The following is a 111,808-nucleotide window of genomic DNA, read 5'->3' as shown; positions in this document are numbered from 1 at the left end:
TCTTCGGCACTGCCCACGCCAATGCAGGGAATGTCTTCCAGAGTCAGCGCCTGCTGGCAGCCCAGCAAGACATGGGGGTCGTCTTCGACGATCAGTACGCTCAGGTCGTTGTTCATAGCGGCTCGGCAGGTGGAAGGCTGACCAACGGTAGATTGAGGACAAACGTGGTGCCACGCTCAAGCGGGTACTCGACGCCCAGGTGCCCGCCAGCGGCGGCCGCCAGGCTCGCCGAGAGCGTCAGGCCCAGCCCCAGGCCTTGTTCGCCAGGTTTGGTGGTGAAGAACGGTTCGAACAAATGCTTGCGGGCCTCTGGATCGATGCCGTGGCCATTGTCCCGCACCCGCAGGCGGTATTTGCCATCGACCGACTGGCCATCGAGCCACAGTTTCGGTTCGGATTGCGTCTGCATGGCATCCAGCGCATTGCCGATCAGGTTCACCAGGATCTGCTCCAGGCGAGTCTGGTCGATTTGCAATTGGACGTCATCGAAACTGCTATGGATCTGGATATGCAGGTTTTCCAGGCGCCCACCCAGCAGTTGCAGCGCCGCCTCGACGGCCTTGCCCAGGCTGGCCCGGCCCTGGTCGTCCCCACGCCGGGCAAAGGAGCGCAGGCTGGCGGTGATCCGGCCCATGCGGTCGATCAAATCGTTGATGGTCTTGAGGTTGGCGCTGGCAATGTCCAGCTGGCCGCGTTCCAGGAAGCGCACGGTATTGCCGGACAAGGTGCGCAGTGCCGCCAGCGGCTGGTTGAGTTCGTGGGCGATGCTGGTGGACATCTGGCCGATGGCCGCCAGTTTACCGGCCTGGACCAATTCGTCCTGGGCCCGGCGCAAGGTCTCTTCGGCCTGGCGCCGCTCGCGGATCTGGCCCTTGAGTCGTTCGTTGCTGGCGCGCAGGTCGGTGGTGCGTTCGGTAATCCGACGCTCGAGCTGGTTGTTGGCTTGCTGCAAGGCTTCCCGGGCGGCGAGACGGGTGGCGATGACCTTGCGCCGTTCGTTCCAGGCGATCAACAGGAACGCCACCAGGGCGAAGGCCACGGCCACCAGGATGCCTTGGTTGATCGCCTGGCGACGCAGGTCTTCAAGTGGGGTCAGCAGGGTGAAATTCCACGGTGTATCGCTCAAGGGCCGGGTCTGCGACAAGTAGCTGATGGCGCGCTCGTCGGACACCAGTTCGCTGTTGGCCGGGAACGTCAGTTTCTCCATGCCTTCGGCCAGGCGTTCCCGGGCCAGGGGCACCAGTTCATTGAGCGGGAACCAGTAGTACTGCAGGCTTCGGGCCAGGCGCTCCTTGGTGTCGTCGCTCAGGGGGCGAACCGACTTGAGCCGCCGCGCCGGGTCGCTGGACAGGATGATGATGCCGTTCTCATCGCTGACGAACGCCTCCAGCCGCGCTCGCTGCCAGCGCTCTTCCATGGCTTCGAGGCGCACCTTGACCACGGCCACGCCAATGATCTTGCCCTGTTGCTCCAGGCCATGGGCCAGGTAGTAGCCGGGTTCGCCGTTGGTGCTGCCGATGCCATAGAAACGCCCCGGTTGGCCGCGCACGGCGTTCTGGAAATAGGCGCGGAAGGACAGGTCTTCGCCCAGGTAACTGTCGACATCGCGCCAGTTGCTGGTGGCCATCACCCGGCCGGTGGTGTCCATCACGTAGATGGCCCGGCTGCGGCTGCGGCGGTTCAGGCCTTCGAGGTATTCATTGACGGTCTTGCGATGCTCGGGCGTGGGGTCGTCGAGCAGTTGCGAGACACTCGATTCAAGCTCCAGCAGGCTGGGCAGGTAGGTGTACTTGCTGATCTCGCTCTCGACCGCACGGGCGTGCAGCTCCAACTGGCGTTCGCCATTCTCGGCGAGGCCACGTACGCCGTAGTGCTCGCTGATCCAGAAGCCGAGGTAACCCAGGCCGATCATCAAGGCAATGACCAGTGGCGGCAGGAACAGATGGCGGATCAGGCGGGGTTTCACGGCAAGTGATGGCGGCGCGGCGCGATAAAGGGTGGGGTCGCATTTCATCACAGAAGCCTTGGGTCAACCACAACACAAATCGACAAGCCAACACTTCTCCCTTGTGGGAGCGAGCTTGCTCGCGATGACTGCTGATCAGTCGACAATCAGGTGACTGGCAGTCCGCTATCGCGAGCAAGCTCGCTCCCACAGTGGGGAGCGGTGTTGTTTAGTGCTGCAGGATTTTCTCAAGGAAATGCTGCGCGCGTTCGGAGCGGGCGCTGATATCACCGAAGAACTCTTCCTTCTTGCAGTCTTCGATGATCTGACCCTGGTCCATGAAGATCACCCGGTTCGCCACTTTGCGGGCGAAGCCCATTTCGTGGGTCACGCACATCATGGTCATGCCTTCGTGGGCCAGTTGCACCATGACGTCAAGCACTTCGTTGACCATTTCCGGGTCGAGGGCCGAGGTCGGCTCGTCGAACAGCATCACCACCGGGTCCATCGCCAGGGCACGGGCAATCGCCACGCGCTGCTGCTGGCCGCCGGAGAGCTGGCCCGGGTGCTTGTGGGCGTGGGCCGAGAGGCCGACCCGCTCAAGCAGTTGCAGGCCTTTTTTTGTGGCTTCTTCCTTGCTGCGGCCCAGCACCTTGATCTGCGCGATGGTCAGGTTTTCGGTGATGGTCAGGTGCGGGAACAGTTCGAAATGCTGGAACACCATGCCCACGCGTGAACGCAGTTTCGGCAGGTTGGTCTTCGGGTCGGCGATGGAGGTGCCATCGACCACGATGTCGCCTTTCTGGAACGGTTCCAGGGCGTTCACGCACTTGATCAGCGTGGATTTGCCGGAACCGGACGGCCCGCACACCACCACCACCTCACCCTTGCTGACCTCGGTGCTGCAATTGGTCAGTACCTGGAAGTCCCCATACCACTTGTTGATGTTTTTGATAGAGATCATACGGCGAACCTTTTTTGCAGACGCTTGACCAGCTGCGAGGCGGCAAAGCTGACGGTGAAGTACACGAGACCTGCGATGATCAGGAACTCATTGGAGCGGCCGATGATGTCACCACTGGCCCGCGAAGCATTGAGGAAGTCCACCAGGCCGACCGTGTAGACCAGCGAGGTGTCCTGAAACAGGATGATGCTTTGTTGCAACAGCAGCGGGGTCATCTTGCGAAACGCCTGGGGCAGGATGATCAGGCGCATGACCTGGCCATAATTCATGCCCAGTGCCTGGGCGGCACCCATCTGGCCCTTGGGGATCGACTGCACGCCGGCCCGGACGATTTCGCAGAAGTACGCCGCTTCGAACATCATGAACGCCACGATGCAGGAACCGAATGCCCCGATCGGCGTGTCTTCGCCGGTAATCCAGCGCAGCACGAACGGCACCGCCAGGTAGAACCAGGTGATCACCAGCAGCAGCGGGATAGAGCGGAAATAGTTGACGTAGGCGCCAGCGAGATTGGAGACCAGCTTGTTATGGGACAGGCGCATCAGCGCCAGGATCGTCCCCAGGATGATCCCGCCGACGACACCCATGGCCATCAGCTTGAGGGTCATCACCATGCCGTTCCACAAACCGGGAATGGCCGGGATGATGCCAGTGAAGTCGAATTCCATTATTTACCCCCCACGGAGATCAGGCCGGGCACCGCGACTTTCTTCTCGACCATGCGCATGAGCAGCATCAGGCTCATGTTCAGGGTGAAATAGATCAGCGTGGCCAGGGTGAAGGCTTCGAACAGGTTGGCGGAGAATTCGGCGGTCTGCTTGGTCTGCGCGAGCAACTCCATCAGGCCGATCAGCGAGGCCACGGAGGAGTTCTTGAAGACGTTGAGGAATTCCGAGGTAAGTGGCGGAATGATGATCCGGTAGGCCTGGGGCAGCAGCACGTTCCAGTAGATCTGCGGCAGCTTGAAGCCCATGGCGCGGGCGGCGGATTCCTGGCCGCGGGGCAGCGCCTGGATACCGGTGCGCACCTGTTCGCAAACCCGGGCGGCGGTGAACAGGCCCAGGCACACCACGACGCTCAGGTAGGCCGAGGTGGTCGGGTTCAGGTCCTGCTTGTACCACTCCTGCATATCGGCGGGCAGCAGGTCCGGCACCAGGAAGTACCAGATGAACAGCTGAACCAGCAGCGGCACATTACGAAAGAGTTCCACGTAGCAGGTGGCGATGCCCGACACCAGCCGGTTCGGCACGGTACGCATCACACCCAGAATCGAGCCTAGCAGCAGGGCGATGATCCAGGCGACGACGGCGATGGCGATGGTCCAGCCCAGGCCGGCCACGTACCAGTCGAGATAAATCTCGCTGCCGATGCCGGTGGACTTGAAGAACACGCCCCAGTCCCAGTTGTAATTCATTAGGGTCTCCCCTCAGATCGTTCGATGTACAAATGCCCGCCTGGGGAAACTCCGTTCCCGCCCGGCTTGAAGGCCAGGCACACGCGATCGGCTCGACAGCCACCGGTTCGAGTGTTTCCAGATTTGCCAGCAGGGAGTGACCATCCCCTGAAAGGGCCGGGCCCCTCCAGGAGATAAGGTTAGTCAGAAATCAGGATTTCTTGTCGTCAGCCGCTTTATCGGTCGGCTTGGCGATCAGTGCCTTGAGTTCGTCGCTCATCGGGAAGTTCAGGTTCAGGCCTTTTGGCGGGATAGGTTGCATGAACCATTTTTCGTAGATCTTGTTGATCTCGCCCGAAGCGTAGGTGGCCTTGATGGCGTCATCGACAGCCTTTTTGAACGGCTCGTCGCCCTTGCGCATCATGCAGCCGTAGATTTCGTAGGACTGTGGAGTACCGGTCACGGCCCAGTCATCGGCTTTCTTGGCCTTGGCGGCTTCGCCAGCCAGCAGGGCGTCGTCCATCATGAAAGCAACGGCGCGGCCGCCTTCGAGCATTTGGAAGGACTCGCCGTGGTCCTTGGCGGAGATGACATTCATGCCCATCTGCTTGTCGGCGTTCATCGCCTTGAGGATGCGCTCGGACGTGGTGCCGGCGGTGGTCACGACGTTCTTGCCCTTGAGGTCGTCGAAATCCTTGTACTTGGAATCTTTCTTGGACAGCAGCTTGGTGCCGATCTCGAAAATGCCAACGGAGAAGTCAACCTGCTGCTGACGCTCGACGTTGTTGGTGGTGGAACCGCATTCCAGGTCCACGGTGCCGTTCTGCACCAGCGGGATACGGGTTTGCGAGGTGACCAGGTTGTATTTGACCTGCAGGTTGGGCAGGTCCAGGTCTTTTTTCAGCGCTTCGACGACTTTCATCTGGATATCGTGGGAGTAGCCAACCGGCTTGCCGGAAGCGTCCGCGATGTAGGAAAACGGAATGGAAGCGTCGCGATGGCCAAGCGTGACAACGCCGGACTCTTTGATCTTTTTCAGTGTGCCGGTCAGTTCGGCTGCGAAAACCGGAGTGCTGATCAGAGCGGCAGCAATGGCTGCGCCCAGGAGATGGGGAACGATGCGCATCTATATTTCCTCGACATTGTTTTTTTTATTTCGGCCGGTTTGTCGGCCCTGAGTACTTCGAAGTGCCTGGCAGCTCCTGTTGTGTTGGCGTACAGGCATTCGTCTCCAGGAGTGTAGAGCATGACTCGTGCCAGGCCAGGCTGTTCTGTTTAACCTGTTGTTTTAGCTAGTAATTAATGTTTTGTTTCAGGTTTTATACGGGCTGATTTATCCGGTTAGCCGAACTGACTGATGGGTTCTGTTCGGAAAACCGAATGGCTGGGGTCTGACTCGATCCATTGTGGGAGCGAGCTTGCTCGCGATAGCGGTGGGTCAGTCGCATAGAGGTTGAATGGGCTGGCCTCATCGCGAGCAAGCTCGCTCCCACAGGGTTCTGTGGTGTGTTCCAGAATGCAAAAAGCCCCTGAATCGCCAGATTCAGGGGCTTTGGGTTCAGCGGGCTATGGTTCAGGCCGCTTCGATCTTGCGGCGGTTGTGCTCGACCTTGTCCAGGTACTGCTGCAGTTTCTCTTGCTCAAGCGCGGTGGTGAACAAGCCCAGCTTGCTGCGGCGCCAGAGGATGTCCTGGGCATCGACGGCCCATTCGTCACTGCACAGGTAGTCGATTTCGCGAGTATAGAGGCCGGCGCCGATGTGCTCGCCCAGGTCGCCGAGGTTGTGCACGCCTTCGAGCATGCGCCAGGTGCGGCTGCCGTAGGTGGTGGCCCAGCGGCGGGCGATGTCGGTTGGCAGCCAGTCGAACTTGTCGCGGATCGCCGAGCACAGCGCCTGCGGGGTGGTCATGTTTTCGCCGCCGGGGAGGGCCTCTACGGCGGTCCAGCTCGGACGCATTTGCGTGAAATAGGGAGCCAGTTGCGCCATCGCCGATTCGGCCAGTTTGCGGTAGGTGGTCAGCTTGCCGCCAAACACCGACAGCAAGGGGGCTTCTTCACCGCCACCTGACAGCGCCAGGGTGTAGTCGCGGGTTACGGCCGATGGGTTGTCGGATTCGTCGTTGCACAGCGGACGCACACCGGAATAACTGTGCAGGATATCGTCGCGGCTGATCTGCTTCTTGAAGTGGGCATTGACCACCTTCAACAGGTAATCGGTTTCGCCCTCGGTGATCGCCACTTTGGCCGGGTCACCGGTGTATTCGCGGTCAGTCGTGCCGATCAGGGTGAACTGGTTCAGGTACGGAATGGTGAACACGATGCGCTGGTCTTCGTTTTGCAGAATATGCGCATGCTCGCCTTCATAGAGTTTTGGCACGATCAGGTGGCTGCCCTGGATCAGGCGGATGCCGTAGGGCGATTCCAGCTTCAGGTCATCGCGAATGAACTTGGCGACCCACGGACCGGCGGCGTTGACCAGTGCCTTGGCGCGAATCGAAAACAGGCTGCCGTCGGCACGTTCCAGGTGCAAGTGCCACAGGCCTTTGCTGCGACGGGCGTTCACGCAACGCGTGTGGGTGTGGATATGCGCGCCTTTTTCCCGGGCGGCCATGGCGTTGAGGACCACCAGCCGCGCATCGTCGACCCAGCAGTCGGAGTATTCGAAACCTTTGGTGATCTCGCTTTTCAATGCGCTGTCGGCACCGAACTTCAGGCTTTTGGAGCCGGCGAGCTGCTCACGTTTGCCCAGGTGATCGTAGAGGAACAGGCCGGCGCGGATCATCCAGGCCGGGCGCAGGTGCGGGCGGTGGGGCAGCACGAAGCGCATTTGCTTGACGATGTGCGGGGCCTTGGTCAGCAGCACTTCGCGCTCGGCCAGCGCTTCGCGCACCAGGCGGAATTCATAATGTTCGAGGTAGCGCAGGCCGCCGTGGATCAGCTTGCTGCTGGCCGACGATGTGTGGCTGGCCAGGTCGTCCTTTTCGCAAAGGAACACCGAAAGACCGCGACCGGCAGCGTCCGCGGCAATCCCCACGCCGTTGATACCGCCACCAATGACGGCGACGTCGTAAACCTCGGCGAGAGGGGGCGTAGGCAAGGTAGAAGTGGGCATCGGCTGGCCTCGGGCTCTTTTCGTAATATTTGAAATCGAACATAAATGTTCATTTGCGAAAATACTAGCCCATAAAGACGGCAACAGCCAGTCAACTTCGATTGAAAATACTGATCAAGGGAAGCTGAAAGGAAAATTTTCGAACATGAAGAGAAATTGAAGCCGATAGGGAAGCATTTGTGGCGAGGGGATTTATCCCCGCTGGGTTGCGCAGCAACCCTAAACCCCGGCGACTGGGTGTATCAGGCAAATTGAGTGACTGTATTGGGGTTGCTTCGCAACCCAGCGGGGATAAATCCCCTCGCCACAGGGGATCGGGGGTGAAGTTAAACCACCTCCAGCCGAATCTTGTGCTGGCTCAGCAATTGCGCCAAGGCCGGCACGGGTTGCTGGTCGGTTACCAGGCAGTCGATCAAGCTGATGGGCCCCAGGCGGACCATGGCGTTGCGCCCGAATTTGCTCGAATCCGCCGCCAACAGCACTTGCCGGGCGTTGGCGATGATGGCTTGGGAAACCCGCACTTCCTGGTAGTCGAAGTCCAGCAGGCTGCCGTCCTCATCGATCCCGCTGATGCCCACCAGGGCGAAGTCGACCTTGAACTGGTTGATGAAGTCGACGCTGGCCTGACCCACCACGCCGCCATCACGCCGTACGTTGCCGCCGGCGATCAGGACTTCGAAGTCGTCCTTGGCGCTGAGGATCGAGGCCACGTGCAGGTTATTGGTGATGACCTTCAGATGGTTATGATTGAGCAGCGCTCGGGCGATGGATTCGGTGGTGGTGCCGATGTTGATGAACAGCGAGGCATGATCGGGGATCTGGGCGGCGATGGCTTCGGCGATGCGTTGCTTCTCGTCGCGCATCTGATCGGCGCGCATGGCGTAGGCGGTGTTTTCCACGCTTGAGTCGTAGGCGGCGCCGCCGTGGTAGCGACGCAGCAGGTTCACTTCCGCCAGTTGGTTGATATCGCGGCGAATGGTTTGCGGGGTGACGACGAATAGCTGCGCCATTTCCTCGATGCTGACATAACCGCGTTCGCGGACCAGTTCGAGGATTTGCTGCTGGCGGGGAGGCAGATTCATGGGGCTTCCTTTGGGCTGCCGTACAAAATTTGCCCATGATGCCGCAGGAATCCACTCCCGACCAGTTGCAGAACCTTATCCGGCTTTATTCAGCGTCTTCATGGGGTTCCCAGTCACGGGTGCGGCTGACCGCCTTCTGCCAGCCGGCGTAGAGTTTTTCCTTCGCCTGCTCGTCCAGCTGCGGTTCGAATTCGCGTTCGATCACCGCTTTGCCGCGCAGTTCTTCCAGGCTGCCCCAGAAGCCGCACGCCAGGCCGGCCAGGTACGCAGCACCCAGGGCGGTGGTTTCACGCATTTTCGGGCGCTCGACCCGGGTGCCCAGGATGTCCGCCTGGAATTGCATCAGGAAGTTGTTCGCCACCGCGCCACCGTCGACGCGCAGGGCCTTGAGGCGTTCACCCGAATCCTGCTGCATGGCGTCGAGCACGTCGCGGGTCTGGTAGGCAATCGACTCCAGCGCCGCACGAATGATGTGATCGACGCGTACGCCGCGGGTCAGGCCAAACAGCGCGCCACGGGCATAGGGGTCCCAATACGGCGCGCCCAGGCCGGTGAAGGCGGGCACCAGGTACACGCCGTTGCTGTCCTTGACCTTGTTGGCAAAGTATTCGGTATCCAGTGCGTCGTTGATGATCTTCAGTTCATCGCGCAGCCACTGGACCGTGGAGCCGCCATTGAAGACCGCGCCTTCCAGGGCGTAGGCCACTTCGCCGCGCGGGCCGCAGGCGATGGTGGTGAGCATGCCGTGATTGGATTTTACGGCCTTGCTGCCGGTGTTCATCAGCAGGAAGCAGCCGGTGCCGTAGGTGTTTTTCGCCTGGCCCGGCTCCACGCACATCTGGCCGAAAAGGGCCGCCTGCTGGTCGCCAGCGATGCCGCCGATGGCGATGCCGCTTTTGGTGCGGCCATAGATCTCCGAGGACGATTTCACTTGCGGGAGCATCTCGCGGGGGATGTCGAGGATGTCGAGCATCCTTGCGTCCCATTCCAACGAGTGAATGTTGAACAGCATGGTGCGCGAGGCGTTGGTGTAGTCGGTGACGTGGACCTTGCCGCCGGTGAATTTCCAGATCAGCCAGCTGTCGACGGTGCCGAACAGCAGTTCACCGTTGCGCGCACGCTCGCGGCTGCCTTCGACGTTGTCCAGGATCCACTTGAGCTTGGTGCCGGAGAAGTATGGGTCGGTGACCAGGCCGGTGGTTTCGCTGATGTATTGCTCGTGGCCATCGCGCTTGAGCTGCTGGCAGATTTCGGTGCTGCGGCGGCATTGCCAGACGATGGCGTTATAGATCGGGCGGCCGGTGGTCTTGTCCCAGACGACGGTGGTTTCACGCTGGTTGGTGATGCCGATGGCGGCCACCTGGTCATGGTGCAGGCCTGCCTGGGCGAGGGCTTCGACCATGACCGCGCTCTGGGTGGCGAAGATTTCCATCGGATCGTGTTCGACCCAGCCGGCCTGTGGGTAATGCTGGGCGAATTCGCGCTGGGCGGTGCAGACCACGTTGGCGTCACGGTCGAAGATGATCGCGCGCGAGCTGGTCGTACCCTGGTCGAGGGCAATGATGTAGTTCTTGTTCTGTATATCGGTCATGTCGATTGCCTCGGGTCTTTCTATATAAAGGGAGACTGAATTAGGGAAGAAGCCACGGCGCAGGCTGGACTGGCAGGAGCCTGCGCCGACTGTTTCAGGACGTTCTGGGCTTGCCGTCAATGGCCGGTTCTGCATCCTTTGTAGCAGTTATGGCGCTGGGCAGGTGGCGGGCAATCAAGCCGCGATAAGCCGCAGCACCCAGGCATGCACCCACAATCGGGGCAAAAATCGGAACCAGGAAGTACGGGATATCGCGCCCACCCGTAAGAGAAATTTCACCCCAGCCGGCGAAGAAAGTCATCAGTTTAGGACCGAAGTCTCGCGCCGGGTTCATCGCAAAGCCCGTCAGTGGGCCCATGGAGCTGCCGATCACCGCAATCAACAGGCCGATCAGCAATGGTGCCAGGGGGCCCCGAGGCAAGCCATTGTTGTCATCGGTCAGGGACATGATCACGCCCATCAGGATGGCCGTAATGATCATCTCCACGAGGAAGGCTTGGCCGGTGGACAGCGCTGCGTGCGGGTAGGTGGAAAACACCGAGGCCAGTTCGAGGCTTGCTTCGGTGCCGCGAATCATGTGCCTGGACTGTTCGAAATCGAAGAATAGGTTGCTGTAGAGCGTGTAGACCAGAAAGGCACCACAGAATGCGCCAGCCACTTGGGAAAGCACGTAGAGAGGCAGTTTGCGCTTTTCGAAGTCAGTGAAAATGCACAGGGCAATGCTGACGGCGGGGTTGAGATGGGCGCCGGAAATGCCTGCGCTCAGATAGATCGCCATGCTGACGCCGACGCCCCAGATGAGGCTGATTTCCCACAAACCGAAACTCGCACCCGCGACCTTGAGCGCTGCGACGCAACCGGTGCCGAAAAATATCAGCAGGGCAGTGCCCAGGAATTCAGCCAGGCATTGGCTGGACAGGGACGGCTGTTGTAGAGCAGTTGTCATTCAAACCTCGGTTTTTTGTTGTTTTGCTGCGCCTTCGATAAAGCTCGATTGCGCGACCTCTACCGAGGCAGGATCCCCATCCTGATCTCGGGTTGCTGCTTGAGACATGTGATATGACTTTCAGTTTCGAAAAAATATAGACAAGAAACGCTGGTGTCAAAGGTCGAAAGTGAACCGTCGGTCACATTTCAACTATTCGTGGCATGAATGACGCTTCCGCTTACGACAGATCACCGGTACTCGCGGCGCCGTCCCAAGCCTTTTCGTTGGTGATGGCTTAGAATCCGGACACTCTTTTTTTCCTTTCCTTGTCAGGAGCAGTCATGACACCCGCGTTGGATCTGCTTAAGAAAGTGCGCGCCGAACATCGCATTCACAGTTACGAACACGATCCCAAGGCCGCGTCCTACGGTTTGGAAGCGGCGGAAAAGCTCGGGCTGGATCCGGCGCAGGTGTTCAAGACGTTGTTGGCGGCCAGCGAAAAGGGTGAATTGTTGGTGGCGGTAGTGCCCGTGGCCGGAACCCTGGACTTGAAAGGCCTGGCTCATGCCGCCGGGGTGAAAAAGGTCGAGATGGCCGACCCTGCCGCTGCGCAGCGTTCGACCGGTTATTTACTCGGCGGCATCAGCCCGTTGGGGCAGAAGAAGCGCCTGCGCACTTTTATCGACAGTTCCGCACAGCCGCTCGCCAGTATGTTTGTCAGTGCGGGAAGGCGCGGCTTGGAAGTCGAGCTGGCGCCGTCGGTATTGAAGGAGCATACCGGGGCCACGTTTGCTGATATCGGGCGGGCTTGAATAGAGACGGGGTGGCTGCTGCGCAGCCAAGCGGGAGCAAGCTCCCTCGCCACAGGGGTCAGGCTTGAGCTTTATTTGTGTTTTCATCGGCGCTGTAGGGTGAAAAATCTGCTGATCTGTCACTGGATAAGCAGTGCCGCTGCACCGCATGCTGGCGCATCAATAAAAAGGAGAAGTGCCATGCAGCTTGCGTTTCATCAGGTCGATGCATTCAGTGACCGGCCGTTCGGCGGTAACCCGGCGATGGTCTATCGACTCGACGGCTGGCTTGCCGATGACTTGATGCAGAAGATTGCCGCCGAACATAACCTGGCAGAAACCGCGTTTTTGGTGCGTGAAGGCCAGCATTGGCATATCCGCTGGTTCACGCCCACCACTGAAGTGCCGCTGTGCGGGCACGCCACGTTGGCCAGCGCTTATGTACTGTTCGAGGTCTACCACGAAACGGTCGAACGACTGGATTTCATCTGCAAGTCCGGTTCGTTGAGCGTTACGCGCGAGGGTGATCGGCTGTGGCTGGATTTTCCGGCCGTCGTGCCTGCCGAGTTGGGGGCCTCCTTGGCCGTCCAGAATGCCTTAGGTGTCGAAGCGGTGGATGTGCTGAGTTCCAACGAGCTGTTCGTGGTGCTGGAGTCGGAGCAAGCGGTGCTCGATTGCAAACCGGACATGGCGGCCCTGGCAAAGCTGCCTTGGCCCGGCGCTATCGTGACCGCGCCGGGGAGCAAGCATGATTTTGTCTCACGCTATTTTGCCCCGGCGATTGGTATCAACGAAGACCCGGTGACGGGCTCGACCCACTGCAGCCTGATCCCCTACTGGTCCAAGCGCCTGGGCAAGCACGGCCTGACGGCTTACCAATGCTCGTCCCGGGGCGGGGCGTTGTTCTGCCGGTTGGAGGGTGAGCGGGTGAAGATCGGTGGGAACGCGACGTTGGTGGCCAGTGGGACGTTGATGCTGGGTTGACTCTGCACTCAAGCCAATGAGACCAACTGTGGGAGCGAGCTTGCTCGCGATAGCGGCGGTTCAGCTTGCATCGATGCTGAATGTGCCTATGCCATCGCGAGCAAGCTCGCTCCCACAGAGGTTTTCATTCTTCAGGTCTTAGCTGGGGGTGCTATAGCGCCGCACACCGCTGTCCACCGGCGGGATGTGCGCCGCGGTGCTGCCCGAAGCCTGGAACAGCACCAGGTGTTCAGCCGCCACGCGGATGCCGACACTGTCCCCGAGCTGATGGTCGGCGTGGCTGGGGAAGATCGATTCCAGTTGCGCGCCTGTGGGCAATTGCAGGCGATACAAGGTGGAAGCGCCCAGGAAGGTCTTGCCGACAATGCTGGCGGTGAGCGGGCTGTCCGGTGCGTAGACGATATCGTCTGGGCGCAGCAATACGTCCACCGCACCGCCGATTGGCCAGGTGTAGGCCCGGTTACCGCGCAGGGTGCCCAACTCGGTTTGCACCGATTCCGGGCTGTCGAGCCGGCCGCGAATGAAATAACCCTGGCCAATGAAGCTGGCGACGAATGGCGTCAGCGGTTCGTGATACAGGTTGTAGGGCGTGTCCCACTGCTCCAGTCGACCTTCCTTGAATACCCCGACATGGTCACTCACGGCGAAGGCTTCTTCCTGATCGTGTGTGACCAGGATCGCGCTGGTGCCGCGGGCCTTGAGAATATCCCGCACTTCATGGCTGAGCTTGCGTCGCAACTCGCCATCGAGGTTGGAGAACGGCTCATCGAGCAACAGCAGTTGTGGTTCTGGTGCCAGCGCGCGGGCCAGGGCCACGCGTTGTTGCTGGCCGCCGGACAACTCATGGGGAAAGCGCTTGCCCAGGTGCTTCAGGTTGACCAGTTCCAGCAATTCTTCGACGACGCGATCCTTGTCCGGATGCTTGCGAATGCCAAAGGCGATGTTCTCGGCCACGCTCAGGTGGGGGAACAGGGCATAGTCCTGGAACACCATGCCGATACGGCGCTTTTCCGGGGCGAGGGTGAAACCGGCGCGGGAGATGGTTACCCCGGCCAGTTGGATTTCACCTTCGTGCACCGGTTCGAAGCCGGCAATGGCGCGCAACGTCGTGGTCTTGCCGCACCCGGACGAACCGAGCAGGCAACCGATATCGCCGGCATTGAGGTGCAGGTTGAGGTTCTGCACGACCCGCTGGTTTTGGTAACCGCAGGCCAGGTTATGCAAATTCAGCAGCAGCGAATGGCTCATGCGTGGTGATACGCCGGCTCGACAAGGAACTCGAGCAGTGCCTTTTGCGCGTGAAGTCGATTTTCTGCCTGGTCCCAGGCCACTGAGCGCGGGTCGTCCAGCAAGTCGAAGCTGATCTCCTCGCCACGGTGGGCCGGCAGGCAGTGCATGAACAGCACGTCGGCATCCGCCAGGTCGAGCAAGGCCCGGTTGACCTGCAGCGGCGCGAACAGCTTGAGGCGCTTGGCGGTTTCTTCTTCCTGGCCCATGGAGGTCCAGACGTCGGTGCTCACCAGGTGCGCGCCGGCCACGGCCTGTTTCGGGTCACGCACGATGGTTACCCGGTCCCCGGCCTTGGCAAGCAGCTCGGTATTGGGGTCATAACCTTCAGGGCAGGCAATGCGCAGCTGGAAGTCGAATTGCAGCGCCGCTTCTATATAGCTGTTGCACATGTTGTTGCCGTCGCCGATCCAGGCCACGGTCTTGCCCTGGATCGAGCCGCGGTGCTCGAGGAAGGTCTGCATGTCGGCCAGCAATTGGCAGGGGTGCAGGTCATCGGACAGGCCATTGATGACGGGTACGCGGGAATGGGCCGCGAACTCGGTCAGTGTGCTGTGGGCAAAGGTACGGATCATCACCGCGTCCAGCATGCTCGACATGACGATGGCGCAATCGCTGACCGGTTCGCCACGGCCCAGTTGGGTGTCGCGGGGCGACAGGAAGATCGCCTGGCCGCCCAGCTGGATCATGCCGGCTTCGAATGAGATGCGGGTGCGGGTCGATGACTTCTCGAAGATCATCCCCAGCACGCGGTTTTTCAAGGGCTCGAACAGTACGCCGCGGTTACGCAGGTCCTTGAGCTCCACGCCTCGACGGATCACGCCGAGCAACTCATCGGGCGTGAAATCCATCAGGGAGAGAAAGTGCCTTGCGCTCATGATTGACTACCTTTTTGTAACTGACCGCAGATGCTCAAAGCCTTGTTTATTCAAAAAACGGGCGAGACCTGCGGCAAAAGCCGCACGGGGCGACGAAATAGGGGAAGGCGCGATCTTATAATTAAATGTCGCGTCTTACCAATAGGGCTACGGTTTTTGGGGATTCAGCGAGGCCATCACGCGAATGCAATGGCATATTTGTGGCCGGTTTCCTGACAGCAGCGGCCCATTTGTACACTGGCGTAGCTTGGCTTGGCAATCAAGCGCGGCGCGCCCGCGATGGATGAGGGGCTGTTTACGCCGTGGCCCCCAGCTTTTCGCCGGTCTGCTGGTGGTCGTGAAACATTTCCTAATGCAAAGGCCTGGGTTATAAATGAGCCACAGCGGCACAGGAGCCCGAAATGGATTCGAAAGAGCAACAACTGATGGAACTGCTGGGGCTGACTGCACGCTCGCTGACGCACCTGACGGCTTCGGTGACGTCCATGTCATTCGAATTGCTGCGCAGCGATGACGAGGTGACCAAGGCCGCGGGCCGTCGGATGATCGATCGCATGGCCACTATCAGCAGCGGCCTCGACGAGCATTGGCGGCTGATTGGCGAGCTCACCGGTGTGCCCATTGCCCAGGAGCAGGTGGAAACCGTCGAAGAAATCCAGCTGCTGGCGCCGCCTCCCGACCAGCCTTGACGCCGTCTCATCGGTGGGCCTGATGCCCGGCAATTCACAGGACGAACGTCGCTGGCGCTGCCGGGAATCACGCGCCATAGTTTTGTTCCCGCGGCCGAAAGCGCCCGCCACGAATAAAACAGAGACTGGCCATGACCAAGACTCTCCACCACCGTGCGTGCCACCTGTGTGAAGCCATCTGCGGCTTGACCCTCGAAACCACCGAAATCGTCGGCCAGGGCCTGGCGATTACCTCGATCAAGGGCGATGCGCTGGACACCTTCAGCCGCGGTCACATCTGCCCCAAGGCGGTGGCCCTGCAAGACATCCAGAACGACCCAGACCGGCTGCGCCAGCCCATGCAGCGCGTTGGCAATGAATGGCAACCGATTGCCTGGGACGACGCCTTCGCATTGGTGGCCGAGCGATTGGCGGATATCCAGGCGCGCCATGGCCAGAACGCAGTGGCGGTCTACCAGGGCAACCCCAGCGTGCATAACTATGGGCTGATGACCCACAGCAACTATTTCCTGGGCCTGTTGAAAACCCGCAGCCGTTTCTCGGCAACCTCGGTGGACCAACTGCCCCATCACCTGACCAGCTACCTGATGTACGGTCACGGCCTGCTGCTGCCGATTCCGGACATCGACCACACCGACTTCATGTTGATCCTGGGCGGTAACCCATTGGCGTCCAACGGCAGCATCATGACCGTGCCGGACGTGGAGAAGCGCCTCAAGGCGATCCAGGCCCGTGGCGGCCAAGTGGTGGTGGTCGACCCGCGCCGCAGCGAAACGGCGGCCATCGCCAACCAGCATGTCTTCGTACGCCCCGGCGGCGATGCTGCGCTGCTGTTTGGTTTGCTCAATACGTTGTTCAGCGAAGGCCTGACCTGCGGCAGCCACCTGCCAGTGGACGGCCTGGACGAGGTGCGCGAGGCCGTCGCCACGTTCACGGCTGAAGCCATGAGCCCGCTCTGTGCGGTGCCGGCAGCGCAGATCCGACAATTGGCCCGGGACTTCGCCGCCGCGCCGTCAGCGGTGTGCTACGGACGGATGGGGGTATCGACCCAGGCGTTTGGCACGCTCTGCCACTGGCTGATCCAGTTGATCAACCTGGTCACCGGCAATCTCGATCGAGTGGGCGGGGCGTTGTGCACCGAGCCGGCGGTGGACCTGGTCGCCACCACCTCGGGCGGGCATTTCAACCGTTGGCAGAGCCGGGTGTCCGGGCGTCCTGAATATGCGGGAGAGTTGCCGGTATCGGCCCTGGCCGAGGAAATGCTCACCGAGGGCGAAGGCCAGATCCGTGCGCTGGTCACCGTGGCCGGCAACCCGGTGCTGTCCACACCCAACGGGCGGCAACTGGAGCAAGCCCTGGACGGGCTGGAGTTCATGGTCAGCATCGATTTGTACATCAACGAAACCACCCGTTACGCCGACCTGATCCTGCCCTCGACCTCGGCCCTGGAGAACGATCATTACGACACCACGTTCAACCTGTTCGCGGTGCGCAACGTGACCCGTTTCAACCGGGCGATCCTGCCCAAGCCCGAGGGCGCGCTGCACGATTGGGAAATCTTCGTCGGCCTGGCCAAGGCTTTTGCCGCCCGGACCGGCAAGGAACTCAAGCCGACCATGCCACCGGCGCAGATGATCGATTTCGGCCTGCGCAGCGGGGCGTATGGCGACGCCTCGCCGCACAAGCTGTCCCTGGCGACCCTGTTCGATCATCCCCATGGCATCGACCTCGGTGCGCTCAAGCCCAACCTGGCTGCGCGCCTGAAAACCGAAAACCAGCGCGTGCAGGCCGCGCCAGCGGTGATTCTTGCCGACCTTGCGCGCTTTGCCGCGTTGCAGGCGCCAAAACCGGACGAGTTGCTGATGATTGGCCGTCGCCATGTGCGCAGCAACAATTCCTGGATGCATAACTTCCATCGACTGGTGAAGGGCAAGCCACGCCACCAATTGTTGATGCACCCGGATGACCTCGCCAGTCGCGGCCTGGTCGACGGGCAACGGGTGACCGTCAGTTCGCGGGTGGGCGTCATCGAAGTCGAGGTGCTGGGCAGCCTGGACATGATGAAAGGCGTGGTCAGCCTGCCCCACGGCTGGGGCCATGCCCGGCCGGGCGTGCAGATGACCATCGCCAGCGGACAACCGGGCTCCAGCGCCAACGACCTGACCGATGACTGTCAGCTCGATGAGTTGTCCGGCAACGCGGCACTTAACGGTGTACCGGTGAAGGTGGCGGCTGCGTAAAATTGTCTCTGGAGCACGTTCGGCTTTCCGTTACAATGCATCACCGTGTCGACAACTTAAGTCGCAGAAGTTTTAAGCCGAGGTGCTCCATGGATATCATCGAAACGATTAAAGACCAGATTGCCAACAACACCATCCTGCTTTACATGAAAGGCTCGCCGAACGCGCCACAGTGCGGTTTCTCGGCCAAGGCTGCTCAGGCTGTGATGGCGTGTGGCGAGAAGTTTGCCTACGTGGACATCCTGCAGAACCCGGAAATCCGCGCCAACCTGCCCAAGTACGCCAACTGGCCAACCTTCCCACAGCTGTGGGTGGGTGGTGAGCTGGTCGGTGGCAGCGACATCATGACCGAGATGGCCGCTGATGGCTCTCTGCAGACCACGATCAAGGCAGCTGTGGAAGCAGCAGCGGCGAACAAGACCGAAGCCTGATCCATGAGGTTCTGTTCACTACACCGGTTGTGGTGAACACGAGCCCTTGTGGGAGCAAGCTCGCTCCCACAGTGGATTTAGGTGGGCCTGGAAACCCAGGCAATAAAAAGCCCCGCCTCTCGAAAGAGGGCGGGGCTTTTTAGTGGGTGGCTTTCGGGGAAAGCTTACTCTTCACCCATCTGCGATTGCAGGTAGTTCTCAAGACCGACTTTGTCGATCAGGCCCAATTGGGTTTCCAGCCAGTCGATGTGCTCTTCTTCGGACTCGAGAATGTCTTCCAGCAGTTCGCGGCTGCCGAAGTCGCCAACGCTTTCGCAAAGGGCGATAGCGGCCTTCAGGTCGGCGTGGCCGGTGCGCTCGATTTTCAGGTCGCACTCAAGCATCTCGCGGGTGTGTTCGCCGATTTGCAGCTTGCCCAGGTCCTGGACGTTCGGCAGGCCTTCGAGAAACAGGATGCGCTTGATCAGCTTGTCCGCGTGCTTCATCTCGTCGATGGACTCGTGGTACTCGTGCTTGCCCAGCTTGTTCAGGCCCCAATCCTCGTACATGCGCGCATGCAGGAAGTATTGGTTGATCGCGACCAGCTCATTGGCAAGGATCTTGTTGAGCTGCTGGATGACTGTAATGTCGCCTTTCATGATGAGGCCTGCCCTGTAATAGCTGTGTATGGGGCGGAGTTTGAGCCGCGTATTTATCAGTGTCAAACCTAAGTTATTGAATAATAAATGAAAATTAATCGGAATAAGAATGTTTGTGTTCCGCGTCTGACCGCTAAGCATTTGATTTACAGGCATAAAAAAACCGGACACTGGGTCCGGTTCCTTGAAACGCTGTTGATTACGCCGCGGTAAATTCTACCGGGTAGGGGATCGAGGCCTGTGCCGTTTGCACCTTGGCGAGGGTCTCACGAACCACTTCCTTGGCCAGGCAGGCACATTTGCCGCATTGGCTGGCTACGCCGGTGGCCTGGCGGACTTCGCGGTAGCTGCAGCAACCTTCGTAGATGGCTTCGCGGATTTGCCCGTCGGTGACGCCAGTGCAGAGGCATACATACATAAGTAAGAACCGTCGCTGGTTGTGACTCAATTGAGACGGATCTTAATGTTAACGAGAATGATTGTCAAAGTGGTTTCTCAAGGTCTTGCACCAGAGCGTCACCCGGCTGACGAACGGTTTATCCAGGACGACTGATGCGGCATGAAACGGGGCGGCGATTTTTCGATGCCACCGAAAAACCGTTGAAGACAGTGCAAATTCGCGGTGTATGATGATCGGCCCTTGCAAGCGGGTTCGTGTCACAGGGCTGTCGCCTGAGGGTGACAGGCTGGCCCGAACCTTGTTTTCACGCTATTACATCAGGAGATATCCAATGAGCGTACTCGTAGGCAAACAAGCCCCGGACTTCACCGTTCCCGCCGTCCTCGGCAACGGCGAAATCGTCGACAGCTTTACCCTGTCCTCGGCCATCAAAGGCAAATACGGCCTGGTGTTCTTCTATCCACTGGACTTCACCTTCGTCTGCCCGTCCGAGCTGATCGCACTGGATCACCGCATGGATGACTTCAAGGCGCGCAACGTCGAAGTGGTCGCTGTTTCGATCGACTCGCACTTCACTCACAACGCCTGGCGCAACACCCCGATCAACAATGGCGGTATCGGTCAGGTGAAATACACCATGGCTGCCGACATGAAGCACGAAATCGCCAAGGCCTATGACGTTGAGTCCGAAGGCGGCGTGGCCTTCCGTGGCGCGTTCCTGATCGACGACAAAGGCGTTGTCCGTTCGCAGATCATCAACGACCTGCCACTGGGCCGTAACATGGAAGAACTGATCCGTCTGGTCGACGCGCTGCAATTCCACGAAGAGCACGGCGAAGTCTGCCCGGCCAACTGGAAAAAAGGCGACAAGGGCATGACCGCTTCGCCTGAAGGCGTTGCCGCTTACCTGGGCGAGCACAGCGACAAGCTGTAAGCGCACCCCAGGCATAAAAAAACCGGCCCACGATGGGCCGGTTTTTTTATGGGTGTTGTAGGAGCTGTCGAGTGTAACGAGGCTGCGATCTTTCCTCAGCCAGTTGAATCTTGGGTGAAAGCCTAAGATCAAAGATCGCAGCCTGCGGCAGCTCCTACAGGATGCACAGGGCAGTCCCGCCTCGCCACAATGGCTCTACCCTCTGGTCAGTCGTCGAAATCCTGCCAGCCACCCATGTCTTTCCACCGGTTGACGATGCCGCAGAACAGCTCGGCGGTCTTCTCGGTGTCGTAGCGGGCCGAGTGGGCTTCACGGCCATCGAAATCGATGTCGGCCGCCTGGCACGCCTTGGCCAGGACGGTCTGGCCATACGCCAGGCCAGCCAGGGTCGCGGTGTCGAAGCTGGAGAACGGGTGGAACGGGTTGCGCTTCATATCCAGGCGCGCGACGGCGGCGTTGAGGAAGCCCAGGTCGAAGCTGCTGTTGTGGCCGACCAGGATCGCGCGCTTGCAACCGTTGGCCTTGAGCGCCTTGCGCACGCCACGGAAGATGTCGGTCAGGGCCGTTTCTTCGCTGACTGCCATGCGCAACGGGTGATCGAGCTTGATCCCGGTGAATTCCAGGGCCGCCGCTTCGACGTTGGCGCCTTCGAACGGTTCGACACGGAAGAAATAGGTGTGGTCAGGGAACACAAAGCCTTTTTCGTCCATGCCGATGGTGGTCGCGGCGATTTCCAGCAAGGCGTCGGTGGCGGAGTTGAAGCCGCCGGTTTCTACGTCGACGACGACCGGCAGGTAGCCACGGAACCGAGCGGCCATGGGGTGACGGGCACCGCCCGAACCACCGTTGCCGTCCAGTTCGTCGTCGAAATGATCTTCACTCACGCGTTTTCCTCCAGCAGGCGCCAGCGCAGTTTTTCACCGGCGCGCAGCGGGATGACAGCCAGATCGCCGAAAGGCAGGCTGGCGGGGGCGGTCCACTCATCGCGGACCAGGGTAATACGATCGGTGTTCACCGGCAGGCCATAGAAACGCGGGCCATGCAGGCTGGCGAAGCCTTCGAGTTTGTCCAGCGCGTTGCGTTGTTCGAACGCCTCGGCGTACATCTCGATGGCGGCGTAGGCGGTGTAGCAACCGGCGCAACCGCAGGCCGCTTCCTTGGCGTGCTGGGCGTGGGGCGCCGAGTCGGTGCCGAGGAAGAACTTGGCGCTGCCGCTGGTGGCGGCGTCCAGCAAGGCTTCCTGGTGGGTATTGCGCTTGAGGATCGGCAGGCAATAGAAGTGCGGCCGGATCCCGCCCACCAGCATGTGGTTGCGGTTGTATAGCAGGTGATGGGCGGTAATGGTCGCGCCGACGTTGGCCGGGGCCTCGTTGACGAACTGCACGGCATCGCCGGTGGTGATGTGTTCGAACACCACCTTGAGGGTCGGGAAGCGCTCCACGACGCGGCGCATGTGCTCGTCGATGAAGATTTTCTCGCGGTCGAATACGTCGACGTCGCCGCGGGTGACTTCACCGTGGATCAACAACGGCATGCCGACTTCGGCCATTGCCTCCAGCGCCGGGAAGATCTTGTCGATGCTGGTGACGCCGGAATCGGAATTGGTGGTCGCGCCGGCCGGGTACAGCTTGGCGGCATGGACGAAGCCGCTGGCCTTGGCCTCGCGGATCTCTTCGGGCTGGGTGCGGTCGGTGAGGTAAAGCACCATCAACGGTTCGAAGCGGCTGCCAGCCGGGCGTGCGGCGAGGATGCGCTGGCGATAGCCGTCGGCCTCGGCGGCGTTGCGCACGGGCGGAACCAGGTTAGGCATGATGATTGCGCGCCCGAAGGTGCGCGCGACATCGGCGACGGTATGGGTCAACACAGCACCATCGCGAAGATGAATATGCCAGTCGTCGGGACGCAGCAGGGTCAGGCGGTCGGACATTGGGGGGCTTCCAGGCGGGTCAAACTCTGGGGAATGCTACCGGAAAAGACCGATTCAGGCACCCGCTATCAAGTTCTGCCACAACTTACCGATAGCTCCTACAGGTGTGCCACGAACCGTGCAGTGCGCCGAACAGGCGTCATGCCCTCAGCATGCGTCGATTTTTGTATAAAAGTCAGTGGAGCCTCCCGTGCGCCAGCGTTATCTAGCCTTGCTCAGTGTGTTTGCCAGCCTTCCCGCCATGGCGCTCACTTTCCAGACCCGTCTGGAGAGCATTGAGTGGACGGTCGAAGGCGACAAGTTCGAGTGCCGGCTGAGCCAGCCGATCACTGATTTTGGCAGTGGCGAATTCGTGCGCCGGGCGGGCGAACAGGCGACCTTTCGCCTCAAGACCTATAACCCGATGCTCGGTGGCGGTTCGGCGACCTTGCTGGCGGCCGCCGCACCGTGGCAACCGGGGCGGGGCGACATCAACCTGGGTTCGGTCAGGATCGGCAGCGGTGATGTACTGTTCAACAGCTCCCAGGTCCAGGCCGGCCGCTTGATCAGTGGGCTGATGGAAGGTCGCAGCCCCGTAGTGCGCCGCAACGCCGAGGACGGACGGGTCTCGGAAGTGCGCCTGCTGCCGGTGCGTTTCAGCAAGGCGTTCAGTGATTATCAAGGTTGTGTAGCGAAACTGTTGCCGAAGAACTTTGAGCAGATCAAGCAAACCCAGATCGGCTTCCCCGGCGACGGAGTGGAGCTCGACACCCAAGCCAAGGCCCAACTGCAGGTGATGCTCGACTTCATCAAGGCCGACCCGAGCGTCAACCATGTCGAGCTCGATGGCCATTCCGATAACAGTGGCAACCGCCTGACCAATCGTGAATTGTCGCGCCGTCGTGCGCTAGCGGTCATGGATTTCTTCAAGGCCAACGGTTTCCAGGAATCCCAATTCACCGTCCGTTTCCACGGCGAGCGTTATCCGCTGGTCCCCAACACCAGCGCCGCCAATCGGGCCAAGAACCGTCGCGTGGTTGTGCATTTGGAGCGTGCGGCTGCCACTCAACCCCCGGCATCACAACCGGCTCCACAAGCAGTGCCGCCTGCGGCGCCCGCTGCTGCGCCTGGCCAGGGGCCGGTGCCGGTCGCTCCCGCCAAGGTCGCAGCACCTGCGGCGACCGCCGCACGGACGTCCTGAGTCGATTTTGACCGTCGCACGCTCGACATAATCTGTCGCTTCGTCGTCATAAGCTGTCGCGCCCCTGTAAATTATCCGCGCTGGACGTTAGACTTCCCGGCTTTCCGTACAACCCGTGGAGTGATGGCATGGCGGACGTAAACAAGGTCGTTCTGGCGTATTCCGGCGGCCTGGACACTTCGGTGATCCTCAAGTGGCTGCAGGACACTTATAATTGCGAAGTGGTGACCTTCACCGCTGACCTGGGGCAGGGCGAAGAAGTCGAGCCTGCACGCGCCAAGGCCCAGGCCATGGGCGTCAAAGAGATCTATATCGACGACCTGCGCGAAGAGTTCGTCCGCGACTTCGTGTTCCCGATGTTCCGCGCCAACACCGTTTACGAAGGCGAGTACCTGCTGGGTACCTCCATCGCCCGTCCGTTGATCGCCAAGCGCCTGATCGAAATCGCCAACGAAACCGGCGCCGACGCCATTTCCCATGGTGCCACCGGCAAAGGCAACGACCAGGTGCGTTTCGAGCTGGGTGCCTATGCCCTCAAGCCGGGCGTGAAAGTCATTGCCCCGTGGCGTGAATGGGACTTGCTGTCCCGTGAAAAACTGATGGACTACGCCGAGAAGCACGCGATTCCGATCGAGCGCCACGGCAAGAAGAAATCCCCGTACTCGATGGATGCCAACCTGCTGCACATCTCCTATGAAGGCGGCGTGCTGGAAGACACCTGGACCGAGCACGAAGAAGACATGTGGCGCTGGACCGTCTCCCCGGAGAAGGCTCCTGATACCCCGCAATACCTGGAACTGACCTATCGCAACGGCGATATCGTCGCGCTGGACGGCGTTGAGATGAGCCCGGCCACCGTGCTGGCGACTTTGAACCGCATCGGTGGCGAACACGGCATCGGTCGCCTGGACATCGTCGAAAACCGCTATGTGGGCATGAAATCCCGCGGCTGCTACGAAACCCCGGGCGGCACCATCATGCTGCGCGCCCACCGGGCGATCGAGTCGATCACCCTGGACCGCGAAGTGGCCCACCTCAAAGACGAGTTGATGCCCAAGTATGCCAGCCTGATCTACACCGGCTATTGGTGGAGCCCTGAGCGTCTGATGCTGCAACAGATGATCGACGCTTCCCAGGCTCACGTGAATGGCGTGGTACGCCTGAAACTGTACAAGGGCAACGTGATCGTCACCGGGCGCAAGTCCGACGAGTCGCTGTTCGATGCCAACATCGCGACCTTCGAAGAAGACGGCGGTGCCTACAACCAGGCTGACGCGGCCGGCTTCATCAAGCTCAACGCCCTGCGCATGCGCATCGCGGCGAACAAGGGTCGCAAGCTGTTCTGACCTTGACTGTACAAAAAAACGGCCTGCTTTGAGCAGGCCGTTTTTTTTTGGACCTCTTCTTTGCGCAGGCCCATTCGCCGTAGCGCTGCTCCACGATCGCTCATTCACCCTGCCCTGGTGCGGCACGTTCGGTGCTGTTGTAGATGGCGTACACAACGACGTGAGCGCCTTTTACGTGCAGGGACTGACAGGTCTCGATCAGATGCCTCGATGAGCTGCACACCAGGTAGAGCGTGTCCGGTGATTCGCGCCCGCGTCGGTCAAGACGTATCAACAGCACCTCCTTGGCCTTTCCCGCCCGGCGTAGAGACCGTTTACGCCGACAGGACGAACCGTCCATGGTCTTTATGAAATGTTTGCTCTTGCGAAAGTCTGAAGGGGAATACAAAGAGCGATAATTTAAGTTTAGGGTGATGAAAAAAAGCAGTAATAGATAAAAAGGAAAGCTGATCAAGAACCAAAGATAATATTCACGATCGCCGTCATCCAGAAAGGGTAAGGAGATGGCCGCGGATGTTTCGGATAAAGATGCAAATATGGCAATGAGGGTCATGGGGTTGGTGATGGTTTTCAATGGTTTGTTCATGGTAAATGCTCATGGAATATTTATGCTCGGTCGATTGGTTGGAAAGTATTTGTCTGTGCTTAAAATAGAGATTCGGTTGCACGGCTGCCGATGCGAGATGTCGGGTGCCTGAGTATGTTTTATATATGAAACTTCTTCTTGAAGTGAGTGGAAGGTCGTTTTAACAGCAAATAATTCAGTTACTTTCTATGAGTGAAGTGCTTCCAGCGGGTTGTCCGCGGGTGGCTATGGCGGGTGAAAAGGCGCATTGTTCATAGGGTTGCCGGATTGATAAGAAAGGTCTTTCCTTCTGGGTAAAAAAATTCATGACACATTTTTTCTGGGGGAATTTGTAGGAATTTTCTGTATAGCTTGTAGGTTATGTCTCTCGGTGCCAGCGTTCAGGGGGGGGCAGCATGCCAAGGTAGAAATGACTAGGCTATTGTGCGTGCTCTAAAAATTCGAACAGCGAAGTTGGATTTGCCCATGAATAAAGTGCTGATCGTGGATGATCATCCCGTCATTCGTCTTGCTGTACGTTTGCTGATGGAGCGTCATGGTTATGAAGTCGTTGCCGAAACCGATAATGGCGTCGATGCGTTACAGTTTGCTCGCGAACTTATGCCCGATATCGTTATTCTCGATATCGGTATTCCGAAGTTGGACGGATTGGAAGTCATTGCCCGCCTGACGGCCATTCCTTCACCCATGAAGGTGTTGGTGCTGACTTCCCAGGCACCGGGACATTTTTCGATGCGTTGCATGCAGACGGGGGCGGCCGGATATGTATGCAAGCAACAAGATCTTACCGAGTTGCTGAGTGCAATCAAGGCGGTACTGTCCGGTTACAGTTACTTTCCCAACCAGGCATTGCATACAGTGCGCTCGAGTCTGGGTAATGCCAGTGAGTCCGATATGGTCGATCGATTATCGGGGCGGGAAATGATGGTCTTGCAGCAACTGGCGCGCGGAAAGACCAACAAGGAGATCGCCGATGGAATGTTCTTGAGCAACAAGACTGTCAGCACCTACAAGACGCGCCTGTTATTGAAGCTCAACGCCCGATCGCTGGTCGACCTGATCGAATTGGCGCAGCGCAATGGCTTGGTGTGAGATTTCAGGTCACGCGTACTCAGTAAAAAGCCTCCATCAGGGAGGCTTTTACGTGTCAGAGGTCAAAGTCATAATCGGCCAGTTGTTTCTGCAGGCGACGCTCTTCCAGCAGGTTATCAATGGTGCGGCGCTTACTCAGGTTGGTTTTTGCCACTTCCACGACCACAGGTTCGACGTCGTCGGCCTCAACGGCGACGAATTCGTCTTCCACATCCAGTTGTTCTTTGCCAGCACTCATGGGTTCGACTCCAGGCTAAGACTGCCATTGGCGCTCCTTATATCGATAAACCACGGGCGGGTAAAAAAGATTTTTTCAATCGATGGATCGAAAAAAGCAATAGCGCCTCAATCGTCGGACGTCTTGTGCTTGTATTCGCATAAATCTTCGATTCGGCAGCTGCCGCAGCGAGGCTTGCGCGCCAGGCAAACGTAGCGGCCGTGAAGGATGAGCCAGTGATGGGAGTCCAGCAGGAATTGCTTTGGAACAAATTTCATCAGTTTCTTCTCGACCTCTACCACGTTTTTGCCGGGGGCTAGCCCGGTACGGTTGCTGACGCGGAAAATGTGAGTGTCGACCGCCATGGTCAACTGCCGAAACGCGGTATTGAGCACGACGTTGGCGGTTTTGCGGCCGACCCCCGGAAGGGCTTCCAGCGCTTCGCGAGTCTGCGGAACTTCACTGCCGTGGCGCTCGATCAGCAGGCGGCAGGTTTCGATCACGTTTTTGGCCTTGCTGTTGAACAGCCCGATGGTCTTGATGTATTCGGACAATCCTTCGACGCCCAGGGCATGGATCGCCTCCGGGGTATTGGCCACCGGGAACAGTTTGGCCGTGGCTTTGTTGACGCCGACGTCGGTGGACTGGGCTGACAGAATGACCGCGATCAGCAACTCGAACGGCGAGGAATAGGCCAGTTCGGTTTTCGGTTCCGGGTTGTCCTCGTGAAAGCGACGAAATATTTCCAGGCGTTTTGCGGCGTTCATGGGCGCGGCGTTTCCTCAACGGATGAATGGGATTTGGCGGCCGTCCAGGCCTGTCGGGCCGCCAACAGCAGTCCGAGCAGAATGAACCCGCCAGGGGCGAGGAGGGCCAGGGGCAGGCCGCTGCCGATCAGCCCACGCACGGCACCCAGGCTGATCATCAAGAGGCCAAACAGCCCGGCCAGCCTGAGGCGTCCAGGCCAGCGAGACTCAACGAAGAAATCTTCGTGCTCCAGGGCCACGCAGCTCAGGGCGATCCAGCCAACGTAAAGGCTCAACGGTCGATACAATTCCAGTGCCCAGGCCTGGGCGACAAGGCCAATGCAAGTGGTCAGGGTCGCGGCCAGTGCGATGGAGGCGAGCAGCCGTTGACAGGCTGTCAGGCGTTGCCGGACAAGCCCCATTGCCCAGCCATGGCTGAAAAGAACCACGACCCAGGCCAGCCATAGCCCCAGCGCGCCAACCGGCGAAGCGCTCGCGCCGACCAATGGGACGAGCAACAGGCCGTGTGTCAGTGCCCATGGCTTATTCATTCGCAGCTACCCTCATCAACTGAGCCTTGTGCTCGTCGAAGTAACGCAGCGCATCGTGAACAGCCTGGAGCACTGCCCGGGACGTCACTGTCGCACCTGCCAGTTGATCGAACTGGCCCTGGTCCTTTTTCAAGGCCCAGCCGCTGTCATCGGGCGCCTGGCGTGATTTACCCGTGAAGGTCTGCAACCAGGCGTTCGGCCAGCCGGCAATCGCCGCGCCCAATCCGGGTGTCTCGGATTGGCGCAGGGTCTTGACGCCCAGCAACCGGCCCTGTGGATCGATGGCGACCAGCAATTCGATGCTGCCTTCATACCCCAGCGCCTGGCTACGCAGCAGCACGGCGCTGGCTTGGCCGCTGCGAGTCGCCAGGTAGCCACCCAGCAGCGTGCTATGGGCCAGGGGCACCGAGGCTGTGACAACGGGGTGCGCCAACGGCTGGTTATCATAGTGGTCGGTGGGCAGCACCTCGAGCATGGCCCTGTTCGCCAGCGCTTGCTGCTGGGCCTCGATTCGCCCGGTCGTGCCCAGGTGCGTGAGGTAAGTGGCACCGATACCCAGGCCGATCAACAAGGTCAGGATCGCCACGCCGACGGGATTGTTCATATCAGCGGCCGCCGTTGTCGCGCCTCGGCAAACCGGTCCAGCGCCGGCACGCCAAGGTTCATCAGCAACACCGCGAACGCCACGCCATCCGGATAGCCGCCCCAGGTGCGTATCAGATAGACCAGCAACCCCATGCCCGCGCCGAACAGCAGGCGGGCGAGCGGGGCCTTGGCGCCCGAGACCGGTTCGGTCGCGATAAAAAACGCGCCGAGCATGGTGGCGCCGCTGAACAGATGAAACAGTGGTGAGCCATGGGAGTCGGAACCCGAGCCGTTCCAGCACAGCAGGCTGACGACGGACAGGCTCACCAGCATGCCCACCGGTGCATGCCAACTGAACACCCGTTGCTGCAGCAGAAACAGACCACCCGCCAGGAAGGCGAGGTTGACCCATTCGACACCCCGTCCACCGAAACGCCCGAACGCCGGATCGTTGGCGAACAGTTCATCGACGGTCAGGCTCGTGTTGATTCGCAGGCTGTCCAGCGCGGTTGCCCCGGCCCAGGCATCGGGCGCCGGATGCGCGCCGAATACCTGCAGCAAACCTTCAGACAGACCCATGCCGTGGAGCGCCGGCCAGTGACTCATCTGCGAAGGAAACGCCACCAGTACCAGGGCGTACCCGAACATCGCCGGGTTGAACGGGTTGCTGCCGACGCCGCCCCACAGGTGCTTGCCCAACAGCAAGGCGCTGGCGGCTGCCGTGACGGTCAGCCACCAGGGGCAATAGGCCGGCAAGGCCAGGGCCAGCAGCGTGGCGCTGACCAGCGCGCTGCCATCGTTCAGCTCGGGCATTAGCGGCCGGCGGCGTACGCGCAACACCAGCGCTTCGACTGCCAGGGCGGTGAGGCCGGACAACAGCAGGTTGAGCGCCACGCCCCAACCATGGAACCACAGCAACGCCAGCGCGCCGGGAAGCGTCGCCAGCAACACTCGCATCATTGCTTGGCGCAGCCGTTCGTCCATTGGCTCAAGGGGCGGCATGGGCGTCCACCTGGCGTTCGGCATCCTTCACTGCTTGTTCCAATGCCAGCAGTTGTTCATCCGACGCCGTAGCTGCCCGGGCTTTGCTGAGTTCGGCGCGGCGCATCGCCAATTGGATCTTGGCCCGCTTCAGCTCGGCGTTCTGTGCCGGTGCAGGGGCTGGCGCAGCCGCGGGTGCGGCGTTTTCCAGTTGGCTCAGCGCCTGCTCGGCCGCTTCGAACTGGCGCTGCAGCACGATCAGTTGCGACTGCTGCTCGAAGGTTGGCGGGTGGCCGAACGCTTTCAAGGATTTGTTCAGCTGTGAACGGCTCATGGCCAAGTCGACCTTGGCTTTCTTCAAGGCGGCATCGGCCGTGGCGGCTTTTTGCGCGCGCACGCGCTCCAGTGCGGCTTGTACGGGGTCGAGTGCCGGGTCCGGGGTTTGCGCCTGGGCCTGAGCCGCCCGTTGGGTTCGAGCCAGGCGTTCGGCCTGGCGCTGCTCTTCTTCGCGGCGCAGGCGCGCATTGCGTTGTTCGAAGCGGCGCCGGGCATGATTGCGCTTGGCGGTTCGTGCCTGTTGTTCTTCGACGCTGAAGGCCAGGCCGCCAACGATCGGCAGCACGTTTGCCGTTGGCAGAGGGTGCATTTCAATGCAATCGACCGGGCAGGGCGCCACGCACAGATCGCAGCCTGTGCATTCGTCGATGAGGACGGTGTGCATCAGCTTGGCGGCGCCGACAATGGCGTCCACCGGACAGGCCTGGATGCACTTGGTGCAACCGATGCATTCAGCTTCACGGATAAAGGCGATTTGCGCCGGGGCCACGCCGCGGCTGGTGTCCAGCTCCAACACCGGGATTTTCATCAGCTCGGCCAGGGCAGCGATGGTTTCGCGCCCCCCGGGCGGACATTTATTGATCGGCTCGCCCTGGGCGATGCCTTCGGCGTAGGGCTTGCACCCGGGATGGCCGCACTTGCCGCATTGGGTCTGCGGCAGCAAGGCGTCGATACGTTGAATCAGGTTCATGTTTTGACCAGCCCGCGCAATCCGAGAAAGGCCACCGCCATCAGTCCGGCGCTGATCAACTGAATCGGCAGGCCCCGAAAGGGCAAGGGAATATCGTTATTGAAGGTGCGCTGGCGCAGATCGTCGAACAGGCTCAGTACCAGCCAGAACCCCAGTCCGGCACCCAGGCTCAGGGCGATGGCGTGGCCCAGGCCGCGGTCATCCTGGCCGTTGAGCAGCGTGACACCGAGTATGCCGGCATTGCCGAGCAACAGCGGCCACAACCCCTCGAACGGCATTGCTGGCCGCCAGCGTGCCAGCAGGCGCAGCAAGGGGCCGATCAGCAATACGCTCAAGGACAGCCAGGCCAGCAGGCGCAGCGAGACCAGGTTGGTCGGCGCCAGCAGCCCATGATCGATCAGGTAGCCCAGGGTGCCGACGATCAGCATCAGGCATGCCGTCGCCAGGCCCAAGGCGTGTATCTGCTTCCTACCATTGGACGCCAGCAGCGGATCGACGCCCAGCGGCCAGTGCAACACCAGGTTGTTGATCAGGGCAGCGCTGAACAGCGTGAGGACGATTTCGGTCATGGGCGTGTGGGTGACAAAGGGCCTGTTACAAGATTAGGCATTATCCGGCACGCCGGGGGCATGGGCCAGATATGAAAATCCCACAGCCACCTGCAAGGCGACTGTGGGATCGGTGCAGCGAGCGGTCGTGTTACTTGATCCGCTGGCCCGGCTTGGCGCCGCTGTCAGGGCTCAACAGGTAGATTTCCTCGCCGCCGGGGCCTGCCGCCATCACCATGCCTTCGGAGATACCAAAGCGCATTTTGCGCGGCTTGAGGTTGGCGATCATCATCGTCAACCGGCCTTCGAGCTTGGCCGGGTCCGGGTAGGCACTCTTGATGCCGGAGAACACGTTGCGTTGCTCGTCGCCGATGTCCAGGGTCAGGCGCAGCAGCTTGTCGGCGCCTTCGACGGCCTCGGCCTTGACGATCAGCGCCACGCGCAGGTCAACGGCGGCAAAGGCGTCGAAGTCGATTTCCGGCGACAGCGGGTCCTTGGCCAACTCGCCGTTGCCGGCAGGGGCGCCGGTGTCGGTCTGGCTGGCGGCCAGGTCTTCCTTGGAGGCGTCGGTCATGGCTTGCACCTTGGCGGGGTCGATGCGGGTCATCAACGGCTTGAATTCGTTCAACTGATGATTGCTCAGCAGGGTCTGGTGGTCGTTCCAGGTCAGCGGCGCAACGTTGAGGAACGCCTCGGCATCGGCGGCCAGCAACGGCAGCACGGGCTTGAGGAAAATCACCAATTGGCGGAACAGGTTGATGCCCAGGGCGCAGATGGCCTGGACTTCGTCCTGCTTGCCTTCCTGCTTGGCCAGCGACCATGGGGCCTTGTCGGCGATCCAGGCATTGGCGCGGTCGGCCAGGGCCATGATTTCGCGCATGGCCCGGGCAAAGTCGCGGGACTCGTAGGCGTCGGCGATGCTTGGCGCGGCCGCCAGGAAGGCGTCGGTCAGTTCCGGCGCGGCATTGCCCGCGACCAGGACCCCGGCGTTGCCCTTGTGGATGAAACCGGCGCAACGGCTGGCGATGTTGACGACCTTGCCCACCAGGTCGGAGTTGACCTTCTGTACGAAGTCTTCGAGGTTCAAGTCCAGGTCGTCGACGCCACGGCCGAGCTTGGCGGCGTAGTAGTAGCGCAGGTATTCCGGGGACAGGTGGTCCAGGTAGGTCCGGGCCTTGATGAAGGTGCCGCGGGACTTGGACATCTTCTGGCCGTTGACGGTCAGGTAGCCGTGGACGTTGATGCCGGTCGGCTTGCGGAAGCCGGCGCCTTCGAGCATGGCCGGCCAGAACAGTGCGTGGAAGTTGACGATGTCCTTGCCGATGAAGTGATACACCTCGGCCGTGGAGTCCTTGCCCCAGAACGCGTCGAAGTCCAGCTCCGGGGTGCGGTCGCAAAGGTTCTTGAAGCTCGCCATGTAGCCGATGGGCGCATCCAGCCACACGTAGAAATACTTGCCGGGTTCGCCGGGGATTTCGAAGCCGAAGTACGGCGCATCGCGGGAAATGTCCCACTCTTGCAGGCCGGAGTCGAGCCATTCGGAGAGCTTGTTGGCCACCGCGTCGTGCAACGTGCCGCTGCGGGTCCAGGTTTGCAGCATCGCCTGGAAATCCGGCAGCTTGAAGAAGAAGTGCTGGGAGTCCCTGAGCACCGGGGTGGCGCCGGAAATCGCCGATTTCGGGTCTTTCAGGTCGGTCGGTGCGTAGGTAGCGCCGCATTTTTCACAGTTGTCGCCGTACTGGTCCTCGGTGCCGCATTTCGGGCAGGTGCCCTTGATGAAGCGGTCGGCCAGGAACATGTTCTTTTCCGGGTCGAAATACTGGGTGACCGAACGGGTGGCGATGTGCCCGGCGTCACGCAGCTTCAGGTAGATCTGGCTCGACAGCTCACGGTTTTCTACGGAGTGAGTGGAGTGGAAATTGTCGAAGTCCACCAGGAACTCGGCAAAGTCGGCGCTGTGTTCGGCCTGGACGTTGGCGATCAGTTGTTCCGGGGTGATGCCTTCCTTTTCCGCGCGCAGCATGATCGCCGAACCGTGGGCGTCGTCGGCGCAGACATAGATGCACTGGTTGCCGCGATGTTTCTGGAAGCGCGTCCACATATCGGTCTGGATGTACTCCAGCATATGGCCGAGGTGAATCGAACCATTGGCATAGGGCAGGGCGCTGGTGACGAGGATCTTGCGTGGCTCGGACATGGGGCTCGGCTACTTGATGAAACGGAGGTCGGCCACTATAAAGCGCTGGCGGCTTTTTTTCACCCTTCGGGGCTGTTTCGGGGTGCATTGCTGGGAGCAGCAGAGCACAACTGTGGCGAGGGGATTTATCCCCGCTGGACTGCGCAGCAGTCCCAAAACATTCGAACCTGACCAGTTTGGTCCACCGAGGCGCCTGGTTTTGGGGTCGCTTCGCAACCCAGCGGGGATAAATCCCCTCGCCACAAAGATATTCGCGCGACAGTAATCGGGTCGCCACAAAAGCATGCGCGGCGTAGGATAGCGGCCTGTTTTCAAGTCTTGCTATCGGAGTTGCCCATGAGCGCCGTCAATCGCGCAGCGGTGGAAGCCGTCCTTCGCCAGTACACCGACCCCTACCTGAACCAGGACCCGGTCAGCGCCGGATGCGTGCGCGCCATCGACATCCAGGGCGATCGCGTCAGTGTCCAGCTGGAAATCGGCTATGCCGCCGACCTGTTCAAAAGCGGCTGGGCGCAGATGCTGCAAATGGCGATCGAGGCCCTGGACGGGGTGAGCGCCGCCAAAGTCGACATCACCAGTGTGATCGCCGCCCACAAGGCCCAGGCGCAGGTGCCGGGGCTGGCGAACGTCAAGAACGTGATCGCCGTGGCCTCGGGCAAGGGCGGTGTGGGCAAGTCCACCACCGCCGCCAACCTGGCCCTGGCCCTGGCCCGTGAAGGGGCGAAGGTCGGGATTCTCGATGCAGATATCTACGGTCCGAGCCAGGGCATCATGTTCGGTGTTGCCGAGGGCACCCGACCGCAGGTCAAGGAGCAGAAGTGGTTCGTGCCGATCCAGTCCCATGGCGTGGAAGTCATGTCCATGGCCTTCCTCACCGACGACAACACGCCGATGGTCTGGCGCGGGCCGATGGTTTCCGGTGCCTTGCTGCAACTGGTCACGCAAACCGCGTGGGGCGACCTGGATTACCTGGTGATCGACATGCCGCCGGGCACCGGCGATATCCAGCTGACCCTGGCGCAGAAAGTCCCGGTGGCCGGTGCGGTGATCGTCACCACGCCTCAAGACCTGGCCTTGCTGGACGCACGCAAGGGCGTGGAGATGTTCCGCAAGGTCAACATCCCGGTGCTGGGCGTGGTGGAGAACATGGCCGTGCACATCTGCTCGAACTGCGGGCATGCCGAGCACCTGTTCGGCGAAGGGGGCGGGGAGAAACTGGCGACCCAGTACGGCGTCGAATTGCTGGCTTCGCTGCCGCTGTCGATGCTGATCCGCGAACAGGCCGACGGCGGCAAGCCGACGGTCATTGCTGAACCGGACAGCCAGATCGCCATGGTCTATCAGGAACTGGCACGCCACGTGGGCGCGCGGATCGTGTTGCAAGAGGCTGCGTCACCGGCGATGCCGAACATCACTGTCAGCGACGATTGATGCTTTGAAACACAATCCCTTGTGGGAGCGAGCCTGTGGGAGCACAGCTTGCTCGCGATGACGGCGGCACATACAACACATCTGTTGGCTTCCAGACCGCTATCGCGAGCAAGCTGTGCTCCCACCGGCTCGCTCCACAGGGGTTATGTGGTGTTTTTAGATCCGCAACCCGCCATCCATCTCCAGGATCCGACCGGTGTAGTAGTCGTTCTCAAAGATATACGCCGCCGAATGAGCAATCTCCTCAGGCTTGCCCATGCGCTTGAGCGGAATCCCCGAGGTCATTTTTTCCAGGGCCTCGGGCTTCATGCCCAGGGTCATCTCGGTTTCGATGAAACCCGGTGCGATGCCGGCGACACGGATGCCGTAGCGCGCCAGTTCCTTGGCCCAGGTCACGGTAGCGGCGGCCACACCGGCCTTGGCGGCCGAGTAATTGGTCTGGCCGACATTGCCGGCGCGGGAGATCGACGAAATATTGATGATGGCGCCGCTGTTCTTCAGCTCGACCATTTTCGCCGCCACTTCACGGGTGCACAGGAATACGCCGGTGAGGTTGACGTCGATCACGGCCTGCCACTGGGCCAGGCTCATCTTGGTCATTTCGCCGTCCTTGACCTTGAGCAGCAGGCCATCGCGCAGGATCCCGGCGTTGTTGATCAACCCATGGATCGCGCCGAAGTCCTCGGCGACCCGGGCGACCATGTCGCTGACTTGCTCCTCGTTGGCAACGTTGCACAGGTACGCCCGGGCCTCGACGCCCTTGGCTACACACGCGGCAACCGCCTGGTCGAGTTTTTCCTGGTTGAGGTCCACCAGGGCGAGTTTCGCGCCTTTGCCCGCGAGATACTCGGCCATGGAGCGGCCCAGGCCCTGGCAACCGCCGGTGATAATGATTACTTTGTCAGTGAGTTGCATGCTCATGTCCAGGTGGCGCAGCGGTGAAGGGGACCTTCGCGGACGTCTCTCGATTTGCGCCGGTGTAGCCCGGTTGCACACGAGAACTGCCCTATCGGTGTATCGGAACATTACTCCAGTCGCCTGACCGTTTTCTAGACGGATGTCATAAAAGGAGTCACAAATTGAGCGTTGAAGCTGTCAAGCATGCCCGGGAACTGCTGCTCAAGGAGTACCGTGGAGTGCTCTCCACTCATTCCAAATCCATGCCCGGCTTTCCGTTCGGCTCCGTGGTGCCCTATTGCCTGGACGATCAAGGCCGGCCCCTGATCCTGATCAGCCGTATCGCCCAGCACACTCACAATCTGCAAAAAGACCCCAAGTGTTCGATGCTGGTGGGCGAGCGGGGCGCCGAGGATGTGCAGGCCGTTGGGCGCCTGACCTACCTGGCCGAGGCCCGCAAACTCGAAGACAGCGCCGCCATCGAGGCTGCCGCCGAGCGTTACTACCGCTATTTCCCGGACTCGCAGAACTACCACAAGGCCCATGATTTCGACTTCTGGGTGCTTGAGCCGGTGCGCCATCGCTACATTGGCGGCTTTGGTGCCATTCACTGGATCGACCAGCTCACCCTGGCCAATCCCTTCGCCGGCAAAGCCGAAGCCAACATGGTCGAGCACATGAATGCCGATCACGCCAAGGCCATCGCCCATTACGTGGAATTGACCGGCCTGCCGAAAAGCGAGCCGGCACAACTGGCGGGCATCGACAGCGAGGGCATGCACTTGCGTATTGGCCAGGGCCTGCACTGGCTGGCCTTTCCGACGCCTTGCAACACCCCGACACAAGTGCGCGAAGCCTTGGTTTATCTGGCTCACGCCGAGCAATGGCCGAAAAATGCCGAGGTCGACGCTTGAATTCACGAAAGGGCGACGTCATTTAGGTTTTCATAGCAAGGCATTCTTGCGTTGAGGAACCATTTGATGCGCCCTTTTTTATTGCTCTTTCTGCTGTTCCCGGTGTTGGAGCTGTTCGTATTCGTCAAGGTCAGCGGTGCGATCGGGTTTTTCCCGGCGTTGCTGCTGGTCATTCTCGGCTCGATGCTCGGCGTGTTTGTGCTGCGCATCGCTGGCCTGGCCACGGCGTTGCGTGCCCGTGAAAGCCTGAACCGCGGCGAGTTGCCCGCCCAGACCATGCTCGAAGGCCTGATGCTGGCCCTGGGTGGCGGCTTGTTGATCCTGCCTGGCTTTATCAGCGACGTGCTGGGCCTGGTCATGCTGTTGCCGTTCACCCGTCGGTTGCTGGCCAATAAAATGCGCCAGCGTGCCGAAGAGCAGGCGATGCGTCAGCGCGCCTTCGCCGATGACCTCCAACCCCGCGGCGGTCCGGCTCCGCGCGAGCCTGTGGGCCGCGAGCCCAACGTGATCGAAGGTGAATTCGAGCACCGCGATTCCAAGTAAAACCCTCGACACGGCGCCTTCGGGCGCCGTGTTCGTTTTGGCTGCGTGCAGTAAAAAATTTTCTGCCCTCGCCCTTGTAATCCACTTGTACGCCCTTATGTAACGGTCACCGCAAGGTTTCCGGTGGTGACACCGGACAGACTTCCGCGGTTCGACTGACGAACCGCACCCGGCTCTGCCGGCTTTGTTAAACCCGCCGGGACTACACCGGCCGATGAAAACCAAAAATTAGGAGAGATCGACAATGAAGCTTCGTCCTCTGCATGACCGCGTCGTCATCCGTCGCAGCGAAGAAGAGAAGAAAACCGCTGGCGGTATCGTCCTGCCAGGTTCGGCTGCTGAAAAAGCCAACCACGGTGAAGTTCTCGCTGTAGGCCCAGGCAAGGCACTGGAAAACGGTGAAGTACGTGCGCTGGCCGTGAAAGTGGGTGACAAGGTTGTGTTCGGCCCTTACTCCGGCAGCAACACAGTGAAAGTCGACGGCGAAGACCTGCTGGTAATGAGCGAGAACGAAATCCTCGCTGTCCTCGAAGGCTGATTCCCCCGCCCATTTTCCCGTTACTACAAAGTATTTAAGGAATATCGATCATGGCTGCTAAAGAAGTTAAATTCGGCGATTCCGCCCGCAAGAAAATGCTCGCCGGTGTCAACGTCCTGGCTGACGCAGTAAAAGCGACCCTGGGCCCGAAAGGCCGTAACGTGATCATCGAGAAGAGCTTCGGCGCTCCGACCATCACCAAGGACGGCGTTTCCGTAGCCAAAGAAATCGAGCTCAAAGACCGCTTCGAAAACATGGGCGCGCAACTGGTCAAAGACGTTGCCTCCCGTGCCAACGATGACGCCGGTGACGGCACCACCACCGCGACCGTACTGGCTCAGTCGATCGTCAACGAAGGCCTCAAAGCCGTCGCTGCCGGCATGAACCCGATGGACCTCAAGCGCGGCATCGACAAGGCGACCATCGCCATTGTCAAAGAGCTCAAAGCCCTGTCCAAGCCATGCGCTGACACCAAGGCAATCGCTCAGGTCGGCACCATCTCCGCCAACTCCGACAACTCCATCGGCGACATCATTGCCGAAGCCATGGAAAAAGTCGGTAAAGAAGGCGTGATCACCGTTGAAGAAGGCTCGGGCCTGGAAAACGAACTGTCGGTCGTAGAAGGCATGCAGTTCGACCGTGGCTACTTGTCCCCGTACTTCGTCAACAAGCCGGACACCATGACCGCCGAGCTCGACGGCCCGCTGATCCTGCTGGTGGACAAGAAGATCTCCAACATCCGCGAAATGCTGCCAGTGCTGGAAGCCGTTGCCAAAGCCGGCCGCCCACTGCTGATCGTGGCTGAAGACGTTGAAGGCGAAGCCCTGGCGACCCTGGTCGTGAACAACATGCGCGGTATCGTCAAGGTCGCTGCCGTCAAGGCACCAGGCTTCGGCGATCGTCGCAAGGCCATGCTGCAGGACATCGCCGTACTGACCGGCGGTACCGTTATCTCCGAAGAGATCGGCCTGAGCCTGGAAAGCACCACCCTGGAGCACCTGGGTAACGCCAAGCGCGTGATCCTGTCCAAGGAAAACACCACCGTGATCGACGGTGCCGGCGTCGAGACTGACATCCAGGCTCGCGTGACTCAGATCCGCGCACAAGTGGCCGAGACTTCGTCCGACTACGACCGTGAAAAACTGCAAGAGCGCCTGGCCAAGCTGTCCGGCGGCGTTGCAGTGATCAAGGTTGGCGCTGGTTCCGAAGTTGAAATGAAAGAGAAGAAAGCCCGCGTTGAAGACGCCCTGCACGCCACCCGTGCAGCCGTCGAAGAAGGCGTGGTACCTGGCGGCGGCGTGGCACTGGTTCGTGCCCTGCAAGCCATCAGCGAACTCAAAGGCGACAACGATGACCAGAACGTGGGCATCCAGTTGCTGCGTCGCGCTGTCGAAGCCCCGCTGCGCCAGATCGTTGCCAACTCCGGCGACGAGCCAAGCGTTGTGGTCGACAAGGTCAAGCAGGGTTCGGGTAACTACGGTTACAACGCTGCTACCGGCGAATACGGCGACATGATCGAAATGGGTATCCTGGACCCAGCCAAAGTGACTCGTTCGGCTCTGCAAGCGGCTTCGTCGATTGCCAGCCTGATGATCACCACCGAGGCGATGATCGCTGAAATCAAGGAAGACGCTCCAGCTGGCGGCGGTATGCCAGACATGGGCGGCATGGGTGGCATGGGCGGCATGATGTAAGCCAGCCTTACCCCTGTAGCGAAAAACCCCGCCTGCGAAAGCAAGCGGGGTTTTTTATTGCCTTGGGTTTATCCCCGCATTGATCTGGACCCAGCTGACACTGTGGGAGCAAAGCTTGCTCGCGACTGCGATGGGTCAGCTTGCCAGGATGCTAAGGCTGCCATTGCGATCGCGAGCAAGCTTTGCTCCCACAGGGGTTGTCCGGGGCGTTTTCAGGCGTTGGAAGGCTGGCTCAACGCTACGCGATCAGTCATGACGGCCGGCCGGTACAGGATGTAGTAGTAGCACCCCAGGCTGATCAGCCAACAGAACACCGCGGTCCATACGTTGTGGGAAAAGAAGTGCGCCCCTTGCATCATCCGCCCCAGGGAGAACACCGTTCCCAACGTGAAGGCGAATATCAGGGCCTGGCGAGCCAGGCGTGGACGGCGGTCGCGCAGGACGAAGAACAGCGCAAACAAGGTGAACCCGGTGGCGGCATGACCGCCGGGCCAGCATCGACCGGGTTTGTCCGTGGCCGGGCGCGGGCTTAGCAGCTCACTGTAGGTTTCCTTGCCGCCAAATTCCTTCAGGCTCCAGGGACATTGCACTGCCGTCACCGCTTTCATCGGCGTGACGAAGGACGTCGCCAGTGCCAGGGACAGCACCAGGCAACCGAGCTCGCGCTTGAACGGCTTGAGCCGGGTGATGAAGAACGAGCTGATGAATCCCAGGATCGCCAGCACGGAAAACACGATGACCGCCTCTTTGGCTCGATCGTGCAGGATGTCTTCCAGGAAAAAGCTGTGCCGACCGATAAATCCCCCCGCCAGCGGGTCGTAAAACAACTTGGCCATGTCCATGTCCAGGGTGGTCAATTCCAGCAACACCAGCGTCGCTGCGACAAGGGCAGGCAGGCCCAGAGCAATCCAGAAATTCAGGGGCCTGGAAGCGGAGCGGATGGCGGTGGAAACCATGGCAGTACCTTTGATGGAGGTTTTCGTAAGCAGCGCGTCGCGCAGTCTGGTCTGCATTGCGTCGGGACGGTGTGAATGTTGGGTGAAAAACTCGTCAATGCCCACACAGTCCTGTTCCTGGGCTCACCGGATCTTTGTGGGAGCGAGCTTGCTCGCGATCGCGTCGGAACATCCAACATTGATGGGGCTGATCCACCGCTATCGCCAGCAAGCTCGCTCCCACAGCCGATACAATCCTAGCCGTCAGCCAAACTTGGCCGTAAGCTGCGCGGGCCTAGATGGCCGTTAACTGTGTACACAGAGGTGCCCATGCGAATTCTATTGGTCGAAGACAACCGCGACATCCTGGCCAACCTGGCCGATTACCTGGGGCTCAAGGGCTACACCGTCGATTGTGCCCAGGACGGTCTGTCGGGGTTGCACCTGGCCGCGACCGAACACTACGACCTGATCGTGCTCGACATCATGCTGCCGGGCATCGACGGCTACACCTTGTGCAAGCGCCTGCGTGAAGACGCCCGGCGCGATACGCCGGTGATCATGCTCACCGCCCGGGATCAGTTGGACGATCGCCTGCAGGGCTTCAAGTCCGGGGCCGATGACTACCTGATCAAACCGTTTGCCCTGTCGGAACTGGCGGCGCGGATCGAAGCCGTCATGCGTCGGTCCCAGGGTGGTGGCCGCCGTGCCTTGCAGGTCGGCGACCTGAGCTACGATCTCGATACCCTGGAAGTGACGCGTGAAGGCAAGTTGCTCAAGCTCAACCCCGTGGGTCTCAAGCTGCTGGCGGTATTGATGCAGAAAAGTCCTCACGTGCTGCGCCGCGAAATCCTCGAAGAAGCGTTGTGGGGCGATGATTGCCCGGACAGCGACAGCCTGCGCAGCCATGTCCATCAACTGCGCCAGGTGATCGACAAGCCATTCGACAAACCGTTGTTGCACACCGTACACGGCGTCGGCTATCGCTTGGCCGAGGGCCGCGATGGAGTTTAAGCAGAGCCTTGCCCAGCGGATCATCATCGCCTTTGCGCTGATGAGTGCATTGGTGGCCGGCGCTTTCGCCATGGGCATCGTGGCGACGGTCCACCTGGTTGAAGAAAAATTGATCTCCGCCGGGCTTGGCGGCGATCTGCAGCGCTTGCTGTTGATGGACAGTGTCTCGGACTGGCACCATCGCCCGGAACCCGACCAGTTGTTTTATTTCAGTGGGGGCCCAGGTGACTTCGAGTTGCCCAAGGACCTGCGCCATCTGGAGCGTGGTTTCCACGAAGTGTTTCGCGAGCAGTTGTCGTATCACGCTATGGTCGAGATTGTTGACGGTCGGCATTACGTATTGCTGCAGGACCAGAGCGACTTCGAAGAGCGCGAGCGGGTGCTGTTCGCCGTGGTGCTGGTGGGCTTTGTGCTCAGCCTGGCGCTGGCGGTCTTTTTGGGCTGGGTCCTGGCACGCCGAGTGATGGCGCCGGTGGTTCGCCTGGCCCGGCAAGTGCGCCATCGCGACCAGCTCCTGGGGCTGGCGCCGCCGCTGGCTCCGGATTACGCCGCCGATGAAGTGGGTGAACTGGCCGTGGCGTTCGATGCAACGCTGGGGCGCTTGCGCCAGGCCCTGACCCGCGAACGATTGTTCACCAGCGACGTGAGCCACGAATTGCGCACACCGTTGATGGTCTTGGCGACCTCCTGTGAACTGCTGTTGGAAAACCCGGCACTGGACCAGCGTGGTCGCACCCAGGTCGAGCGCATCAACAGGGCCAGTGAAGAGATGCGCGAACTGGTGCAGACCTTCCTGATGCTCGCCAGGGCCCAGCGCGAAGACAATGGCATGTCGCCTCGGCTGAACCTTGCACAGGTGGCCGAAAATCTCCTCGGAGTATGGCGCGGCCCCATCGAATCCAAAGGTTTGACGCTGATCTTCGAATCGGGGCAACCCCTCGACACCCTCTATAACGCCACGTTCCTGACCGCCGTCATGGGTAACCTGCTGCGAAATGCCTTGCACTACACCGACCAGGGATTCATCCGTCTCTCGTTGTCTGCGACCGGCTTCGTGGTCGAGGACAGCGGCGTGGGTATCCCGGAGGAGAAGCGCGAGGCGATGTTCGAGCCATTCGTGCGCGGCAACGAAAAGCGCGGCGAGGGGTTGGGGTTGGGGCTGTCACTGGTGCAACGGATTTGCGAGAACCAAGGCTGGACGGTGAGCCTCAGTACGATGGAACCCAATGGTTGCCATTTCGAGGTGGAGTTGAATCCGAAGACATGATCGCCAGGTTGGAAAGATCCTGTAAAGATTCGGTCATGTACATGACAAACTTTTCACAAAGTGATGACCTGACCCTGACATGTCGATTCATAAGGTGGGAGCTATTCAGTCATGGAGGCTCTCATCAATGCCCGACCCTATCAAACTCGATTTTTCCGAGAAATACGACGAGCAGCACGCCAAGAAGTATTTTCATAAGCATCGAGGCAGCTTGAGTCGCCGTCTTTCCAACCTACGAGACCAGCAACTGGCCCGACGCGCATTGGCACTCGTGGGTGATCCAGGCCTGGTATTGGATTTGCCGTGCGGTGCCGGGCGATTCTGGTCCTTGTTGGCCGAAAAACCGAACCGGGTCATCATCGGCGCGGACAATTCCGAGGCCATGCTCAAGACCGCAATGGAGGCTCAACCGGCCGATGTGGTGAAACGGGTACAACCCTTGCACACTTCTGCGTTCGACATCGCCTTGCCTGATAACGCCGTCGATAGCATTTTTTGCATGCGCCTGTTGCACCACATCGGTGAACCCGCGCATCGACTGGCGATTCTTAGGGAATTCCAGCGTGTCAGCCGCGACAGCGTGATCGTTTCGTTATGGGTTGATGGCAATTTCAAGGCCTGGAAACGCAAACGCCAGGAACGCACTCGTGGGCAAAAAGACTACCAGAATCGATTTGTGTTACCGGTTGCTACAGTAGAGGAGGAGTTTCGGCAGGCAGGGTTTCGCATTCAGGAACGACTGGATTTTCTACCGCTCTATGCCATGTGGCGAGTTTATGTATTACGCAAGAGGTAAAGGCATGGGTGTACAGGCAGCAGAACCATCAACGATTCTTCACGACGACTTCGAACATTTCTGGAGTCAGCAGGGTGAGTGGGTGGAAGAGCCCAATGTGCGTCGCGGCGGTGAAAGCGGCGTACAACGGATCAAGAGCCAGGACGGCACGCTGCTTTATGCCAAGCGTCAGACCGGACATATTTATCGCAGTTGGTTGCACCCGTTCGGTCGACCGACTGTGCTGCGCGAGCAAGACGCACTCCTGGCGTTGACCCGACTGGGTGTACGCGTCCCCCAGCTCATTTTCTGTGGCGCCCAGCGGGACCCGGTTCACAAGTGGCGTGCGCTGCTGGTGACCCAGGCGCTGGAAGGCTTTGAAGAGATCGAGCACTGGTATGCCGCAGGTGGCCGCGAGCGCCATGGCGAAGCGGTGCACGATCAAATCCTCCTGGCACTGGCTGAAAATCTGGCGCGCATGCACATGGGGCGCTGGCAACATGGCTGTATCTACATCAAGCACGTCTTTGTGCGCGTGACCGGAGAGGGCGAGGCGGCCAAGGCTGAAGTGGCTTTGCTCGATTTTGAGAAGTGTCGCCAGCGTCTGACCGCCCACCGTGCGGCATCCCATGACCTGAAGCAGTTGCGGCGCCACTCGTCGTTTAGCGACGCTGACTGGAAAAAACTCGTCTACTTTTACGAGGCGGCGTTTGGCAGCGCTATCAAAGGTTTATAGCGATGAAACTAGAAATTGCTAGAGGTTTGTTTTTAGTCGGAGCCCTGGCAGTTGCATCGATGGCGGTGGCTGTGTGGGAACAGCCACGCGCGCAGATCCTCAGCGCTTCCAATGCGGGTGCGCATTGTCCTTTGCCACGCGTGGCAAAGGCCAGTGAGGCGATCCAGCCGGACGATGATCTGCTGCTGTTCATGTTCAGCCTGTCCCAGGGGATGAGGCCGCAAAGTTGAGAGAGATGAAGCCAAAATAAAGGCCTCGCTTGTGCGAGGCCTTTATTTTTGTTTTGGTTTTTCGAAGGCCACTACAAACCTCCAGTCAAACACCCCACCCGTGGCGAGGGAGCTTGCTCTCGCTGGAGCTGTATCGGCGGGGTGGGAACTGTGTAGGAGCTGTGTAGGAGCTGTCGAGTGCAACGAGGCTGCGATCTTCTCATTGCTCATTGAGTCAAGAGCGAAAGATCAAGATCAAAAGATCGCAGGCTTCGCCAGCTCCTACAGAGCCGAGCGGGAGCAAGCTCCCTCGCCACAAAAACATCCCGTACCAGCAGTTTGCTTGAACACTCCTCAGGCCTTGTCCGGCTTGGCCAGCAGCGTGTAGACGCAAGGCAATACGAACAACGTGAACAAGGTGCCAATCGACATCCCGGTGGCGATTACCGTGCCGATGTCGAAGCGGCTCACCGCTCCGGCGCCTGTGGCGAAGATGAGTGGCACCATGCCGAACACCATGGCTGCGGTAGTCATCAGTACCGGCCGCAGACGAATCGACGCAGCCTGTTCCACGGCTTCGCGCGGTGTCAGGTTCTGTTCCCTGCGCAGCTGGTTGGCGAACTCGACAATCAGGATGCCGTGCTTGCTGATCAGGCCGATCAACGTCACCAGGCCCACCTGGGTATAGATGTTCATGCTCGACCAGCCGAGGAACAGCGGGATCAAGGCGCCGCAAATCGACAGCGGCACGGTTACCAGGATCACCAGCGGGTCCCGGAAGCTTTCGAACTGTGCGGCCAGTACCAGGAAGATGATCGCCAGGGCCAGGGCAAAGGTCACCCACAACGCGCTGCCTTCCTGTACGAATTGGCGTGAAGCCCCGGCGTAATCGAAGGCGAACCCCACCGGGGCTTCCTCCCGGGCGATCTGGCGGACGGTCTCGATCGCCTCGCCCATGCTCACGATGGGAAAGCCCGAAATGGTCACCGCATTGAGCTGCTGGAACTGGTTCAGTTGTCGCGGTCGCGCCCGGTCGCTGACCTTGATCAGGGTCGACAGCGGGAGTGATTCACCCTTGGCATTTTTCACGTAGTAGTTGTTCAACCAGTCCGGATTGTCCCGGAAGGGGCGTTCGACCTGGGCAATGACCTTGTAACTGCGTCCCTCAAGGGTGAAGCGGTTGATCTCGGCTTCACCCAGCAGTGTCGCCAGGGTACCGCCCAGGTCCTGCATCGAAACGCCCATCTGGGCGGCCTTGGCGCGATCGATATCCACCACGACTTCGGGCTTGTCGAACGCCAGGTCGATGTCCATGAAAGCGAACTTGCCGGATTCCAATGCGCGCTTTTTGACCCGGTCGGCAATCTCCAGCAGCGTCGCATAGTCCTTCGGCGAGTTGATGACAAACGCGAAAGGCAAGCCTTCGCCAGTACCCGGCAGCGAAGGCAGGTTGAAACCGAAGATCTGCAAGCCAGGCACGCTTTCCAGCTTGGCCTGGACCTCTGGCAGGATTTCCATCTGGGTACGGCTGCGTTCGTTCCAGGGCTTGAGCAGGAAGCCGCCGATACCCGACTGTACGCCGTTGTAGCCGTTGATCTGGAACGAGGAGTAGTACTCGGGGAACTCCTTGAAGATGGTAATGAAGTGATCGGTGTACGTGTTCAGGTAGTCGAGGTTGGTGGGTTGCGGGGCGGTGGCCATCATGAAGATGATGCCCTGGTCCTCGTCGGGCGCCAGTTCGGACTTGGTGAACATGATCAGCACCGGGATCAGCAGCAGGACGATCACGGCGAACACCAGTACCACCGGCCGGGTGTTGAGCGTGCCGTGAAGCATGCGTTGATAACGGCTTTTCAAGCGCTCGAAAACCATGTCCAGCCGATGGGCCAGCCCCGAGGGGTTCTCATCGTGGCGCAGGAGCATGGCGCACATCATCGGTGACAAGGTCAGGGCGACGATCCCGGAGATCACCACCGCCCCGGCCAAAGTCAATGCGAATTCCTTGAACAAGGCCCCGGTCAGGCCCTGCAGCAGGCCGATTGGTGCATACACCGCCGCCAGGGTGATGGTCATCGAGACCACTGGCATGGCGATTTCCCGGGCACCTTCTATCGCGGCGTCGAATGGGGTCTTGCCTTCCTCGATGTGCCGGTGAATGTTCTCCACCACCACGATGGCGTCGTCCACTACCAGACCGATGGCGAGCACCATGGCCAGCAGGGTCAGGAGGTTGATCGAGTAGCCCATCAACTGCATGAAGAACATCACGCCGATCATCGACAACGGAATGGTCACCACCGGTATGACCACCGAACGCAGCGCCCCGAGGAACAGGAACACCACGACGATGACGATCAGCACCGCCTCGAACAGGGTTTTCACCACTTCGTCGATGGAGGCCTGGATGAACAGCGTCGCGTCGTAGGCGATCTCGGCCTTGAGGTTGGCCGGGAGCTGGGCCTCCATGTCCGGCATGATCTTGCGCACTTCCTTGATCACATCCAGCGGGTTCGCACCGGGCGTGGCCTTGATCCCGATGTATACCGAGGGCGTGCCACCAAAGGAGCTGATGGTGTCGTAGTTCTCTGCGCCCATCTCCACGCGGGCCACGTCCCGCAGCAACACGCGGCTGTCGCCATCGGTCTTGAGCGGGATCGCGCCGAAGGCCTCGGCGGACTTGAGTTCGGTATTGGCATTGATGCTGGTGACCACATACTCGCCTTTCACTTCACCGGCGGCGGAGAGGAAGTTCTGCTGGCGCACGGCATTGGTCACGTCGGCCGCCGTCAGGCCGAAGCCGGCGAGCTTGACCGGGTCCAGCCACAGGCGCATGGCGAAGACCTGGTTGCCGAGGATCTCCGCCTCAGCCATGCCTGGCAGGGTCGCCAGTTTGGGCTGGATCACCCGCGACAGATAGTCGGTGATCTGCGGGTTGTTCAGTTCCTTGCTGAAGAAGCTGATGTACATCAGTGCCGAGGCATCGGCGGCTTCGCGGCTGAGGACCGGGTCTTCGGCGTCCTGGGGCAGTTGGTTCTTGACCTCGTTGGCCTTGGCCAGCAGTTCGGTAAAGAGTCGGTCGCTGTTGGAGCCGATGCGGGCATAGACCGAAATCACCGAGAAATTCTGGCGGCTGACCGAGGTCATGTAGTCGATGCCCTCGGCACTGGCCAGGCTCTGCTGCATCGGCTGGGTGATGTAGCCCTGAATGGTCTCGGCGTTGGCCCCGGGGTAGGCGGTGGTCACCGTGATCAGGGCGTTCTCCATTTGCGGATACTGGCGCAGGGGCAACTTGCTCCAGGCCTGGAAGCCCAGCAGCACGATCAACAGGCTGACCACGGTGGCGAGCACCGGACGGCGGATGAATGGATCGGTAAAAGCCATGGGGGTTCCTTGATCAGTCCGCGCGCGGCGGGCTGTTCTGTTCGGTCAGGGTCTTGTCGTCGCTGATGGCGATCGGCGTACCGTTATCGAGCTTGAGCTGGCCGGCGATCACGACTTGCTCGCCGCTCTGCACGCCTTTGGTCACCAGCACCAGCCCGTCGCGTCGCTCGCCGGTTTCCACGAAACGCCGTTCAGCGATCAGGACCGGCTGGCCCTTGTCGTCTTTCTCGACATTGCCGTCGGCGGTTTTCTTCTGGCTCACCACGTACATCGAGTTGCCGTAGAGGGTGTAGGTTACGGCGCTTTCCGGCGCGACGATTCCGGCGGCCACATCCGGCAGGAGCACCTCCAGGTTGGCGAACATGCCGGGCAGCAGCTTGCCGTCGGGGTTGGCCAGGGTGGCACGTACCAGCACGTTGCGGGTGCTGTCCTCCACCTTGGGGTTGATCGCGCTGATGGTGGCGACGAAGTTTTGCCCGGGATAGGCCGAGACACTGACGTTGACCGATTGGGCAACGGCGAGCCTGGGCACGGTTTGCTCAGGGACGTAGAAGTCTACGTAGAGGCTGCTGAGGTCCTGCAGGGTGGCGATCACCGTGCCGCTGGCCAGGTAGTCGCCAACGTCCACCTGGCGAATGCCGACGGTGCCGCTGAATGGCGCCAGAATCTGTTTTTTGGCCAGCGAAGCCTTGAGCTGGTTGACCGTGGCCTGGTTCTTCTTCAGTTGCGCCGAGAGCCGGTCGAATTCGCCCTTGGAGATCGCCTGGCTGCCCACCAGTTGTCGGCCGCGACCGAAATCCAGTTGCGCCAGGCCAAGGTCGGCCTCGGCGGTTTGCAACAGGGCGCTTTCGACTTCACTGTCCAGTTGCAGGAGCGGCTGGCCGGCCTTGACCTTCTGCCCGGACTGGAACTGCACCTTCTGCACGGTCCCGGCGATTTCCAGGCTCAGGTCCACCCCTTGCAGCGCCTTGAGGCTGCCAACGGTGGGTAGGCGAGCTTGCCAGGGTCGCTGGGCGATCGTGGCCACGGCCACGCTGACCGGCGGTTTGGGGGCAGAAAACATCTGGATCTGCTGGTAGACGGAGAAGGCCTTGTAGCCGGCGAGCAACAGCACCACCAGCAGGACAACACCCAACATGATCAGCATGCGGCGTCGCAGCATGTTCCACTTCCTTGGAAAAGAGCCGAGAGAAAATACAGACAGGCGGGCACATTACTCCGAGTGTGCGGGCTATTCCAGATGCTGGCGGGCGGGTGATGCGTGGGATTTTTCTGAAAAGTCAGGGAGCTCGGCACCGAGGATGCGTTGCTCCCTGCTTCAGGCCAGATGCAAATGGTTGTCCCAGAGCCCTGCCGGCAGATCCAGTGGTTTTGCAACCAGTTGTGTCTGCCGGCAATCGTAATAGCGGCAGCGCCCTTGGCCTGACGTCACGACAAAGCCGTCGGCCACCGCGCCCACGCCGGCACAGTCCGGCAGCGGCGCATCCAGGCGTACTTCGCCAGTGTCCAGGTCCCAGATGAAGAAACGGTTGCCTCGGGGGGCGGTCAGCGCCACCAGGCGCAAGTCGCTATGCACGGCGACGCTGGCGGTGTAGTGCCCCATGGCCTGCAATTGCTCTTCAGGCACCGGGAACGCCTGGAACGGCTGGCCCGGCCGCTTGATCGCCAACAGTTGCGACGACTCGTGGGCCGCGCCCATGAACTGCTGGCCGGAGACGATGGTGCCGTCGCTGGCAATGCCCAGGTGGCGCACGCTGTTCATCGACTGGGCCAGGGTTTCCTTGCTCAGCAGGGCGCCATCGCGTTGCATCAGCACCAGGCTCGGTTCCATGGCATCGAGGTTCATGTCGACCCGGCTTTCGGCCTCGGTGCGAATACCGCCATTGGCCACCACCAGTGTTTCACCATCGGGCATCCATGAGACCTGGTGCGGACCGATGCCATGGGTGGACATCTCGCCGCTGTGCACCAGTCGCTCGCCTTCGAAACGGTACACGCCCAACAGGCCGCGTCCCGGGTCGGTGGTGTCGTTCTCGGTGGCATACAGCCATTCGCCGCTTTTGTGGATCACCGCGTGGCCATAGAAATGCCGGTTCGGCAACGAGGTGATGGTTTGCAGCAGCGTCCCGTCGCGCAGGTCGATCAGGTAGCTTTCGGTGCCTGGACGGCGGGCAACGAACAGCGCAATCGGCTGCGTCGGATGGTTGATGATGTCATGGCAACGCTGGCCGACCTGGGTGGCGAACACCCGGCTGCCGTCCAGTCGATAGCCGACGGCGTAGTGCTTGCCATCGGTATCGTCACGTGCCGAAAGCAGGAGCGGATGCTTGTCCTTTTGTTTGAACAGCGTCCAGCCGCCCAGGGTGACGGCGCCGAGCAGCGAGCTGCCCAGTGCCAGGACCTGACGTCGAAACATGATCAGTCACCGTCGTTGGCATTGAAGCCCAGTTGAATGCCCAGCGCCTTGGCCAGTTCGCCTTCGTGCAGGCGATGGACGACGTTGAGGCTGTCATACAAATCGTTGAGTTGCTGGCGCCCGGCATCGTCGTTGAGCATTTCGGTCAGCGACCGCTGGCTGCTGGCGAACAACTTCAAGGAGGCATCGTAGGCGGCATCGATCTTGTCGGCCAGTGGCTTCTGGTCGCTTGGCAACAGGCCACGCAGGCCCTTGTTGTCCACGCCTGCCCAGACGGTCCTGGCTGCGCTCAGGCTGGCCTCCAGGCCTTGCAACGACGACTGGCTGCGCCAGGCATCGGCCTGGAACGGCTGTGGCACGCCTTTGGTCTGGCGGCCCATCGGCGTGCCGAGTTTTTTCTTCAGCGTATCCAGGGCGGTGACCTGGACCCGCAGCAGATCGGCGATGGCTTCGTGGGAATCGGCGTAGCGCTGGTTGGGAAATTTGCTCATCTGGGCGAGCATGCCGTCGTTGGTGTTCCAGCCCGACAGGATCTCTTCGGCCAGTTGTTTCTGGCGTTCGCCGATGGCGGTGAGCAACGGGCAGTACTTGGCTTTTTGCGCACTGTCGGCCATGTCGATCTTGGCGTCGAACAGCAGGTATTCATAGGCCGAGAGGCCTTGGACCACGACGCTGGACTTGGCCAGGCCCGCAGCGTCGATCTGTGGCTGGCTGTTGACCAATTGCTCGACCTGACGGCCTACCAGGTTTTTCTTGTCCGGCCAGAACTGCACCTGCCAGGCGCGGTTGCCCTCGGCCAGCGGACCGATCAGCAGCGGTTGCAGCTCGGCCCAGGCTTTTTGCGCCTTGAGGAAATCGGCGCGGGCGGTGTCCAGGTTTTCCTTGCCTTGGCAGAAGGCCAGGGCGCTGGTCGCCAGTTGCCGGTCGGCATCGACCCAGCGGCTGTAGGTCGGCAGGATCACTTGCTTGGCGATGGCGGCCGAGGTGACCGCTTGCGGGTCCTGTGGCGAGCAGGCGCCGAGGGCGATGGCGGCGAGGCTGGTCAATAGCAGCTTGGGACGGAACATGTCGTGCTCCCACTTCTGGAAAAGGCGTTTAAAGGGAATTCAGAAAGGCCAGCAACGCAGCGCGCTGCTCGGCATTGAACGCTAAAACCTGGCGTTGCGCCGCTTGTGCTTCGCCGCCATGCCACAGCACGGCTTCGAGCAGATTGCGGGCCCGACCGTCATGCAGGAACTGGGTGTGGCCGTTGACGGTTTCGGTCAGGCCGATGCCCCACAGCGGCGGGGTTCGCCAGTCACGGCCGCCGGCCTTGAATTCGCTGCGGTTGTCCGCCAGGCCTTCGCCCATGTCGTGCAACAGCAGGTCGGTGTAGGGACGGATGACCTGGTTCGCCAATTCCGGTTCGGCGGCATTGGCGGCGGTGGTGTATCTCGGTGTGTGGCAGGACTGGCAACCGGCCTGGAAGAACAGATTCTTGCCCGCCAGCACCTGGGGTGAACTCACCTCGCGTCGGGCCGGTACGGCGAGGTTGCGACTATAGAACAGCACCAGGCGCAGGATGTTGTCGCTGACTTCCGGTTCGCCGTGCGGGCCATTGCCGCTGGGCGCGCTCTTGCAGTCGACCTGGGTCTGGGTGCAATCGTCGAAGGGCCGCAGGCTTGTTGTCAGGCCCATGTCGCCGGAGAACGCGTGGACGTTCTGCTGGTTGAGGTTGGGCTGTCCGGCCTTCCAGCCGAACCGTCCCAGGACGGTTTTTTGCTGGACATCGTCCCAGACCTGGTTGGGACGCCCGGCGATGCCGTTGTTCTCCCGGGCCTGGGCTTCGGCGTTCGCCAGGATGGCCTCGTCGGGGATGGCCTCGAGCAGCCCCAGGCCGATCATCGGCGGGGCGACGCGGGCGGAAAAACGCGTGTCCGGGTGCATCGGCCCATAGGCCAGTTGGGTGATCTGCAGTTCCGGCTTGCGCAATTCCACGACGGTGCCGTCCTTGAAACGCATCGGGACCGGCGTGTAATCGACCCGCACCTTGCCTTCGGGGGCGACGCCGGGCACGGACATGTCCTGCAATTGCCCGCCGTAAACCGGTTCCGGCACCACCCCTAGTTGTTCGATGACCTTGGCGTAAGGCGGCGCGTCGGGGATCGACAGGCGCACCAGCATCGATACTGCGCTGCTCGCGTCTGGCGCTGGCGGGTGGCCGCGACCGTCCTTGACGTGGCAGTTCTGGCAGGCGTTGGTGTTGAACAAGGGCCCGAGGCCGTCGCGGGCGGTGGTGGTCGAGGGCGCGATCACCCAGGGGCTGCGGAAGAAACTGTTGCCGACGCTGAAATCCACACGCCGCGAGGGCGGCAGGTTGGCCGAGGGCAGGGAAAAGGCGTTCTGGTCCGTCTTGCGTACCGTCGCGGCGCCACCGGAACGGGCTTCACCCGGTTCGGCCTGGGTAAAACGCGGGGCATCATCGCAGGCGCTCAGGCCCAGGGCCATGAACAGCGCACATAAACGAAGAGGCAACGACGGCATCGGACGTCCTGGGAGATGAGTGAAAACGAGGGCGCAAAGTCTAACAGGGCGGGGCAGTTTGAATAAGAGGAATTATCGTTTGGTTTGAGGGGATCGCGCTTGCCATTGGGTTTGGCCACGCCGCTCACCTTGCGTTGTTTGATTTCCTGTGGCGAGGGAGCTTGCTCCCGCTGGGCTACGAAGTAGCCCCAAGATTTTGCGGTTGCTGCGCAACCGAGCGGGAGCAAGCTCCCTCGCCACAGGGGGTATTTGTAATGCTTACGGCTGGGCGACAGCCCCCGGCACCAACGGCAACTCCAGCGTCGCGATGAACCCGCCATCGGGATGATTGCCCAGCACCAGCGCACCCCCATGACGTTCAGCGGCACGGCGCGCAATTGCCAGGCCCAGGCCATGACCGGCGGCGGTCTGGCCGGGCGCGCGGTAGAACGGCTCGCCCAATTGCCCCAGGTGTTCGGCCGCAACGCCTGGCCCGTGGTCGCGCACGCTGATCAGGATCCGTTCGCCCTGGCGCGCCGCGCGCATTTCGATGGGTTGCCCGGCCGGATTGAAGCGCTGGGCGTTACGCAGCAGGTTGTCCACCGCTCGCTCGATCATGGTCGGCCAGCCCTTGAGGGTCAGGTCCGCCTCGGTTTCCAGCTGCACGGTTTGTTCCGGTGAGGCCAGTTGCGCATCTTTTTGCAGGGTGACCAGCAAGCCGTTGAGCTCCACTTCTTCGGCGCTGGCGTTGTCGGCATCGACCCGGGCCAACACCAGGATTTCACTGATCAGCGCTTCCAGGCGATCGCATTCGCGGGTCAGGCGCGGCCAGAGCCTTTCACGTTCCTCGGGGCTGGCCCGTTCAGCCAATGCCAAGGCAATGCGCAGCCGGGCCAGGGGCGAGCGCAATTCGTGGGACACGTCGCGCAGCAGTTGTCGCTGGCTGGCGATCAAGCTTTGCAGGCGCGCGCCCATGCGGTTGAAGTCAGTGGCCAGGACGCCGAACTCATCACGCCGGTTGGCCAGCTTGGCGAGGCTGTTCTGCTGATAGGCGGCCTGGCCCAGGTCATGCACCGCACCACGCAGGCGACTCAGCGGACGGGTGATGGAAAGCGTCACCAACAGGCTGAACAACGTCAGCACCACCAGCGCGATCCCCAGCGCACTGAGGGGCCAGAGCAGGCTGTCGCGGTGCCAGGCATCCAGTTCGGGATGGGGAATGCGGTAAATGAACAAATACGTGTCGCCGGTCTTGGCGCTGGTGAATTCGTCGGTCAGTCGCCGCCAGGGCAGGCGTCGCTCGTTGTTGTTCTGCCGAGCCTCGAAGGCCGCGGCGCGATGGGGGAAGGTGCCGCGCACCACCGGGTCGCCGCTTTCGTTGAACACCTGGACGTCGATGTGATACTGGCGCTTGCGCTGTTGCAGGATGTCCTGGGCGGCGTCCTCGCCCTGGCTTTCGTAGGTTTGCGTCCACTCTTCGGGCAGGGTGTTGAGACCCGGATGGCGGCTGAGGATCCAGGCGTCCTGATTGAGCATGTGGCCCATCAGGATCGAAAGCCCTGCAACCAGGGCGATGGCCAGCCAGAAACTGGCCAGGATGCGCCAGAACAATGAACGCACGGTAAATCCTCGAAAACAAAGAAAGCCCAACGGCGACTGGCCGTTGGGCTGGGGCTTCAGTGCATTATTGCGCTTTTTGCGGCTGTTGCGCTTTCCAGGCCTTGAACTCAGCCCACTCGGCGCGACGCTCGGCCTGTTTCTTCTGGATCGCGTCGAACGCTTTCTGCTGCTCAGGCTTCAACAGCCCGCGGATCTGGGCATCGACCTTTTGATGCCGGGCCTCCCTTTCGTCCTGCATGGCTTTCTGGTCGGCTGGCGACATCTTGGCCAGGTACTTGTCTACCAGTTCGCGTTGTTCGTGGCGCTGTTCGCCCATGATCTGGCGAATCTGCTGGCGTTGTTCGCGGCTCAGGTCCAGTTGGCTGTAGGGGCCTTTGTCGTGCATCTGGCCACCGTGGCGCGGGCCGTCCATCGGACCCATCGGGCCGGGGCCTTCGGGCATGGCCATGGCGACGGTCGGCAGGGCGGCGGCGAACATCAAAGCGATAAGGGTCTTGCGCATGGTGTGTCTCCTTGTCTCATTCCCGGTCAGTTCCGGATGTGTGCAGATTACGGAGATCAAGGTCAGCGGCGGTCAGGGGTGGGTAAAGCTTGGGTAAAGACGGTTTGGTGTGATGCTGACAAACAGCCTGCACAAAACCCGTGGCGAGGTAGCTTGCTGTGATGAGGACGCTTTTGTGGCGAGGGAGCTTGCTCCCGCTGGGGTGCGCAGCGGCCCCAAGATTTTGCGGTTGCTGCGCAGCCGAGCGGGAGCAAGCTCCCTCGCCACAGGGTTAGCCATGTCCCTCGGCCAAACAGTGTTCAGAGGCTGTAGTAATAGCCCCGGCTACGCAGCGCCACGATGCGCGGGCGGCCGTCGGGGTGGGGGCCGATTTTCTTGCGCAGGTTGCTCACGTGCATGTCGAGGCTGCGGTCGTACAGGGTCAGCTTGCGGCCCAGGGCGAGCTGCGCCAGTTCCTGCTTGTCCAGCGGCTCGCCCGGCTGCTTGAGCAGCGCTTCGAGCAGGCGGCTTTCGGAAACGGTGAGGGCCTGTTCCTGTTCATCGATGCTGACCACGCCACGCACCGGGCTGAAAGTCAGGTCACCCAGTTCGATCTGGCTGGACACGGCCGTCGGGTGGCTGCGGCGCAGCACGGCGCGCAGGCGGGCGGTCAGTTCGCGTGGGTCGCAGGGCTTGGCCAGGTAATCATCGGCGCCCAGTTCCAGGCCGAGGATCCGGTCCAGCGGTTCACCCCGGGCCGACAGCATCAGCACCGGCAGCTCCGGGTGATCGTTGCGCAATTGCTTGAGCAGTTCCAGGCCGCTGCCGTCGGGCAGCATCACATCCAGTACCACGGCCGCCGGGGCGGTTTCGGCCAGGGCCTTGCGGGCACTTTGGCCGTCGTGACAGGCGCGGACCTGGAACCCTTCCTGGCTCAACCAGCTTACCAGGAGCTCACACAGCTCCTGGTCATCATCTATCAGTAACAGCTCGCTCATGACTCACTCAATTTAGCCATTGCCGACGTTGTCTACGTCCACCGCTGGCAAAGATACCGCACAGCAGGGCCAATAGCGCTACCCCGGCACCGATGACAAACCATTGCTGTTGATCGGTCAACAGGCGTGGCAGGGGGCTGGCCTGGGCTTCCTTGAGTTGCAGCTTCAGGCGCTGGTTTTCCTGGCGCAATCGGCCCAGCAAGGCGCTCTCGCGTTCGTTGTCGGCGCTTTGCAATTGCTTGCTCAGTTCTTCGCGCTGGCGTTCGCTGTCTTTCAAGCGTTGCTGCAGTTCGGCGATCTGGCCGCCGGCGCTCAGGGACAAGGGCGTCGAATGACTGCCCTCGGTGCTCTCCTCGCCATGGGCGGGTGCCCCGATCGCCAACGTGACCAATAACAGGCACAACGGACCTTTGCGCATTGCAACTCCTGAATTCCAATCGAGATTAGACAGGTTGTCGGCAGGCAAACGAGAACAATGAGCAATTGAACGCAATGAGCCACGAAGGCTCATCGCGCCAGGGGCATTACGGCATGGATTGCTTGAATGGCTTGACCACGACATTGGCATAGACGCCGGCCGCAACGAACGGATCGGCCTCGGCCCAGGCTTGCGCAGCGGCCAGGGAATCGAATTCGACCACCATCAGGCTGCCACTGAAACCCGCGGCGCCCGGATCATTGCTGTCTACCGCCGGATGTGGGCCGGCCAGCACTACGCGGCCTTTGGCCTGGAGATCTTGCAGGCGCTTGAGGTGCGCGGGACGAGCGGCCAGGCGTTTTTCCAGTGAATCGGCGACGTCGGTGGCAATGATTGCGTAGAGCATGTCAGTCCTCGGTTTTTGGCGAAGTGGGGTCGGCATCATGCAGATGACGGGACAGGTAGATACCCTGGCCAATCAGGAACAACAGCGTCATGCCCAGGCTACCGAAGACCTTGAAGTCGACCCAGTACTCCTGGAACGTGAACGCGACGAACAGGTTGGCAGCGCCGCAGAACAGGAAGAACGCGATCCAGGCGATGTTCAGGCGAGTCCAGATTTGGTCCGGCAGGCTCACGGCATGGCCCATGATGCGCTTGATCAGCAGGCGGTCACCGACGAAGTGGCTGCCGATGAAGGCCAGGGCGAACAGCCAGTTGACCACCGGGGCCTTCCATTTGAGGAAGGTTTCGCTGTGGAACGCCAGGGTCAGGCTGCCGAACACGAGGCAGGCGATCAGGGTCAGCCACTGGCTCTTCTCCAGCTTGCGCTGGGACACGAACAGCGCGCCGTAGACCACCAGGGAACTGATGATCAGCACTGCCGTGGCGCTGTAAATACCGCCTACAGTCAAGGAATGACCGGCGAAGTCGACGGCCCGGGGATCAAGTTTGTAGACGATGAAAAACAGCAGGAGCGGGATGAAGTCGATGAATTGTTTCACAGTGGCAGCCAGAAGCAGGATGTGGCGGCATAATAACAAACATCCTTGGCCGCGATAGGGCCAGCTGATTTGAGGTAACAAACTCTCGTGAATGTTGATTTGCACTGCCATAGCACGGCCTCCGATGGCGCCCTGGCGCCTGCGGTTCTGGTGGCGCGGGCGTTCGAGCACGGCGTGCGAGTCCTGGCCCTGACCGATCACGACACCCTCGAAGGCCTCGACGAGGCCCGCAGCGCCGCCACGGCGCTGGGCATGCAGCTGGTCAATGGGGTCGAATTGTCCTGTACCTGGGGCGGGGCAACCATCCATGTGCTGGGCTATGGTTTCGATGTGAATGCGCCCGCGTTGGTCCAGGCCATCGCACAACTGCGCGACGGGCGCTGGCTGCGTTCCGAAGAGATCAGCCGCAAGCTGGCCCTCAAGGGCATGCCCGGTGCGCTGGAAGGCGCCCGGCAGATCCAGCAGGAACTGGGCGACAGCGGCAACGCTCCGGCCCGGCCACACTTTGCCGACTGGATGATCCGCGAAGGGTTCGTCAAGGACCGCGCCGAAGCGTTTCGCAAATGGCTGGGGGCCGGCAAGCTGGGGGACGTCAAGCAGCACTGGCCGACGCTGGAAGAAACCGTCGAAACCCTGCGGGCCGCTGGCGCCTGGGTCAGCCTGGCACATCCGTGGCATTATGACTTCACTCGCAGCAAGCGCCGCCGCCTGGTCGCCGACTATATTCAAGCAGGGGGCCATGCCATTGAGGTGGTCAACGGCCATCAGCCTGCCGAGCAGGTCGGCAGCCTGGCGATCCTGGCCCGTGAGTTCGGCCTGCTGGTCACTGCCGGCAGTGATTTCCATGGCCCTGGGGGCTGGTCCGAGATTGGCGAATACCGCCCGTTGCCGGAAGATCTGCCACCACTATGGTGTAGATTCAAACATGATCCCGTTACCGCCGCCGTCTGAACAGGTAGAACACGTGAGTCAATTTTTCCAGATTCATCCGGAAAACCCGCAAGCGCGCCTGATCAAACAGGCCGTGGAAATCATTCGTGGCGGTGGCGTGGTGGTCTATCCCACCGACTCGTCCTACGCCATCGGTTGCCAGATCGGCGACAAGAATGCCGTGGAGCGTGTAAGACGCCTGCGTCAACTGGACGACAAGCACAACTTCGCGCTCATCTGCAGCGACCTGTCGCAGTTGGGCCTGTTCGCCAAGATCGACACCGGCACCTTCCGCCTGCTCAAGGCGCATCTGCCGGGGCCGTACACCTTCATTCTCAATGCCACGCGAGAAGTCCCGCGGCTGTTGCTGCACCCGAAAAAACGCACCATCGGCCTGCGGGTGCCGAGCCATCCCATTGCCCTGGCGCTGCTGGCGGAACTGGGTGAGCCGCTGATGAGCGTGACGCTGATCATGCCCGGCGAGACCGAGCCGTTGACCGATCCCTATGAAATGCGCCAGATCCTCGAGCATCAAGTGGACCTGATCATCGACGGCGGTTTCGGCGGCATGTCGGCGTCCACGGTGATCAACCTGGCCGATGGCGAGCCCCAGGTGGTGCGCGTCGGTTGTGGCGATCCGACGCCGTTCATGGTCGAGGCCTGAATGTCCGCCGTGGAAACCGCCGTGGACCGTACAGACAGCCAGGCCGGCGCGCAGCAGGAGCTGCCGTTCGCCATGGTCTATGGCCAGGCGGTCATGGAAATGCCCCTGGACCTGTACATTCCGCCGGATGCGCTGGAAGTGTTCCTCGAAGCCTTCGAGGGCCCGCTTGACCTGCTGCTGTACCTGATCCGCAAACAGAACATCAACATCCTCGACATCCCGGTGGCGGAAATTACCCGCCAGTACATGGGCTATGTCGAGCTGATGCAGTCGGTGCGCCTGGAACTGGCGGCCGAGTACCTGGTGATGGCGGCCATGCTCGCCGAGATCAAGTCGCGGATGCTGCTGCCGCGCTCGGCTGAGGTCGAAGCGGAAGAGGACGACCCGCGGGCCGAGCTGATCCGCCGCTTGCAGGAGTACGAACGCTTCAAGGTCGCAGCCGAAGGCCTCGATGGCTTGGACCGGGTCGGGCGCGACGTGGTGGTGCCCAAGCTCGATGCCCCCGAGGCGCGGGCGCGCAAGTTGCTGCCGGATGTGAGCCTGGAAGAGTTGCTGATGTCCATGGCCGAGGTCTTGCGCCGGGGCGATATGTTTGAAAGTCACCAGGTCAGCCGCGAAGCGCTGTCCACCCGCGAGCGCATGAGCGATGTGCTGGAGCGGCTCAAGGGCGGTGGCTTCGTGCCGTTCGTCGAGCTGTTCACCGCCGAGGAAGGGCGCTTGGGGGTCGTCGTGACATTTATGGCGGTCCTGGAATTGGTCAAGGAATCCTTGGTCGAGCTGGTGCAGAATGAGCCGTTCGCAGCGATCCACGTGCGGGCACGAGCCGAATAACGAGCAAATCAATGAATCTGACTGAACCCCGCGAGCTGGCCCCCTTGCTTGAAGCTTTCCTGTTGGCCTCGGGAAAGCCGCAATCGATGGAGCGCCTGTTCGAACTCTTCGAGGAAGGCGAGCGGCCTGAGCCGGCCGTGTTCAAGAAAGCCCTGACGCTGTTGGGCAAATCCTGCGAGGGGCGGGCCTTCGAGCTCAAGGAAGTGGCGTCCGGTTATCGCCTGCAGATCCGCGAGAAGTTCGCGCCGTGGGTCGGGCGCCTATGGGAGGAGCGGCCGCAGCGCTACTCCCGCGCCATGCTCGAAACCATGGCGTTGATTGCCTACCGCCAGCCGATCACTCGCGGCGAGATCGAAGATGTGCGCGGCGTGGCGGTCAACAGCCATATCGTCAAGACGCTGCTGGAGCGCGAGTGGATCCGCGTCGTCGGCTATCGCGATGTGCCGGGCAAACCGGCGATGTTCGCCACCACCAAGGCCTTTCTCGATCACTTCAACCTGAAGAATCTGGATGACCTGCCGCCGCTGGCCGAACTGCGGGAGCTGGAACCGGAACCGATGCTGGAATTCGACGACGCCCCGGTGCCCCAGGGCCTGCAGGAACTGGCCGACGCCAGTGCCGAGCCTGAGGAGCCGAAGGAAGAGACCAGTTTCCACTCGTTGTTGCTGGAGCTGGACACCATGGAGGAGGGCTTGAAGACCGATTTCGACGACCTGCTGCGTGAGGGGCCGGGGCCAGAAAGCGAGACGGATGAGTTGCCGGAGCCTGACAGCGAGGCGGAGCCAGAGCCAGAGCCAGAGCCAGAAGCGGAACCGGAAGCGGAACCGGAACCGGAAGAGGACATCCTCGGCGTTGCCCAAGCCCGGGAAAAGCTGCTGGCCGCCGTCGCCGCCCTCCAGCCGCCGGAACCCGAACTGAGTGACGAAGAAGCCGAAGCCCGGGCCTTGGCCGAAGCGATCGAGAACGAACGGCGCCAGTTCGACGATTGATCCGACTGGTTTGGAAACACTGGCTGATCCACCGCCATCCCCTGTGGGAGCCCTCATTAAGTCGTGCGGTGCGTCGGGCGCCACCGGTCGGCGGAAAAAGCGCCGGGCGTTCGTCGATCAGCTAGTCTCTGATGCGCAATCGCCTCAACGAGCGTATGATTCGCGACCCTTTGGCGATCCCTTCGTCGAAGACCCGTTTTCAAAGCGTCAGGCCAAGCCTGGCTCGACCACACCGGGAGGTGCCCAGAATGAAAGACCAAGACCAGAACGACAGCCAGGAAATCGGCCCAGCAGGCGAGAAGCTGCAAAAAGTCCTCGCCCGTATCGGCGTCGGTTCGCGCCGCGACGTGGAAGCCTGGATCACCCAGGGCCGGATCAAGGTCAATGGCAAAGATGCCACCTTGGGCCTGCGTGTCGACATGCACGACGCCATCACCATCGATGGCAAGGTGATCAAGCGCGAAGAGGCCGCCGAAACGGTGCGCCGCGTGATCATGTACAACAAGCCCGACGGCGAGATCTGCACCCGTGACGACCCGGAAGGCCGTCCGACCGTGTTCGACAAGATGCCGCGTCCGAAAGAAGGCCGCTGGATCAACATCGGTCGCCTGGACATCAACACCACCGGTTTGCTGATGTTCACCACCGACGGTGAACTGGCCAACCGCTTGATGCACCCGTCCTACGAGATGGACCGCGAATACGCCGTGCGTGTGCGTGGCGAAGTCGACGACGAGATGATCGAGCGCCTCAAGGCGGGTGTTGTGCTGGAAGACGGCCCGGCGCGTTTCACCGACATCAAGCAGGCGCCCGGCGGTGAAGGCTTCAACCATTGGTACCACTGCGTGGTGATGGAAGGTCGTAACCGTGAAGTACGTCGCCTGTGGGAATCCCAGGGCCTGGTGGTCAGCCGCCTCAAGCGCGTGCGCTTCGGCCCGGTGTTCCTCAATTCCGACTTGCCGATGGGCCGCTGGCGCGAAATGAGCCAGTACGAAGTCGACATCCTGGCAGCCGAAGTGGGCCTCAAGCCCGTGGCCATGCCGCAGATGACCGCCAAGAGCAAGGACAAGCTGGAGCGGATGCAGCGTAAATCCTCGCGCCCGATGGGCAAGACCGAGCGCGTGCGTACGCTGCGTCCGGCTGCCGAAGGCGCGCCGACTGGGCCGCGTCCTTCGCGCGAGCCGCAGATCGAAGGTGAACGCCCGGCCCGCAAGCCTGCGCCTCGTCAGGACGGCGAGCGTGGTCCACGCACGCCGCGTCCGGCCAACGGTCGGACTGAAAGGGGTGAAGGGCGCGGTGCTCCGGCTGGCCGCGGTACGCCAGTCGCCGATCGTCCGGCCGACACCAAGCGTCCGGCTAAGCCGGCGCCGAAAAAACGCCCGGGCATCGTCCTGGCCGATCGCGATGCACCCTCGGGTAAACGCCGTGGTGCGCCGGCAGGTTCGGGGCAGCGTCCGGGGTTTGGGCGTCGTAAGCCGGAGTGATCGGCGAGCGCCCATGAAAAAAAAGCCAACTTTCGAGTTGGCTTTTTTTTGCCTGGCTTTAATTGATGCGGTGTCGGTGCGTCCGTCATCGCGAGCAGGCTCGCTCCCACAGTTGAATGAAGAGGTTCACAGATTAGGCACCTGGCTCAGATCTTCTGTGGGAGCGAGCTTGCTCGCGATGGCGGCGGTCCAGTCAACATCACCTTTTCAAGCAGACCGCTATCGCGAGCATGCTCGCTCCCACAATGGAACGGCGCCGAACACACATCTCCCATTCACTAAAGATCAACTGTGGGAGCGAGCCTGCTCGCGAAGAGGCCAGTAGCCTCACAGCCACCCCTAAAGCACAAACCGCCCATCGAACATCGGCTCATTATCCAGCGCCAACACCCCTTTCTCGAAAATCAGATCCAGGTGATGGCTGCCCTTGGCTCCGCCACCGAGCCCCAGGTGCAGGCCGCAATGGCGCTCCTCGAAACCGGCATTGCGGGCGTACAGGCTCTTGACCCCTTCGTTGGTGCCGATCCCCAGTTCCTCGATGCGGCGGTTGGACGGGTTGGCGTCCAGGTATTTGTTGAAGTCGTGCTCCAGGCCCGGCACGTCGGTGGCGATTTTCTGGATGGTGGAGTCTTCGATCCACAGCTCCAGCGGCGATTGCAGCACGCCGTATTTGCGCGCGAACGGGATGGTGCTCAGGAAGGTGCCGACAAAATTCACTCGGCCATTGATGGTGTCGCTGTGGGTGGCGATTTCGCCGGGGGCCAGGTCGTAGTTGCCGAGGCCGTTGATGTCGGTCCATTTCTTCACACCGCCCAAGGCAGTGTCGAAATACGAACCGTGGTCATCCTGGAAGCTCAGGGTCGTCGCCTGGGACATGCGCCGGATCAGGTGGCTGTTGAGCCCGGCGATACGCTGGGGAATCACGCTGAAGGTGTCGTAGAAGTAGTCGCCGTAGTCCTTGAACAGCAGCGATTTCTTCCAGTTGTCGGCCATCACGCCTTGCAATGCGCGGACAAAGTCCGGGCCGTCGGGGCGAGGGTTGGGCAGGGTGGAAGAATCGTAGAAGAAAATATACAGATCGCTGTCGGCAATGGCCTTGGACAGGCGCTCCGTGGGTTCGAGGTCCAGGCGCATGGCGCTGAACCGGAAGGGCGAGCCGCTGCCCGCCTGTTCGGCGATGGCGCCGATGAGCGCTTCGTAGTCAGCGGTATGGCCGAGCAACACCTTGGCGGGCTGGATGCCGGCCAGGGCGGGATGGTGTTCGAGGTAGTAAAGGAAATGTGAGATGGCTCGTTGTGTGTCCATGCTTATTCTTCCCTGACAAGTTCATTAAACGCCCCTGGCAACCGGCAAAAGTGGCGGAGTCGACCGGCCGGATCGCCTCCGCCGGGCGGTGCCTACAGAGGCCACATCGCCGTGCCAAATGGAACGACGGCGTCAGCCTGCATCATTTCAACGGCGGCTTCATGGGTTGGCGCTTCAAACCATTCGTCCAGTTGCAGTTCAGTTTCCAAGTCTTTGTCCAGTGCTTGCATAGTGAATCTCCTAGATGACTTTTACGGAAATATGCGGCTCGATTCGGCGAGTGGAAACAGGCCGGCATCGGCACCGCAGAACTTGTCGGCACGATGCCTTGGCAAGTCGCTGAAAACCTAGTCGAGGGATTTTTGGATTGCAAAAAAATAATTTTATTTTTTTTGTTTGAACTTTTTGTTCCATTTTCAGTGGCGGCATTACTCATTCAAAAACAGCCGTCTGGGTGTTTTTTTCAATAGGTAGCTACCTACCGTCAATTTGCAGTCGACCGTCGGAAATTTCCTGCGTGGAAAGTCTGCGTTACGCGTTGTAAAGGAAGGCTGACGATTTTGGCCGTTCGAGCTAACCGGTATCGGCGTTTAGGAGAGCTGTAAGAAAAAGCTGCCGAGTGGACCGGCTTGACGCGTTTTTTGAGACTTCGCAGCGCTTGTTTCAAGCTAACGGGAAAGGTCAGATGCGCGCCAGACCTCAAGTGCGAGGGGAGACGCTGATCCGTTGGTGTCTGGCAGCAGGGGGCCTGCAGTGTACAATGCGCCGCGTTTTACTGTGACCCTTCGCGTACCCACGCACTTTCAAGGTTATCCGCCTTGTTCACTCCGCCACGCCACAAGCGTGTCGGGTCCGATTTCGTCACAGATAAAAACAAATAGGTGACGCATGACCGTTGTAGAAAATACGCATTCGGGCGAGCTGAAACGCGGCCTGAAAAATCGCCACATTCAACTGATCGCCCTCGGTGGCGCGATCGGCACCGGCCTGTTCCTCGGTTCGGCGGGGGTGCTGAAATCAGCCGGCCCGTCGATGATCCTGGGCTACGCCATCTGCGGCTTCATCGCCTTCATGATCATGCGCCAGCTGGGTGAAATGATCGTCGAAGAGCCGGTGGCCGGTTCCTTCAGCCACTTTGCCCATAAGTACTGGGGTGGTTTCGCCGGCTTCCTGTCGGGTTGGAACTGCTGGATTCTCTACATCCTGGTGGGCATGTCCGAGCTGACTGCAGTCGGCAAGTACATCCATTACTGGGCCCCGGACATTCCGACCTGGGTCTCGGCGGCGGCATTTTTCATTCTGATCAATGCCATCAACCTGGCCAACGTCAAAGTCTTCGGCGAGGCCGAGTTCTGGTTCGCGATCATCAAGGTCGTGGCGATTGTCGGCATGATTGCCCTGGGCAGCTATCTGCTGGTCAGCGGTCATGGCGGGCCGCAAGCGTCGGTGACCAACCTGTGGTCCCACGGCGGGTTCTTCCCCAATGGGGTCAGCGGGCTGGTGATGGCCATGGCGATCATCATGTTCTCCTTCGGTGGCCTGGAAATGCTCGGTTTCACCGCCGCCGAGGCCGACAAACCGAAAACCGTGATCCCCAAGGCCATCAACCAGGTGATCTACCGGATCCTGATTTTCTACATCGGCGCCCTCGTGGTGCTGTTGTCCCTGACCCCTTGGGACAGCCTGCTGACCACGCTCAACGCTTCCGGCGATGCCTACAGCGGCAGCCCGTTCGTGCAGGTGTTCTCGATGCTGGGCAGCAACACCGCGGCACATATCCTCAACTTCGTGGTGCTGACCGCCGCGCTGTCGGTGTACAACAGCGGCACCTATTGCAACAGCCGCATGTTGCTGGGCATGGCCGAGCAGGGCGATGCGCCCAAGGCCTTGTCCAAGATCGACAAACGCGGCGTGCCGGTGCGCTCGATCCTCGCGTCGGCGGCGGTCACGCTGGTGGCGGTGCTGTTGAACTACCTGGTCCCGCAACATGCGCTGGAGTTGCTGATGTCGCTGGTGGTCGCGACCTTGGTGATCAACTGGGCGATGATCAGCTACTCGCACTTCAAGTTCCGCCAGCACATGAACCAGACCCGCCAGACGCCGCTGTTCAAGGCGCTGTGGTACCCGTACGGCAACTACATCTGCCTGGCGTTCGTGGTGTTCATCCTGGGCGTGATGTTGTTGATCCCCGGCATCCAGATATCGGTCTATGCGATTCCGGTGTGGGTGGTGTTCATGGCTGTGTGCTATTGGATCAAGAACAAGCGCAGTGCCCGGCATGAACTGGCGGTGGCGGCTGCCACCAAGTAAGCAAGCCTGAAATACAACAAACCCGGCCAAGTGCCGGGTTTGTCGTTTCAGGCAAGACAACACCTGCCCCCTGTGGGAGCGAGCTTGCTCGCGATAGCAGTGTGTCAGTCAACATCAATGCTGCTGATCCGCCGCCATCGCGAGCAAGCTCGCTCCCACATTGGATCTTCAGTGTTCATAGAATTTGTGTTCGCCACCGCTCCCACAGGGAGCTGTCTGGGAGATTCGCGGTATCCTGTGGGTCCTGATAGCGGACCCTTTTCCCATGCTGGCGATTTCCAACACCGTGCACATCCCGGACGCCGAGATCGAGCTGACGGCCATCCGTGCCCAAGGGGCGGGGGGGCAGAACGTCAACAAGGTCTCCAGCGCCGTGCATTTGCGCTTCGACATCCCGGCCTCGTCGTTGCCCGAGTTCTACAAGGAGCGGCTGCTGGTCCTGCGCGACAGTCGCATTACCAGCGATGGTGTATTGATCATCAAGGCCCAGCAGTACCGCACGCAGGAACAGAACCGGGCCGATGCCCTGGAGCGCCTGACCGAACTGATCCTCAGCGCCACCAAGGTCGAAAAGAAGCGCCGTCCGACCAAACCGACCCTGGGTTCGAAAAAGCGTCGCCTGGAATCCAAGACCAAGCGCGGCTCGATCAAGGCCGGGCGCGGCAAGGTGGACTTCTAGCTTTTCTCCCGTTCCTGGCGATGCCTCGGCGCCTGTCGGTACAGGTAGACGCTCAGTGCCAACCCGCCCAGGGCGGCGAGGGCGGCGAACAGAAAGATCGAGGCAAAACCGAAGCCCGCGGCAATCGCACCGGCCAGCGGTCCGGTGATCCCCAGCGACAAATCAATGAACAGTGAATAAGCGCCCACCGCCGCCCCGCGGCTGGAGGCCGGCACCAGGTTGACCGCTTCCACGCCCAGCGCCGGAAACACCAGGGAGAAGCCGAAACCGCTCAACGCCGCGCCCGCCAGGGCCCAGTGGGCATCCGGTGCGAGCCACAACAGCAACAGGCCCAGGGTTTCCACCGACAGGCAGGCAATCGCCACACGAAAGCCGCCCAGACGGTTGATCAGGTTGCCGAACAGCAGGCGCGCGCCGATGAAGCTGGCGCCGAACAGGCTCAGGCACAGCACGGCGTTGTCCCAGTGTTGCGTGGCGTAATACAGGGTGATGAAGGTCGCGATGGTGCCAAACCCGATGGAACCCAGGGCCAGGCCGCAGCCGTGTGGCAGCACACGCCCCAGCACGTGCATGAACGGCAGGCGTTCGCCAGTGACGATGGGCGCGGCGGTTTTGCGCCAGGCCAATGCCAACCCCAGTAAACCGAGCAAGATGATGCTCACGCCCATGCTCCACAGCCCTAGCGCATTGACCAGCCACACCCCCAGCGGTGCGCCAATCGCCAGCGCGCCGTAACTGGCGATACCGTTCCAGGAAATCACCTTGGCGGTATTCGCCGCGCCGACCCGGCCGATGCCCCAGCCAATCGAACCGGAGCCCACCAGGCTTTCCGCGCTGCCGAGCACCAGGCGCCCGATCAGCAGGCTGATCAGGCTGAACGTGGGCAGGTGGGGCGTAAAGGCAGACACCAGCATGAACACACCGCTCAGCCCGCAGCCGGCGAGGCCGAACATCACCGCGCGCTTGCTTCCCAGGTTATCGATGATTCGCCCTGCATAAGGGCGGCTGAGCAGGGTGGCCAGGTATTGCACGCTGATCACCAACCCGGCGATCACCGCGCCGAAGCCCAGTTCGCCGTGGACGAACCCGGGCAGCACGGCCAGGGGAATGCCGATATTGAGGTAGCCGATGAAGGTGAACAGGACGATGGAAACGACTTGCAGCGTGACCGCCAGGGGGCGCTGGGAATCTGACATGGGGTAAAGGTCCACGGAGCAGCAGGATAGATAGGCTGCTTATGATAACGGCGACCGTGGGCTCAGGGCGGGGAAAAGTAAAACTATTTGCCCAATGGTGGCTCAGCTGTCGTTTTGGTCGCTGACCAGGCGTGTAGTGACCAGTGCGGCGATGGCGTTTTCTTCGCTGCCAAAGCGCGCCAGCAGGGCCGCTTGTTTCTCGGCAGGAAGGCGGGTCCAGATCTCGACCATTTTTTCGGCAGTGCCGATCAGCACGCTGGCCTGGGTTTCGCTGTAGGGAGGGGTGTCATCGGTCATGGATGGCTCGGGATTCAGGCAGTGTGGAAAGCGCATCTTAGCGCTTTCCACACGGTCTGGTGGTGCGGGTCAATCAGTCTTCGCTGTCGGCCTGGCGGCGTTCAGTGGCTTCTTTGGGCTCGGGTTGCTGGGCGTCTGGTTGCCCTCCGGCTTGTAGCGTGGTCGTCTGCTCAGTGTCGTGCAGGCTTGGGAAGGGGAGATTAGGGATCTCGTGCATATCGCGCTCCTCGCAAAGTCTGTGGATTAGATCTGGTAGATCCGCGCTTTTACAAAGCCTGGGCAGGATACCCCAGGGGAAATGACAAAAAGACTTTTAAATCCCGTCGGGGCGACAAAAGGGATTGTCTAGACACGTCATGTTCAATAGTCACCTCGCTTGCGAAATGCCCAGCGGCCGGCAATCAGCGTGAAGGTGGCGACCAGCGCCACCAGGATCCAGAAGCCCTCGGGATCGCCGGCCAGCGGCACGCCGCCGACGTTCATGCCGAAGAAACCGGCAATGATGTTGATGGGCAACGCCAATACCGTGACCACCGTCAGGGTGAACAGGGTGCGGTTGCTTTGTTCGTTGAGGTTGGCGGCGATTTCTTCCTGGAGCAGCTTGATCCGTTCGCTCAACGCGGTGAGGTCGTTGATGATCAGGGCGAATTCCTCGGTGGATTTGCGCAGCTCCTTGACGTCTTCTTTCTGCAACCATTGCGGCGGGCGGTTGAGCAGACGTAGCAACGAACCCGGCTCCAGGGCCAGCAAGCGCTGCAGGCGCACCAGTACCCGGCGGTTGCTGCCCAGCTCGGCGCGGTTGGTGGACAGCCGCGAGGACAGCAACTGATCTTCGACCTGGTCGACGCTCAGGCTGGTCTTGCGCACGATCTGGGTCAGCACTTCGCCCTGGTCGCGCAGCAAGTGCACGAGCAATTCCACCGGCGAGCGAAAGCACTCGCCGGCCTTTACCGACGAGCGCAGCTTGTCGACCGAGTGCAAAGGTTGCAGGCGCGCGCTGACGATCAATCGACTGTGCACGCAAACCCACAAGGTGGAGACATCCGAGGACACCAGGTTGCTGAGGTTGAACACGACATCGTTCACCACGGCCAGCAACGCCGAGTCGACATGCTCGATGCGGGTCGAGCGCGAGCCTTCGTGCAAGGCTTCGAAAAACTCCTGGGGCAGGGCCAGGTGACTTTTCATCCAGCGCTCGCACGCCGCATGGGCCAGGTTCAGGTGCAGCCAGAGGAACTCATCCGTGTCCTGTGGGCGCTGCAGGCTTTGTAAGGCCTGGGCCGAATCAATTTCTTGCCCGCGCTCGCCGGGGCGGAAACGAAAACCGTAAAGCAGGCCGAACAGATCCGGATCGCGGTGGCTTTGATCGATGCTGTGGTTCATGAAGTCTCGCTGGCGGGAAGTGCCTGTCGCGGCTACAGGTTCACTTGAACGCCATCTTCGCAAGCTTTCTTGATGGTTTTGTGACAGTTCCATTCGCGCCGCCAAGCTGGCGCTACCGGCAGTCGCCACGGCTCAAGAATGCCCCAGGCAGGCCGATGGTATGTGCATATTCCCCCCCGTATTCGGGTTGCGACGCGGTGTGTTGCGGACATGGAGGTCGGGACGTCGTTCCTGTTGTTCTTGCTTAGAGATTGCTCCCCATGATTCTACAAAAATCCCTTCGAGCGCAGATTCTCGCTCTGTTGAGTGGCAGCCTGCTGGCGATGTTGCTGATCGCCCTGGCGTCCTTTCATTTCCTTTCCAATGGTGTCCAGAACTATCGCAACCTGATCGATGGACCGTTGCGTGCTTCGCAGTTGATCGACGAGGCCAACCTGCAGTTCAAGGTGCAGGTGCAGGAATGGAAAAACGTCTTGCTGCGCGGCAAGCAACCGGCGGACCTGGATAAATACTGGAAGCAGTTCGAGGAGCGTCAGCGTGATGTCCAAGACATCCTTGGCCAATTAAGCGGGCGTGAAGGTGTGCCGGCAGCAATCAAGACGCGCATCGAGGCCCTGCGCGATGAGCATCGTCAGTTGGGCGTCGCCTATCAAAAGGGCCGTGACGCATTTGTCGCCTCCGGTGGCGATGCGGCGGCGGGCGATGCGGCGGTCAAGGGCGTGGACCGCGCGGCCAGTGAGCAAATGAGTGCGCTGGTGGTGGAGTTGCGCAAGCTGGGCACCGAGCAATCGACGCTGATCAGCGCCGGTGCCGATCGCACGATCATGCTGGGCACCGTGATCATGCTGGTGTCGGGCGTGCTGATCGGGTTGTTCAGCCTGTGGCTGGTCAATCGCAACCTGGTTCAACCGATCCGTAACCTGATCGACTACGTGACCCGACTCAGTCATGGGCGTTTCGCCGAGCGTGTGACGAGTAACCGTCAGGATGAGCTGGGCAACCTGGCGGTAGCGGCCAATACATTGCGCGATTTCCTCGCCGAAACCTTTAACCGCCTGCAACGCAGTGCCACGGAACTGGACAGCGCCAGCGGTGAGCTCAATGCCATCGCCAGCCTGATGAGCCAGGGCACCAGCGAGCAATTCGAACGCACCGATCAGGTGGCGACGGCGATGAACGAAATGTCCGCCACGGCCCAGGAAGTGGCCCGTCATGCCGCCGACGCGGCGCGGGCAGCCGATGACGCTGATCAATCGGCGCAACAGGGCGAGAAGGTCATGCAGGGGACCATCCACACCATCACCCGGATGCGCGGCGAGATCGCCAACACGGCCACGGTCATCCGTCAGTTGGAAACCGACAGCGGGCGCATCGGCAAGGTGTTGGAGGTGATCCGCGGGATCGCCGAACAGACCAACCTGTTGGCCCTCAATGCTGCCATCGAAGCCGCGCGGGCCGGGGAGGCGGGGCGCGGTTTCGCGGTGGTCGCCGATGAGGTCCGCAGCCTGGCCCAACGCACGGCTTCGTCGATCATCGAGATCAACCAGATTATCCAGACGGTACAAACGGGGGCAGTGGACGCCGCTCACGCCATTGAGAGTGGGCAGTCGCGCAGCGAAGAAAGTGTGGAGCAAGTGACCCAGGCCGGTGTGATGCTTGAACGCATCACCCAGGCTGTCGAAGCGATTCGCGACATGAACCGCCAGATCGCCACCGCAGCCGAAGAGCAGACCTCCGTGGCCGAAGACATCTCGCGCAACCTCACCGAAATCACCTGCATCGCCAGCACTAACCTGGACAACGTGCAGCGCACCGAAGCGGCCAGTCGGGATTTGCACGGCTTGTCGGGACAGTTGAATGAAGTGACAGCGCGGTTGAGTGCCTGACGGTCGTTCGCGGTAGTTGTCGATAGATGTAAAAAAGCCGCGCATCCCTAAGGTTGCGCGGCTCATTTTAGTGACCAATTAACGGTCTAGTTTGTCGCTCAGAACTTTGCCGGTAGTGGCGTCAAAGTCTACATCCCACTCTGTGCCATCGGCCATTTTCAGTTCAACTTCATATTCATAACCGTTGAAGTGGTTATCCAGGTCGGTGTCGGTGATGGTGGCGCCCGGGTGCAACTTCAGGGCTTCTTCGTTCATCGATTCAAGGGACTTGATCTTGCCTTCCTTGACCAATTGAGGAATCTGATCGATGCGGACATCCGCCTGGGCCAGGCCGGCAGTCAGGGTCAGGGCAGCAGCGGTGAACAGGGCAGTCAAAGTTTTCATAAGTCTTTCCTTGGTGTCGTTAAAGGGTGATTCGTTTAAGTGGGCTCAGATTATCTGTGGCAACTTAATTCACCCTTAATTCGGAAAACTTGCAGCGACTGCACCGATCCGGCCCTGATTCCTCAGTAACCGTTCTTCTCCAATAGTTGCGCCACACTGCCTGTTTCGGGACGCTTGAGGTACTTGAGCAACTCACTGGCCCGATTGGTGAAAATGCCATCGACGCCGGCATTCATCACTTTCTTGAAGTCCACCGGCTCATCCACAGTGTAGACATGCACCAGCAAACCCTGGTCATGGGTGTACTGGTTCATCCACGGTTGCACCAGGTCCGCGTAACTCTGGCTGCCGCCATAGGTCAACGCCGCGGACGGCCCAGTACCAATGGCGCCCTGGGCCTTGGCGTACTGAATCCATTTTTCGAATTCAGCCTTGTCCTTGGGTTCCTGCTTGGCGTAATAGACGGCCTTGTCCGTTTCGCCGGACTCGGCAAAAGGCACCTTGGACTTGGGCTCGATGTTGCCTTCGCCCACCCACAACAGCAGGATCTTCGGCACCTTCGGCATCTCTTTGTGCAGCAGTTCGAGGCTGCTCTTTTCAAAGGTCTGCAACACCACTTTGCCTTTGCCCTGGCCGACACCCGTGGCGCGCTTGGCCAGTTTCGACCCGGCCGGACTCAGCCAGCCGCGGTCCTGCAATTTGTCCTTCAGGTCGCGCTCGATGCCGGGGAACAGCTTCGGCTCCTTGGTTTCGATGTACAGCCCGGGTTTTTGCTGTGGGTTGCCTTCGGCAATGTTGATCACTTCGTCGAGGGTCAGGATTTTCAGGCCCACGAACGAAGGGCGCGCGCGGTCCGGGTAAGCGGTGTTGAACCAACTGCCGGCATCGAGGGTTTTGAGTTCCGCCATGGTGAACTGGTTGGCGGTGCTGTCCTTGCGCTCGGGAAACTTGATCGCGACGTCCGTGGTGCGCAGCAGGCTGTCGTCATGCAGGACGAACAACACACCGTCCTTGCTGCGTTGTAGGTCCAGTTCCAGGTAGTCGGCGCCCAGGTCGCGGGCCAGCTTGTAGGCGGCAGCGGTGGATTCCGGCGCGTCGAACGAGGCGCCGCGGTGGGCGATGACCGCCGGGTGCGGAATGCCCTGGAGGGCTGCCAGGGCCTTGGGGCTCGGGGCTTCGGACGCTTGGGTCTGGCCGAGGCCGAGCAACAGGCTCAGCATCAAGGCAGTGCGGGTGAAGGTGACAGGCATGCTCGAAATCCTTTCGTAGGTGTGCAAAAAACTATCTTTTAGCAACTGAACGCTGTCGGCGCTATCGCCATACCGACATAAATTTGTGCAAAGAAGATTTTTCCCACGCATCTCCAGGCCGCTTTGCAGTACCCTTGCCGCATCAGTTTCCCCGGCAGAGGGAGACCTTAAATCCTGTGTCCGCTTGCCCTGCGTGTAAACCATCGATCTGACGTCCTGAGGGACGTATCCATGAGGTTTACCATGCGCACCACTTCGACATTCATCTGCCAGGCCGCCGACCAGCTCAAGGGTTTTGTCGGGCTGAACCGCAAGACCGGCCAATACATCGTACGTTTCAGCGAAGACGCCTTCGGCATGGACGTGGCCGACGACGGCATCATTCCCACCTGCGAATTTGTCTGGGCTCCCGTGGCGGACGGCACCATGGCCCTCAAGCGCGAGCGGATCCAGTTGCTGCTGGACCAGCACATCGATGACCGGATCAACCTTTGCGAACCTTTGCGGGTGTACATGGCCCGCAGCGACCTGCCGGAAATCGTGGCGGTGCGGCAGTTGGTGGAGGCCGAAGTCCCCGAGTGAATGAAAAGTCCCTCAATCGACATTGCACTTTCCTATTCTCAACACAGAGTTGTCCGATTGTCGCGCTTGGCCGCGCTCACTAACGTGTGCGCGGTGTCATTGGATTAACCGCTGAAAAAGGAATATGCAGCGATGAGGAAAATCAATCTCTGGGCCGCGGCGTTGTTCATTTCCGCGTCCGCCCAACAGGCAGGCGCACAATCGTTCACTTGTGCAGGAAGTTTCATCGGCAGCGATACCCAGGACCGGGTCGCCCACGCCATTATCGAGGACGGTGGACGAGCGGTAGGGGTGCAGCGGGTCTTTGTCACCTGCCGTAAAGGCACAGTCGTGATCCTGGTAGATGGCAACAACGAAACCTCAACGCCCAGCTACAAGGAACGTTGGCAAAAACGCGCGGCAGCATTGCTCCCGCTTCCTGATGAAAAAGTCGTGGTGCGCTAACGTCCGGGACAGTCCGGCATGGGACTTCTGGTCAGGGCTTAGCAGGCTGTCGTATTCAGGCTGGCTTGAATAAAAGCACTGACCAGCGCGGGTACTCGCCCTTCCAAAGCGGCTCGTTCAGGCTGGAACAATGTCGCGACAAAGAACGGATGATCACGTAGCTCCACCGCTCGCAAGTCGCCTGCCCCATCTTTGGCAACGACTTGCAGGCGTTGGCTCAGCAGATCTTTTTCGAAATTTGGATTGATCCCGAAGCGGCAATGGTAGCCCTCGAATACCATCTGGCGGCCATAAGCCTTGGCAATCAGTGAACCCGCGTCGAGTTGAAGGCTGTCGATGGTTTCAATCAAGGCACAGCTCAACGGCGTCAATACTGCCCGCTCGGCCTCGGGGGAAGTTTCGCCATGGGCCGCGTTTGTCCAACCCAGCACGTTCCGGGCATATTCCAGCACCGCGTGTTGAAAACCGCCACACGTACCGAGGAAAGGACGACGCTGTTCGCGGGCAAAGCGAATGGCTCGCAACGCACCCTCTTCGTTCCGGTAGGGGCTGCCGGGTACGCACCAGACACCGTCGAAATCATTGAGCATCGTGTCGTCGACAATAAACTCGGTCGCCAGCCAATGGAAACGAATGTCCAGGCCGGTTTGCCTGGCGATCAGGTCCAGAGCAAGGGGGATCGCCCGATGGGCGGTGATTCGTGGGTCGTAATCGCCGACCAGGGCAATGTTCAAGGGATGCCGTTTTTCCATGAGAGACTCGCCGCTTGTTGATTCCTGGTCGCCACTATAAATTGGCGCTCACGCAATCAATATTGGCGTTTACCCAAGTGATCAATGCAGCGCCGCACTATCGTCTGGACTATCCCGACCTGTCCCTGATCCTCGCACTGGTCCGTGGCGGCTCGCTGGCCCGGGCCGCCCGGCTGTTGCAGGTGGACGTGTCTACGGTGTTTCGGTCGGTACGTCGGCTGGAAGCGGCCCTGGGCCAGCCCTTGTTCGAAAAAAACCGTTCCGGGTACTTACCCACGAGCCTGGCCCAGGCACTGGCCGAACAAGCCGAGCGCGCCGAGCAGGCCTTGGAGGCGGCGCGGGTGGGGGTGGAGCAGGGCGGCGAGGTCATCAGCGGGACGGTACGCCTGACGTGCAGCGACTCGGTCCTGCAAGCGTTGCTGCTGCCTGCGCTGGCGCGCTTCATGCCCGCTTATCCGGCGTTGACCCTTGAGCTGAGCACCTCGAACGACTTCGCCAACCTGAGCCGCCGCGATGCCGACATTGCGTTGCGCCTGACCCGTACGCCGCCGGAACACCTGGTCGGTCGAAATCTGGGCAGTGTGGCTTACCGGGTATGCGCCAGCGCCACCTACCTGCGCTCGGCGAATGCAAATGACCTGGCTTCCATGACCTGGATCGCACCGGACGATTTCCTCCCGGATCACCCCTCCGTGGCCTGGCGCCGCCAGCATCTGCCCGGCGTGGTGCCCGCCTATCGCTGCAACAGCATGCTCTCTGTCACCGAACTGGTGCGAGCCGGCTTGGGTGTGGCGGCGCTGCCGGACTTTCTGATCGATGAACACCAGGGCCTGATGCCCCTTGGCGAACCGCTGGAGGGGTATGACACAGCCCTGTGGCTCCTGACCCGCCCCGACTGCCGGGCCTTGCGCTCGGTGGTGACCTTGTTCGATGAGCTGGGGCGCCATTTGCGCGGGCGCTGACTTTTAAGGGCAGGGTATGCATGACGCAATGGATGACGGTCCGCCAACGGTTATAGTGCCTCGAGCACCAGCCCTTGGCAGAGAACATCACGATGACGAAGTCTTCCCAACCCACCCCCGCCGCACCCGTTGACCACTTGCGTTTTCATCGCCCTCACGCGCATCTGGGCCCGACCTTTGGCAATGACCGCTTTGCGCTGAGGGCCGAGGCGTTCGCGCGTTTTTTCGGGACGCCGATGTTCCTCGGCGCGCAAACCTTGATCGTGTTGATATGGATCAGCCTGAACCTGTTGGGCGTTTTTCATTTCGATGCTTACCCGTTCATCTTGCTGAACCTGGCGTTCAGCCTGCAGGCGGCTTATGCCGCGCCGCTGATTCTGCTGGCGCAAACGCGCCAGGCCGCCCGGGACAAAGCCCAGGCGGAAGCCGATGCTCAGCATCGTGAAGCCTTGGCCATCGCCAACAGCGAGCGCCAGGCCCAGGCCGCGCAGAACACCGCGCAGTTGCTCGAATTGTTGGAGCAGAACACCCGCCTGACGGAAATGACCAAGGCATTGACTGAGCGCATCGACAACTTGACCACTGAAATGCACCAGAAGGTCGTGCATAACCCGCCGGTGCAATAGCCCTTCATGCCAGGACTTGTTGATCAGGCCTGGTAGCGGCTCAGGAACATGTCGAGGGCCGATTCGATCACCTGAGTCTGCTCATCCTGGGTGAGGCTGGGTTGCCCCATCGAAACCTGCGGCCAGAAGGCGAACGTCTTGAGCAGCCCATGCATTTGCTGGGCGGCAAATGCCGGTTCCACGGGTTTCAACCGACCATCGGCCTGGGCTTGGCGAATCCAGGCCGTCAGGCCTTCTTCCCGCTGGCCCATGCGCGACACCATGTCCTGGGCTCGCTCGGGAGAGTGGATGGTTGCGGCGATGGCGATGCGCGCCAGGTCGAGAAAGTTCTCGTCCGCCAGCATGTGCAGTTTGGCTTGCAGCAACGTTTGCAGCTGCTCCCGTAGCGGCTTCAGCGGGCTGTAGGACAGATCCTGTTCTGCGGTAATGCTGTTCCATAACCGATTCAGAATTTCGGCAAACAATTCTTCCTTGCTCGGAAAATGGTTATACACCGTGCGCTTTGATACGCCGGCAGTCGCCGCGATCTTGTCCATGCTGGTGACCTCGAAACCGCTGCTACGGAATTCAGCAATCGCCGCCTGGAGAATGGCTTCGCGTTTTCGCTCGGTAAGGCGCTGCGGTACGGTCATGGGCAATTCGTCGGTGAGATGAGAGTACTTACACTCGGCAGTTTACTTGCTCCCGGGATTCATGCAATCTAGAAACTACACCGAGCGGTGTAGTTTTTTGAGTCAAGCGGCTGAGCGTGCATGCAACGGCCATCCAGCGTGCCACAACGGCGAAGCGCAATTGCGACGACGTCCCTGGAGTTATCGCACCATGACCATTCCTTCTCTTTCGACCGACAATCCGTCCACCCATGACGCATCCCGGCATGAACAGGGCAAGTACCGCAATCATGCCTTCACGCCTCGGGAAGGTTTTGGCACCACCCTGCGCATCATCTGGAACATGATCTTCCACAAGCCGCGCACCACTCGGCCTTCCGGCGCCATCGAGGTTCAAGCGCTGACGCGCGCTGCGCTGCTGGCGGCGCCGAACAACAGCGTATTCCGTCTCGGTCATTCCACCGTATTGCTCAAGCTGCGGGATAAATTCTGGCTGACGGACCCGGTGTTCGCCGACCGCGCCTCACCCGTGCAATGGGCCGGCCCTAAGCGTTTTCATCAGCCGCCCATCAGCCTGGAAGAATTGCCGCCGATCGAAGCGGTGATTCTTTCCCACGATCATTACGACCACCTCGATTATCAGGCCATCCTCAATCTGGCGGGCAAGACCCGCCACTTCCTGGCGCCCCTGGGCGTGGGCGACACCCTGATCAAATGGGGCGTCGACGCCAGCAAGGTGCGTCAGCTCGATTGGTGGCAAGGTACCGAGGTGGACGGTATCGAGTTCGTTGCCACGCCCTCCCAGCACTTTTCCGGACGTGGCCTGTTCGACAGCAACAGCACCTTGTGGGCCTCGTGGGTGATGATCGACGGCGCCACGCGAATTTTCTTCAGCGGCGACACCGGCTACTTCGAGGGTTTCAAACGCATCGGCGAGCGATATGGCCCCTTTGACCTGACGCTGATGGAAACTGGCGCCTATAACGTCGATTGGCCCCACGTCCACATGCAGCCGGAGCAGACCCTGCAGGCCCATATCGATCTCAAGGGCCGTTGGCTGCTGCCGATCCACAACGGTACGTTCGACCTGGCGATGCATGCCTGGTATGAACCTTTCGATCGCATCCTGGCCCTGGCCTGGGAGCGTAATGTTTACATTGCCACGCCGCAAATGGGCGAAGCATTCACCCTGACGCAGCCGCAACGTGGCCGCGCCTGGTGGCTGGACGTGGAACCCACGGCATACCAGGACCAGGCCGGTATCGCCTAGCACTCACAGGATTGGCGTTATTCAATCATGGCGTAATCGGAGCGCCCCATCGGATCCGGCGTCGCACCCTTGATGTTCATGCCTCGCCCCGGTGCGAAGCCGGGGAAAAACACCAGGCCCTCGGCCTCCAGGCGAAAGGCCAGGGCCAGGCGAGTGACATCGAGCAACTCGCCGCCAGCCTCGAAGCGGCGGATGGCCTGGACCGAGACGCCGGATTGGCGGGACAGCTCCTCGACACTCCAGCCCAGCATGGCGCGCGCCTGTGCACTGTGGGCGGGGGTGAATTGATAGACAGCGATGCGTTCCAGGGTGGTTTTGATTGCGAGAGAGGCCATGGGGGGCTCCAAAGCTATGGGATTAAAAAATACTGTGTTTTTGTACAGTTGTTTTGAATCCCGATCAATCTCATTTTTTTGATCAATGACCGGCGGTCTTCTCCAGCCAGGCGCTCGGGGCGTGACCCAGTACGCGACGAAACATCGTGGAGAATGCCGCAGGGCTGTCGTAGCCCAGGTCCAGGGCGATTCGGGTCACTGAATTGCCTACGGCCAATCGGGACAATGCCGACATCACGCAGGCTTGTTGTCGCCATCGACTGAAACTCAACCCGGTTTGCTGGCTGAACAGGCGATTGAATGAGCGCAAGCTGGTGTGCAACTGCGCCGCCCATTGCGCGGGCGAGACGTGGGCGTCCGGGCGTTGCAGAAATGCCTGGCACAGGCCGAGCAGGCGCGGGTCTTGAGGCAGTGGAAGGTGCAGTGGCAGATGGGCGCTGCGCAATAGCTCGTGCAGCAGCAGATTGATCAGCGCGCCATCGCGTCCAGCCTCGTCATAGTCCAGCGCAAGCTCCACGGCTTCCATCAGCAACTGGCGCATCAGGGGCGACACGCTGATCACCTGGCAACGGGCGTCCATATCCGTTACCGCGGCCGGTTCGATATACAAACTTCGAGTGCTGACACCCAGCATCAGCACCTCATGGGCAACTCCGGGCGGGATCCACACCGCCCGTTGCGGTGGCACCACCCAATTGCCCTCCGCCGTGCTGACCTGCATCACCCCGGTGGCGCCATAAAGCAACTGTGCGCGGCGATGGCGGTGCATCGGCAACACTTGTCCATGAGCGTAATCGGTGCCAATGGCAACGACGGCCCTGGGTGTCGCATCCAATAAATCGATCGAAGTGTTGCGCATCGATGAGCCACTCATGTCTGGCGTAAACGCGAACATTATTGGCCTGTTTGCTACGGCGGGCCAAGCTTCGCTTACCTATTGTGGGTGTCTCCTATCCCACGGATTCGCCTCGATGTTCTATGTATTGCTTGCCTGCTTTGGCTGCCTGAGTGGTGTGACGGCTGTGTTGTTCGGCTTCGGCGGCGGATTCGTCGTGGTGCCCTTGCTATACCGCATGCTCACCGCCAGCCACGGAGCCGATGACCCTGTCGGCCAATCGGCGATGCACATTGCCGTGGCCACCTCGACCTGCGTGATGATCGTTAACGCGCTGATCGCCACCGCCAAGCATCACCGCGCCGGTAACCTCATTCGCCACTACGTATGGCCGTTGGGCGGCTACATCGGCCTGGGCGCTGTCGTCGGAGCCGTCGCCGCGATGTGGGCGAGCAGTGAAGTGATTCGCTATGCCTTCATCGTTTATTTGGGCGTGACCATTCTGGATTGCTTGTTCAGACGCGGTTTTCTGACACAGTCTGACGCTGCAGTCCCACGGCGATTGGGCAGGGCAGAGGTCTCGGTGGGTGGCATCAGCATCGGCGCCATCGCTACTTTCCTGGGTGTGGGCGGCAGTGTCATGACGGTCCCGTTGTTGCGCCGTTGCGGGCTGAACATGTCGCGCGCGACGTCCATGGCTAACCCGTTGAGTTTGCCGGTTGCGGTGGCCGGGACGCTGACCTACATGGTCATGGCTGGTTTTGCCGAGTTTGATTTGGGGCCGTGGTTTGTCGGTTACGTCGACTTGATGGCTTTCGCTGCACTGACACTCGGCTCGTTGGTTGGGATTCGATTAGCAACGCCTTGGATCGGGCAGATACCGGATCGACTTCACGCATGGATCTATCTTGGATTACTGGTAATCGTGATGCTGGGTATATCGGTGCAGTAATCGCTGCAGGACGTTGCTCAAAACCAATAAGGGAGGGGATATCTCGATTCTCGGAGGCTGAATCGTCATACTTCGCGCCACTCATTTCGTGAGCAGACGCTCGCTCTCCAGGAATACTCAATGTTCAAAGGACTGTTGCTCCTTGCATCCAGCGCCACATGTCTGCTCGTGCTCTGTTCGACCGCCAGTGCCGAAGGTGGTAGTGGCGTCTTTACCGGCACCCTGGGCAAGATGCCGATTGTGATGGGACTCAACACTGCTCAAAAGGACGAGGTCATCGGTCGTTATTTCTATGAGAAATACCATCGTGACTTGGGATTGAGCGGCTCGCTGCAAGAAAAGACCCTGACGCTGGTCGAGGGCCGCACCCGTTACGACGATGGTCAATCGCTGCCAACCCTGACGCTGCAAAAAACGGCCAACGGCTGGCAGGGTGAATGGAAAAGTCTCAAGGGCAAAGTTCTGCCCGTGCAGTTGACCGAAGCCAAGCTTCCGGCACCCGGGGCGGATCTTCCGCCCGTTATCGCCGAGCTGCCAAAAAGTGACCCTTATGAGTATCTCCGTCTACTGGGCTTGAAACTCAAACCGGGCAAGAAAGAATCTTTCATGGGCCATGACTTGCAATGGTGGACGGAGCCAGAATCCGGTATTTCCATGTTCAGCGTCGAGTCCGGCTACTCGAAAGACGAACTGCAGCGGATCAATCGGCAATTATTGGGTCGGCTCTGGACCGAAGTCATCAGCTACTACGGCTGTCTGCTGCAGGGCGCGGATAATGCCGAGTTCGACCAAGGTGTCGCGCCCAAATTCCTATCGCCCGATGTGATCAGCCTGAACATTTCCACAAGTTACGACTGCGGCGGCGTACACCCGGATTTTGGCAATTCGCCGCTCAATCTCGACGCTCACACCGGCCACAGTTTGTCGCTGGAAGATGTGCTCTGGGTTGGCACAGGCAAGCCACCGTTGCACGCCGGCCACAACGACGCGGGTGATGCCCCGTTGACCGATGAAGAGAGCCAGGCGCGATACACTTACCAACGCGAGGTATTCGCGCCATGGCTGGTCAAGCAACTCACCACGCTGTACCCCGACGAGATGCTGAAGCCAACGGATGAAGACAGCTGCGACTACACCGATGAAGGCGTCTGGGGATATTCGAATTGGTACTTCACCGAAAAAGGTTTGTACCTGGGGCCGTTCTTCGACCGCGCGCAACGCGCTTGTGATGACCCAGGCTGGTCGGTGCTGCCGTACGCAGTCGTAAAACAACACCCCGGTGCGGTCAAACTTCAATTGCTCGGGACTGGTGACTAACCCTCAGCCAACCCGGGCGCTTGCCGAATAATAAAGTGATCCAGGTTCTCGATATTGGCACTGAACACCCCGAACGTTTCTTCGGGGTTCTTCTTGCTCGGCACCTGTTTCAACTCCGGCGTCACGCCATAAAAGAAGCAATACAACGGCGCGTCACTGTCGACGGCATGCTTGATCTCTTCCAGGAACGCTTTGCGCTTGCGGTAGTTATCGATCAGCTTCTTGCTCAGGTAAACGTTGACCGAGTAGGGCTTCTTCTTCGCCTCGTCCGGTTGCTTGAACCAGACCTTTGCTTCGAAGTCGATGCGAAAGCTTTGCGTGTAATCCTTGATCTCCTTGATCTTGCCCCAGTAAATCAAGCCCTTGTTGTCCTGCAAATACTCGATCTTCTTGAAGAACGATCCATAGGGCGCCGTGTGTTCGCCAATCTTCAACAGCTTGCGCTTGAGCAGGTCCTTGTCTGCGAAGTTCGACACAAAACACTCCACCGGGTGGGCGAAGACGCTGGTCTTGTCGGGTGTCGAATCATGGGCGGAATGGGCGTCATCACCGTGGGACGATAGGGTGGGTGACGTAGGCCGAGTCGCTGCTTCAACGTCCTTCGACTGATCGGACGGCTTGCGCACGTACTGACGCCGAGTCAGCAACAGCTCTGACGGAAAATGCTCCTCGCGGTCGTCATCCGTTTCCGCCTCGCCACTCTCCGCACCCAACCCCGGCGTTTTCGGACTGACATAAGGGCAGCCCTCGATATGCCGGGTCGTTGGTTGGTTCTTGAAATGTGGCGTGCGGATGTAATTGACGTTCTTGGCGTTGAACGTCGTCAGCCGATTGTCCTCATCAAACGCCGCCCGACAGGCATCGTTGGGGCACTGAAAGCGCTCCTTGGCCGAGTCGAAGGCCATGGTCTCGTCGAAATTCAGATCCCGAACGTCATAGATCGAAAGCTTGGCATCGAGGCTAAGGCAGTAGGCGGTATCGAATTTCATTGGGGCTCGGGTCCATGAGAGGAAGTGTATTAATACCGAAGGACGCGGCGGGCTGCACCCAAAGTTTCAACACACCACAAACCCTGTGGGAGCGAGCTTGCTCGCGATTCCCAAAACCAACCCGGCCATCAAACCTGCCTTCTATTTGTGCTGACACCAACCCGTGGCGAGGGAGCTTGCTCCCGCTGGGCTGCGAAGCGGCCCCTGTTTCGCAGTTTCGTACGCGGGGAAATCAATATCATAATGCTGGTTCTCAGCTCGAACTTTCAGGCGGCCGGAATTGTTACGTCTGCTTAGCTAAATCCATGGAGGCGGTGTATGAGTGAACAGGTGCAAATAACCCTGCACGAAGCGAAGTCCCAGCTCTTACAACTGGGTGCACGTGCATGGCAGGGCGACAGGGTGGTGATCACTAAGGCTGGCAAGCCTTATCTAGATATGTTGCCCCATGTCGCTACACCGCAGGCGCGCAAACCTGGACGGTTGAAGGGGAAAATTCGGATGTCGGCGGATTTTGACCGCACACCCGAGGACGTCATCAAGGGTTTTGAGGGGCGGCTCTGCAGACGAGTCTTCTGAATCGGAGATTCAGTTGGCACCTCAGCCTGTACGAGTCTTCCCAAGCCCAATTTTGCCAGTTGCCTCAACGCCGACATCGTGGCGAGGGAGCTTGCTCCCGCTGGGCTGCGAAGCAGCCCCAGTTTCAGATGACCAACAAAAAAACCGCCGCCCGAACACGGACGACGGCTTCCGATTGATTCTCAAAACCCTCGCAAAATCCGAGAAGCTTTTCGCCACCAGGATTCATGCTGACTAAACGGATCATCCACCAGCACCGCTGGCATATCCCGCAGGCGAATCCATGGCTCATCCTGCCAATGCAGCATGCAGAGCGACATCTTCGGCCAATCCAGCACGCTCAACGTAGGCCGTTCCACCTTATGCGAGTAGCGCTCATCCCGCAGGGTTGGCACTACCTGATGCGTGATCCACTCACGCAGCAACCGATACTCAGGACAGTAGTGATAAACCAGCAATGCATAGACCCCTGACTCGCTCAGCATCAGACGCTCTTCGCTCAACCCGTGGACATGTACGAGCATCATCCGGCGCTGGTCAGAATCAAGCTTACGGGTCATGCGTCATCAAGGTGTTTGCTCATCAAACGCCCCAAATCAGAAGCACTGAACCAAGCCTGGTTTTCAACCAAGAGGGTATGCAGATGGAGGTTGTGACGGGTGAAAGCGATCGGAATATAAGCATCAGGTAGATTGGTCTCCGAGGTATACGGAGAGCAGGGTGAAATTTTTATGGGCATAACCACCTCTACGTTCAAAGGTTAGCGGCGCGAGCCCGACGTAGAGGATGTAAGAAAAATCCCAACTAGCTATTTTCTCCACACAGAGTTGCAAATGTCCTTAGACAGTACGCGGTTCTATGTTTGGCGATTAGCTACTACGTTGGGCGTTTCTTAGGCACCTGCGACTAAGATAGGTAACGAGACGATACGGCGTCAATGCGGAAAAATTCTGAGTTTTTCGTAAGGTAAAGGTAGTGTGGCGGTCCCAGAGTTAAACGCAGTTTTGGTCCTGTAGAAATACAAAAACCCCGTTTTCACGGGGTTTTTAGTTACGCATGGAGCCTAGGATTTTTCTTTCAAATCAATCCCAGCTCAAAGCCCCACCCGTCTGATACTCAATCACGCGCGTCTCAAAGAAATTCTTCTCTTTCTTCAAGTCCATGATCTCGCTCATCCAAGGGAACGGGTTAGTCGTGCCTGGATACTCTTCTTTAAGACCTATCTGCGACAAACGACGGTTAGCGATGAACTTGAGGTAGTCCTCCATCATCGCCGCGTTCATGCCCAACACGCCGCGAGGCATGGTGTCGCGGGCGTATTCGATCTCCAGCTGGGTCCCTTGCAGGATCATCTGGGTCGCTTCTTCCTTCATCTCGGCATCCCACAGGTGTGGGTTTTCGATTTTGATCTGGTTGATCACGTCGATACCGAAGTTCAGGTGCATGGATTCGTCGCGCAGGATGTACTGGAACTGCTCGGCGACGCCGGTCATTTTGTTGCGACGGCCCATGGAGAGGATCTGGGTGAAGCCGCAGTAGAAGAAGATGCCTTCCAGGACGCAGTAGTAGGCGATCAGGTTGCGCAGCAACTCTTTGTCGGTGTCCGGGGTGCCGGTTTCGAACTTCGGATCGGAGATCGAACGGGTGTATTTCAGGCCCCAGGCGGCTTTTTTCGCGACCGATGGGATCTCGTGGTACATGTTGAAGATCTCGCCTTCATCCATGGCCAGCGATTCGATGCAGTACTGGTAGGCGTGGGTGTGGATCGCCTCTTCGAACGCCTGGCGCAGGATGTACTGGCGGCATTCCGGGTTGGTGATCAGGCGGTAAACGGCCAGCACCAGGTTGTTGGCAACCAGGGAGTCGGCGGTGGAGAAGAAGCCCAGGTTGCGCATCACGATGCGGCGCTCGTCGTCGGTCAGGCCTTCCGGGTTTTTCCAGAGGGCGATGTCGGCGGTCATGTTGACTTCTTGCGGCATCCAGTGGTTTGCGCAGCCGTCCAGGTACTTCTGCCAGGCCCAGTCGTATTTGAACGGCACGAGCTGGTTGAGGTCGGCGCGGCAGTTGATCATGCGCTTTTCATCGACGGCGACACGGGCGGAGGCGCCTTCGAGTTCGGCGAGGCCTTCGGCGACGTCGAGTTTGTCGAGGGCGGCCTTGGCGCGAATGATCGCGGCCGAGTCGTTGGCCGTCACGGCCCGGGCTTCGAGGGCGGCGGCACCGCCGGCACTGTCGAGGCGGTCCATGTTGGCTTCAGAAGCGTGGCCGGCGTTGGCGCCTTTTACAGCAACTTCGCCGTCTTCTTTGTCGAATTCGTCCCAGCTCAGCATGACGTGTCGTCTCCTGCGTGAGGGCCAGATGCCCGATGAAGGCCTACTGGCCGCGGTGGATCTTGGAAAAATCGTTTGTTGCAGCAGCTGACGCAGGCAATAAACAGAAAAATGTACGGGTCATTCCGGAGCGGCTGTGAACGCGAGGAGGCGATTGGCCTCTGCGTGGGCTCCAGGGTGGCGTGATCCCCTGTAAGGGAATATTGCAGGCCCGTTTAAGGCGGCATTATAAGGACTTTTTTGCCTACGTGCTGCGACGAAATAGCTCACAGAAGGAGGCGTGGGCGGCATATCCGCATGGGAGCGAGGGTTTACAAGGCTTTGGCCGCTGAAGATTTTTTTTGCATGGGGCGGATTGTGGTTTTTTTTGATCAAAAAACCAGCGTTTTTTGCGTGTTTACACTACATGTTGTGTTTGTGGATGGGTTTGAGCCGTTCTAGACACAACCAGGCCCGATCGAAACCGGGCCGTGGAAAATGTCAGTAATGATCAGCCGATGCGGGCTGAACGGGTGCGATCGTAGCCATCGGCGGCAACGGTTGCAGAGCCGGTGCGGCTGTAGCCGTCCTCTGCGACGGTAGCGGAGCCGGTGTGGTCGTAACCGTCTTCGGCGACGGCGGAGCCAGTGCGATCAAACCCGTCGGCGGCGAAGGTATTGGCGGCCAGTACGGACAGGGTCAAGGCCAGGATCAGTTTGGTTTTCATGGTGGTTGCTCCACATTCCTTTATCAAGTCGATCAGCCGTTGGAGCAGCCGTTGCCCATGACGCTGTAGCGCAGGATGTGGCGTTGGCCCTTGGAGTCGTCGTATTCCATCTTCGCCGGGACCACTTCGCAGACGTTCGGGATTTCGCTCATGGAGATGACTTTGGCGATGTCCAGGTGGGTGGAGTAGGTGTACTCCTCAATGGCCGGTTTTTGCTGTGCGACATCGGTCGGGACCTCGTCTGCCATCGCGGTGGCGCAAAGGCTGCCGAGGACCAGAACCCATAAAGCTTTCATCTAATTCACCTTTCTTGAGGTCGAGTGGGGTCACGCAACCTTTTTAGGGTTGCGTGTGGAGCTGATTTTGGAAGTTTGATTAACGGCCTTCGTGGGGGCTGTGTTGCGCTAATCGTGTTTGCCGGTTGGCGAGGTGGATTTTAGGAGGTGAGGGTGGGCGCAAAAAGCCGTGGTTTTGATAAACACTGTTGGTTGATCTGGTAATAATCGACTGGGAGTCGGTGGCTGTCTGGTGGATTGATATTGGTTGGGCAGGCGCCATCGCGAGCAAGCTCGCTCCCACAGGGGATTTGGTGGGATTGCACGTTAGTACCGACATTTTGTAGGGACTTGTTACTACCATCGTCGAATGGTTCTATAGGCCCGCCCCGGGCTACAACGGGATCATACAAAAACAACTATTCACCGAGGTAAGAAAGATGAGTGCGGCTTCTGTGTATCCCGTTCGTCCCGAGGTTGCGGCCAATACGCTGACTGACGAGGCGACCTACAAGGCCATGTACCAGCAGTCGGTGGTCAATCCGGACGGCTTCTGGCGCGAGCAGGCCAAGCGCCTCGATTGGATCAAGCCTTTCACCACGGTGAAGCAGACGTCCTTCGACGATCACCATGTCGATATCAAGTGGTTCGCCGATGGCACCTTGAACGTTTCCTACAACTGCCTCGACCGTCACCTGGCCGAGCGCGGCGATCAGATTGCGATTATCTGGGAGGGCGATGACCCTGCCGAGAGCCGCAACATCACCTATCGCGAGCTGCATGAAGAAGTCTGCAAGTTCGCCAACGCCTTGCGCGGCCAGGACGTGCACCGCGGCGACGTGGTGACCATCTACATGCCGATGATCCCTGAAGCCGTGGTCGCGATGCTGGCCTGTGCCCGGATCGGTGCGATTCACTCGGTGGTGTTTGGCGGTTTCTCGCCGGAAGCGCTGGCCGGCCGGATCATCGACTGCAAATCCAAAGTGGTGATCACCGCCGACGAAGGCGTTCGCGCCGGCAAGAAGATCCCGCTCAAGGCCAACGTCGATGACGCGCTGACCAACCCGGAAACCAGCAGCATCCAGAAAGTCATCGTGTGCAAGCGCACGGCTGGCAACATCAAGTGGAACCCGCACCGCGACATCTGGTACGAAGACCTGATGAAAGTGGCCGGCACCGTTTGCGCGCCGAAGGAAATGGGCGCCGAGGAAGCGCTGTTCATCCTCTACACCTCCGGTTCCACCGGCAAGCCCAAGGGCGTGCAGCACACCACGGCCGGCTACTTGCTGTACGCGGCGCTGACCCATGAGCGCGTGTTCGACTACAAGCCAGGCGAGGTGTACTGGTGCACCGCCGACGTGGGTTGGGTCACTGGCCACAGCTATATCGTCTACGGCCCGCTGGCCAATGGCGCGACCACGCTGCTGTTTGAAGGCGTACCGAACTATCCGGACATCACCCGGGTGGCCAAGGTCATCGACAAGCACAAGGTCAGCATCCTCTACACCGCGCCGACCGCCATCCGCGCAATGATGGCCTCGGGCACCGCCGCCGTCGAAGGTGCTGACGGCAGCAGCCTGCGCCTGTTGGGTTCGGTGGGCGAGCCGATCAACCCGGAAGCCTGGGACTGGTACTACAAGAACGTCGGCAAGGAACGTTGCCCGATCGTCGACACCTGGTGGCAAACTGAAACCGGTGGCGTGCTGATCAGCCCGCTGCCAGGCGCCACGGCGTTGAAGCCGGGTTCGGCCACGCGTCCGTTCTTCGGTGTGGTACCGGCGTTGGTGGACAACCTCGGCAACCTGATCGAAGGCGCCGCCGAAGGCAACCTGGTGATCCTCGATTCGTGGCCAGGCCAGGCGCGTACGCTGTTCGGCGACCATGACCGTTTTGTCGACACCTACTTCAAGACCTTCAGCGGCATGTACTTCACCGGCGACGGCGCGCGTCGCGACGAGGATGGCTACTACTGGATCACCGGGCGGGTGGATGACGTGCTCAACGTGTCCGGCCACCGCATGGGTACGGCCGAGATCGAGAGCGCCATGGTTGCCCACCCGAAAGTCGCCGAAGCGGCGGTGGTCGGTGTGCCGCACGACATCAAGGGGCAGGGCATCTATGTCTATGTCACCCTCAATGCCGGCGAAGAAACCAGCGAGGCCCTGCGCCTGGAACTGAAGAACTGGGTGCGCAAGGAAATCGGTCCGATTGCTTCGCCGGATGTGATCCAGTGGGCGCCGGGGCTGCCGAAAACCCGCTCCGGCAAGATCATGCGCCGCATCCTGCGCAAGATCGCCACGGCGGAGTACGACGGGTTGGGTGATATCTCCACCCTGGCCGACCCGAGCGTGGTGGCGCATCTGATCGAGACGCACAAGACCATGAACGTTGCCTGACGGTAGCCCGTAAAACCGAAAAGCCCCGCCCGGCAGTGCCGAGCGGGGTTTTTTTTGGATGTCGAGCGCGTAGCTCTGTGGCGAGGGAGCTTGCTCCCGCTGGGCTGTGCAGCAGCCCCAAAACCAAACACCGCGGTCATTCGGTCATACCGTATCGGCCGGCCTACGACTGCTGCGCAGCCGAGCGGGAGCAAGCTCCCTCGCCACAGGGTTTTGTGTGTGGCTGGCATGGTCCGCGAATAAATATCGAGCTTTGTCGTCAGACGCTTCTGAACGTTACCGGTGTTTCGAAATGTGTAACCAAAGGCGCCACAACGGGGCGATGTGAAACGCCAAGCCCCGTTACAGGGCGGTTCCACGCGTCTCCCCAAATAAGCCGACACGCTGTGCTTGCCGGATTAGAAGGGTTTGCGAATAATGGGCCCGCTATTTGCAGCATAGATCGGTTTCCCTTCTTTTGCTCTTGCATGAATTTGCGGGGCTGTCAATGTGCTCGAACAGCTTTCTCGGTGCTTCTGTAATTTGTTGTCGCATTGAAGAAATATCGGCTTCGGGCCTGTCGTTAGAATGCCGATCACTCGCTCGTCGTGGCTTGCGTTGAATAATCGTGAGCTTCCTAGGACGCAGCACCAAAGTTCGTTTCACCCATTCGCATATTGGGCTGTTGCTCACTCTGCCGTTTTTGCCCTTTACCGATGGAGTTCCAAGATGAAGAAACTTGTGCTGCTTGGCGCCCTGGCACTGTCCGTGCTGTCCCTGCCGACATTTGCTGATGAGAAGCCCCTGAAGATTGGTATCGAAGCGGCTTACCCTCCGTTCGCCTCGAAAGCCCCGGATGGCAGCATCGTCGGTTTCGACTACGACATCGGCAATGCACTGTGCGAAGAGATGAAGGTCAAGTGTGTGTGGGTCGAGCAAGAGTTCGACGGCCTGATCCCGGCACTGAAGGTGCGCAAGATCGACGCCATCCTGTCGTCCATGTCGATCACCGAAGATCGCAAGAAGTCGGTTGATTTCACCAACAAGTACTACAACACCCCGGCCCGTCTGGTGATGAAGGCCGGTACCCAGGTCAGCGAAAGCCTGGCCGAGCTCAAGGGCAAGAACATCGGCGTGCAGCGCGGTTCGATCCACGAGCGTTTCGCCCGTGAAGTGCTGGCCCCGCTGGGTGCCGAGATCAAGCCGTACGGTTCGCAGAACGAGATTTACCTGGACGTGGCCGCCGGCCGTCTCGACGGCACCGTGGCAGACGCTACCCTGTTGGATGACGGCTTCCTCAAGACCGATGCCGGCAAGGGCTTCGCATTTGTAGGTCCAGCCTTCACCGACGAGAAATACTTCGGCGACGGTATTGGTATTGCGGTTCGCAAGGGCGATGCCTTGAAAGACAAGATCAATGGCGCGATCACCGCCATCCGCGAGAACGGCAAGTACAAGCAAATCCAGGACAAATACTTCGCTTTCGACATCTACGGCAAGTAACGACGTCCCGCCACTCGTGCGAAATGGCGCAAGCAACAGGATCTCTGCGGTTTGCGCCATTTTTTCATCCCACTTTCGAGGACCTGAATCATGTTGAAAGGCTACGGGGCTGTCATCCTCGATGGCGCATGGTTGACGCTTGAGCTCGCCTTGTCGTCCATGGCCCTGGCCATCGTCCTGGGGTTGATCGGCGTTGCGTTGCGCCTCTCTCCGGTGCGCTGGTTGGCGTGGCTGGGCGACCTGTATGCCACGGTCATTCGCGGTATTCCCGACCTGGTGCTGATCCTGCTGATTTTCTATGGCGGCCAAGACCTGCTCAACCGCGTGGCGCCGATGCTCGGCTACGACGACTACATCGACCTGAACCCGCTGGCGGCCGGTATCGGCACCCTGGGCTTCATCTTCGGTGCCTACCTGTCGGAAACCTTTCGCGGTGCGTTCATGGCGATCCCCAAGGGTCAGGCTGAGGCGGGCATGGCGTACGGCATGAACGGCTTCCAGGTGTTTTTCCGGGTGCTGGTGCCGCAGATGATTCGCCTGGCGATCCCGGGCTTCACCAACAACTGGCTGGTGCTGACCAAGGCGACCGCGCTGATTTCGGTGGTGGGCCTGCAAGACATGATGTTCAAGGCCAAGCAGGCGGCGGATGCCACGCGCGAGCCTTTCACCTTCTTCCTCGCAGTGGCGGCGATGTACCTGGTGATCACCAGTGTCTCGTTGCTGGCGTTGCGTCACCTTGAGAAGCGCTACTCGGTAGGCGTAAGGGCGGCTGATCTATGATCTTCGACTACAACGTCATCTATGAAGCCTTGCCGCTGTATTTCAGCGGCTTGTTGACCACCCTGAAGTTGCTGGCCCTGTCGCTGTTCTTCGGCCTGCTGGCGGCGTTGCCCCTGGGGCTGATGCGCGTGTCCAAGCAGCCGATCGTCAACATGACGGCCTGGCTCTACACCTACGTGATCCGCGGCACACCGATGCTGGTGCAGCTGTTCCTGATCTATTACGGGTTGGCGCAGTTCGAAGCCGTACGCGAGAGCTTCCTCTGGCCGTGGTTGTCCAGCGCGACCTTCTGTGCGTGCCTGGCGTTCGCCATCAACACCAGCGCCTACACCGCCGAAATCATCGCTGGCAGCCTGCGGGCCACGCCCAACGGTGAGATCGAAGCGGCCAAGGCCATGGGCATGTCGCGCTACAAGCTGTATCGCCGGATCCTGTTGCCATCGGCCTTGCGTCGGGCGCTGCCGCAATACAGCAACGAAGTGATCATGATGCTGCAGACCACCAGCCTGGCCTCCATCGTCACCCTGATCGACATCACCGGTGCCGCGCGCACGGTGAACGCGCAGTACTACTTGCCGTTCGAGGCCTACATCACGGCCGGCGTTTTCTACCTGTGCCTGACCTTCATCCTGGTGCGCCTGTTCAAACTGGCCGAGCGCCGCTGGCTGGGTTACCTGGCCCCGCGCAAGCACTGATAACGCATCGATCCGATCGACTGCTCAACGACTGACGTTTTGTGAGAACCGACCGCATGTACAAGCTTGAAGTCCAAGACCTGCATAAACGCTATGGCAGTCACGAAGTGCTCAAGGGCGTGTCCCTGAAAGCCGCCGCTGGCGATGTGATCAGCATCATCGGCTCCAGTGGCTCCGGCAAGAGTACTTTCCTGCGTTGCATCAACCTGCTTGAGCAACCCCACGCTGGCAAGATCCTGCTCAACAACGAAGAGCTGAAACTGGTCGCCGGCAAGGACGGCGCCATGAAGGCCGCGGACCCCAAGCAACTGCAACGCATGCGTTCGCGGCTGTCGATGGTGTTCCAGCATTTCAACCTGTGGTCGCACATGACTGCGCTGGAAAACATCATGGAAGCGCCGGTGCATGTGCTGGGCGTGGCCAAGGCTGAAGCGCGGGAGAAGGCCGAGCACTACCTGAACAAGGTCGGCGTGGCTCATCGCAAGGACGCCTACCCGGGCCATATGTCCGGCGGCGAGCAGCAGCGTGTGGCGATTGCCCGTGCGCTGGCGATGGAGCCGGAGGTGATGCTGTTCGACGAGCCGACCTCGGCTCTGGACCCGGAGCTGGTAGGCGACGTGCTCAAGGTGATGCAGGCCCTGGCCCTGGAAGGCCGGACCATGGTGGTGGTGACCCACGAAATGGGCTTTGCCCGTGAAGTGTCGAACCAACTGGTGTTCCTGCACAAAGGCATCGTCGAAGAAAGCGGCAACCCGCGCGAAGTGCTGGTCAATCCGCAATCCGAGCGCTTGCAACAATTTCTTTCGGGCAGCCTCAAGTAATCGCTCCCGTTACGCATCTGATTTGGGGCATGCTGCGCACCGCGCGCCAGATGGTCTAATTTGGTTGCAGCCGCTTTTGGCTTTAACACTGTTTTCGCTTCGGATTGCCCGCCATGACTGCCCATCGAATAGGTTTCCTGATTTGGCCCAGCACTAAAGCCTTGACGCTGGCGCTGGCCGAGGAGGCCTTGCGTGTTGCTCAGCGGGTGCATCCGGATGTGGTCTACGAGCTGTCGTTCTTGCAGGCCGAACCACCGGCCGACGGCGCCTGGCAACTGCCGGGCGAGCCTTGGGCGGGCAAGCTCGAAGGCTTCCAGAAGCTGTTCTTGCTGGCCGATGAGCCACCGGCGGCGCTGGCCTCGCCCCTGAGCAGCGCCCTCAAGCAACTGGTGCGTGCCGGTTGTGTGATCGGCGGTTTGTCTGCCGGTGTCTATCCCCTGGCCCAACTGGGTTTGCTCGACGGTTACCGTGCCGCCGTGCATTGGCGCTGGCAGGACGATTTCTCCGAGCGCTTCCCCAAGGTCATCGCCACCAGCCATCTGTTTGACTGGGATCGCGATCGCCTGAGCGCTTGCGGCGGGATGTCGGTGCTTGACCTGTTGTTGGCGGTGCTGGCTCGCGATCACGGCGCGGAACTGGCCGGTGCGGTGTCGGAAGAGTTGGTGGTCGAGCGCATTCGCGAGGGCGGCGAGCGTCAGCGCATCCCGTTGCAGAACCGTCTCGGTTCCAGTCATCCGAAGCTCACCCAGGCGGTGCTGCTGATGGAAGCCAACATCGAAGAGCCGCTGACCACCGACGAGATCGCCCAGCATGTCTGCGTATCCCGTCGGCAACTGGAGCGGATCTTCAAGCAATACCTCAACCGCGTGCCTAGCCAGTATTACCTGGAGCTGCGCCTGAACAAGGCCCGGCAGATGCTGATGCAGACCAGCAAATCCATCATCCAGATCGGCTTGTCCTGCGGCTTCTCCTCAGGGCCACACTTCTCCAGCGCCTACCGCAACTTCTTCGGCGCCACACCGCGCGAAGACCGCAACCAGCGACGCAGCAGCAGCCCGTTCGAATTGTCCTCGGTGCCGTCCGAGCGCGGCTAAGTGGCAAAACGCGGATAGGCGGCCAATACATAAAATTGTGGGAGCGAGCTTGCTCGCGATGGCGAAGTGTCAGTCAATGCTGAAGGTGACTGATACTCCGCCATCGCGAGCAAGCTCGCTCCCACAGGTGTTTTGTGTCTGGCAGCGGAAATCTGGATGCAGGCACCTCAAATACACCGGCAACGTTTAAACTGCGCCTTTGCGACGCTATTTGTCGCATTGCCGTAAACCCGCGAAAAACGTGGGTTGGCGCTATAAGAAGTTGTCGCTTGGCGGCAAGGCCGGGCTGAAAACTGTCCTTACAATCCTTACCAAGCCCGCCAGTTCCAGGCGGGTGTTCCTCATCAGGAGACTCCGATGTCCGTTGAGCAAGCCGCGGTACAACGCGCCGATTTCGACCAGGTTATGGTTCCCAACTATGCACCTGCAGCCTTCATACCTGTGCGTGGCGCCGGTTCCCGCGTATGGGACCAATCCGGTCGTGAGTTGATCGACTTTGCTGGCGGTATCGCAGTCAACGTACTGGGCCATGCCCACCCGGCACTGGTCGGCGCTCTGACCGAACAGGCCAACAAGCTGTGGCACGTGTCCAACGTCTTCACCAACGAACCGGCCCTGCGCCTGGCCCATAAGCTGGTCAACGCGACTTTTGCCGAGCGCGCGTTCTTCTGCAACTCCGGCGCCGAAGCTAACGAGGCCGCCTTCAAGCTCGCCCGTCGCGTCGCGTTCGATCGTTTCGGCAGCGAAAAATACGAAATCATCGCCGCGCTCAATAGCTTCCACGGTCGCACCCTGTTCACCGTCAATGTTGGCGGGCAATCGAAGTACTCCGACGGCTTCGGACCTAAAATTACCGGCATCACCCACGTTCCTTACAACGACCTGGCCGCTTTGAAAGCCGCCATTTCGGACAAGACCTGCGCCGTGGTGCTGGAGCCGATCCAGGGCGAGGGCGGTGTGCTGCCGGCCGAGCAGGCTTACCTGCAAGGCGCCCGTGACCTGTGCAATGCCCACGACGCGCTGTTGGTGTTCGACGAAGTGCAGACCGGCATGGGCCGCAGCGGTCATCTGTTCGCCTACATGCACTACGGCGTGGTCCCGGACATCCTCACCAGCGCCAAGAGCCTGGGCGGTGGTTTCCCGATCGCGGCGATGCTCACCACCGAAGCGCTGGCCAAGCATCTGGTTGTCGGCACCCACGGCACCACCTACGGCGGCAACCCGCTGGCTTGCGCGGTGGGCGAAGCGGTGATCGATGTGGTCAATACCCCTGAAGTGCTCGCGGGTGTCAAAGCCAAGCATCACAAGTTCAAGGCTCGCCTGGAGCAGATCGGCGAGAAGTACGGCCTGTTCACTCAAGTGCGTGGCCTGGGCCTGCTGATCGGCTGCGTGTTGAACGACGCCTGGAAAGGCAAGGCCAAGGACATCTTCAACGCCGCCGAACAGGAAGGCCTGATGATCCTGCAAGCCGGCCCGGACGTGATTCGCTTTGCTCCGAGCCTGGTAGTGGAAGACGCCGACATCGACGAAGGCCTGGACCGCTTCGAGCGGGCCGCGGCGAAGTTGACCCAAGCCTAAGGCTGAGCCGGACCCCTTGTGGGAGCGAGCTTGCTCGCGATAGCGGTGCCTCAGTGAAATGAATGTTGGCTGACACTGCGCTATCGCGAGCAAGCTCGCTCCCACAGGAGTCTTGCAGCGGCTGAAACATCGAAGACCGCCGCAGATGCAACGCGGGCCAGGGTGTTCGTTTAGTTTTTTTCTGTGTATCGACCTGACGGTCGAGCCCTTTATTTCAAGTTAAGGAGTGACACCATGCTGGTGATGCGCCCCGCGCAAATGGCTGATCTGGGCGAGGTACAGCGTCTGGCTGCGGACAGTCCGATCGGTGTCACTTCCTTGCCGGATGACGTGGAACGCCTGAGCGACAAGATCGCCGCAAGCGAAGCCTCGTTCGCCGCCGAAGTCAGCTTCAACGGTGAAGAGAGTTATTTCTTCGTCCTTGAAGACACCACGACCGGCAAGCTGGTGGGCTGTTCGGCCATCGTTGCTTCGGCCGGTTATTCCGAACCGTTCTACAGCTTTCGTAACGAGACTTTCGTTCACGCCTCCCGTGAACTGAAGATCCACAACAAGATCCACGTGCTCTCCCAGTGCCACGACCTGACGGGCAACAGCCTGCTGACCAGTTTCTACGTGGTGCCGGAACTGGTGGGCTCGCCGTGGTCGGAACTCAATTCCCGCGGACGCCTGCTGTTCGTCGCCAGCCATCCGGAGCGGTTCGCCGATTCGGTGGTGACCGAGATCGTCGGCTACAGCGATGAGAATGGCGACTCGCCGTTCTGGGACGCCATCGGTCGCAACTTCTTCGACCTCAACTACGCCGCCGCCGAGCGCTTGTGCGGGCTGAAAAGCCGTACCTTTCTCGCCGAGCTGATGCCCCATTACCCGATCTACGTGCCGCTGTTGCCGGACGCCGCCCAGGAAGCCATGGGCCAGGTCCATCCGCGGGCGCAGATCACCTTCGACATCCTGATGCGCGAGGGTTTCGAGACCGATCACTACATCGACATCTTCGACGGTGGCCCGACCCTGCATGCCCGTGTCTCGGGCATCCGCTCGATTGCCCAGAGCCGCGTGGTGCCGGTCAAGATCGGCGAACCGGTCAAGGGTGCCGGCCGCCAGTACCTGGTGGCCAATGCCCAATTGCAGGATTACCGCGCCGTGCTGCTCGAACTCGACTACGCGCCGGGCAAGCCTGTGACGCTGGACATGGAAGCGGCCGAAGCCTTGGGCGTTGGCGAGGGTGCCAGCGTGCGCCTGGTAGCGGTTTAACGCTTTACAGCTGAGTTTCGCGGGTGGCGTGAGCGACCCGTTTGAGGAGATAGCATGATCGTTCGTCCCGTACGCAGCAGCGATTTACCCGCTCTGATCGCCCTGGCCCGCAGCACCGGCACCGGCCTGACCACCTTGCCGGCCAACGAAGAACGCCTGGCCCATCGGGTCGGCTGGGCCGAGAAGACCTTTCGCGGCGAAGCCGGGCGTGGTGACGCGGACTACCTGTTCGTGCTCGAAGACGACGACGGTCGCGTGGTGGGCATTTCCGCCATCGCCGGTGCCGTGGGGCTGCGTGAGCCCTGGTACAACTTCCGGGTCGGCCTGACGGTCAGCGCTTCCCAGGAACTGAACATCTATCGGGAAATCCCGACCCTGTTCCTGGCCAACGACCTGACCGGCAATTCCGAGCTGTGCTCGCTGTTCCTGCATGCCGATTTCCGCAGTGGCCTCAATGGCCGCATGCTGGCCAAGGCGCGGCTGTTGTTCATTGCCGAATTCCCACAGTTGTTCGGCAACAAGATCATCGCCGAGATGCGCGGCATGTCCGACGACAACGGGCGTTCACCGTTCTGGGAAAGCCTGGGCCGGCACTTCTTCAAAATGGAATTCAGCCAGGCCGATTACCTCACCGGGGTGGGCAACAAGGCGTTCATCGCCGAACTGATGCCCAAGTTCCCGCTGTATACCTGTTTCTTGTCCGAAGACGCCCGGGCCGTGATCGGCCAGGTTCATCCGGATACCGAACCGGCCTTGTCGATGCTCAAGAGCGAAGGTTTCAGCTACCAGGGTTACGTCGACATCTTCGACGCCGGCCCGGCGGTGGAATGCGAAACCGGCAAGATCCGCGCGATTCGCGACAGTCAGGCGCTGGTCCTGGCCATCGGTACGCCGGGCGACGATGCCACGCCGTTCCTCATCCATAACCGCAAGCGCGAAGACTGCCGCATCACCGCTGCGCCGGCGCGCTTTGCCGCCGGCACACTGGTGGTCGATCCACTGACCGCCAAGCGTCTTCAACTCAACGCTGGCGATCAGGTGCGTGCCGTCGCGTTGTCTGCTGCCCGGGAGTCGAAATAATGAACTCGCTGTACATCGCAGGAAGCTGGCTGGAAGGCCAGGGCGACCTCTTTGAATCCTTGAATCCGGTGACCCAACAGGTGGTGTGGTCGGGTAACGGCGCCACCGCCGCGCAAGTGGAATCGGCGGTGCAGGCCGCGCGCCAGGCGTTCCCGGACTGGGCTCGGCGCTCGCTGGATGAACGCATCCAGGTGCTGGAAGCCTTTGCCGTCGCCCTGAAAAACCACGCGGACGAACTGGCCCATTGCATCGGTGAAGAAACCGGCAAGCCGTTGTGGGAAGCGGCGACCGAAGTGACCAGCATGGTCAACAAAGTCGCCATTTCGGTGCAGAGCTACCGCGAGCGGACCGGCGAGAAGAGCGGCCCCCTGGGCGACGCCACCGCTGTGCTGCGCCACAAGCCCCACGGTGTGGTGGCGGTGTTCGGCCCCTACAACTTCCCCGGCCATTTGCCCAACGGCCACATCGTGCCGGCACTGCTGGCCGGCAACAGCGTGTTGTTCAAGCCGAGCGAGCTGACGCCGAAAGTCGCCGAGCTGACGGTCAAGTGCTGGGTCGAGGCCGGTCTGCCGGCGGGCGTACTGAACCTGCTGCAAGGCGCGCGGGAAACCGGCATCGCCCTGGCGGCGAACCCAGGCATCGACGGGCTGTTTTTCACCGGCTCCAGTCGCACCGGCAATCTGTTGCACCAACAATTTTCCGGGCGCCCGGACAAGATCCTCGCGCTGGAAATGGGCGGTAACAACCCGCTGGTGGTGGATGAGGTGGCGGACGTCGATGCGGCGGTCTACACCATTATTCAGTCCGCATTCATTTCTGCCGGGCAGCGCTGCACCTGTGCGCGCCGCCTGCTGGTGCCGGAAGGCGCCTGGGGCGATGCCTTGCTGGCGCGCCTGGTGGCGGTCAGCTCGACCCTTGAAGTCGGTGCCTTCGACCAGCAACCGGCGCCGTTCATGGGCTCGGTGATTTCCCTGGCCGCGGCGAAGGCGCTGATGGATGCGCAAAACCATTTGCTGGGCAAAGGCGCCGTGCCGCTGTTGAGCATGACCCAACCGCAGGCCCAGGCCGCGTTGCTGACGCCGGGTATCCTGGACGTGACGGCGGTGGCCGAGCGGCCTGATGAAGAGTTGTTCGGGCCGTTGCTGCAAGTGATCCGCTACAAGGATTTCGCAGCCGCAATCACCGAGGCCAACAATACGCAATATGGCCTGGCCGCCGGGTTGCTGTCCGATTCCCAGGCGCGTTACCAGCAGTTCTGGCTGCAAAGCCGCGCCGGTATCGTCAACTGGAACAAACAGCTGACCGGCGCCGCCAGCAGCGCGCCGTTCGGCGGTGTCGGCGCCTCGGGCAACCATCGCGCCAGTGCTTATTACGCGGCCGATTATTGCGCGTATCCAGTGGCTTCCCTGGAGACACCAAGCCTTGTGATGCCGGCTGCCCTGACCCCCGGCGTGCGCATGTCTTGAGACCGCCATCGCGGGCAAGCCTTGCTCCCACTGGTTTTGTATCTGGCCTGTGGGAGCAAGGCTTGCCCGCGATAGCCGCGACTCGGTTGTTATTGATGCCTATAAAAAACAGATTCTCGTGGAGCCTCGCTGATGAAATCCTATGAAGTCAACTTTGACGGTCTAGTGGGGCCGACCCATAACTACGGCGGGCTCTCGTACGGCAACGTCGCGTCCCAGAGCAACAGCCAACAGTCCTCCAACCCCAAGGAAGCGGCGTTGCAAGGCCTGGCGAAAATGAAAGCGCTGATGGACATGGGTTTCCAGCAAGGTGTGCTGGCGCCACAGGAACGCCCGGACGTGGCGGCCCTGCGCCGGTTGGGCTTTGCCGGCAGCGATGCCCAGGTCATCCAGCAGGCCGCGAAAGAAGCCATGCCGCTGCTGGTTGCCAGTTGCTCGGCCTCCAGCATGTGGGTGGCCAACGCCGCCACGGTCAGCCCAAGCGCCGACACCGCCGATGGTCGCGTGCATTTCACCGCCGCCAACCTGAACTGCAAATACCACCGCAGCATCGAACATCCGACCACCAGTCGCGTGCTGGGGGCGATGTTCGCCAACCCGCAACACTTCGCCCACCACGCCGCCTTGCCGGCGGTGGCGCAGTTCGGCGACGAAGGCGCGGCCAACCACACCCGTTTCTGCCGCGCCTACGGCGAGGCCGGTGTCGAGTTCTTCGTGTTCGGTCGCAGTGCCTTCGACACTCGTTACCCTGCACCGCAGAAATACCCGGCGCGCCAGACCCTGGAAGCTTCCCAGGCCGTTGCCCGCCTGCATGGGCTCAGGGAGGAGGGCGTGGTGTACGCCCAACAGAACCCATCGGTGATCGACCAGGGTGTGTTCCACAACGACGTGATCGCGGTGGGCAATGGCGAAGTGCTGTTCTATCACGAGGACGCGTTTCTCGAGACCGAGAAGATGCTGGCCGAATTGAGCAGCAAACTCGCCAAGGTCGGTGGGAAATTTCAATCGGTGTGCGTACCGCGTTCGGCGGTCACCGTCGATGATGCGGTACGTTCCTACCTGTTCAATAGCCAGTTGCTGTCGCGTCCCGACGGTTCGATGCTGTTGATCGTGCCGGAAGAATGCCGTAGCAACGAACGCGTCTGGCAATACCTGCAAGGCCTGACGGGCGCTGGCGGGGTGATTCGCGAAGTGAAGGTCTTCGACCTCAAGCAAAGCATGCAGAACGGTGGCGGCCCGGCTTGCCTGAGGTTGCGCGTGGCCCTCAATGAAACCGAGCTGGCGGCCGTCAACCCAGGGGTTATCATGACCGCGCCGCTGTACGATTCGCTGACCCAATGGGTCGAGCGGCACTACCGCGACCGCATGACCGAAAATGATCTGGCAGACCCGCAGTTGCTGCTCGAATGCCGTGCGGCACTGGATGAACTGACACAAATCCTTAAACTTGGCGCGGTTTATCCTTTCCAGATCAATTGAAAGCGCGCGCGACCTGACTACAGTCAAAGCAGGGCGCGTTGCCTTATCCCCAGACGAGAATGTAAAGACATGAGCGATACCCTGCAGCTGATCCTTGAAGACACCGACGGCACCCAATTGGAAACCTCCTGCACCCGCGTCGCGGTGATGTGGCAAGGCAAGGAGTTGTGGATCCAGCAGGATGGCCGCGGTCAGTTGCTGATCGGCGTCGATGTCGAGGAAGGGGACGAGGAATACGCCAACCTGCTGTTGCGTCCATTGGCAACCAACCTGGTCAGCCTGCAACTGGAAATGGAACCGGCGGACGTCGGCGACGATGACCATGTCCATGGCCCGGATTGCGGCCACGACCATTAAGGAAACCGCGCTATGCTCGCCCTCGGCAAACTGCTTGAACTGACCCTCGCCGGCCGTGAACCGGCGGAGAAGACTCAACTGACTGTCGAAGGCGTACGGATGCGCTGGTTGAGCGAGGGCGCGCTGGAGGTCAAGCCGCCCGAAGCCCGGGACAACGGCCTGGACCTGCTGCTGTCGGCCGGTATCCACGGCAACGAAACCGCGCCGATCGAATTGCTCGACCGTCTGCTGCATGACATTGCCCGTGGTGATCTGAAGCCGCGGGCACGCATTCTGTTCCTGTTCGGCAACCCCGAGGCCATCCGGCGCGGTGAGCGTTTCGTCGAACAGGACGTCAACCGGCTGTTCAATGGTCGCCATGAGCTGAGCGGCGGTCCTGAGGCGCTGCGGGCCTGCGAGCTGGAGCGCTTGGCCGCCAGTTTCTTCAGTCGGCCGGAACGCAGCCGCTTGCACTACGACCTGCACACTGCAATTCGTGGCTCGAAGATCGAGCAGTTCGCGCTCTATCCATGGAAAGAAGGTCGCCAGCATTCACGCCGTGAGCTGGCACGCCTGCGTGCCGGAGGCATGGAGGCGGTGCTGCTGCAGAACAAGCCTTCCATTGTGTTCAGCGCCTACACCTACGACCAGCTCGGTGCCGAGTCCTTCACCCTGGAACTGGGCAAGGCCCGGCCATTCGGGCAGAACGACGGCGTCAATGTCGGCCTGCTGGAAACCCGCCTGCAACAGATCATCGAGGGCAACGAGCCGGAGCTGGATGAAGGGCTCGACGGCCTGCAACTGTTCAGCGTGGCTCGGGAAATCATCAAGCACAGCGACAGTTTCCGCCTGAACCTGCCGGCGGACATCGAGAACTTCTCGGAATTGGGGAAAGGCTACGTGCTGGCCGAAGACATCGCCCAGACCCGCTGGGTGATCGAAGAAGAGGGTGCCCGGATCATCTTTCCGAACCCCAAGGTCAAGAATGGCTTGCGGGCCGGGATCCTGATCGTGCCGGCGACCGATGAAAACCTGATCTAAAACCCACACCGAACTATTGTGGGAGCGAGCTTGCTCGCGATAGCGATGTATCAGTCAACATTAATGCAGGCTGAACCACCGCCATCGCGAGCAAGCTCGCTCCCACAGGTTTTTTAGCGGCTTTTAGACCGCCACCGCCCGCTGCTCACTACGGCGCAACGCCCGGGTCTTGTGCAACGTATCGGCGCAGGTCTTCGCCGCTTCCTGGCCCTTGTGCACGAAATGCTCGAAGAAGAACTTCTGATGTTCTTCCCCAGCATGGAAGTGATGCGGCGTGAGCACGACCGAGAACACCGGCACTTCGGTTTCCAGCTGGACCTGCATCAGGCCACTGATCACCGATTGGGCGACGAACTCGTGACGGTAGATGCCACCGTCCACCACCAGGCCGGCGGCGACGATGCCGGCGTAGCGGCCAGACTTGGCCAGCAGCTTGGCGTGCAGCGGAATCTCGAAGGCGCCACCGACTTCGAAGAAGTCGATATCACCTTCCTGATAACCCTGGGTGATCATTTCGGCGACGAAGCCTTTACGGCTCTGGTCGACGATTTCCTTATGCCAGCACGCCTGGATGAACGCGACGCGCTCGCCCGGATGACTTTTGCTTTTGCTGTCGATTGCAGTGGGTTGCATGTTCTGGTTCCTGTTTGTGTGAAAAACAGGGCGTCATGAATCGAAGGGGATTCGAGGGTACGTCGCGCGCAGGCAGCCGCAGACGGCCCTTGGGTGCCAATCCCGTTCTCTCTTCATCCGGACTATGACCGTCGGCCCCGGAATCACACCGGGTCTGCTGACCTTGCCGCTACACCCTGAAAAAGTGGTGCACCGCCAAGCGCTCGCGGGCTATGCGCGTTGCGTGCAATTACCGCCGGTGGGGAATTACACCCCGCCCTGAGAACGTTTTGCCGTCACGCTTTGTGACGGCGGACGATTTTTAACACATAACCCCTTGTGGGAGCGAGCTTGCTCGCGATGGCGGTGGATCAGCTTGCATCGCTGCTGAATGTGCCGCCGTCATCGCGAGCAAGCTCGCTCCCACAGGGTTTTGAATAATCTGTTGGTTCGTGTCGTCCTGGGCTTGATTATTCCTCGCCATGCCCGCAGTAATTGCCCTTCGAAAGGGAATTCCCCTCCACCTGAGCCCGAGGCCAGATTCATGAGTGTTATCGATCTTCGCAGCGACACGGTCACCCAACCTACCGCCGGCATGCTGGATGCCATGGCCAGTGCGCCGACCGGCGACGATGTGTATGGGGAAGACCCGACCGTCAATCGCCTCGAAGCCGAACTGGCCGCGCGTTTGGGGTTTGCCGCAGCACTGTTCGTGCCCACGGGCACCATGAGCAACCTGTTGGGGTTGATGGCCCACTGCGAGCGCGGCGACGAATACATCGTCGGCCAGCAGGCCCACACCTACAAATACGAAGGCGGCGGTGCGGCCGTGCTCGGTTCGATCCAGCCCCAGCCCCTGGAGGTACAGGCGGACGGTTCCCTGGACCTGGCGCACGTCGCAGCAGCGATCAAGCCCGATGACTTCCACTTTGCCCGCACCCGCCTGCTGGCCCTGGAAAACACCATGCAGGGCAAGGTGCTGCCGCTGGAATACCTGGCGCGGGCCCGGCGTTTCACCCAGGAACATGGCCTGGCCCTGCATTTGGACGGGGCCCGGCTGTACAACGCCGCGGTCAAGCTGAATGTCGATGCTCGCGAGATCACGCAGTACTTCGATTCGGTGTCGGTGTGCCTGTCCAAGGGCCTCGGCGCGCCGGTGGGCTCGGTCCTGTGCGGCAGCGTCGAGCTGATCGGCAAGGCCCGCCGGCTGCGCAAGATGGTCGGGGGCGGCATGCGCCAGGCCGGGATTCTCGCGGCGGCGGGGCTGTACGCCCTGGAGCATCAGGTCCAGCGCCTGGCCGATGACCACGCCAATGCCCAGCGGCTCGCCGAGGGCTTGCGTGCGGCGGGTTACGAGGTCGAGCCGGTGCAGACCAACATGATCTACGTGCAAATGGGCGAGCGGGCCGAGGCGATCAAGGCCTTTGCCGATAAACGAGGCGTCAAGCTCAGCGCGGCGCCACGCCTGCGAATGGTGACGCACATGGACGTGAGCGCGGCGCAAATCGACCAGGTGATCAGCACTTTCGTCGAATTTTCCCGCCAGTGACCCGTCAACCGGGCCAATTGACAGTTTCTATCGCATAAACACGCTGTACCCCACGCGAAGGGCCGATATAATGCGGCCCTTTGCCGTTGCTTCGTCTGTTGACGTTTTGCACAGGCCTTTGGCCGCAGCCTCCGTGGAAGAACCTAATGAAAAGCGCAGAAATCCGTGAAGCCTTCCTTCGCTTCTTCGAAGAGCAAGGCCACACCCGAGTAGCCTCCAGCTCTTTGATTCCGGGCAACGACCCGACCCTGCTGTTCACCAACGCGGGGATGAACCAGTTCAAGGACTGCTTCCTGGGCCAGGAAAAACGTGCCTACACCCGTGCGGTGAGCAGCCAGAAGTGCGTGCGTGCCGGCGGCAAGCACAACGACCTGGAGAACGTCGGTTATACCGCTCGTCACCACACCTTCTTCGAAATGCTGGGTAACTTCAGCTTCGGTGACTATTTCAAGCGCGACGCCATCACCTTCGCCTGGACCTTCCTGACCTCCGACAAGTGGCTGAACCTGCCCAAGGAGAAGCTCTGGGTAACGGTCTACGCCACCGACGACGAAGCCTATGACATCTGGACCAAAGAAGTCGGTGTCCCGGCTGAGCGCATGGTGCGCATCGGCGACAACAAAGGCGCGCCTTACGCCTCCGATAACTTCTGGACCATGGGTGACACCGGCCCGTGCGGCCCGTGCACCGAGATTTTCTACGATCACGGCGCCGACATCTGGGGCGGCCCACCCGGCTCGCCGGAAGAAGACGGCGACCGCTACATCGAGATCTGGAACAACGTGTTCATGCAATTCAACCGCACCGCCGATGGCGTGTTGCATCCGTTGCCAGCGCCGTCGGTCGACACCGGCATGGGCCTGGAACGGATCAGTGCGGTGCTGCAGCACGTTCACTCCAACTACGAAATCGACCTGTTCCAGAGCCTGCTGAGCGCGTCGGCCCAGGCCATCGGTTGCACCAACGACAACCAGGCATCGCTCAAAGTGGTGGCCGACCACATCCGTTCCTGCGGTTTCCTGATTGCCGACGGTGTGCTGCCTTCCAACGAAGGCCGCGGTTATGTGCTGCGCCGGATCATCCGTCGCGCCTGCCGTCACGGCAACAAGCTGGGCGCCAAGGGCAGCTTCTTCTATCAGATCGTCGCGGCATTGGCGGCCGAGATGGGCGATGCCTTCCCGGAGCTCAAGTCCCAGCAGGCGCACATCGAACGTGTGCTCAAGGCTGAAGAAGAGCAGTTCGCCAAGACCCTGGAGCAAGGCCTGAAGATCCTCGAGCAGGACCTGGCCGAGCTCAAGGGCAACGTGGTCCCGGGCGATGTGGTGTTCAAACTGTACGACACCTACGGTTTCCCGATGGACCTGACCGGCGATATCGCCCGCGAACGCAACCTGACCCTCGACGAGGAAGGTTTCGAGCGCGAGATGGACGCCCAGCGGGTGCGTGCGCGTTCCGCCAGTTCCTTCGGTATGGACTACAACAGCCTGGTCAAGGTTGACGTGGCCACCGAGTTCACCGGTTATGCAGGCACCACCGGCTCGGCCAAGATCGTTGCCATCTATAAGGACGGGCAATCGGTCGACATCCTGAGCGAAGGCCAGGAAGGCGTGATCGTGCTGGACAAGACCCCGTTCTACGCCGAATCCGGCGGCCAGATCGGCGACAGCGGTTACCTGCAGGCGGGCAACTCGCGTTTCGACGTGCGCGACACCACCAAGACCGGCGGCGCCTTCCTGCACCACGGCGTGCTGGCGTCGGGCAGCCTGATGATCGCCGCCCCGGTGGCCGCCCATGTCGACGCCGAGGTCCGGCATGCCACGTCGCTGAACCACTCCGCCACGCACTTGCTGCACGCGGCGTTGCGCCAGGTGCTGGGCGAGCATGTCCAGCAGAAGGGTTCGTTGGTGGACAGTCAGCGCCTGCGCTTCGACTTCAGCCATTTCGAAGCCATCAAGCCTGAGCAGCTCAAGGCGCTGGAAGAAATCGTCAACGCCGAGATTCGCAAGAACTCCCCGGTGGAAACCGAAGAAACCGACATCGAGACCGCCAAGCGCAAGGGCGCGATGGCGTTGTTCGGCGAGAAATACGGCGACAGCGTGCGCGTGCTGAGCATGGGCGACTTCTCCGTTGAGCTGTGCGGTGGCATCCACGCCAACCGGACCGGTGACATCGGCCTGATGAAAATCATCAGCGAAGGTGGCGTGGCATCCGGCGTGCGCCGGATCGAAGCGGTCACCGGCGCGGCGGCCCTGGCATACCTCAACGCGGCCGAAGAACAACTCAAGGAAGCGGCCACCCTGATCAAGGGCAGCCGCGACAACCTGATCGACAAGCTGTCGGCTGTGCTGGAGCGCAACCGCCTGCTGGAAAAGCAACTCGAGCAGTTGCAGGCCAAGGCCGCCAGCGCCGCGGGCGACGATCTGTCGGCCCAGGCGGTGGACGTCAAGGGCGTGAAAGTGCTGGCCGTGCGTCTGGACGGCCAGGATGGCAAGGCGCTGCTGGCGCTGGTCGATCAACTGAAAAACAAACTCGGCCGCGCAGTGATCCTGCTCGGCAGTGTCCATGAGGAAAAGGTCGTTCTCGTCGCAGGCGTGACCAAAGACCTGACTGGCCAACTCAAAGCCGGTGATTTGATGAAGCAAGCCGCTGCGGCAGTGGGCGGCAAGGGCGGTGGTCGTCCGGACATGGCGCAAGGCGGTGGTACCGACGTCGGCGCACTGGACGCGGCACTGGCCCAAACCGTTGCATTTGTAGAGCAGGGCATTTAAGGCAGCGCCGCGGGCTCGTGGTCTAGTCACGGGCCCGACCGCTGTTGAGTGATTATTGGGCGCCCTTCATGGGCAGAGGCGGCTTTGAAATGGCTTTGATCGTACAGAAATTTGGAGGCACCTCGGTCGGCACTGTCGAGAGAATCGAACAAGTCGCCGACAAGGTTAAGAAATTCCGCGAGGCGGGCGATGACCTGGTGGTTGTGCTGTCGGCAATGAGCGGCGAGACCAACCGTCTGATCGATCTGGCCAAGCAAATCAGCGGCGACCAGCAACCGGTTCCGCGGGAACTGGACGTGATCGTTTCCACCGGCGAGCAGGTGACCATCGCGTTGCTGGCCATGGCGCTGATCAAGCGTGGTGTGCCGGCGGTGTCCTATACCGGCAACCAAGTGCGTATCCTGACGGACAGCGCGCACAACAAAGCGCGTATCCTGCAGATCGACGACCAGAAGATTCGTGGCGACCTCAAGGCTGGCCGTGTCGTGGTCGTCGCCGGTTTCCAGGGCGTGGACGAGCACGGCAACATCACCACTCTCGGCCGTGGGGGTTCCGACACCACGGGCGTAGCGCTGGCAGCGGCCCTCAAGGCTGATGAATGCCAGATCTACACCGATGTGGACGGCGTCTACACCACCGATCCACGCGTGGTGCCTGTGGCCCAGCGCCTGGACAAGATCACGTTCGAAGAAATGCTGGAAATGGCCAGCCTCGGTTCGAAGGTGCTGCAGATCCGGGCAGTCGAATTCGCCGGCAAGTACAACGTTCCGCTGCGCGTTCTGCACAGCTTCAAAGAGGGTCCGGGCACCCTCATTACTATTGATGAAGAGGAATCCATGGAACAGCCGATCATTTCCGGCATCGCTTTCAACCGCGATGAAGCCAAGCTGACCATCCGTGGCGTGCCAGACACCCCCGGCGTGGCGTTCAAGATTCTCGGCCCGATCAGTGCCGCGAACATCGAAGTCGACATGATCGTGCAGAACGTCTCGCACGATAACACCACTGACTTCACCTTCACCGTGCACCGCAACGACTACCAGTCTGCCGAAGCGATACTGAAAAAAACCGCTAGCGAGATCGGTGCCCGGGAAGTGGTGGGCGATACCAAGATTGCCAAGGTCTCGATCGTCGGTGTCGGCATGCGCTCCCACGCAGGCGTAGCCAGCCGCATGTTCGAATCCCTGGCCAAGGAAAGCATCAATATCCAGATGATCTCTACCTCGGAAATCAAGGTTTCCGTGGTGATCGAAGAGAAATACCTGGAACTGGCCGTGCGCGCCCTGCACACGGCTTTCGAACTCGACGCACCTGCCCAGCCGGGCGAGTAAAGCGTTGTCCGAAGGGCGCGGTTGGACCGCGCCCTTTGTTTTTCTGAATGGCGCGTCCCAAAACTGTTCTTTTGCCCGCGCTGGTCAATACTAGGCCTGTAGGCTTCGACCGTTTCGGTTGTAGGTCCAATGCCTTTTTTTTGCAGACTGTTGTCCCTTAGTGAATTGCGTGAGGAGAAAGGTATGCTGATTCTGACCCGTCGGTGTGCAGAAAGCCTGATTATTGGCGATGGCGAAATCACCGTGACCGTGCTTGGCGTCAAAGGAAACCAGGTGCGTATCGGCGTCAATGCCCCGAAAGAGGTTGCTGTACACCGCGAGGAAATTTACCTGCGTATCAAGAAAGAGAAGGACGACGAACCAAGCCATTAATTTTTATCGATTTTTATGTTTGCAAACGGGGATGAAGGTGGTTAATATACGCCCCGTGTTGCGGAGAGCTGGCCGAGTGGCCGAAGGCGCTCCCCTGCTAAGGGAGTACACCTCAAAAGGGTGTCGGGGGTTCGAATCCCCCGTTCTCCGCCATTATTCGTTTAGTGCGTCAAAGCCTGGCTTGTTCAGTAAGTGATTGAAATTACTGAAAAAAGCGCTTTACAAAAGGAATTGACGACCTATAATGCGCGGCAACAAATGCACTCGTAGCTCAGCTGGATAGAGTACTCGGCTACGAACCGAGCGGTCACAGGTTCGAATCCTGTCGAGTGCACCATTTAAGAGTTGTTTGCAGCAATGCAATTAACTTGGCTTCAACCAGTTGTGATCTGGTATAAAACCACAACCTGCACTCGTAGCTCAGCTGGATAGAGTACTCGGCTACGAACCGAGCGGTCACAGGTTCGAATCCTGTCGAGTGCACCAAACACCAAGAAGCCCGCGTTTAACGCGGGCTTTTTGCTGTCTACGATTTGCCTTTCACGCACCCCCTTTCATCGAACACGACCTCTGCGCTGCGACCTTTCTTGGCCTTGTAGGTATACCGTGTGCTCGAATTCCGAATTTTGATCGAGTCTGGCTTGCCCAGGGCGCTCTCTACGTCCTGTTGGCTCATGCCGGCGATGATGCGTCGGTCCAGGATGGCGTCGCGGCGTTGCCTGGCGTCGATGAGGTTGCCGCAGCGGTCCTGGAACTGGCCAACCACGGTCGGTTCCTTGCGCGTGATTTTGTTGCCGGATGTTTGCCCGTGCTCCGCTTCGGGCAGCATCGCCTCGCTCGTCGGTTCGGTCGAACCCGGGCGGTATGGATGAATCTGTTGTAGCGACAGGGCCTCTCCTGGGCCGCAGCTCAGGGTGGTGAATGTCACGTGCCCTGCGGTGTTTTCGCAGCGATGCACGGTCTGCCCGGCAGCCCACAAAGGCAGGCAGGGCAAGCAGGCGAGCAGGAACAGGCAATGGTTTGGATGCATCCGGTCGTCCTCCTTGACGGTGCAGAAGAGAAGGGTAGTCGCTGCATTTCTGCCGCGGCGTGTGTTTTCTTTTCCGGATAAGTCGTCGTAAAGGAACAGGTTCAGCCTGTGTTCAGGTTTGTCTCGCAAGCGCTTGTTCTTGCCATGATTTTTTAGCGTTTTAAAGCGTCAAGCGGTGTATCATTGCGCCCGTCAGCCCCGCCGGGGCTTTGGAATATCTCCATGGACTTACCCAGTAGTTACTCAATATTTAGTTTTGCCAATCATGAATTGACTGATTGATCCTTCCGGCGTGCTCCACTGCTGGGAGTGGAGTTCGCCTATGACCCAAGTAGAAGTAAAAAAAACGCAGGAAAGCCTTCAGGATCGCCTCGCTCAAGTTATTGAGCTGCTGCAGCGCCAGCGGGTCGTCGAAGACCTGACGCATCGCCAGGAAGGTCCGCATCATGACCGGGTCGAGAACCTGGTCCACCGGCAGAATCTCGTCGAGCTGCAACGCAAGCTCGATGATCTGCACTCCGCCGACGTCGCCTACATTCTTGAAGCCTTGCCACTGGAAGAGCGCCTGACGGTCTGGCAGTTGGTCAAGGCTGATCGCGACGGTGACATCCTGCTCGAAGTGTCGGACTCGGTTCGCGAAACCCTGATCGCCGACATGGATGATCACGAGTTGCTGGCGGCGGCCAAGGAAATGGACGCCGACGAACTCGCCGACCTTGCGCCCGAATTGCCGCGGGACGTTGTCCACGAACTGATGGAGGCCCTCGACGGCCAGCAGCGTGAGCGTGTGCGCTCGGCGTTGTCCTACGACGAGGAGCAGGTCGGTGCGCTGATGGACTTCGAGATGGTGACGATCCGAGAGGACGTCAGCCTTGAAGTGGTCTTGCGCTACCTGCGTCGCCTCAAGGAGCTGCCGGGGCATACCGACAAACTGTTTGTGGTCGACTACGACGGCGTGCTCAAGGGCGTTCTGCCCATCAAGCGTTTGCTCGTCAACGACCCGGAAAAACAGGTGGCCGAGGTGATGGCCAGCGATCCGGTGAGCTTTCACCCGGACGAAGACGCCTATGATGCGGCCCAGGCGTTCGAACGTTATGACTTGATTTCGGCGCCGGTGGTCGACAAGAACGGCAAGCTGATCGGCCGTCTGACCATCGATGAAATGGTCGACTTGATTCGTGAGGAAAGCGAAAGCGAAGTCCTCAACATGGCCGGTCTGCGCGAAGAAGAAGACATCTTCGCCTCGGTCTGGAAGTCCCTGCGTAACCGCTGGGCCTGGTTGGCGATCAATTTGATCACAGCGTTTGTTGCCTCCCGGGTCATCGGCCTGTTCGAAGGCTCCATCGAGAAGCTGGTGGCGCTTGCGGCGCTGATGCCCATTGTCGCCGGTATCGGTGGCAACTCTGGCAACCAGACCATCACCATGATCGTCCGCGCCATGGCGCTGGACCAGGTCAGTACCGGTAATACCTCGCGGTTGATGCGCAAGGAACTGGCTGTGTCCTTGATCAACGGCGTGATTTGGGGCGGTGTGATTGGTGTGGTGGCTTATCTGCTCTATGGCAGCTGGTCGCTGGGGGTGGTCATGACGGCCGCGATGACGCTCAACCTGTTGTTGGCAGCATTGATGGGGGTCCTGATCCCCATGACATTGGCCCGCATGGGGCGTGACCCTGCCATGGGCGCCAGTGTGATGATTACCGCGGTGACTGACAGTGGCGGGTTCTTCATTTTCCTGGGATTGGCGACGATTTTTCTGCTTTGAGTCGCCCATCAAGAAAACCGCCTGTTTGGCGTAATACTGTCCACTTAGAAAAAACGGCGCTTCCTTCAAAAATGGGAAGCGCCGTTTTTTTGCGCCTTCTTTTGGATTGCGGGGCGTCAAGACCAAAGACAAGAGCAGCAGGCAGGTCCAGCCTCTATGCAACTGCACCACCCCTATCGCGAGCAAGCTCGCTCCCACATTGGATCTTTGGCAGGCACAAAATCCGTGTGCACCGCAAAACCTGTGGGAGCGAGCTTGCTCGCGATGACGCCGGCAAGCCCAACATCCATGTGACTGAACCACCGCCTTCGCGAGCAAGCTCGCTCCCACAATTGGATCGGAGTACGACCGGAAGAACCAGGTCGGCTATAAGGCCGCCTCGTGGGGGACGTTGATCTCGGCGCCCCGTTAACCACGCTGGCCGAACGCAGGCATTGTGCAGTGGGCACCTCGGCACGGATGCCGAGGTAGCCGCGCTGGGCCATGGATGGCCCTTCGCGGCGGGCCCACGGAGCAATGCCGGAGTGAGGGCACACCGAGCCTAGGCGAGGTGCCGAGTGGTGGGGCAAAAGCGTTTTGCTTACTTTTGACTGGGCCGGCTTCCGGGCTTTTCAAAAGTGAGCCGCCGTAAGGGCGGAACCCTAAGCCGCCGTTACCGAAGAAACGGATATACACACCAACCC

Annotated in this window: 108 protein-coding genes, 3 tRNA genes, 2 pseudogenes and 1 riboswitch (1 of these 114 cut by a window edge); of the genes and pseudogenes, 56 read left to right on the top strand and 57 right to left on the bottom strand. The window is 60.4% G+C overall.

The features are described from left to right. The 10 genes from LQ215_RS05055 to LQ215_RS05010 form a co-directional block, all read right to left on the bottom strand. On the bottom strand, positions 1-116 hold the beginning of the coding sequence (locus LQ215_RS05055; protein ID WP_003204987.1) for a sigma-54-dependent transcriptional regulator. The gene continues 1,213 nt to the left of window position 1, outside the view; 116 of the gene's 1,329 nt are visible here — the first part of the coding sequence; it begins with the start codon at positions 114-116; its stop codon lies beyond the left edge, outside the window. Beyond that, on the bottom strand, positions 113-2,014 hold the full coding sequence (locus LQ215_RS05050) for a sensor histidine kinase (RefSeq protein WP_230147629.1): 1,902 nt from the start codon (positions 2,012-2,014) through the stop codon (positions 113-115). The genes LQ215_RS05055 and LQ215_RS05050 overlap by 4 nt, the downstream gene beginning before the upstream one ends. 160 nt (positions 2,015-2,174) lie before the next feature. Beyond that, the gene (locus LQ215_RS05045) at positions 2,175-2,909 is read right to left on the bottom strand and encodes an amino acid ABC transporter ATP-binding protein (protein ID WP_003204983.1); all 735 of its coding nucleotides are present in this window, start codon (positions 2,907-2,909) and stop codon (positions 2,175-2,177) included. After that, a complete protein-coding gene (locus LQ215_RS05040; protein WP_230147628.1) occupies positions 2,906-3,577 on the bottom strand; it encodes an amino acid ABC transporter permease in 672 nt (223 codons plus the stop codon). The genes LQ215_RS05045 and LQ215_RS05040 overlap by 4 nt, the downstream gene beginning before the upstream one ends. Next, positions 3,577-4,323, bottom strand: coding sequence for an amino acid ABC transporter permease (locus tag LQ215_RS05035; RefSeq protein WP_230147627.1), 747 nt, complete (start codon positions 4,321-4,323; stop codon positions 3,577-3,579). The genes LQ215_RS05040 and LQ215_RS05035 overlap by 1 nt, the downstream gene beginning before the upstream one ends. Positions 4,324-4,513: 190 nt before the next feature. Beyond that, the gene (locus LQ215_RS05030) at positions 4,514-5,428 is read right to left on the bottom strand and encodes a glutamate/aspartate ABC transporter substrate-binding protein (protein WP_230147626.1); all 915 of its coding nucleotides are present in this window, start codon (positions 5,426-5,428) and stop codon (positions 4,514-4,516) included. Between the two features lie 447 nt (positions 5,429-5,875). After that, positions 5,876-7,414, bottom strand: coding sequence for a glycerol-3-phosphate dehydrogenase (glpD, locus tag LQ215_RS05025; protein ID WP_230147625.1), 1,539 nt, complete (start codon positions 7,412-7,414; stop codon positions 5,876-5,878). A gap of 326 nt (positions 7,415-7,740) precedes the next feature. Further along, on the bottom strand, positions 7,741-8,496 hold the full coding sequence (locus LQ215_RS05020) for a DeoR/GlpR family transcriptional regulator (protein ID WP_003204973.1): 756 nt from the start codon (positions 8,494-8,496) through the stop codon (positions 7,741-7,743). Positions 8,497-8,581: 85 nt separating this feature from the next. Beyond that, the gene (gene glpK / locus LQ215_RS05015) at positions 8,582-10,087 is read right to left on the bottom strand and encodes a glycerol kinase GlpK (protein ID WP_230147624.1); all 1,506 of its coding nucleotides are present in this window, start codon (positions 10,085-10,087) and stop codon (positions 8,582-8,584) included. A gap of 94 nt (positions 10,088-10,181) precedes the next feature. Further along, entirely contained in the window at positions 10,182-11,033 is an 852-nt protein-coding gene (locus tag LQ215_RS05010) for an MIP/aquaporin family protein (protein ID WP_230147623.1), read from the bottom strand. 323 nt (positions 11,034-11,356) lie between these two features. Here LQ215_RS05010 and ybaK point away from each other — a divergent pair, with 323 nt between their 5' ends. Further along, on the top strand, positions 11,357-11,827 hold the full coding sequence (ybaK, locus tag LQ215_RS05005; protein ID WP_134925540.1) for a Cys-tRNA(Pro) deacylase: 471 nt from the start codon (positions 11,357-11,359) through the stop codon (positions 11,825-11,827). 180 nt (positions 11,828-12,007) lie between these two features. Continuing rightward, positions 12,008-12,790 (top strand): PhzF family phenazine biosynthesis protein, encoded by a 783-nt coding sequence (locus LQ215_RS05000; protein ID WP_230147622.1) that lies wholly within the window; start codon positions 12,008-12,010, stop codon positions 12,788-12,790. Positions 12,791-12,928: 138 nt separating this feature from the next. Here the strand turns inward: LQ215_RS05000 and LQ215_RS04995 are convergent, their stop codons facing one another. Both LQ215_RS04995 and argF read right to left on the bottom strand, forming a co-directional pair. Beyond that, positions 12,929-14,038, bottom strand: a complete 1,110-nt coding sequence (locus LQ215_RS04995) for an ABC transporter ATP-binding protein (RefSeq protein ID WP_230147621.1) — start codon at positions 14,036-14,038, stop codon at positions 12,929-12,931. Next, positions 14,035-14,955: an ornithine carbamoyltransferase gene (gene argF, locus LQ215_RS04990; RefSeq protein WP_230147620.1), complete on the bottom strand. Its 921-nt coding sequence runs from the start codon at positions 14,953-14,955 to the stop codon at positions 14,035-14,037. Before argF ends, LQ215_RS04995 begins: the two co-directional genes overlap by 4 nt. Before the next feature lie 401 nt (positions 14,956-15,356). Here argF and LQ215_RS04985 point away from each other — a divergent pair, with 401 nt between their 5' ends. The 3 genes from LQ215_RS04985 to grxD all read left to right on the top strand — a co-directional run bounded on the left by LQ215_RS04985 (position 15,357) and on the right by grxD (position 18,315). Beyond that, complete coding sequence (locus tag LQ215_RS04985; RefSeq protein ID WP_057452509.1) at positions 15,357-15,644, top strand: hypothetical protein; 288 nt, start codon at positions 15,357-15,359, stop codon at positions 15,642-15,644. Positions 15,645-15,775: 131 nt separating this feature from the next. Beyond that, positions 15,776-17,884: a molybdopterin oxidoreductase family protein gene (locus LQ215_RS04980; RefSeq protein WP_230147619.1), complete on the top strand. Its 2,109-nt coding sequence runs from the start codon at positions 15,776-15,778 to the stop codon at positions 17,882-17,884. Between the two features lie 89 nt (positions 17,885-17,973). Further along, a complete protein-coding gene (grxD, locus tag LQ215_RS04975) occupies positions 17,974-18,315 on the top strand; it encodes a Grx4 family monothiol glutaredoxin (protein ID WP_230147618.1) in 342 nt (113 codons plus the stop codon). Between the two features lie 164 nt (positions 18,316-18,479). Here grxD and bfr read toward each other — a convergent pair whose 3' ends face one another. Both bfr and LQ215_RS04965 read right to left on the bottom strand, forming a co-directional pair. Then, positions 18,480-18,953: a bacterioferritin gene (bfr, locus tag LQ215_RS04970; protein WP_230147617.1), complete on the bottom strand. Its 474-nt coding sequence runs from the start codon at positions 18,951-18,953 to the stop codon at positions 18,480-18,482. A 199-nt stretch (positions 18,954-19,152) separates the two neighbouring features. Next, the gene (locus LQ215_RS04965; RefSeq protein ID WP_003178704.1) at positions 19,153-19,371 is read right to left on the bottom strand and encodes a bacterioferritin-associated ferredoxin; all 219 of its coding nucleotides are present in this window, start codon (positions 19,369-19,371) and stop codon (positions 19,153-19,155) included. 313 nt (positions 19,372-19,684) lie between these two features. Here LQ215_RS04965 and LQ215_RS04960 point away from each other — a divergent pair, with 313 nt between their 5' ends. Beyond that, positions 19,685-20,287 (top strand): peroxiredoxin, encoded by a 603-nt coding sequence (locus LQ215_RS04960; protein WP_003204949.1) that lies wholly within the window; start codon positions 19,685-19,687, stop codon positions 20,285-20,287. A 206-nt stretch (positions 20,288-20,493) separates the two neighbouring features. Here LQ215_RS04960 and rnt read toward each other — a convergent pair whose 3' ends face one another. Together rnt and pyrC are read right to left on the bottom strand one after the other, a co-directional pair. Continuing rightward, positions 20,494-21,171: a ribonuclease T gene (rnt, locus tag LQ215_RS04955; RefSeq protein WP_230147616.1), complete on the bottom strand. Its 678-nt coding sequence runs from the start codon at positions 21,169-21,171 to the stop codon at positions 20,494-20,496. Continuing rightward, positions 21,168-22,214, bottom strand: a complete 1,047-nt coding sequence (gene pyrC / locus LQ215_RS04950) for a dihydroorotase (protein ID WP_003204946.1) — start codon at positions 22,212-22,214, stop codon at positions 21,168-21,170. The genes rnt and pyrC overlap by 4 nt, the downstream gene beginning before the upstream one ends. A gap of 190 nt (positions 22,215-22,404) precedes the next feature. Here pyrC and LQ215_RS04945 point away from each other — a divergent pair, with 190 nt between their 5' ends. Further along, complete coding sequence (locus LQ215_RS04945; protein ID WP_230147615.1) at positions 22,405-23,394, top strand: flagellar protein MotY; 990 nt, start codon at positions 22,405-22,407, stop codon at positions 23,392-23,394. Positions 23,395-23,522: 128 nt separating this feature from the next. Continuing rightward, the gene (locus LQ215_RS04940; RefSeq protein ID WP_003204943.1) at positions 23,523-24,740 is read left to right on the top strand and encodes an argininosuccinate synthase; all 1,218 of its coding nucleotides are present in this window, start codon (positions 23,523-23,525) and stop codon (positions 24,738-24,740) included. 328 nt (positions 24,741-25,068) lie between these two features. On the opposite strand, the pseudogene LQ215_RS04935 reads toward LQ215_RS04940, so the two are convergent. Then, positions 25,069-25,326, bottom strand: a pseudogene (locus tag LQ215_RS04935) (hypothetical protein); the annotation flags it as partial. Positions 25,327-25,791: 465 nt separating this feature from the next. Here LQ215_RS04935 and LQ215_RS04930 point away from each other — a divergent pair. Continuing rightward, entirely contained in the window at positions 25,792-26,418 is a 627-nt protein-coding gene (locus LQ215_RS04930) for a response regulator transcription factor (RefSeq protein ID WP_003204939.1), read from the top strand. Between the two features lie 55 nt (positions 26,419-26,473). Here the strand turns inward: LQ215_RS04930 and LQ215_RS04925 are convergent, their stop codons facing one another. The 8 genes from LQ215_RS04925 to metG all read right to left on the bottom strand — a co-directional run bounded on the left by LQ215_RS04925 (position 26,474) and on the right by metG (position 33,270). Then, positions 26,474-26,656, bottom strand: coding sequence for a PA3496 family putative envelope integrity protein (locus LQ215_RS04925; protein ID WP_230147614.1), 183 nt, complete (start codon positions 26,654-26,656; stop codon positions 26,474-26,476). A gap of 107 nt (positions 26,657-26,763) precedes the next feature. Next, positions 26,764-27,402, bottom strand: a complete 639-nt coding sequence (nth, locus tag LQ215_RS04920; protein ID WP_230147613.1) for an endonuclease III — start codon at positions 27,400-27,402, stop codon at positions 26,764-26,766. Then, positions 27,399-27,932, bottom strand: coding sequence for an Rnf-Nqr domain containing protein (locus LQ215_RS04915; protein ID WP_230147612.1), 534 nt, complete (start codon positions 27,930-27,932; stop codon positions 27,399-27,401). The genes nth and LQ215_RS04915 overlap by 4 nt, the downstream gene beginning before the upstream one ends. Then, positions 27,925-28,536, bottom strand: a complete 612-nt coding sequence (locus LQ215_RS04910) for an RnfABCDGE type electron transport complex subunit G (RefSeq protein ID WP_230147611.1) — start codon at positions 28,534-28,536, stop codon at positions 27,925-27,927. The genes LQ215_RS04915 and LQ215_RS04910 overlap by 8 nt, the downstream gene beginning before the upstream one ends. Then, entirely contained in the window at positions 28,533-29,519 is a 987-nt protein-coding gene (locus tag LQ215_RS04905; RefSeq protein WP_230147610.1) for an RnfABCDGE type electron transport complex subunit D, read from the bottom strand. Before LQ215_RS04905 ends, LQ215_RS04910 begins: the two co-directional genes overlap by 4 nt. Then, positions 29,506-30,525 (bottom strand): electron transport complex subunit RsxB, encoded by a 1,020-nt coding sequence (gene rsxB / locus LQ215_RS04900; RefSeq protein ID WP_230147609.1) that lies wholly within the window; start codon positions 30,523-30,525, stop codon positions 29,506-29,508. The genes LQ215_RS04905 and rsxB overlap by 14 nt, the downstream gene beginning before the upstream one ends. Beyond that, positions 30,522-31,094, bottom strand: a complete 573-nt coding sequence (locus tag LQ215_RS04895; protein WP_230147608.1) for an Rnf-Nqr domain containing protein — start codon at positions 31,092-31,094, stop codon at positions 30,522-30,524. Before LQ215_RS04895 ends, rsxB begins: the two co-directional genes overlap by 4 nt. Positions 31,095-31,224: 130 nt before the next feature. After that, positions 31,225-33,270, bottom strand: coding sequence for a methionine--tRNA ligase (gene metG, locus LQ215_RS04890; RefSeq protein WP_230147607.1), 2,046 nt, complete (start codon positions 33,268-33,270; stop codon positions 31,225-31,227). Between the two features lie 336 nt (positions 33,271-33,606). Between metG and apbC the strand changes: the two genes are divergently transcribed. Then, positions 33,607-34,701 carry an iron-sulfur cluster carrier protein ApbC gene (gene apbC / locus LQ215_RS04885; RefSeq protein WP_230147606.1) on the top strand — a complete coding sequence of 365 codons (1,095 nt, stop codon included), beginning with the start codon at positions 33,607-33,609 and terminating at the stop codon, positions 34,699-34,701. 156 nt (positions 34,702-34,857) lie between these two features. Here the strand turns inward: apbC and LQ215_RS04880 are convergent, their stop codons facing one another. After that, on the bottom strand, positions 34,858-35,616 hold the full coding sequence (locus LQ215_RS04880; RefSeq protein WP_003204919.1) for an SDR family oxidoreductase: 759 nt from the start codon (positions 35,614-35,616) through the stop codon (positions 34,858-34,860). A 164-nt stretch (positions 35,617-35,780) separates the two neighbouring features. Between LQ215_RS04880 and LQ215_RS04875 the strand changes: the two genes are divergently transcribed. The 4 genes from LQ215_RS04875 (at position 35,781) to groL (ending at position 39,287) form a co-directional block, all read left to right on the top strand. Beyond that, positions 35,781-36,512: a HugZ family protein gene (locus LQ215_RS04875; protein ID WP_230147605.1), complete on the top strand. Its 732-nt coding sequence runs from the start codon at positions 35,781-35,783 to the stop codon at positions 36,510-36,512. 66 nt (positions 36,513-36,578) lie between these two features. Beyond that, positions 36,579-37,055: an FxsA family protein gene (locus tag LQ215_RS04870; RefSeq protein ID WP_014339863.1), complete on the top strand. Its 477-nt coding sequence runs from the start codon at positions 36,579-36,581 to the stop codon at positions 37,053-37,055. 244 nt (positions 37,056-37,299) lie between these two features. Continuing rightward, positions 37,300-37,593: a co-chaperone GroES gene (locus LQ215_RS04865; RefSeq protein WP_003204913.1), complete on the top strand. Its 294-nt coding sequence runs from the start codon at positions 37,300-37,302 to the stop codon at positions 37,591-37,593. A 50-nt stretch (positions 37,594-37,643) separates the two neighbouring features. Further along, on the top strand, positions 37,644-39,287 hold the full coding sequence (gene groL, locus LQ215_RS04860; protein ID WP_025215160.1) for a chaperonin GroEL: 1,644 nt from the start codon (positions 37,644-37,646) through the stop codon (positions 39,285-39,287). A 212-nt stretch (positions 39,288-39,499) separates the two neighbouring features. On the opposite strand, the gene LQ215_RS04855 is transcribed toward groL, so the two are convergent. Beyond that, positions 39,500-40,243, bottom strand: coding sequence for a phosphatase PAP2 family protein (locus LQ215_RS04855; RefSeq protein ID WP_230147604.1), 744 nt, complete (start codon positions 40,241-40,243; stop codon positions 39,500-39,502). 309 nt (positions 40,244-40,552) lie between these two features. Here LQ215_RS04855 and colR point away from each other — a divergent pair, with 309 nt between their 5' ends. The 5 genes from colR (at position 40,553) to LQ215_RS04830 (ending at position 44,244) form a co-directional block, all read left to right on the top strand. Continuing rightward, on the top strand, positions 40,553-41,236 hold the full coding sequence (colR, locus tag LQ215_RS04850) for a two-component system response regulator ColR (protein WP_058544498.1): 684 nt from the start codon (positions 40,553-40,555) through the stop codon (positions 41,234-41,236). Next, positions 41,226-42,503 (top strand): sensor histidine kinase, encoded by a 1,278-nt coding sequence (locus LQ215_RS04845; protein WP_230147603.1) that lies wholly within the window; start codon positions 41,226-41,228, stop codon positions 42,501-42,503. Before colR ends, LQ215_RS04845 begins: the two co-directional genes overlap by 11 nt. 127 nt (positions 42,504-42,630) lie before the next feature. Then, entirely contained in the window at positions 42,631-43,299 is a 669-nt protein-coding gene (locus tag LQ215_RS04840; protein ID WP_057452491.1) for a class I SAM-dependent methyltransferase, read from the top strand. Positions 43,300-43,303: 4 nt separating this feature from the next. Next, a complete protein-coding gene (locus tag LQ215_RS04835) occupies positions 43,304-44,014 on the top strand; it encodes a lipopolysaccharide kinase InaA family protein (protein ID WP_230147602.1) in 711 nt (236 codons plus the stop codon). A gap of 2 nt (positions 44,015-44,016) precedes the next feature. Further along, positions 44,017-44,244, top strand: coding sequence for a hypothetical protein (locus LQ215_RS04830; RefSeq protein ID WP_230147601.1), 228 nt, complete (start codon positions 44,017-44,019; stop codon positions 44,242-44,244). Between the two features lie 333 nt (positions 44,245-44,577). Here LQ215_RS04830 and LQ215_RS04825 read toward each other — a convergent pair whose 3' ends face one another. The 11 genes from LQ215_RS04825 to LQ215_RS04775 all read right to left on the bottom strand — a co-directional run bounded on the left by LQ215_RS04825 (position 44,578) and on the right by LQ215_RS04775 (position 57,043). Then, positions 44,578-47,604 carry a multidrug efflux RND transporter permease subunit gene (locus tag LQ215_RS04825; protein ID WP_230147600.1) on the bottom strand — a complete coding sequence of 1,009 codons (3,027 nt, stop codon included), beginning with the start codon at positions 47,602-47,604 and terminating at the stop codon, positions 44,578-44,580. Between the two features lie 13 nt (positions 47,605-47,617). Next, positions 47,618-48,766, bottom strand: coding sequence for an efflux RND transporter periplasmic adaptor subunit (locus tag LQ215_RS04820; RefSeq protein ID WP_230147599.1), 1,149 nt, complete (start codon positions 48,764-48,766; stop codon positions 47,618-47,620). Between the two features lie 156 nt (positions 48,767-48,922). Continuing rightward, on the bottom strand, positions 48,923-50,020 hold the full coding sequence (locus LQ215_RS04815) for a DUF1513 domain-containing protein (RefSeq protein WP_230147598.1): 1,098 nt from the start codon (positions 50,018-50,020) through the stop codon (positions 48,923-48,925). 2 nt (positions 50,021-50,022) lie between these two features. Next, complete coding sequence (locus tag LQ215_RS04810) at positions 50,023-51,087, bottom strand: imelysin family protein (RefSeq protein ID WP_230147597.1); 1,065 nt, start codon at positions 51,085-51,087, stop codon at positions 50,023-50,025. A gap of 28 nt (positions 51,088-51,115) precedes the next feature. After that, positions 51,116-52,543, bottom strand: a complete 1,428-nt coding sequence (locus LQ215_RS04805; protein ID WP_230147596.1) for a di-heme oxidoredictase family protein — start codon at positions 52,541-52,543, stop codon at positions 51,116-51,118. 258 nt (positions 52,544-52,801) lie between these two features. Beyond that, complete coding sequence (locus tag LQ215_RS04800; protein WP_230147595.1) at positions 52,802-54,142, bottom strand: sensor histidine kinase; 1,341 nt, start codon at positions 54,140-54,142, stop codon at positions 52,802-52,804. Between the two features lie 64 nt (positions 54,143-54,206). Next, positions 54,207-54,644 (bottom strand): Spy/CpxP family protein refolding chaperone, encoded by a 438-nt coding sequence (locus LQ215_RS04795; RefSeq protein ID WP_230147594.1) that lies wholly within the window; start codon positions 54,642-54,644, stop codon positions 54,207-54,209. Positions 54,645-54,943: 299 nt separating this feature from the next. Next, positions 54,944-55,621: a response regulator transcription factor gene (locus LQ215_RS04790; protein ID WP_230147593.1), complete on the bottom strand. Its 678-nt coding sequence runs from the start codon at positions 55,619-55,621 to the stop codon at positions 54,944-54,946. Positions 55,622-55,628: 7 nt separating this feature from the next. Continuing rightward, positions 55,629-56,039 (bottom strand): translation initiation factor 2, encoded by a 411-nt coding sequence (locus tag LQ215_RS04785; RefSeq protein WP_230147592.1) that lies wholly within the window; start codon positions 56,037-56,039, stop codon positions 55,629-55,631. A 106-nt stretch (positions 56,040-56,145) separates the two neighbouring features. After that, positions 56,146-56,445, bottom strand: coding sequence for a YciI family protein (locus LQ215_RS04780; protein WP_230147591.1), 300 nt, complete (start codon positions 56,443-56,445; stop codon positions 56,146-56,148). 1 nt (position 56,446) lies between these two features. Further along, the gene (locus LQ215_RS04775; RefSeq protein WP_230147590.1) at positions 56,447-57,043 is read right to left on the bottom strand and encodes a septation protein A; all 597 of its coding nucleotides are present in this window, start codon (positions 57,041-57,043) and stop codon (positions 56,447-56,449) included. Between the two features lie 87 nt (positions 57,044-57,130). Here LQ215_RS04775 and LQ215_RS04770 point away from each other — a divergent pair, with 87 nt between their 5' ends. The 5 genes from LQ215_RS04770 (at position 57,131) to rluB (ending at position 61,941) form a co-directional block, all read left to right on the top strand. Next, on the top strand, positions 57,131-57,994 hold the full coding sequence (locus tag LQ215_RS04770; protein ID WP_230147589.1) for a PHP domain-containing protein: 864 nt from the start codon (positions 57,131-57,133) through the stop codon (positions 57,992-57,994). A 13-nt stretch (positions 57,995-58,007) separates the two neighbouring features. Continuing rightward, positions 58,008-58,637, top strand: coding sequence for an L-threonylcarbamoyladenylate synthase (locus LQ215_RS04765; protein WP_053124883.1), 630 nt, complete (start codon positions 58,008-58,010; stop codon positions 58,635-58,637). 132 nt (positions 58,638-58,769) lie between these two features. Continuing rightward, the gene (locus LQ215_RS04760) at positions 58,770-59,468 is read left to right on the top strand and encodes a segregation and condensation protein A (protein ID WP_230147635.1); all 699 of its coding nucleotides are present in this window, start codon (positions 58,770-58,772) and stop codon (positions 59,466-59,468) included. 11 nt (positions 59,469-59,479) lie between these two features. Beyond that, a complete protein-coding gene (scpB, locus tag LQ215_RS04755) occupies positions 59,480-60,457 on the top strand; it encodes an SMC-Scp complex subunit ScpB (RefSeq protein WP_230147588.1) in 978 nt (325 codons plus the stop codon). Between the two features lie 248 nt (positions 60,458-60,705). After that, entirely contained in the window at positions 60,706-61,941 is a 1,236-nt protein-coding gene (gene rluB / locus LQ215_RS04750; RefSeq protein WP_003204865.1) for a 23S rRNA pseudouridine(2605) synthase RluB, read from the top strand. A 339-nt stretch (positions 61,942-62,280) separates the two neighbouring features. Here rluB and LQ215_RS04745 read toward each other — a convergent pair whose 3' ends face one another. Continuing rightward, the gene (locus LQ215_RS04745) at positions 62,281-63,246 is read right to left on the bottom strand and encodes a leucyl aminopeptidase (protein WP_230147587.1); all 966 of its coding nucleotides are present in this window, start codon (positions 63,244-63,246) and stop codon (positions 62,281-62,283) included. 92 nt (positions 63,247-63,338) lie between these two features. After that, the gene (locus tag LQ215_RS04740) at positions 63,339-63,476 is read right to left on the bottom strand and encodes a hypothetical protein (protein WP_003178782.1); all 138 of its coding nucleotides are present in this window, start codon (positions 63,474-63,476) and stop codon (positions 63,339-63,341) included. Positions 63,477-64,134: 658 nt separating this feature from the next. Between LQ215_RS04740 and LQ215_RS04735 the strand changes: the two genes are divergently transcribed. After that, positions 64,135-65,556 (top strand): amino acid permease, encoded by a 1,422-nt coding sequence (locus LQ215_RS04735; protein WP_230147586.1) that lies wholly within the window; start codon positions 64,135-64,137, stop codon positions 65,554-65,556. A 265-nt stretch (positions 65,557-65,821) separates the two neighbouring features. Beyond that, on the top strand, positions 65,822-66,235 hold the full coding sequence (gene arfB, locus LQ215_RS04730) for an alternative ribosome rescue aminoacyl-tRNA hydrolase ArfB (RefSeq protein WP_230147585.1): 414 nt from the start codon (positions 65,822-65,824) through the stop codon (positions 66,233-66,235). Here arfB and LQ215_RS04725 read toward each other — a convergent pair. The 4 genes from LQ215_RS04725 to LQ215_RS04710 form a co-directional block, all read right to left on the bottom strand. After that, positions 66,232-67,431, bottom strand: a complete 1,200-nt coding sequence (locus LQ215_RS04725) for an MFS transporter (RefSeq protein ID WP_230147584.1) — start codon at positions 67,429-67,431, stop codon at positions 66,232-66,234. The two genes, arfB and LQ215_RS04725, sit on opposite strands and share 4 nt — an antisense overlap. 102 nt (positions 67,432-67,533) lie before the next feature. Further along, positions 67,534-67,764, bottom strand: coding sequence for a hypothetical protein (locus LQ215_RS04720; RefSeq protein WP_230147583.1), 231 nt, complete (start codon positions 67,762-67,764; stop codon positions 67,534-67,536). 37 nt (positions 67,765-67,801) lie between these two features. Then, on the bottom strand, positions 67,802-67,945 hold the full coding sequence (locus tag LQ215_RS04715; RefSeq protein WP_162893862.1) for a hypothetical protein: 144 nt from the start codon (positions 67,943-67,945) through the stop codon (positions 67,802-67,804). A gap of 143 nt (positions 67,946-68,088) precedes the next feature. Further along, on the bottom strand, positions 68,089-69,111 hold the full coding sequence (locus LQ215_RS04710; protein WP_230147582.1) for a transporter: 1,023 nt from the start codon (positions 69,109-69,111) through the stop codon (positions 68,089-68,091). 260 nt (positions 69,112-69,371) lie between these two features. On the opposite strand from LQ215_RS04710, the gene LQ215_RS04705 reads away from it, so the two are divergent. After that, positions 69,372-70,997, top strand: a complete 1,626-nt coding sequence (locus LQ215_RS04705) for a methyl-accepting chemotaxis protein (RefSeq protein WP_230147581.1) — start codon at positions 69,372-69,374, stop codon at positions 70,995-70,997. 78 nt (positions 70,998-71,075) lie between these two features. Here the strand turns inward: LQ215_RS04705 and LQ215_RS04700 are convergent, their stop codons facing one another. Then, the gene (locus LQ215_RS04700; RefSeq protein WP_230147580.1) at positions 71,076-71,381 is read right to left on the bottom strand and encodes a PepSY domain-containing protein; all 306 of its coding nucleotides are present in this window, start codon (positions 71,379-71,381) and stop codon (positions 71,076-71,078) included. A 122-nt stretch (positions 71,382-71,503) separates the two neighbouring features. Then, a complete protein-coding gene (locus LQ215_RS04695) occupies positions 71,504-72,631 on the bottom strand; it encodes a glycerophosphodiester phosphodiesterase (RefSeq protein WP_230147579.1) in 1,128 nt (375 codons plus the stop codon). A 243-nt stretch (positions 72,632-72,874) separates the two neighbouring features. Here LQ215_RS04695 and LQ215_RS04690 point away from each other — a divergent pair, with 243 nt between their 5' ends. Further along, a complete protein-coding gene (locus LQ215_RS04690) occupies positions 72,875-73,213 on the top strand; it encodes a DUF2025 family protein (protein WP_230147578.1) in 339 nt (112 codons plus the stop codon). 132 nt (positions 73,214-73,345) lie between these two features. Then, positions 73,346-73,657, top strand: coding sequence for a hypothetical protein (locus tag LQ215_RS04685; RefSeq protein WP_230147577.1), 312 nt, complete (start codon positions 73,346-73,348; stop codon positions 73,655-73,657). Between the two features lie 38 nt (positions 73,658-73,695). On the opposite strand, the gene LQ215_RS04680 is transcribed toward LQ215_RS04685, so the two are convergent. Beyond that, the gene (locus LQ215_RS04680) at positions 73,696-74,409 is read right to left on the bottom strand and encodes a CTP synthase C-terminal region-related (seleno)protein (protein WP_230147576.1); all 714 of its coding nucleotides are present in this window, start codon (positions 74,407-74,409) and stop codon (positions 73,696-73,698) included. 14 nt (positions 74,410-74,423) lie between these two features. Here LQ215_RS04680 and LQ215_RS04675 point away from each other — a divergent pair, with 14 nt between their 5' ends. Together LQ215_RS04675 and LQ215_RS04670 are read left to right on the top strand one after the other, a co-directional pair. Then, positions 74,424-75,371, top strand: a complete 948-nt coding sequence (locus LQ215_RS04675; RefSeq protein WP_230147575.1) for a LysR family transcriptional regulator — start codon at positions 74,424-74,426, stop codon at positions 75,369-75,371. 92 nt (positions 75,372-75,463) lie between these two features. After that, positions 75,464-75,997: a DUF1003 domain-containing protein gene (locus LQ215_RS04670; RefSeq protein ID WP_230147574.1), complete on the top strand. Its 534-nt coding sequence runs from the start codon at positions 75,464-75,466 to the stop codon at positions 75,995-75,997. A gap of 23 nt (positions 75,998-76,020) precedes the next feature. Here LQ215_RS04670 and LQ215_RS04665 read toward each other — a convergent pair whose 3' ends face one another. Further along, entirely contained in the window at positions 76,021-76,629 is a 609-nt protein-coding gene (locus LQ215_RS04665) for a TetR/AcrR family transcriptional regulator (RefSeq protein WP_230147573.1), read from the bottom strand. 190 nt (positions 76,630-76,819) lie between these two features. Between LQ215_RS04665 and LQ215_RS04660 the strand changes: the two genes are divergently transcribed. After that, positions 76,820-77,878, top strand: a complete 1,059-nt coding sequence (locus LQ215_RS04660; protein ID WP_230147572.1) for an MBL fold metallo-hydrolase — start codon at positions 76,820-76,822, stop codon at positions 77,876-77,878. A 17-nt stretch (positions 77,879-77,895) separates the two neighbouring features. Here LQ215_RS04660 and LQ215_RS04655 read toward each other — a convergent pair whose 3' ends face one another. Both LQ215_RS04655 and LQ215_RS04650 read right to left on the bottom strand, forming a co-directional pair. After that, the gene (locus tag LQ215_RS04655; RefSeq protein ID WP_003204826.1) at positions 77,896-78,213 is read right to left on the bottom strand and encodes a helix-turn-helix domain-containing protein; all 318 of its coding nucleotides are present in this window, start codon (positions 78,211-78,213) and stop codon (positions 77,896-77,898) included. An 82-nt stretch (positions 78,214-78,295) separates the two neighbouring features. After that, complete coding sequence (locus tag LQ215_RS04650) at positions 78,296-79,072, bottom strand: AraC family transcriptional regulator (protein WP_230147571.1); 777 nt, start codon at positions 79,070-79,072, stop codon at positions 78,296-78,298. A gap of 112 nt (positions 79,073-79,184) precedes the next feature. On the opposite strand from LQ215_RS04650, the gene LQ215_RS04645 reads away from it, so the two are divergent. Both LQ215_RS04645 and LQ215_RS04640 read left to right on the top strand, forming a co-directional pair. Further along, entirely contained in the window at positions 79,185-80,000 is an 816-nt protein-coding gene (locus tag LQ215_RS04645; RefSeq protein WP_230147570.1) for a sulfite exporter TauE/SafE family protein, read from the top strand. Between the two features lie 120 nt (positions 80,001-80,120). Further along, on the top strand, positions 80,121-81,317 hold the full coding sequence (locus LQ215_RS04640; protein WP_230147569.1) for a hypothetical protein: 1,197 nt from the start codon (positions 80,121-80,123) through the stop codon (positions 81,315-81,317). Here LQ215_RS04640 and LQ215_RS04635 read toward each other — a convergent pair. Then, positions 81,314-82,306 (bottom strand): hypothetical protein, encoded by a 993-nt coding sequence (locus tag LQ215_RS04635; protein WP_230147568.1) that lies wholly within the window; start codon positions 82,304-82,306, stop codon positions 81,314-81,316. The two genes, LQ215_RS04640 and LQ215_RS04635, sit on opposite strands and share 4 nt — an antisense overlap. A 318-nt stretch (positions 82,307-82,624) precedes the next feature. On the opposite strand from LQ215_RS04635, the gene LQ215_RS04630 reads away from it, so the two are divergent. Beyond that, positions 82,625-82,885 carry a type II toxin-antitoxin system Phd/YefM family antitoxin gene (locus tag LQ215_RS04630; protein WP_230147567.1) on the top strand — a complete coding sequence of 87 codons (261 nt, stop codon included), beginning with the start codon at positions 82,625-82,627 and terminating at the stop codon, positions 82,883-82,885. A gap of 182 nt (positions 82,886-83,067) precedes the next feature. Here the strand turns inward: LQ215_RS04630 and LQ215_RS04625 are convergent. From LQ215_RS04625 to LQ215_RS04610, 4 genes and pseudogenes are all read right to left on the bottom strand, one after another. Next, positions 83,068-83,624, bottom strand: a pseudogene (locus tag LQ215_RS04625) (BRO-N domain-containing protein). Between the two features lie 343 nt (positions 83,625-83,967). Then, on the bottom strand, positions 83,968-85,215 hold the full coding sequence (locus LQ215_RS04620) for a ribonucleotide-diphosphate reductase subunit beta (protein ID WP_092472969.1): 1,248 nt from the start codon (positions 85,213-85,215) through the stop codon (positions 83,968-83,970). A 490-nt stretch (positions 85,216-85,705) separates the two neighbouring features. After that, a complete protein-coding gene (locus tag LQ215_RS04615) occupies positions 85,706-85,921 on the bottom strand; it encodes a hypothetical protein (RefSeq protein WP_230147566.1) in 216 nt (71 codons plus the stop codon). A gap of 32 nt (positions 85,922-85,953) precedes the next feature. Then, positions 85,954-86,217, bottom strand: a complete 264-nt coding sequence (locus LQ215_RS04610; protein WP_024617097.1) for a DUF2790 domain-containing protein — start codon at positions 86,215-86,217, stop codon at positions 85,954-85,956. 419 nt (positions 86,218-86,636) lie between these two features. Between LQ215_RS04610 and acs the strand changes: the two genes are divergently transcribed. The 13 genes from acs (at position 86,637) to astE (ending at position 101,698) form a co-directional block, all read left to right on the top strand. Further along, positions 86,637-88,592: an acetate--CoA ligase gene (gene acs, locus LQ215_RS04605; RefSeq protein WP_230147565.1), complete on the top strand. Its 1,956-nt coding sequence runs from the start codon at positions 86,637-86,639 to the stop codon at positions 88,590-88,592. Positions 88,593-89,300: 708 nt separating this feature from the next. Then, positions 89,301-90,074: an ABC transporter substrate-binding protein gene (locus LQ215_RS04600; RefSeq protein WP_230147564.1), complete on the top strand. Its 774-nt coding sequence runs from the start codon at positions 89,301-89,303 to the stop codon at positions 90,072-90,074. 90 nt (positions 90,075-90,164) lie between these two features. Beyond that, complete coding sequence (locus LQ215_RS04595; protein ID WP_003204800.1) at positions 90,165-90,854, top strand: ABC transporter permease; 690 nt, start codon at positions 90,165-90,167, stop codon at positions 90,852-90,854. After that, a complete protein-coding gene (locus LQ215_RS04590) occupies positions 90,851-91,549 on the top strand; it encodes an ABC transporter permease (RefSeq protein ID WP_186635882.1) in 699 nt (232 codons plus the stop codon). The genes LQ215_RS04595 and LQ215_RS04590 overlap by 4 nt, the downstream gene beginning before the upstream one ends. 56 nt (positions 91,550-91,605) lie before the next feature. Then, positions 91,606-92,370 (top strand): ABC transporter ATP-binding protein, encoded by a 765-nt coding sequence (locus tag LQ215_RS04585; protein WP_053124413.1) that lies wholly within the window; start codon positions 91,606-91,608, stop codon positions 92,368-92,370. A gap of 113 nt (positions 92,371-92,483) precedes the next feature. After that, entirely contained in the window at positions 92,484-93,464 is a 981-nt protein-coding gene (gene argR, locus LQ215_RS04580; protein ID WP_003204794.1) for a transcriptional regulator ArgR, read from the top strand. A 357-nt stretch (positions 93,465-93,821) separates the two neighbouring features. Further along, positions 93,822-95,042, top strand: a complete 1,221-nt coding sequence (locus tag LQ215_RS04575) for an aspartate aminotransferase family protein (protein WP_230147563.1) — start codon at positions 93,822-93,824, stop codon at positions 95,040-95,042. 234 nt (positions 95,043-95,276) lie between these two features. Further along, positions 95,277-96,296, top strand: a complete 1,020-nt coding sequence (gene aruF / locus LQ215_RS04570; RefSeq protein ID WP_092145236.1) for an arginine/ornithine succinyltransferase subunit alpha — start codon at positions 95,277-95,279, stop codon at positions 96,294-96,296. Positions 96,297-96,350: 54 nt separating this feature from the next. Beyond that, complete coding sequence (gene astA / locus LQ215_RS04565) at positions 96,351-97,376, top strand: arginine N-succinyltransferase (protein WP_018612658.1); 1,026 nt, start codon at positions 96,351-96,353, stop codon at positions 97,374-97,376. After that, positions 97,373-98,842 (top strand): succinylglutamate-semialdehyde dehydrogenase, encoded by a 1,470-nt coding sequence (gene astD, locus LQ215_RS04560; protein ID WP_230147634.1) that lies wholly within the window; start codon positions 97,373-97,375, stop codon positions 98,840-98,842. The genes astA and astD overlap by 4 nt, the downstream gene beginning before the upstream one ends. A 132-nt stretch (positions 98,843-98,974) precedes the next feature. Continuing rightward, a complete protein-coding gene (astB, locus tag LQ215_RS04555; protein WP_230147562.1) occupies positions 98,975-100,321 on the top strand; it encodes an N-succinylarginine dihydrolase in 1,347 nt (448 codons plus the stop codon). Positions 100,322-100,390: 69 nt separating this feature from the next. After that, positions 100,391-100,678 (top strand): hypothetical protein, encoded by a 288-nt coding sequence (locus tag LQ215_RS04550; protein WP_003178862.1) that lies wholly within the window; start codon positions 100,391-100,393, stop codon positions 100,676-100,678. Positions 100,679-100,690: 12 nt separating this feature from the next. Next, complete coding sequence (gene astE, locus LQ215_RS04545; protein ID WP_230147561.1) at positions 100,691-101,698, top strand: succinylglutamate desuccinylase; 1,008 nt, start codon at positions 100,691-100,693, stop codon at positions 101,696-101,698. Between the two features lie 123 nt (positions 101,699-101,821). Here the strand turns inward: astE and LQ215_RS04540 are convergent, their stop codons facing one another. Next, on the bottom strand, positions 101,822-102,331 hold the full coding sequence (locus LQ215_RS04540; protein ID WP_230147560.1) for a 6,7-dimethyl-8-ribityllumazine synthase: 510 nt from the start codon (positions 102,329-102,331) through the stop codon (positions 101,822-101,824). 100 nt (positions 102,332-102,431) lie between these two features. Continuing rightward, positions 102,432-102,601: riboswitch (FMN riboswitch) on the bottom strand. 253 nt (positions 102,602-102,854) lie between these two features. On the opposite strand from LQ215_RS04540, the gene ltaE reads away from it, so the two are divergent. The 7 genes from ltaE to LQ215_RS04505 all read left to right on the top strand — a co-directional run bounded on the left by ltaE (position 102,855) and on the right by LQ215_RS04505 (position 108,816). Next, a complete protein-coding gene (gene ltaE, locus LQ215_RS04535; RefSeq protein WP_230147559.1) occupies positions 102,855-103,859 on the top strand; it encodes a low-specificity L-threonine aldolase in 1,005 nt (334 codons plus the stop codon). 146 nt (positions 103,860-104,005) lie between these two features. Then, positions 104,006-106,627, top strand: a complete 2,622-nt coding sequence (alaS, locus tag LQ215_RS04530; RefSeq protein ID WP_230147558.1) for an alanine--tRNA ligase — start codon at positions 104,006-104,008, stop codon at positions 106,625-106,627. Positions 106,628-106,716: 89 nt separating this feature from the next. After that, positions 106,717-107,958 carry an aspartate kinase gene (locus LQ215_RS04525; protein ID WP_230147557.1) on the top strand — a complete coding sequence of 414 codons (1,242 nt, stop codon included), beginning with the start codon at positions 106,717-106,719 and terminating at the stop codon, positions 107,956-107,958. Between the two features lie 183 nt (positions 107,959-108,141). Continuing rightward, positions 108,142-108,330, top strand: coding sequence for a carbon storage regulator CsrA (csrA, locus tag LQ215_RS04520; RefSeq protein ID WP_003178872.1), 189 nt, complete (start codon positions 108,142-108,144; stop codon positions 108,328-108,330). Positions 108,331-108,392: 62 nt separating this feature from the next. Further along, positions 108,393-108,483 (top strand) — tRNA-Ser (locus LQ215_RS04515). A 107-nt stretch (positions 108,484-108,590) separates the two neighbouring features. Next, a tRNA-Arg gene (locus LQ215_RS04510) sits at positions 108,591-108,667 on the top strand. 72 nt (positions 108,668-108,739) lie between these two features. Next, positions 108,740-108,816: transfer RNA gene (locus tag LQ215_RS04505), tRNA-Arg, on the top strand. A 40-nt stretch (positions 108,817-108,856) separates the two neighbouring features. Here LQ215_RS04505 and LQ215_RS04500 read toward each other — a convergent pair. Then, positions 108,857-109,360, bottom strand: a complete 504-nt coding sequence (locus tag LQ215_RS04500; protein WP_230147633.1) for a cell envelope protein SmpA — start codon at positions 109,358-109,360, stop codon at positions 108,857-108,859. A gap of 322 nt (positions 109,361-109,682) precedes the next feature. Here LQ215_RS04500 and mgtE point away from each other — a divergent pair, with 322 nt between their 5' ends. Continuing rightward, the gene (mgtE, locus tag LQ215_RS04495) at positions 109,683-111,125 is read left to right on the top strand and encodes a magnesium transporter (RefSeq protein ID WP_014339800.1); all 1,443 of its coding nucleotides are present in this window, start codon (positions 109,683-109,685) and stop codon (positions 111,123-111,125) included. Positions 111,126-111,808: the final 683 nt, after the last annotated feature.

The organism is Pseudomonas brassicacearum, assembly GCF_918698105.1.
In the GTDB taxonomy this organism is placed as follows: domain Bacteria; phylum Pseudomonadota; class Gammaproteobacteria; order Pseudomonadales; family Pseudomonadaceae; genus Aquipseudomonas; species Aquipseudomonas brassicacearum_F.
This window is presented reverse-complemented; position numbering and strand designations above follow the sequence as displayed.

What these genes read in the sequence shown, in the direction of transcription:
- argF (WP_230147620.1), bottom strand. Translation starts at nt 14,955, where the DNA reads ATGAGCGCAAGGCACTTTCTCTCCCTGATGGATTTCACGCCCGATGAG.
- LQ215_RS04965 (WP_003178704.1), bottom strand. Translation starts at nt 19,371, where the DNA reads ATGTATGTATGCCTCTGCACTGGCGTCACCGACGGGCAAATCCGCGAA.
- LQ215_RS04835 (WP_230147602.1), top strand. Translation starts at nt 43,304, where the DNA reads ATGGGTGTACAGGCAGCAGAACCATCAACGATTCTTCACGACGACTTC.
- LQ215_RS04815 (WP_230147598.1), bottom strand. Translation starts at nt 50,020, where the DNA reads ATGTTTCGACGTCAGGTCCTGGCACTGGGCAGCTCGCTGCTCGGCGCC.
- LQ215_RS04690 (WP_230147578.1), top strand. Translation starts at nt 72,875, where the DNA reads ATGCGCACCACTTCGACATTCATCTGCCAGGCCGCCGACCAGCTCAAG.
- LQ215_RS04810 (WP_230147597.1), bottom strand. Translation starts at nt 51,087, where the DNA reads ATGTTCCGTCCCAAGCTGCTATTGACCAGCCTCGCCGCCATCGCCCTC.
- LQ215_RS04640 (WP_230147569.1), top strand. Translation starts at nt 80,121, where the DNA reads ATGTTCAAAGGACTGTTGCTCCTTGCATCCAGCGCCACATGTCTGCTC.
- grxD (WP_230147618.1), top strand. Translation starts at nt 17,974, where the DNA reads ATGGATATCATCGAAACGATTAAAGACCAGATTGCCAACAACACCATC.
- astE (WP_230147561.1), top strand. Translation starts at nt 100,691, where the DNA reads ATGCTCGCCCTCGGCAAACTGCTTGAACTGACCCTCGCCGGCCGTGAA.
- LQ215_RS04925 (WP_230147614.1), bottom strand. Translation starts at nt 26,656, where the DNA reads ATGAGTGCTGGCAAAGAACAACTGGATGTGGAAGACGAATTCGTCGCC.
- LQ215_RS04575 (WP_230147563.1), top strand. Translation starts at nt 93,822, where the DNA reads ATGTCCGTTGAGCAAGCCGCGGTACAACGCGCCGATTTCGACCAGGTT.
- LQ215_RS04685 (WP_230147577.1), top strand. Translation starts at nt 73,346, where the DNA reads ATGAGGAAAATCAATCTCTGGGCCGCGGCGTTGTTCATTTCCGCGTCC.
- LQ215_RS04870 (WP_014339863.1), top strand. Translation starts at nt 36,579, where the DNA reads ATGCGCCCTTTTTTATTGCTCTTTCTGCTGTTCCCGGTGTTGGAGCTG.
- LQ215_RS04880 (WP_003204919.1), bottom strand. Translation starts at nt 35,616, where the DNA reads ATGCAACTCACTGACAAAGTAATCATTATCACCGGCGGTTGCCAGGGC.
- LQ215_RS04895 (WP_230147608.1), bottom strand. Translation starts at nt 31,094, where the DNA reads ATGACCGAAATCGTCCTCACGCTGTTCAGCGCTGCCCTGATCAACAAC.
- groL (WP_025215160.1), top strand. Translation starts at nt 37,644, where the DNA reads ATGGCTGCTAAAGAAGTTAAATTCGGCGATTCCGCCCGCAAGAAAATG.
- LQ215_RS04650 (WP_230147571.1), bottom strand. Translation starts at nt 79,072, where the DNA reads ATGCGCAACACTTCGATCGATTTATTGGATGCGACACCCAGGGCCGTC.
- arfB (WP_230147585.1), top strand. Translation starts at nt 65,822, where the DNA reads ATGCTGGCGATTTCCAACACCGTGCACATCCCGGACGCCGAGATCGAG.
- LQ215_RS04600 (WP_230147564.1), top strand. Translation starts at nt 89,301, where the DNA reads ATGAAGAAACTTGTGCTGCTTGGCGCCCTGGCACTGTCCGTGCTGTCC.
- LQ215_RS04700 (WP_230147580.1), bottom strand. Translation starts at nt 71,381, where the DNA reads ATGAAAACTTTGACTGCCCTGTTCACCGCTGCTGCCCTGACCCTGACT.
- LQ215_RS04735 (WP_230147586.1), top strand. Translation starts at nt 64,135, where the DNA reads ATGACCGTTGTAGAAAATACGCATTCGGGCGAGCTGAAACGCGGCCTG.
- colR (WP_058544498.1), top strand. Translation starts at nt 40,553, where the DNA reads ATGCGAATTCTATTGGTCGAAGACAACCGCGACATCCTGGCCAACCTG.
- LQ215_RS04590 (WP_186635882.1), top strand. Translation starts at nt 90,851, where the DNA reads ATGATCTTCGACTACAACGTCATCTATGAAGCCTTGCCGCTGTATTTC.
- LQ215_RS04500 (WP_230147633.1), bottom strand. Translation starts at nt 109,360, where the DNA reads ATGCATCCAAACCATTGCCTGTTCCTGCTCGCCTGCTTGCCCTGCCTG.
- LQ215_RS04720 (WP_230147583.1), bottom strand. Translation starts at nt 67,764, where the DNA reads ATGCGCTTTCCACACTGCCTGAATCCCGAGCCATCCATGACCGATGAC.
- LQ215_RS04615 (WP_230147566.1), bottom strand. Translation starts at nt 85,921, where the DNA reads ATGAAAACCAAACTGATCCTGGCCTTGACCCTGTCCGTACTGGCCGCC.
- metG (WP_230147607.1), bottom strand. Translation starts at nt 33,270, where the DNA reads ATGTCCGAGCCACGCAAGATCCTCGTCACCAGCGCCCTGCCCTATGCC.
- LQ215_RS04695 (WP_230147579.1), bottom strand. Translation starts at nt 72,631, where the DNA reads ATGCCTGTCACCTTCACCCGCACTGCCTTGATGCTGAGCCTGTTGCTC.
- LQ215_RS04610 (WP_024617097.1), bottom strand. Translation starts at nt 86,217, where the DNA reads ATGAAAGCTTTATGGGTTCTGGTCCTCGGCAGCCTTTGCGCCACCGCG.
- astA (WP_018612658.1), top strand. Translation starts at nt 96,351, where the DNA reads ATGATCGTTCGTCCCGTACGCAGCAGCGATTTACCCGCTCTGATCGCC.
- LQ215_RS04705 (WP_230147581.1), top strand. Translation starts at nt 69,372, where the DNA reads ATGATTCTACAAAAATCCCTTCGAGCGCAGATTCTCGCTCTGTTGAGT.
- LQ215_RS04715 (WP_162893862.1), bottom strand. Translation starts at nt 67,945, where the DNA reads ATGCACGAGATCCCTAATCTCCCCTTCCCAAGCCTGCACGACACTGAG.
- LQ215_RS04830 (WP_230147601.1), top strand. Translation starts at nt 44,017, where the DNA reads ATGAAACTAGAAATTGCTAGAGGTTTGTTTTTAGTCGGAGCCCTGGCA.
- scpB (WP_230147588.1), top strand. Translation starts at nt 59,480, where the DNA reads ATGAATCTGACTGAACCCCGCGAGCTGGCCCCCTTGCTTGAAGCTTTC.
- LQ215_RS05020 (WP_003204973.1), bottom strand. Translation starts at nt 8,496, where the DNA reads ATGAATCTGCCTCCCCGCCAGCAGCAAATCCTCGAACTGGTCCGCGAA.
- glpK (WP_230147624.1), bottom strand. Translation starts at nt 10,087, where the DNA reads ATGACCGATATACAGAACAAGAACTACATCATTGCCCTCGACCAGGGT.
- rsxB (WP_230147609.1), bottom strand. Translation starts at nt 30,525, where the DNA reads ATGAACCTGATTCAACGTATCGACGCCTTGCTGCCGCAGACCCAATGC.
- LQ215_RS04710 (WP_230147582.1), bottom strand. Translation starts at nt 69,111, where the DNA reads ATGAACCACAGCATCGATCAAAGCCACCGCGATCCGGATCTGTTCGGC.
- bfr (WP_230147617.1), bottom strand. Translation starts at nt 18,953, where the DNA reads ATGAAAGGCGACATTACAGTCATCCAGCAGCTCAACAAGATCCTTGCC.
- LQ215_RS04585 (WP_053124413.1), top strand. Translation starts at nt 91,606, where the DNA reads ATGTACAAGCTTGAAGTCCAAGACCTGCATAAACGCTATGGCAGTCAC.
- LQ215_RS04740 (WP_003178782.1), bottom strand. Translation starts at nt 63,476, where the DNA reads ATGCAAGCACTGGACAAAGACTTGGAAACTGAACTGCAACTGGACGAA.
- apbC (WP_230147606.1), top strand. Translation starts at nt 33,607, where the DNA reads ATGAGCGCCGTCAATCGCGCAGCGGTGGAAGCCGTCCTTCGCCAGTAC.
- LQ215_RS04915 (WP_230147612.1), bottom strand. Translation starts at nt 27,932, where the DNA reads ATGAATAAGCCATGGGCACTGACACACGGCCTGTTGCTCGTCCCATTG.
- LQ215_RS05050 (WP_230147629.1), bottom strand. Translation starts at nt 2,014, where the DNA reads ATGAAATGCGACCCCACCCTTTATCGCGCCGCGCCGCCATCACTTGCC.
- LQ215_RS04630 (WP_230147567.1), top strand. Translation starts at nt 82,625, where the DNA reads ATGAGTGAACAGGTGCAAATAACCCTGCACGAAGCGAAGTCCCAGCTC.
- LQ215_RS04550 (WP_003178862.1), top strand. Translation starts at nt 100,391, where the DNA reads ATGAGCGATACCCTGCAGCTGATCCTTGAAGACACCGACGGCACCCAA.
- astB (WP_230147562.1), top strand. Translation starts at nt 98,975, where the DNA reads ATGAAATCCTATGAAGTCAACTTTGACGGTCTAGTGGGGCCGACCCAT.
- LQ215_RS04665 (WP_230147573.1), bottom strand. Translation starts at nt 76,629, where the DNA reads ATGACCGTACCGCAGCGCCTTACCGAGCGAAAACGCGAAGCCATTCTC.
- LQ215_RS04595 (WP_003204800.1), top strand. Translation starts at nt 90,165, where the DNA reads ATGTTGAAAGGCTACGGGGCTGTCATCCTCGATGGCGCATGGTTGACG.
- glpD (WP_230147625.1), bottom strand. Translation starts at nt 7,414, where the DNA reads ATGCCCACTTCTACCTTGCCTACGCCCCCTCTCGCCGAGGTTTACGAC.
- LQ215_RS04940 (WP_003204943.1), top strand. Translation starts at nt 23,523, where the DNA reads ATGGCGGACGTAAACAAGGTCGTTCTGGCGTATTCCGGCGGCCTGGAC.
- LQ215_RS04635 (WP_230147568.1), bottom strand. Translation starts at nt 82,306, where the DNA reads ATGAAATTCGATACCGCCTACTGCCTTAGCCTCGATGCCAAGCTTTCG.
- mgtE (WP_014339800.1), top strand. Translation starts at nt 109,683, where the DNA reads ATGACCCAAGTAGAAGTAAAAAAAACGCAGGAAAGCCTTCAGGATCGC.
- LQ215_RS04930 (WP_003204939.1), top strand. Translation starts at nt 25,792, where the DNA reads ATGAATAAAGTGCTGATCGTGGATGATCATCCCGTCATTCGTCTTGCT.
- LQ215_RS05010 (WP_230147623.1), bottom strand. Translation starts at nt 11,033, where the DNA reads ATGACAACTGCTCTACAACAGCCGTCCCTGTCCAGCCAATGCCTGGCT.
- LQ215_RS04660 (WP_230147572.1), top strand. Translation starts at nt 76,820, where the DNA reads ATGACCATTCCTTCTCTTTCGACCGACAATCCGTCCACCCATGACGCA.
- LQ215_RS04805 (WP_230147596.1), bottom strand. Translation starts at nt 52,543, where the DNA reads ATGCCGTCGTTGCCTCTTCGTTTATGTGCGCTGTTCATGGCCCTGGGC.
- aruF (WP_092145236.1), top strand. Translation starts at nt 95,277, where the DNA reads ATGCTGGTGATGCGCCCCGCGCAAATGGCTGATCTGGGCGAGGTACAG.
- LQ215_RS04620 (WP_092472969.1), bottom strand. Translation starts at nt 85,215, where the DNA reads ATGCTGAGCTGGGACGAATTCGACAAAGAAGACGGCGAAGTTGCTGTA.
- LQ215_RS04525 (WP_230147557.1), top strand. Translation starts at nt 106,717, where the DNA reads ATGGCTTTGATCGTACAGAAATTTGGAGGCACCTCGGTCGGCACTGTC.
- alaS (WP_230147558.1), top strand. Translation starts at nt 104,006, where the DNA reads ATGAAAAGCGCAGAAATCCGTGAAGCCTTCCTTCGCTTCTTCGAAGAG.
- LQ215_RS05040 (WP_230147628.1), bottom strand. Translation starts at nt 3,577, where the DNA reads ATGGAATTCGACTTCACTGGCATCATCCCGGCCATTCCCGGTTTGTGG.
- LQ215_RS04795 (WP_230147594.1), bottom strand. Translation starts at nt 54,644, where the DNA reads ATGCGCAAGACCCTTATCGCTTTGATGTTCGCCGCCGCCCTGCCGACC.
- LQ215_RS04785 (WP_230147592.1), bottom strand. Translation starts at nt 56,039, where the DNA reads ATGCGCAAAGGTCCGTTGTGCCTGTTATTGGTCACGTTGGCGATCGGG.
- LQ215_RS04680 (WP_230147576.1), bottom strand. Translation starts at nt 74,409, where the DNA reads ATGGAAAAACGGCATCCCTTGAACATTGCCCTGGTCGGCGATTACGAC.
- LQ215_RS04825 (WP_230147600.1), bottom strand. Translation starts at nt 47,604, where the DNA reads ATGGCTTTTACCGATCCATTCATCCGCCGTCCGGTGCTCGCCACCGTG.
- LQ215_RS04655 (WP_003204826.1), bottom strand. Translation starts at nt 78,213, where the DNA reads ATGGCCTCTCTCGCAATCAAAACCACCCTGGAACGCATCGCTGTCTAT.
- argR (WP_003204794.1), top strand. Translation starts at nt 92,484, where the DNA reads ATGACTGCCCATCGAATAGGTTTCCTGATTTGGCCCAGCACTAAAGCC.
- LQ215_RS04645 (WP_230147570.1), top strand. Translation starts at nt 79,185, where the DNA reads ATGTTCTATGTATTGCTTGCCTGCTTTGGCTGCCTGAGTGGTGTGACG.
- LQ215_RS04845 (WP_230147603.1), top strand. Translation starts at nt 41,226, where the DNA reads ATGGAGTTTAAGCAGAGCCTTGCCCAGCGGATCATCATCGCCTTTGCG.
- LQ215_RS04905 (WP_230147610.1), bottom strand. Translation starts at nt 29,519, where the DNA reads ATGCCGCCCCTTGAGCCAATGGACGAACGGCTGCGCCAAGCAATGATG.
- LQ215_RS05035 (WP_230147627.1), bottom strand. Translation starts at nt 4,323, where the DNA reads ATGAATTACAACTGGGACTGGGGCGTGTTCTTCAAGTCCACCGGCATC.
- LQ215_RS04790 (WP_230147593.1), bottom strand. Translation starts at nt 55,621, where the DNA reads ATGAGCGAGCTGTTACTGATAGATGATGACCAGGAGCTGTGTGAGCTC.
- pyrC (WP_003204946.1), bottom strand. Translation starts at nt 22,214, where the DNA reads ATGTCCGACCGCCTGACCCTGCTGCGTCCCGACGACTGGCATATTCAT.
- LQ215_RS04670 (WP_230147574.1), top strand. Translation starts at nt 75,464, where the DNA reads ATGACGAAGTCTTCCCAACCCACCCCCGCCGCACCCGTTGACCACTTG.
- LQ215_RS04985 (WP_057452509.1), top strand. Translation starts at nt 15,357, where the DNA reads ATGGATTCGAAAGAGCAACAACTGATGGAACTGCTGGGGCTGACTGCA.
- rluB (WP_003204865.1), top strand. Translation starts at nt 60,706, where the DNA reads ATGAAAGACCAAGACCAGAACGACAGCCAGGAAATCGGCCCAGCAGGC.
- LQ215_RS04910 (WP_230147611.1), bottom strand. Translation starts at nt 28,536, where the DNA reads ATGAACAATCCCGTCGGCGTGGCGATCCTGACCTTGTTGATCGGCCTG.
- LQ215_RS04960 (WP_003204949.1), top strand. Translation starts at nt 19,685, where the DNA reads ATGAGCGTACTCGTAGGCAAACAAGCCCCGGACTTCACCGTTCCCGCC.
- LQ215_RS05000 (WP_230147622.1), top strand. Translation starts at nt 12,008, where the DNA reads ATGCAGCTTGCGTTTCATCAGGTCGATGCATTCAGTGACCGGCCGTTC.
- LQ215_RS04840 (WP_057452491.1), top strand. Translation starts at nt 42,631, where the DNA reads ATGCCCGACCCTATCAAACTCGATTTTTCCGAGAAATACGACGAGCAG.
- LQ215_RS04745 (WP_230147587.1), bottom strand. Translation starts at nt 63,246, where the DNA reads ATGGACACACAACGAGCCATCTCACATTTCCTTTACTACCTCGAACAC.
- LQ215_RS04980 (WP_230147619.1), top strand. Translation starts at nt 15,776, where the DNA reads ATGACCAAGACTCTCCACCACCGTGCGTGCCACCTGTGTGAAGCCATC.
- LQ215_RS04540 (WP_230147560.1), bottom strand. Translation starts at nt 102,331, where the DNA reads ATGCAACCCACTGCAATCGACAGCAAAAGCAAAAGTCATCCGGGCGAG.
- LQ215_RS05045 (WP_003204983.1), bottom strand. Translation starts at nt 2,909, where the DNA reads ATGATCTCTATCAAAAACATCAACAAGTGGTATGGGGACTTCCAGGTA.
- ltaE (WP_230147559.1), top strand. Translation starts at nt 102,855, where the DNA reads ATGAGTGTTATCGATCTTCGCAGCGACACGGTCACCCAACCTACCGCC.
- csrA (WP_003178872.1), top strand. Translation starts at nt 108,142, where the DNA reads ATGCTGATTCTGACCCGTCGGTGTGCAGAAAGCCTGATTATTGGCGAT.
- ybaK (WP_134925540.1), top strand. Translation starts at nt 11,357, where the DNA reads ATGACACCCGCGTTGGATCTGCTTAAGAAAGTGCGCGCCGAACATCGC.
- acs (WP_230147565.1), top strand. Translation starts at nt 86,637, where the DNA reads ATGAGTGCGGCTTCTGTGTATCCCGTTCGTCCCGAGGTTGCGGCCAAT.
- nth (WP_230147613.1), bottom strand. Translation starts at nt 27,402, where the DNA reads ATGAACGCCGCAAAACGCCTGGAAATATTTCGTCGCTTTCACGAGGAC.
- LQ215_RS04780 (WP_230147591.1), bottom strand. Translation starts at nt 56,445, where the DNA reads ATGCTCTACGCAATCATTGCCACCGACGTCGCCGATTCACTGGAAAAA.
- LQ215_RS05030 (WP_230147626.1), bottom strand. Translation starts at nt 5,428, where the DNA reads ATGCGCATCGTTCCCCATCTCCTGGGCGCAGCCATTGCTGCCGCTCTG.
- LQ215_RS04865 (WP_003204913.1), top strand. Translation starts at nt 37,300, where the DNA reads ATGAAGCTTCGTCCTCTGCATGACCGCGTCGTCATCCGTCGCAGCGAA.
- LQ215_RS04855 (WP_230147604.1), bottom strand. Translation starts at nt 40,243, where the DNA reads ATGGTTTCCACCGCCATCCGCTCCGCTTCCAGGCCCCTGAATTTCTGG.
- LQ215_RS04725 (WP_230147584.1), bottom strand. Translation starts at nt 67,431, where the DNA reads ATGTCAGATTCCCAGCGCCCCCTGGCGGTCACGCTGCAAGTCGTTTCC.
- LQ215_RS04820 (WP_230147599.1), bottom strand. Translation starts at nt 48,766, where the DNA reads ATGCTGCGACGCCGCATGCTGATCATGTTGGGTGTTGTCCTGCTGGTG.
- LQ215_RS04995 (WP_230147621.1), bottom strand. Translation starts at nt 14,038, where the DNA reads ATGAGCCATTCGCTGCTGCTGAATTTGCATAACCTGGCCTGCGGTTAC.